The 112,114-nt window shown below is 57.9% G+C and carries 114 protein-coding genes (2 of these 114 running past the window's edge); 67 read left to right on the top strand and 47 right to left on the bottom strand.

Features of this window, described 5'->3' with window-relative positions; translation table 11 throughout:
• The 4 genes from adk to BM035_RS02880 form a co-directional block, all read left to right on the top strand.
• Positions 1-527, top strand: the 3' portion of a protein-coding gene (adk, locus tag BM035_RS02895; protein WP_008176153.1) for an adenylate kinase. 127 nt of this gene lie to the left of the window's left edge; the window shows 527 of its 654 coding nt (coding positions 128-654); its start codon lies beyond the left edge, outside the window; it ends in the stop codon at positions 525-527.
• Positions 528-558: 31 nt separating this feature from the next.
• A complete protein-coding gene (gene tsaB / locus BM035_RS02890; RefSeq protein WP_008176152.1) occupies positions 559-1,254 on the top strand; it encodes a tRNA (adenosine(37)-N6)-threonylcarbamoyltransferase complex dimerization subunit type 1 TsaB in 696 nt (231 codons plus the stop codon).
• 133 nt (positions 1,255-1,387) lie between these two features.
• A complete protein-coding gene (locus BM035_RS02885) occupies positions 1,388-1,750 on the top strand; it encodes a hypothetical protein (RefSeq protein ID WP_008176150.1) in 363 nt (120 codons plus the stop codon).
• Positions 1,750-2,589 carry a class I SAM-dependent methyltransferase gene (locus BM035_RS02880; RefSeq protein WP_008176148.1) on the top strand — a complete coding sequence of 280 codons (840 nt, stop codon included), beginning with the start codon at positions 1,750-1,752 and terminating at the stop codon, positions 2,587-2,589. The genes BM035_RS02885 and BM035_RS02880 overlap by 1 nt, the downstream gene beginning before the upstream one ends.
• Positions 2,590-2,595: 6 nt before the next feature.
• On the opposite strand, the gene plsB is transcribed toward BM035_RS02880, so the two are convergent.
• Positions 2,596-5,064: a glycerol-3-phosphate 1-O-acyltransferase PlsB gene (gene plsB, locus BM035_RS02875; RefSeq protein ID WP_008176145.1), complete on the bottom strand. Its 2,469-nt coding sequence runs from the start codon at positions 5,062-5,064 to the stop codon at positions 2,596-2,598.
• 153 nt (positions 5,065-5,217) lie between these two features.
• Between plsB and nudC the strand changes: the two genes are divergently transcribed.
• Positions 5,218-6,033: an NAD(+) diphosphatase gene (gene nudC / locus BM035_RS02870; protein ID WP_092030269.1), complete on the top strand. Its 816-nt coding sequence runs from the start codon at positions 5,218-5,220 to the stop codon at positions 6,031-6,033.
• Positions 6,030-6,893, top strand: a complete 864-nt coding sequence (gene murI / locus BM035_RS02865; RefSeq protein WP_008176140.1) for a glutamate racemase — start codon at positions 6,030-6,032, stop codon at positions 6,891-6,893. Before nudC ends, murI begins: the two co-directional genes overlap by 4 nt.
• Here murI and BM035_RS02860 read toward each other — a convergent pair.
• The 4 genes from BM035_RS02860 to BM035_RS02845 all read right to left on the bottom strand — a co-directional run bounded on the left by BM035_RS02860 (position 6,871) and on the right by BM035_RS02845 (position 12,998).
• Positions 6,871-7,878, bottom strand: coding sequence for a DUF2156 domain-containing protein (locus tag BM035_RS02860; RefSeq protein WP_008176138.1), 1,008 nt, complete (start codon positions 7,876-7,878; stop codon positions 6,871-6,873). The genes murI and BM035_RS02860 overlap by 23 nt on opposite strands.
• A gap of 48 nt (positions 7,879-7,926) precedes the next feature.
• Entirely contained in the window at positions 7,927-8,580 is a 654-nt protein-coding gene (locus BM035_RS02855; protein ID WP_092030267.1) for a class I SAM-dependent methyltransferase, read from the bottom strand.
• Positions 8,581-8,813: 233 nt separating this feature from the next.
• Positions 8,814-10,988: an EAL domain-containing response regulator gene (locus tag BM035_RS02850; RefSeq protein WP_092030265.1), complete on the bottom strand. Its 2,175-nt coding sequence runs from the start codon at positions 10,986-10,988 to the stop codon at positions 8,814-8,816.
• A 24-nt stretch (positions 10,989-11,012) separates the two neighbouring features.
• Positions 11,013-12,998, bottom strand: coding sequence for an HDOD domain-containing protein (locus tag BM035_RS02845; RefSeq protein WP_092030264.1), 1,986 nt, complete (start codon positions 12,996-12,998; stop codon positions 11,013-11,015).
• A gap of 207 nt (positions 12,999-13,205) precedes the next feature.
• Between BM035_RS02845 and BM035_RS02840 the strand changes: the two genes are divergently transcribed.
• From BM035_RS02840 to BM035_RS02825, 4 genes are all read left to right on the top strand, one after another.
• Positions 13,206-14,531 (top strand): MinD/ParA family ATP-binding protein, encoded by a 1,326-nt coding sequence (locus BM035_RS02840; RefSeq protein ID WP_092030381.1) that lies wholly within the window; start codon positions 13,206-13,208, stop codon positions 14,529-14,531.
• A gap of 222 nt (positions 14,532-14,753) precedes the next feature.
• Positions 14,754-16,289 (top strand): fatty acyl-CoA reductase, encoded by a 1,536-nt coding sequence (locus tag BM035_RS02835; protein ID WP_092030262.1) that lies wholly within the window; start codon positions 14,754-14,756, stop codon positions 16,287-16,289.
• A 306-nt stretch (positions 16,290-16,595) separates the two neighbouring features.
• Positions 16,596-18,545 carry an acetate--CoA ligase gene (gene acs / locus BM035_RS02830; RefSeq protein ID WP_053114647.1) on the top strand — a complete coding sequence of 650 codons (1,950 nt, stop codon included), beginning with the start codon at positions 16,596-16,598 and terminating at the stop codon, positions 18,543-18,545.
• Positions 18,546-18,589: 44 nt separating this feature from the next.
• Entirely contained in the window at positions 18,590-19,255 is a 666-nt protein-coding gene (locus tag BM035_RS02825) for a response regulator transcription factor (RefSeq protein ID WP_008176124.1), read from the top strand.
• Between the two features lie 75 nt (positions 19,256-19,330).
• Here the strand turns inward: BM035_RS02825 and BM035_RS02820 are convergent, their stop codons facing one another.
• Complete coding sequence (locus BM035_RS02820) at positions 19,331-20,314, bottom strand: D-2-hydroxyacid dehydrogenase (protein WP_169702130.1); 984 nt, start codon at positions 20,312-20,314, stop codon at positions 19,331-19,333.
• Between the two features lie 239 nt (positions 20,315-20,553).
• On the opposite strand from BM035_RS02820, the gene BM035_RS02815 reads away from it, so the two are divergent.
• The 3 genes from BM035_RS02815 to BM035_RS02805 are packed head-to-tail and all read left to right on the top strand — an operon-like array spanning position 20,554 to position 22,546.
• Positions 20,554-21,780, top strand: coding sequence for a pyridoxal phosphate-dependent aminotransferase (locus tag BM035_RS02815; RefSeq protein ID WP_008176120.1), 1,227 nt, complete (start codon positions 20,554-20,556; stop codon positions 21,778-21,780).
• A 9-nt stretch (positions 21,781-21,789) separates the two neighbouring features.
• The gene (locus tag BM035_RS02810) at positions 21,790-21,981 is read left to right on the top strand and encodes a CPXCG motif-containing cysteine-rich protein (protein ID WP_008176119.1); all 192 of its coding nucleotides are present in this window, start codon (positions 21,790-21,792) and stop codon (positions 21,979-21,981) included.
• Positions 21,974-22,546 carry a DUF1439 domain-containing protein gene (locus BM035_RS02805; RefSeq protein ID WP_008176117.1) on the top strand — a complete coding sequence of 191 codons (573 nt, stop codon included), beginning with the start codon at positions 21,974-21,976 and terminating at the stop codon, positions 22,544-22,546. Before BM035_RS02810 ends, BM035_RS02805 begins: the two co-directional genes overlap by 8 nt.
• Before the next feature lie 7 nt (positions 22,547-22,553).
• On the opposite strand, the gene BM035_RS02800 is transcribed toward BM035_RS02805, so the two are convergent.
• Positions 22,554-23,708: an isocitrate/isopropylmalate dehydrogenase family protein gene (locus tag BM035_RS02800; protein ID WP_092030260.1), complete on the bottom strand. Its 1,155-nt coding sequence runs from the start codon at positions 23,706-23,708 to the stop codon at positions 22,554-22,556.
• Positions 23,709-23,901: 193 nt separating this feature from the next.
• On the opposite strand from BM035_RS02800, the gene BM035_RS02795 reads away from it, so the two are divergent.
• Positions 23,902-24,672 carry an EAL domain-containing protein gene (locus tag BM035_RS02795; protein ID WP_175497333.1) on the top strand — a complete coding sequence of 257 codons (771 nt, stop codon included), beginning with the start codon at positions 23,902-23,904 and terminating at the stop codon, positions 24,670-24,672.
• A gap of 29 nt (positions 24,673-24,701) precedes the next feature.
• Positions 24,702-25,058: a hypothetical protein gene (locus BM035_RS02790; RefSeq protein WP_254775357.1), complete on the top strand. Its 357-nt coding sequence runs from the start codon at positions 24,702-24,704 to the stop codon at positions 25,056-25,058.
• Positions 25,059-25,061: 3 nt separating this feature from the next.
• On the opposite strand, the gene BM035_RS02785 is transcribed toward BM035_RS02790, so the two are convergent.
• Positions 25,062-25,955 carry a LysR family transcriptional regulator gene (locus BM035_RS02785; protein WP_008176107.1) on the bottom strand — a complete coding sequence of 298 codons (894 nt, stop codon included), beginning with the start codon at positions 25,953-25,955 and terminating at the stop codon, positions 25,062-25,064.
• Positions 25,956-26,108: 153 nt separating this feature from the next.
• Between BM035_RS02785 and BM035_RS02780 the strand changes: the two genes are divergently transcribed.
• From BM035_RS02780 to BM035_RS02760, 5 genes are all read left to right on the top strand, one after another.
• Complete coding sequence (locus tag BM035_RS02780) at positions 26,109-27,320, top strand: acyl-CoA dehydrogenase family protein (RefSeq protein WP_092030257.1); 1,212 nt, start codon at positions 26,109-26,111, stop codon at positions 27,318-27,320.
• Positions 27,321-27,508: 188 nt separating this feature from the next.
• The gene (locus tag BM035_RS02775) at positions 27,509-28,327 is read left to right on the top strand and encodes an SDR family oxidoreductase (RefSeq protein ID WP_008176103.1); all 819 of its coding nucleotides are present in this window, start codon (positions 27,509-27,511) and stop codon (positions 28,325-28,327) included.
• Between the two features lie 52 nt (positions 28,328-28,379).
• Positions 28,380-29,444, top strand: coding sequence for a phosphotransferase family protein (locus BM035_RS02770; protein ID WP_008176102.1), 1,065 nt, complete (start codon positions 28,380-28,382; stop codon positions 29,442-29,444).
• Complete coding sequence (locus BM035_RS02765; protein WP_092030255.1) at positions 29,444-30,133, top strand: histidine phosphatase family protein; 690 nt, start codon at positions 29,444-29,446, stop codon at positions 30,131-30,133. Before BM035_RS02770 ends, BM035_RS02765 begins: the two co-directional genes overlap by 1 nt.
• 17 nt (positions 30,134-30,150) lie before the next feature.
• Complete coding sequence (locus BM035_RS02760; RefSeq protein WP_092030253.1) at positions 30,151-30,921, top strand: SDR family oxidoreductase; 771 nt, start codon at positions 30,151-30,153, stop codon at positions 30,919-30,921.
• A gap of 61 nt (positions 30,922-30,982) precedes the next feature.
• Here BM035_RS02760 and BM035_RS02755 read toward each other — a convergent pair whose 3' ends face one another.
• On the bottom strand, positions 30,983-31,861 hold the full coding sequence (locus tag BM035_RS02755; protein WP_092030252.1) for a DUF6279 family lipoprotein: 879 nt from the start codon (positions 31,859-31,861) through the stop codon (positions 30,983-30,985).
• Positions 31,862-32,005: 144 nt separating this feature from the next.
• On the opposite strand from BM035_RS02755, the gene BM035_RS02750 reads away from it, so the two are divergent.
• Both BM035_RS02750 and BM035_RS02745 read left to right on the top strand, forming a co-directional pair.
• Positions 32,006-32,245, top strand: a complete 240-nt coding sequence (locus tag BM035_RS02750) for a DUF2798 domain-containing protein (RefSeq protein ID WP_092030250.1) — start codon at positions 32,006-32,008, stop codon at positions 32,243-32,245.
• 154 nt (positions 32,246-32,399) lie between these two features.
• A complete protein-coding gene (locus BM035_RS02745) occupies positions 32,400-33,815 on the top strand; it encodes a DUF4397 domain-containing protein (protein WP_092030248.1) in 1,416 nt (471 codons plus the stop codon).
• Positions 33,816-33,864: 49 nt separating this feature from the next.
• On the opposite strand, the gene dacB is transcribed toward BM035_RS02745, so the two are convergent.
• Positions 33,865-35,421, bottom strand: coding sequence for a D-alanyl-D-alanine carboxypeptidase/D-alanyl-D-alanine endopeptidase (dacB, locus tag BM035_RS02740; protein ID WP_175497332.1), 1,557 nt, complete (start codon positions 35,419-35,421; stop codon positions 33,865-33,867).
• A 329-nt stretch (positions 35,422-35,750) separates the two neighbouring features.
• Here dacB and BM035_RS02735 point away from each other — a divergent pair, with 329 nt between their 5' ends.
• The 4 genes from BM035_RS02735 to BM035_RS02720 all read left to right on the top strand — a co-directional run bounded on the left by BM035_RS02735 (position 35,751) and on the right by BM035_RS02720 (position 38,829).
• Complete coding sequence (locus tag BM035_RS02735; RefSeq protein ID WP_041645015.1) at positions 35,751-36,224, top strand: sterol desaturase family protein; 474 nt, start codon at positions 35,751-35,753, stop codon at positions 36,222-36,224.
• Positions 36,225-36,256: 32 nt separating this feature from the next.
• Positions 36,257-37,027, top strand: a complete 771-nt coding sequence (locus BM035_RS02730) for a glutathione S-transferase N-terminal domain-containing protein (RefSeq protein WP_053115543.1) — start codon at positions 36,257-36,259, stop codon at positions 37,025-37,027.
• A gap of 192 nt (positions 37,028-37,219) precedes the next feature.
• Positions 37,220-38,155, top strand: a complete 936-nt coding sequence (locus BM035_RS02725; protein WP_092030245.1) for an aldo/keto reductase — start codon at positions 37,220-37,222, stop codon at positions 38,153-38,155.
• Positions 38,152-38,829 (top strand): hypothetical protein, encoded by a 678-nt coding sequence (locus BM035_RS02720; RefSeq protein ID WP_139216016.1) that lies wholly within the window; start codon positions 38,152-38,154, stop codon positions 38,827-38,829. The genes BM035_RS02725 and BM035_RS02720 overlap by 4 nt, the downstream gene beginning before the upstream one ends.
• On the opposite strand, the gene dkgB is transcribed toward BM035_RS02720, so the two are convergent.
• Positions 38,798-39,607, bottom strand: coding sequence for a 2,5-didehydrogluconate reductase DkgB (gene dkgB / locus BM035_RS02715; protein ID WP_092030242.1), 810 nt, complete (start codon positions 39,605-39,607; stop codon positions 38,798-38,800). The two genes, BM035_RS02720 and dkgB, sit on opposite strands and share 32 nt — an antisense overlap.
• A 121-nt stretch (positions 39,608-39,728) precedes the next feature.
• On the opposite strand from dkgB, the gene BM035_RS02710 reads away from it, so the two are divergent.
• Positions 39,729-40,142, top strand: coding sequence for a GFA family protein (locus BM035_RS02710; protein WP_008176076.1), 414 nt, complete (start codon positions 39,729-39,731; stop codon positions 40,140-40,142).
• On the opposite strand, the gene BM035_RS02705 is transcribed toward BM035_RS02710, so the two are convergent.
• The 7 genes from BM035_RS02705 to BM035_RS02675 all read right to left on the bottom strand — a co-directional run bounded on the left by BM035_RS02705 (position 40,136) and on the right by BM035_RS02675 (position 48,459).
• Positions 40,136-41,257, bottom strand: coding sequence for a PQQ-dependent sugar dehydrogenase (locus tag BM035_RS02705; RefSeq protein WP_008176074.1), 1,122 nt, complete (start codon positions 41,255-41,257; stop codon positions 40,136-40,138). The two genes, BM035_RS02710 and BM035_RS02705, sit on opposite strands and share 7 nt — an antisense overlap.
• Before the next feature lie 252 nt (positions 41,258-41,509).
• Positions 41,510-42,328 (bottom strand): (2Fe-2S)-binding protein, encoded by an 819-nt coding sequence (locus tag BM035_RS02700; RefSeq protein ID WP_092030240.1) that lies wholly within the window; start codon positions 42,326-42,328, stop codon positions 41,510-41,512.
• A complete protein-coding gene (gene fhuB / locus BM035_RS02695) occupies positions 42,315-44,345 on the bottom strand; it encodes a Fe(3+)-hydroxamate ABC transporter permease FhuB (protein ID WP_092030239.1) in 2,031 nt (676 codons plus the stop codon). The genes BM035_RS02700 and fhuB overlap by 14 nt, the downstream gene beginning before the upstream one ends.
• Positions 44,335-45,270: an ABC transporter substrate-binding protein gene (locus BM035_RS02690; protein ID WP_092030237.1), complete on the bottom strand. Its 936-nt coding sequence runs from the start codon at positions 45,268-45,270 to the stop codon at positions 44,335-44,337. Before BM035_RS02690 ends, fhuB begins: the two co-directional genes overlap by 11 nt.
• A complete protein-coding gene (locus BM035_RS02685) occupies positions 45,260-46,033 on the bottom strand; it encodes an ABC transporter ATP-binding protein (protein ID WP_092030236.1) in 774 nt (257 codons plus the stop codon). Before BM035_RS02685 ends, BM035_RS02690 begins: the two co-directional genes overlap by 11 nt.
• Positions 46,034-46,101: 68 nt before the next feature.
• Complete coding sequence (locus BM035_RS02680; protein WP_092030234.1) at positions 46,102-47,904, bottom strand: ABC transporter ATP-binding protein; 1,803 nt, start codon at positions 47,902-47,904, stop codon at positions 46,102-46,104.
• Between the two features lie 102 nt (positions 47,905-48,006).
• A complete protein-coding gene (locus BM035_RS02675; protein WP_092030233.1) occupies positions 48,007-48,459 on the bottom strand; it encodes a YaiI/YqxD family protein in 453 nt (150 codons plus the stop codon).
• A 283-nt stretch (positions 48,460-48,742) separates the two neighbouring features.
• Between BM035_RS02675 and BM035_RS02670 the strand changes: the two genes are divergently transcribed.
• Both BM035_RS02670 and BM035_RS02665 read left to right on the top strand, forming a co-directional pair.
• Positions 48,743-49,315 (top strand): histidine phosphatase family protein, encoded by a 573-nt coding sequence (locus BM035_RS02670; RefSeq protein ID WP_092030231.1) that lies wholly within the window; start codon positions 48,743-48,745, stop codon positions 49,313-49,315.
• A 40-nt stretch (positions 49,316-49,355) separates the two neighbouring features.
• Positions 49,356-49,694, top strand: coding sequence for a zinc ribbon domain-containing protein YjdM (locus BM035_RS02665; protein WP_092030229.1), 339 nt, complete (start codon positions 49,356-49,358; stop codon positions 49,692-49,694).
• A 3-nt stretch (positions 49,695-49,697) separates the two neighbouring features.
• On the opposite strand, the gene BM035_RS02660 is transcribed toward BM035_RS02665, so the two are convergent.
• On the bottom strand, positions 49,698-50,417 hold the full coding sequence (locus tag BM035_RS02660) for a tellurite resistance TerB family protein (protein ID WP_092030228.1): 720 nt from the start codon (positions 50,415-50,417) through the stop codon (positions 49,698-49,700).
• Between the two features lie 226 nt (positions 50,418-50,643).
• Between BM035_RS02660 and BM035_RS02655 the strand changes: the two genes are divergently transcribed.
• Positions 50,644-52,920 (top strand): putative bifunctional diguanylate cyclase/phosphodiesterase, encoded by a 2,277-nt coding sequence (locus tag BM035_RS02655; RefSeq protein WP_092030226.1) that lies wholly within the window; start codon positions 50,644-50,646, stop codon positions 52,918-52,920.
• A gap of 95 nt (positions 52,921-53,015) precedes the next feature.
• Positions 53,016-53,525 (top strand): copper chaperone PCu(A)C, encoded by a 510-nt coding sequence (locus BM035_RS02650; RefSeq protein WP_092030225.1) that lies wholly within the window; start codon positions 53,016-53,018, stop codon positions 53,523-53,525.
• Positions 53,526-53,565: 40 nt separating this feature from the next.
• Here BM035_RS02650 and BM035_RS02645 read toward each other — a convergent pair whose 3' ends face one another.
• Positions 53,566-53,742: a DUF2897 family protein gene (locus BM035_RS02645; protein ID WP_075267673.1), complete on the bottom strand. Its 177-nt coding sequence runs from the start codon at positions 53,740-53,742 to the stop codon at positions 53,566-53,568.
• A 64-nt stretch (positions 53,743-53,806) separates the two neighbouring features.
• Positions 53,807-54,637, bottom strand: coding sequence for a M90 family metallopeptidase (locus BM035_RS02640; RefSeq protein ID WP_092030223.1), 831 nt, complete (start codon positions 54,635-54,637; stop codon positions 53,807-53,809).
• A gap of 146 nt (positions 54,638-54,783) precedes the next feature.
• Here BM035_RS02640 and BM035_RS02635 point away from each other — a divergent pair, with 146 nt between their 5' ends.
• From BM035_RS02635 to BM035_RS02620, 4 genes are all read left to right on the top strand, one after another.
• Positions 54,784-55,455, top strand: a complete 672-nt coding sequence (locus BM035_RS02635) for an SDR family oxidoreductase (RefSeq protein ID WP_092030222.1) — start codon at positions 54,784-54,786, stop codon at positions 55,453-55,455.
• A gap of 93 nt (positions 55,456-55,548) precedes the next feature.
• Positions 55,549-56,610: a GGDEF domain-containing protein gene (locus BM035_RS02630; protein WP_041645020.1), complete on the top strand. Its 1,062-nt coding sequence runs from the start codon at positions 55,549-55,551 to the stop codon at positions 56,608-56,610.
• A 22-nt stretch (positions 56,611-56,632) separates the two neighbouring features.
• Positions 56,633-57,088, top strand: a complete 456-nt coding sequence (locus BM035_RS02625) for a CopD family protein (protein WP_092030220.1) — start codon at positions 56,633-56,635, stop codon at positions 57,086-57,088.
• A gap of 25 nt (positions 57,089-57,113) precedes the next feature.
• Complete coding sequence (locus tag BM035_RS02620; protein WP_092030219.1) at positions 57,114-57,584, top strand: MaoC family dehydratase; 471 nt, start codon at positions 57,114-57,116, stop codon at positions 57,582-57,584.
• Between the two features lie 18 nt (positions 57,585-57,602).
• Here BM035_RS02620 and BM035_RS02615 read toward each other — a convergent pair whose 3' ends face one another.
• Positions 57,603-58,457, bottom strand: coding sequence for a PA4780 family RIO1-like protein kinase (locus BM035_RS02615; RefSeq protein WP_053114677.1), 855 nt, complete (start codon positions 58,455-58,457; stop codon positions 57,603-57,605).
• A 106-nt stretch (positions 58,458-58,563) separates the two neighbouring features.
• Between BM035_RS02615 and BM035_RS02610 the strand changes: the two genes are divergently transcribed.
• Positions 58,564-59,424, top strand: coding sequence for a DUF6544 family protein (locus tag BM035_RS02610; RefSeq protein ID WP_092030217.1), 861 nt, complete (start codon positions 58,564-58,566; stop codon positions 59,422-59,424).
• A 22-nt stretch (positions 59,425-59,446) separates the two neighbouring features.
• Here the strand turns inward: BM035_RS02610 and BM035_RS02605 are convergent, their stop codons facing one another.
• The 4 genes from BM035_RS02605 to BM035_RS02590 all read right to left on the bottom strand — a co-directional run bounded on the left by BM035_RS02605 (position 59,447) and on the right by BM035_RS02590 (position 66,142).
• Entirely contained in the window at positions 59,447-59,866 is a 420-nt protein-coding gene (locus BM035_RS02605) for a universal stress protein (RefSeq protein WP_092030216.1), read from the bottom strand.
• 138 nt (positions 59,867-60,004) lie between these two features.
• Positions 60,005-61,387 (bottom strand): sodium-dependent transporter, encoded by a 1,383-nt coding sequence (locus BM035_RS02600; protein WP_092030214.1) that lies wholly within the window; start codon positions 61,385-61,387, stop codon positions 60,005-60,007.
• 56 nt (positions 61,388-61,443) lie between these two features.
• On the bottom strand, positions 61,444-62,631 hold the full coding sequence (locus tag BM035_RS02595; protein WP_092030212.1) for an amino acid aminotransferase: 1,188 nt from the start codon (positions 62,629-62,631) through the stop codon (positions 61,444-61,446).
• A complete protein-coding gene (locus tag BM035_RS02590; RefSeq protein WP_092030211.1) occupies positions 62,624-66,142 on the bottom strand; it encodes an indolepyruvate ferredoxin oxidoreductase family protein in 3,519 nt (1,172 codons plus the stop codon). The genes BM035_RS02595 and BM035_RS02590 overlap by 8 nt, the downstream gene beginning before the upstream one ends.
• Before the next feature lie 157 nt (positions 66,143-66,299).
• On the opposite strand from BM035_RS02590, the gene BM035_RS02585 reads away from it, so the two are divergent.
• Positions 66,300-66,779, top strand: a complete 480-nt coding sequence (locus BM035_RS02585; protein WP_014576349.1) for an Lrp/AsnC family transcriptional regulator — start codon at positions 66,300-66,302, stop codon at positions 66,777-66,779.
• Between the two features lie 68 nt (positions 66,780-66,847).
• On the opposite strand, the gene BM035_RS02580 is transcribed toward BM035_RS02585, so the two are convergent.
• From BM035_RS02580 to BM035_RS02570, 3 genes are all read right to left on the bottom strand, one after another.
• Positions 66,848-67,054 carry a cold-shock protein gene (locus tag BM035_RS02580; protein ID WP_008176018.1) on the bottom strand — a complete coding sequence of 69 codons (207 nt, stop codon included), beginning with the start codon at positions 67,052-67,054 and terminating at the stop codon, positions 66,848-66,850.
• Between the two features lie 202 nt (positions 67,055-67,256).
• Positions 67,257-71,018, bottom strand: a complete 3,762-nt coding sequence (locus BM035_RS02575; protein ID WP_092030209.1) for a DUF1631 family protein — start codon at positions 71,016-71,018, stop codon at positions 67,257-67,259.
• A 142-nt stretch (positions 71,019-71,160) separates the two neighbouring features.
• Entirely contained in the window at positions 71,161-72,132 is a 972-nt protein-coding gene (locus BM035_RS02570; protein ID WP_092030207.1) for a ribonuclease Z, read from the bottom strand.
• Positions 72,133-72,270: 138 nt separating this feature from the next.
• Here BM035_RS02570 and BM035_RS02565 point away from each other — a divergent pair, with 138 nt between their 5' ends.
• Together BM035_RS02565 and BM035_RS02560 are read left to right on the top strand one after the other, a co-directional pair.
• A complete protein-coding gene (locus BM035_RS02565) occupies positions 72,271-73,116 on the top strand; it encodes a crotonase/enoyl-CoA hydratase family protein (protein ID WP_254775359.1) in 846 nt (281 codons plus the stop codon).
• Between the two features lie 30 nt (positions 73,117-73,146).
• Positions 73,147-73,737, top strand: a complete 591-nt coding sequence (locus BM035_RS02560; protein ID WP_092030203.1) for a CPBP family intramembrane glutamic endopeptidase — start codon at positions 73,147-73,149, stop codon at positions 73,735-73,737.
• Here BM035_RS02560 and BM035_RS02555 read toward each other — a convergent pair.
• The 3 genes from BM035_RS02555 to BM035_RS02545 are packed head-to-tail and all read right to left on the bottom strand — an operon-like array spanning position 73,728 to position 75,441.
• Entirely contained in the window at positions 73,728-74,147 is a 420-nt protein-coding gene (locus BM035_RS02555) for a DUF2721 domain-containing protein (RefSeq protein WP_008176008.1), read from the bottom strand. The genes BM035_RS02560 and BM035_RS02555 overlap by 10 nt on opposite strands.
• A gap of 37 nt (positions 74,148-74,184) precedes the next feature.
• On the bottom strand, positions 74,185-74,538 hold the full coding sequence (locus BM035_RS02550; RefSeq protein WP_008176007.1) for a gamma-glutamylcyclotransferase family protein: 354 nt from the start codon (positions 74,536-74,538) through the stop codon (positions 74,185-74,187).
• A gap of 21 nt (positions 74,539-74,559) precedes the next feature.
• The gene (locus BM035_RS02545) at positions 74,560-75,441 is read right to left on the bottom strand and encodes a LysR family transcriptional regulator ArgP (protein WP_092030201.1); all 882 of its coding nucleotides are present in this window, start codon (positions 75,439-75,441) and stop codon (positions 74,560-74,562) included.
• Positions 75,442-75,529: 88 nt separating this feature from the next.
• Here BM035_RS02545 and BM035_RS02540 point away from each other — a divergent pair, with 88 nt between their 5' ends.
• Complete coding sequence (locus tag BM035_RS02540; RefSeq protein WP_092030200.1) at positions 75,530-76,135, top strand: LysE/ArgO family amino acid transporter; 606 nt, start codon at positions 75,530-75,532, stop codon at positions 76,133-76,135.
• Positions 76,136-76,234: 99 nt separating this feature from the next.
• On the top strand, positions 76,235-76,708 hold the full coding sequence (locus tag BM035_RS02535; RefSeq protein WP_092030198.1) for a DUF4442 domain-containing protein: 474 nt from the start codon (positions 76,235-76,237) through the stop codon (positions 76,706-76,708).
• A 20-nt stretch (positions 76,709-76,728) separates the two neighbouring features.
• Here BM035_RS02535 and BM035_RS02530 read toward each other — a convergent pair whose 3' ends face one another.
• Positions 76,729-77,229, bottom strand: coding sequence for a C40 family peptidase (locus tag BM035_RS02530; RefSeq protein ID WP_092030197.1), 501 nt, complete (start codon positions 77,227-77,229; stop codon positions 76,729-76,731).
• A gap of 174 nt (positions 77,230-77,403) precedes the next feature.
• Between BM035_RS02530 and BM035_RS02525 the strand changes: the two genes are divergently transcribed.
• The gene (locus BM035_RS02525; RefSeq protein WP_092030195.1) at positions 77,404-78,432 is read left to right on the top strand and encodes an Acg family FMN-binding oxidoreductase; all 1,029 of its coding nucleotides are present in this window, start codon (positions 77,404-77,406) and stop codon (positions 78,430-78,432) included.
• A 14-nt stretch (positions 78,433-78,446) separates the two neighbouring features.
• Here BM035_RS02525 and BM035_RS02520 read toward each other — a convergent pair whose 3' ends face one another.
• From BM035_RS02520 to BM035_RS02510, 3 genes are all read right to left on the bottom strand, one after another.
• A complete protein-coding gene (locus tag BM035_RS02520; RefSeq protein WP_014576360.1) occupies positions 78,447-78,827 on the bottom strand; it encodes a ribbon-helix-helix domain-containing protein in 381 nt (126 codons plus the stop codon).
• Between the two features lie 50 nt (positions 78,828-78,877).
• Complete coding sequence (locus BM035_RS02515; RefSeq protein WP_008176000.1) at positions 78,878-79,447, bottom strand: DJ-1/PfpI family protein; 570 nt, start codon at positions 79,445-79,447, stop codon at positions 78,878-78,880.
• A gap of 86 nt (positions 79,448-79,533) precedes the next feature.
• The gene (locus BM035_RS02510; RefSeq protein WP_008175999.1) at positions 79,534-80,202 is read right to left on the bottom strand and encodes an SOS response-associated peptidase; all 669 of its coding nucleotides are present in this window, start codon (positions 80,200-80,202) and stop codon (positions 79,534-79,536) included.
• A 72-nt stretch (positions 80,203-80,274) separates the two neighbouring features.
• On the opposite strand from BM035_RS02510, the gene arfB reads away from it, so the two are divergent.
• A complete protein-coding gene (gene arfB, locus BM035_RS02505; RefSeq protein ID WP_014576363.1) occupies positions 80,275-80,688 on the top strand; it encodes an alternative ribosome rescue aminoacyl-tRNA hydrolase ArfB in 414 nt (137 codons plus the stop codon).
• Here arfB and BM035_RS02500 read toward each other — a convergent pair.
• On the bottom strand, positions 80,685-81,755 hold the full coding sequence (locus BM035_RS02500) for an alpha/beta hydrolase (protein ID WP_092030194.1): 1,071 nt from the start codon (positions 81,753-81,755) through the stop codon (positions 80,685-80,687). The genes arfB and BM035_RS02500 overlap by 4 nt on opposite strands.
• A gap of 106 nt (positions 81,756-81,861) precedes the next feature.
• Here BM035_RS02500 and BM035_RS02495 point away from each other — a divergent pair, with 106 nt between their 5' ends.
• The 8 genes from BM035_RS02495 to BM035_RS02460 all read left to right on the top strand — a co-directional run bounded on the left by BM035_RS02495 (position 81,862) and on the right by BM035_RS02460 (position 88,063).
• Positions 81,862-82,188, top strand: a complete 327-nt coding sequence (locus BM035_RS02495; RefSeq protein ID WP_014576365.1) for a putative signal transducing protein — start codon at positions 81,862-81,864, stop codon at positions 82,186-82,188.
• Between the two features lie 66 nt (positions 82,189-82,254).
• Positions 82,255-82,947 (top strand): SDR family oxidoreductase, encoded by a 693-nt coding sequence (locus BM035_RS02490; protein ID WP_041645030.1) that lies wholly within the window; start codon positions 82,255-82,257, stop codon positions 82,945-82,947.
• A 30-nt stretch (positions 82,948-82,977) separates the two neighbouring features.
• Positions 82,978-83,736 carry an SDR family oxidoreductase gene (locus BM035_RS02485; protein WP_092030192.1) on the top strand — a complete coding sequence of 253 codons (759 nt, stop codon included), beginning with the start codon at positions 82,978-82,980 and terminating at the stop codon, positions 83,734-83,736.
• 4 nt (positions 83,737-83,740) lie between these two features.
• On the top strand, positions 83,741-84,283 hold the full coding sequence (gene thpR, locus BM035_RS02480) for an RNA 2',3'-cyclic phosphodiesterase (protein ID WP_092030191.1): 543 nt from the start codon (positions 83,741-83,743) through the stop codon (positions 84,281-84,283).
• 72 nt (positions 84,284-84,355) lie between these two features.
• Positions 84,356-85,924, top strand: a complete 1,569-nt coding sequence (locus BM035_RS02475) for a bifunctional GNAT family N-acetyltransferase/carbon-nitrogen hydrolase family protein (protein ID WP_092030189.1) — start codon at positions 84,356-84,358, stop codon at positions 85,922-85,924.
• A 23-nt stretch (positions 85,925-85,947) separates the two neighbouring features.
• Positions 85,948-87,468 (top strand): YdbH domain-containing protein, encoded by a 1,521-nt coding sequence (locus BM035_RS02470; RefSeq protein ID WP_254775356.1) that lies wholly within the window; start codon positions 85,948-85,950, stop codon positions 87,466-87,468.
• Positions 87,469-87,506: 38 nt separating this feature from the next.
• The gene (locus tag BM035_RS02465; RefSeq protein WP_014576371.1) at positions 87,507-87,689 is read left to right on the top strand and encodes a YnbE family lipoprotein; all 183 of its coding nucleotides are present in this window, start codon (positions 87,507-87,509) and stop codon (positions 87,687-87,689) included.
• Positions 87,690-87,718: 29 nt separating this feature from the next.
• On the top strand, positions 87,719-88,063 hold the full coding sequence (locus tag BM035_RS02460; RefSeq protein ID WP_008175984.1) for a YdbL family protein: 345 nt from the start codon (positions 87,719-87,721) through the stop codon (positions 88,061-88,063).
• Between the two features lie 27 nt (positions 88,064-88,090).
• On the opposite strand, the gene rluF is transcribed toward BM035_RS02460, so the two are convergent.
• Positions 88,091-89,029: a 23S rRNA pseudouridine(2604) synthase RluF gene (rluF, locus tag BM035_RS02455; RefSeq protein WP_053114693.1), complete on the bottom strand. Its 939-nt coding sequence runs from the start codon at positions 89,027-89,029 to the stop codon at positions 88,091-88,093.
• Between the two features lie 134 nt (positions 89,030-89,163).
• On the opposite strand from rluF, the gene BM035_RS02450 reads away from it, so the two are divergent.
• From BM035_RS02450 to BM035_RS02440, 3 genes are all read left to right on the top strand, one after another.
• Entirely contained in the window at positions 89,164-89,559 is a 396-nt protein-coding gene (locus tag BM035_RS02450; RefSeq protein WP_008175980.1) for a hypothetical protein, read from the top strand.
• Positions 89,560-89,607: 48 nt separating this feature from the next.
• The gene (locus BM035_RS02445; protein ID WP_053114694.1) at positions 89,608-90,594 is read left to right on the top strand and encodes a CobW family GTP-binding protein; all 987 of its coding nucleotides are present in this window, start codon (positions 89,608-89,610) and stop codon (positions 90,592-90,594) included.
• A gap of 103 nt (positions 90,595-90,697) precedes the next feature.
• Positions 90,698-91,237: a class I SAM-dependent methyltransferase gene (locus tag BM035_RS02440; RefSeq protein WP_254775358.1), complete on the top strand. Its 540-nt coding sequence runs from the start codon at positions 90,698-90,700 to the stop codon at positions 91,235-91,237.
• Here BM035_RS02440 and BM035_RS02435 read toward each other — a convergent pair.
• The 4 genes from BM035_RS02435 to BM035_RS02420 all read right to left on the bottom strand — a co-directional run bounded on the left by BM035_RS02435 (position 91,234) and on the right by BM035_RS02420 (position 95,287).
• Positions 91,234-92,184, bottom strand: coding sequence for a PA2778 family cysteine peptidase (locus tag BM035_RS02435; protein ID WP_092030184.1), 951 nt, complete (start codon positions 92,182-92,184; stop codon positions 91,234-91,236). The genes BM035_RS02440 and BM035_RS02435 overlap by 4 nt on opposite strands.
• Positions 92,185-92,246: 62 nt before the next feature.
• Positions 92,247-92,648, bottom strand: a complete 402-nt coding sequence (locus tag BM035_RS02430) for a PA2779 family protein (RefSeq protein WP_041645035.1) — start codon at positions 92,646-92,648, stop codon at positions 92,247-92,249.
• A gap of 106 nt (positions 92,649-92,754) precedes the next feature.
• The gene (locus BM035_RS02425) at positions 92,755-93,819 is read right to left on the bottom strand and encodes a carboxysome shell carbonic anhydrase domain-containg protein (RefSeq protein WP_092030183.1); all 1,065 of its coding nucleotides are present in this window, start codon (positions 93,817-93,819) and stop codon (positions 92,755-92,757) included.
• 19 nt (positions 93,820-93,838) lie between these two features.
• Entirely contained in the window at positions 93,839-95,287 is a 1,449-nt protein-coding gene (locus BM035_RS02420; protein WP_092030181.1) for a phospholipase D family protein, read from the bottom strand.
• A 159-nt stretch (positions 95,288-95,446) separates the two neighbouring features.
• On the opposite strand from BM035_RS02420, the gene BM035_RS02415 reads away from it, so the two are divergent.
• The 3 genes from BM035_RS02415 to BM035_RS02405 are packed head-to-tail and all read left to right on the top strand — an operon-like array spanning position 95,447 to position 98,215.
• Entirely contained in the window at positions 95,447-97,099 is a 1,653-nt protein-coding gene (locus BM035_RS02415) for a serine/threonine-protein kinase (protein WP_014576382.1), read from the top strand.
• Positions 97,099-97,854 carry a PP2C family protein-serine/threonine phosphatase gene (locus tag BM035_RS02410; RefSeq protein WP_092030179.1) on the top strand — a complete coding sequence of 252 codons (756 nt, stop codon included), beginning with the start codon at positions 97,099-97,101 and terminating at the stop codon, positions 97,852-97,854. The genes BM035_RS02415 and BM035_RS02410 overlap by 1 nt, the downstream gene beginning before the upstream one ends.
• A 10-nt stretch (positions 97,855-97,864) precedes the next feature.
• Positions 97,865-98,215, top strand: coding sequence for an FHA domain-containing protein (locus BM035_RS02405; RefSeq protein WP_008175962.1), 351 nt, complete (start codon positions 97,865-97,867; stop codon positions 98,213-98,215).
• A 21-nt stretch (positions 98,216-98,236) separates the two neighbouring features.
• On the opposite strand, the gene BM035_RS02400 is transcribed toward BM035_RS02405, so the two are convergent.
• Both BM035_RS02400 and BM035_RS02395 read right to left on the bottom strand, forming a co-directional pair.
• Complete coding sequence (locus BM035_RS02400; protein ID WP_008175960.1) at positions 98,237-98,983, bottom strand: glutamine amidotransferase; 747 nt, start codon at positions 98,981-98,983, stop codon at positions 98,237-98,239.
• Positions 98,984-99,020: 37 nt separating this feature from the next.
• Entirely contained in the window at positions 99,021-99,746 is a 726-nt protein-coding gene (locus BM035_RS02395) for a YebC/PmpR family DNA-binding transcriptional regulator (RefSeq protein ID WP_008175958.1), read from the bottom strand.
• 204 nt (positions 99,747-99,950) lie between these two features.
• Between BM035_RS02395 and BM035_RS02390 the strand changes: the two genes are divergently transcribed.
• A complete protein-coding gene (locus BM035_RS02390; protein ID WP_254775355.1) occupies positions 99,951-100,574 on the top strand; it encodes a tetratricopeptide repeat protein in 624 nt (207 codons plus the stop codon).
• Here the strand turns inward: BM035_RS02390 and BM035_RS02385 are convergent.
• The 3 genes from BM035_RS02385 to BM035_RS02375 all read right to left on the bottom strand — a co-directional run bounded on the left by BM035_RS02385 (position 100,571) and on the right by BM035_RS02375 (position 102,926).
• Positions 100,571-101,371, bottom strand: a complete 801-nt coding sequence (locus tag BM035_RS02385; protein ID WP_092030177.1) for an MBL fold metallo-hydrolase — start codon at positions 101,369-101,371, stop codon at positions 100,571-100,573. The genes BM035_RS02390 and BM035_RS02385 overlap by 4 nt on opposite strands.
• Before the next feature lie 147 nt (positions 101,372-101,518).
• Entirely contained in the window at positions 101,519-101,947 is a 429-nt protein-coding gene (locus tag BM035_RS02380) for an SRPBCC family protein (protein WP_008175952.1), read from the bottom strand.
• A 103-nt stretch (positions 101,948-102,050) separates the two neighbouring features.
• Positions 102,051-102,926 carry an AraC family transcriptional regulator gene (locus BM035_RS02375; protein WP_092030175.1) on the bottom strand — a complete coding sequence of 292 codons (876 nt, stop codon included), beginning with the start codon at positions 102,924-102,926 and terminating at the stop codon, positions 102,051-102,053.
• A 162-nt stretch (positions 102,927-103,088) separates the two neighbouring features.
• Between BM035_RS02375 and BM035_RS02370 the strand changes: the two genes are divergently transcribed.
• The 9 genes from BM035_RS02370 to BM035_RS02330 form a co-directional block, all read left to right on the top strand.
• Positions 103,089-104,582 (top strand): CoA-acylating methylmalonate-semialdehyde dehydrogenase, encoded by a 1,494-nt coding sequence (locus BM035_RS02370; RefSeq protein WP_088557834.1) that lies wholly within the window; start codon positions 103,089-103,091, stop codon positions 104,580-104,582.
• Positions 104,583-104,675: 93 nt separating this feature from the next.
• Complete coding sequence (locus tag BM035_RS02365; RefSeq protein ID WP_092030173.1) at positions 104,676-105,842, top strand: acyl-CoA dehydrogenase family protein; 1,167 nt, start codon at positions 104,676-104,678, stop codon at positions 105,840-105,842.
• A 62-nt stretch (positions 105,843-105,904) separates the two neighbouring features.
• Positions 105,905-106,684 carry an enoyl-CoA hydratase gene (locus tag BM035_RS02360; RefSeq protein ID WP_092030171.1) on the top strand — a complete coding sequence of 260 codons (780 nt, stop codon included), beginning with the start codon at positions 105,905-105,907 and terminating at the stop codon, positions 106,682-106,684.
• Positions 106,685-106,717: 33 nt separating this feature from the next.
• Positions 106,718-107,788, top strand: coding sequence for an enoyl-CoA hydratase/isomerase family protein (locus BM035_RS02355; RefSeq protein WP_092030169.1), 1,071 nt, complete (start codon positions 106,718-106,720; stop codon positions 107,786-107,788).
• Between the two features lie 27 nt (positions 107,789-107,815).
• Positions 107,816-108,703 (top strand): 3-hydroxyisobutyrate dehydrogenase, encoded by an 888-nt coding sequence (gene mmsB / locus BM035_RS02350; protein WP_053114702.1) that lies wholly within the window; start codon positions 107,816-107,818, stop codon positions 108,701-108,703.
• Between the two features lie 3 nt (positions 108,704-108,706).
• A complete protein-coding gene (locus BM035_RS02345) occupies positions 108,707-109,039 on the top strand; it encodes a hypothetical protein (protein ID WP_092030168.1) in 333 nt (110 codons plus the stop codon).
• 132 nt (positions 109,040-109,171) lie between these two features.
• Positions 109,172-111,292 (top strand): type VI secretion system Vgr family protein, encoded by a 2,121-nt coding sequence (locus BM035_RS02340; RefSeq protein WP_092030166.1) that lies wholly within the window; start codon positions 109,172-109,174, stop codon positions 111,290-111,292.
• Positions 111,289-112,083 carry a DUF4123 domain-containing protein gene (locus BM035_RS02335; RefSeq protein ID WP_092030164.1) on the top strand — a complete coding sequence of 265 codons (795 nt, stop codon included), beginning with the start codon at positions 111,289-111,291 and terminating at the stop codon, positions 112,081-112,083. The genes BM035_RS02340 and BM035_RS02335 overlap by 4 nt, the downstream gene beginning before the upstream one ends.
• On the top strand, positions 112,083-112,114 hold the 5' portion of the coding sequence (locus tag BM035_RS02330; protein WP_092030163.1) for a LysM peptidoglycan-binding domain-containing protein. 2,086 nt of this gene lie beyond the right edge of the window; 32 of the gene's 2,118 nt are visible here — the first part of the coding sequence; it begins with the start codon at positions 112,083-112,085; its stop codon lies off the right edge, out of view. Before BM035_RS02335 ends, BM035_RS02330 begins: the two co-directional genes overlap by 1 nt.

Raw genomic sequence — 112,114 nt, 5'->3', positions numbered from 1 at the left:
CCGAGCTGGGCAAGCAGGTAAAGGAAGTCATGGCAACGGGCGGCCTGGTGTCTGACGACATCATCATTGCGCTGATCGAAGAGCGTATTCAACAGCCTGATTGCAAGAACGGTTTCCTGCTCGACGGTTTCCCGCGGACCATCCCCCAGGCTGAAGCTCTGAAAGACCAGGGAATTGCCATCGACTATGTGGTCGAAATTGCCGTGGATGACGAAGAAATTGTCAGCCGTCTGTCCGGTCGCCGGGTGCACGAGGGAAGCGGTCGTATCTACCACGTGAAATACGATCCGCCCAAGGTCGAGGGTAAGGATGACCAGACCGGAGAACCGCTGGTTCAACGTGAGGACGACAAGGAAGAGACGGTTCGCAAGCGTCTGAAAATCTACCACGACCAGACTGCACCGCTGGTTGGCTACTACCAGGACTGGGCGTCGAAAGAGCCGGCCGCGGCACCGAAATACGTCCGTGTCGAGGGCGTTGGCAGTCTGGACAGCATTCGCGACCAGATCCTGTCTGAACTCAAATAAATTGGCATCCTGACCTGAGGTTTTCACACCGGTGAAACTGTTGGCACTGGATACGTCATCGGAGGGCTGCTCGGCAGCCCTTCTTGTTGATGGCGAAATCTCCGAACGCTTTGAGCTTGCCCCCAGAGGCCATACCCGGCTATTGATGCCGATGGTGCGGGAGCTTCTGGCGGAGAAGAATCTTGCTCCGGCAGAGCTTGATGCCCTGGCCTTTGCCTGCGGGCCGGGCTCTTTTACCGGTGTCAGGATCGCGACCGGTGTTGTGCAGGGTCTTGCCTGGGGGCTGGACATTCCGGTGGTGCCGGTGTCTTCGCTGCAGGCCGTGGCGCTGGGTGCCATGGATGCTCTGGATCCTCACGAGGAAACCGGTATTGCGGTAGCCTTTGATGCCCGCATGGGCGAGGTGTATTGGGGCTGCTTCGCTGCCCGGGCAGGACTGCCTGAGGCGTTGGCTTCGGAACAGGTCTGTCCACCCGAGGCAGTCACACTGCCAGCGGGCCCCGAGCGCTGGTGCGGAGCAGGGCCGGGCTGGCAATACCGCTCCGCCATGCCAGCGGAGGTGTCAGGGCGCGTTGATCCCGTCGATGAAACCCTGGTGCTGCGAGCAGCCTGGGTTGCGCGCCTGGCGGTGATCGCATTCGGGCAGGGCAAGGCGGTGCCGGCGGAGCAGGCTCAACCTGTCTACATCAGGGATGAAGTGGCCTGGAAAAAACTGCCTGGTCGATAGTGACCCCGGCCGCCCGGTCTGATCCGGGCAAACCGCTTTGGGTAAAAACTGACCAGCTGTCTTTTCTTCCGTGCGATAATCTTCCATACTTCCATTTCACGTTTTCCTGTCATCCGGCCAGCGGTATCTGAACATGATTGGCGGAATTAACCCGGGTAACAATTTCAATTTCCAGACCGGCAACAACAGTCTGGTCAGGGAGCGCAGCGATGCGGCCCGTGCGCCGGCATCAACGCCCGAAAAAACCCCTGACGCGGCCCGCCGTGACCTTGCCGATGGCAATCAGGGTGTTGTCAGCGACCGCAATGCGACCGAAAGCCTCGAGCGGCGTGTAGAAGCCCGTCGTGCCGCTGAAGACGCCCGTCTGGAGCGGTTCCGCGCAGACGAAGTGTCCCTGCCAGCCGCCAGGGCGCTGTCGACCTTTGCCTCTGTTGCCGCAGCCGGTCAGGAAACTGGCGGCAATGGTAGCCTGGCCGGAATTGATATTCTGGTCTGATGCCTGACTCGTCCCCGTCCGCTCCGTACGCCCTCTCTGAACGTTTCCAGAACATCGTCGCTGTTGCCCGCAGTGCATTGGGTGACCGATTGCAGGCCGATGCTCTTGCCGATTCGCTCGGGGTCCCGAATCTTGGTGTCGTCCGCCCCAGAGACATCCGCGACTTCCCGGTTTTACTGTTCCTGGATGAGCAGGGCCTTGGCCTGCAGATGACTGGCAAAGGTGCGCCGGGACCGGTGCGTGCAGAATTCGTGACCGGCAAGATGGGGTATCGGCGGGAGCACGGCGGTGGCGCGGGCCAGTTGGTGGCCAAGGCGGTCGGCTTGCAGAAAACACGGGCCGCATTGCATATCGTTGATGCGACGGCAGGGCTTGGCCAGGATGCCTTTGTGCTTGCCAGCCTTGGCTGCACGGTTACCCTGTTCGAGCGTAACCCGGTCATTCACGCTCTCTTGGCCGATGGTCTTGCGCGCGCAGCCCTGAATGTGGATTGTGCGGCCATTGTCGAGCGCATGCGACTGCTGGAGGGCAGCAGTATTGAATGGCTTGCCCGACCAGGCACCGAGGCGGCGGATGTTGTCTACCTGGATCCGATGTTTCCGCATCGGGACAAGTCGGCCCTGGTAAAAAAGGAAATGCAGGTTTTCCGCACTATCGTAGGAGACGACGAGGATTCCGCACAATTGCTCGCGGCCGCTCTGGAGCGCGCCCGTTACCGGGTGGTAGTCAAGCGGCCCCGTAAGGCATCGGCCATTGAGGGAGCAGAGCCAACCACCCGCATTGAGGGCAAGAGCAGCCGCTACGATGTGTACGCCATCCGGGCGCTGCCACCGCAGTAAACGCCATCAGGCACCCAGCATGGTGACCTGCTGGATTGCCTGTCGCTTCTCGACACTCAGCACCAGGCGGGCATCGTCCGCCACCTCATCCAGCCCCTCCCCATAGCAGAGCAGGCCATTGTCATCGGTAGTGATAACGCCATTGTTCTGCATATTGGCAATGAAGTTGCGGAACAGGCTCTTGTCGAAAAACTCCGGCGCATTCAGGCCGAACAGGATCGACATCCGCTCGGCCAGCAGCGCGCTCTGTTCTTCCAGTTCGGCGGCGCTGATCTTGCCCGAGCCGTATTTGCGGAGAATGCCCAGAGCGATGTGGTAGCGCTCTACCGTCTGGATGATGAAGCGGGACAGAACCCTGAGCCTCAGCATGGCTTCGGTGCCTTCCTCGGGTCGACCGATCCGGTCATCGTCCAGGGGCTTCAGCAAGTCATGTTCGATGAGAACGTCAATCCACTGATTGATGACCTTCCTGGCTTCATCGGGCTGGTATTTCAGGAACAGTTCCGATTGCAGGTAGGGGTAGGCTACGCTGGCGAGGAACACAATCTTGTCCCGGCCCAGCGAATCCTTGTTCTCGAAAAGGCTGGCGATCAGTGAGGGTAGCGCAAACAGGTGCTGGATGTTGTTCCGGTAATAGGTCATCAGGATTGCGTTGCTGCCTTCGAGGGCAATAATGTCGCCCAGCTTCTGCGGCTGGCGCGTCACCAGGCCCATGCCTTCACAGTAGGCGATCCAGTCCTTGCCGGACCCCTCGGGCAGGGTTACCGTTTCCGCATACGGGAAAGCCTTTAGCAGGGCGGCGTATTGATCCATCAAGCGGATCAACTGTCCCTCGTCCATGGCCAGTCGCTCGGTGCCAAGAAGAACCGTGGCGGCCATGCCGATCGGGTTTACCGCAACCGACGCGTTGATGTTCGACGCTACCCGGAAGGACAGCTCTGAAACCGCGCTGTTAAGCCACTTCGGACGATACTCGGCGTCGTAGGCCTCGTCGCGCCAACTACCGTGAACATCGTCCAGAACCTCAGACAAATGAATGGCTTCGCCAAAGTTGACTGAAACCCGACCAAAGGAGTTACTGAGTTTGCGAACGGTCTTGGCAAGACCGAATACGCTTTCTTTTTCCTTTTTCTTGCCACGAAGTTCACCCAGATAGGAACGGCCTTCCATCACCTTTTCATAGCCGATGTACACGGGCACGAACACGATGGGTTTGCGATGGTCCCGAAGGAAACTGCGTACGGTCATTGCCAGCATGCCGGGGCGGGGTTGCAGCATGCGGCCTGTGCGGCTTCGGCCGCCTTCGATGAAATACTCGACGGAATAGCCCCGGGAGAACATCACGTGCATGTATTCATTGAACACGGTGGCGTACAGCGGGTTGTCCTTGAAACTGCGGCGCATAAAGAACGCCCCGCCACGGCGCAGGATCGGGCCGACAATGGGCATGTTGAGATTGATCCCTGCGGCGATGTGCGGAGGCATCAGGCCATTCTTGTAAAGCACGTAGGACAGCAGCAGGTAGTCGATGTGTGAACGATGGCAGGGCACGTAAACCACGGCATTGTCTTGCGCCACTTCCTTCACCACCCGGATATTGTTGATGGCAATGCCGTTGTAGATCCGGTTCCAGAGCCATGACAACAGCACCTCCATGAATCGAATCGTGACAACGGACATGCTCGCCGCAATCTCATCCGCATATTTGTAGGCCTTGGCGCGGACTTTCTCTGGTGGTATGTCGTCTCTGGCAGCGGTCTCCCGGATGGCTTCCTTGACCGCCTGGGTGCGCACCAGGCCTGCCACCAGGGTGCGGCGATGGGACAAGTCTGGCCCCAGTACCGCCTGGCGAACCCGGCGGAAGTGGGTTCTCAGGATCCGGGCCAGCTTGCGGTTGGCCCGCTCCTCGCTGTGCCGGTATTCGTCGATCACCTGTTTCAGTGAGAGCGGCTGGTTAAACTGAACGTAGGTGTTGCGACCATGAACCATGATGATCAGTAACTTCTGAAGCCGGCCGGCGATGGACCAGGTGTCGGACAGCAAAAGTTTTACCAGGGACTTTTCCTTGTCCGGGGAGCGGCCCCAGAACAGGGACACTGGAACAATCTGTACGTCCTGGTCCGGATGTTCGAGCCCGTAGCGAACCAGGGCCTGAAACTCGTTCGTGGGTGCTGGCGCCTGACGCCCCCTGAAAAAGCCACCGATCCGGCGATAGAGGAAAAAGAAGGAGTGGGACGGGCCGTTCTTCACCGGAAGGGCTTCGGTGGCGCCAGGAAGTCCTGCACGGATAACTTCCTGCTCCAGAACCAGGCGGCTCGACAGCGAGCTGTATTGCAGCACGTAGCAAACCGGTTTATCGGGATCCAGGGCGAGGGCTTCAACGCTGTTGCCGCTGACATCAGTCCGGACCCAGATAAACAGTATCTTGCGGAAAAGGGTCAGGATCAGGCTGCGAATGCCCTGGTAAAGACGCATAAATGGCAACTCCGTTGACGAAACAGGTGCCAAGTTTACTTGGTTGAGTACAGGGCGGAAAGGTGGACCTTTCATTCTTGGCCGGTGCGGCAATGTGGTACATTTCCGATTGATCTTCCAATAACCCAGTTGATGCATCGAATGGTGATCGCAATGACTCAGTGGATACCGGGCTGGACGACCCGCCGGCCGGAAAACGGCGATCTGATCCTCGCGCTGTCGGGATCGGGTGTGGTCAAGCCCGATAACGGCTGGCTGCACAGCGGCGACAGCAGCCTTTTCCGGGGCGAATTGTCCGATTCCGTATCTCTGGGCAGTTACAATGGGCGCGGTGTATTCGTGACCGAACTGCCGGACACCGACGTCGGTAATCAGGAGGTTGTACCGCTGCGGGATGCGCTTTTGATGGTTAGCGATGCGCCGGCGGATATGCTCAGTACCGGCTTTCAGGTCTGGCAATGGTGGCGCGACCACCGATTCTGTGGCCGCTGCGGCGAGGAAACCGGTTTCCATCCGCGTGAGCGGGCCAAGTGGTGCGAACCCTGTGGCATTCCCTGGTACCCGAGGCTGGCGCCCTGCGTGATTGTCGTCATACGCCGGGATGATCGGCTTCTGCTCGCGAAGTCCTCGCGGGTCAAACGGCACTTCTACAGCCTCATCGCCGGTTTTGTTGAACCGGGTGAGAGTCTGGAAGGCGCTGTGCACCGTGAAGTGAGAGAGGAGACCGGGCTGGACGTCACCAACATCCGCTACCACGCCTCGCAACCCTGGCCATTCCCCCATCAGCTCATGGTCGGCTTCTTCGCCGATTACGCCGGAGGCGAGCTGGTTCTCCAGGAGGACGAGCTTGCCGATGCCGACTGGTTCCTGCCGGGCGATACGCCACCGGTACCACCGGAAACCACCATTTCTGGCCGATTGATCCGGGCCATGGAACACGAGATTTCCCGGGGAGGCATTCCGGTTTGAGCAGGCAGTCACCTCCAAGGGTTCTGGTGTTTGACTCCGGTGTCGGTGGTCTGAGCGTTGCGGCCTGCATTCACCGGCAACTGCCGGGACTGGAGATCGTCTATCTGGCAGACAACGCAGGCTTTCCCTATGGCGACAAATCCGAGGCGGTTGTGATCGACCGTTGTTGCGGTCTGATCACCAGAGCGCTTGAGCTCTACCCGTCAGACGCCATCGTGGTGGCCTGCAATACCGCCAGTACCGTGGTCCTGCCGCATTTACGTGCGATGACGGCGGTGCCGGTTGTGGGGGTGGTGCCGGCCATCAAACCGGCGGCAGCAAAGTCCGTGAATCGGCGAATGGGGCTGCTGGCGACACCGGCAACGGTTCGCAGACCTTATCTCGACAGGCTGGTCGAGGAATTCGCTGGCGATTGCAGGATTGAGCGTATTGGCCATCCGGGGCTGGTGCGCTGGGCAGAGGACCTGGTTTCCGGAATCGAGGTTCCGCTTGCCGAGCTGAGCGAAGCCATGAGGCCTTTTAAAGAGGCCGGTGTGGACACCGTGGTGCTTGGTTGCACTCACTATCCACTGTTACTGGAGAGTCTGAGGGCGAGTCTGCCGACGGTTCGTTTCTGGGTGGACTCGGGTGAGGCCATTGCCCGACGGGTAGCCTGGCTGTTGGAACAGACCGGTCGGCTTGATGTTGCTCAAGGCCCAGTTGCCAGCGCAGGGAAACAACCTGTGAGCGCTGCGCTGTTTTCAGGGCCGGCACCAAAGGGCATCGCGCCCTTCATGGCGGGCCTGGGGCTGGAGGCCAAACGGGTGAGCGAACACTGGCCTGGAGAGCCCCTGGGGGCTACAGCAACCGGGTCAGCTTGAACATGGCGAAAAACTCCAGCGCCGGAATCGACCGTTTGTGACAACAGTAGGTCTTGAAGTTGTCTCCCCTAAAGCGCGACTTTGTAAACTCCAAGCCTTTGAAGTTGTATAGAAAATTGCCCTTCTCGTAGAGCCCGTGCAACAGGCGTTTCAACAGCCTGCTCTCCTGATGCTCTGTTGCAGGATCCAGTGACAGGGGTATCAGTCCGAGATCCAGATAAGGCACGCCTTCCGCCTTGAAGACCTCCATCGCATGAGCCATCAGGGTATAGAAAATGCCCTGTCGGAAATCGGCGTTGGCCCGGGAGATATTGGGCACGTAGCTGATAATCTCGTTGTTGCGATAAATCGGGTCAAAATAGATAAACCCTACGGCCTTGTCGTCCTGATAGGCGTAGAAATGCCGTTCGTTTTCGCGATAGTCCATTTCCATGGGACGGATCAGAAAGCGGATTTCATTGCTCTTGCATTTGCGGGTTCGAATCCAGGCCTCGGATATTTCACGGGTGTGATCGTCACTGAAACGCTCTTTCACCGTAATCCCGTTTTTTTCTGCCTGGTTCAAAGCGGTTCGCAGGATCTGTTTTTTCTTCCCGCTGAGTGACCAGCGGCCCAGATCGATACGGGATTCGCTGCCAAACTGGGTGCCGTAGAGACCAAATCGCAGGTGCAGGAAATCGACGACGGGCTTGGAGACCTGGATGTAACTGGCGTTTGGAAAGCGCTGGTGGAAGCTCTCCAGCAGGTTGCCAAAGTCTTCCGGCGCACAGACGGGATCCGAGAGCACGAAGGTGCCGCCCCATTTGCGCATGTAGGCGATATACCCCATGCCCGGTACATCAAAATATTGCATGCCCGGTTGGAGCGTTGAAAACGACTGGGAATGGGTACCGTACTTCTTCAGGAAGCCGACCCGCTCGGTAAACGTGAATGAGCCGCTCTCAAGTGTGCCAACCCTGTCCAGTGCGAGTATCTGATCCGACATGCTGCTGCTCCCTGATTGTTTTTGTTGGGTGAATCTCTAGCAAAGTGCTCAGGCCTGCTTGCGTCCGAGAATGGACCAGTAGCAGTTCATGTTCAGAAGCTTGAAGTGCTTCTTGTCCGTGACCTGAAGGCCCAGCCGCTGCATGTGCTCGGGATAGTTGTAGATTTTGTGGAATGCATTGTTGGCGAACAGCCAGAAAATGAAGACGGCCATGTACCAGTAAAGCTTCTTGAACATTCTGGAAAGCAGGTTGCCAGTGGGGTAGGAAAAGTCACCAACAACGACCCGGGCGTCGGCTTTGCCCAGCCGTATCAGATGTTCGAGGACCCGGACCATCATGTCTTCATCGAACACGTTCAGGAAGAAATTGGCCACGACCATGTCGTACTGCTCGAACTCATCTACTTTCATGATGTCGCTGTGGATGCGTCGGATCGTGAGGTGTGGCGCCTCTTTTTCCTGAGCTTCGGCAAACTTCCGCAGCATGGTTTCGGACAAATCCACCACGGTCACGTCTGCACCTAGCTCGGCCGCCCGAATGGCGTCCCGGCCATGGCCAACTCCGGCAAACAGAATCTTGTCTCCGGGCCGGACGGTTTCCACATCCAGCATGGCGGTTTTGCAGCGGTGAATATTCTTGCCGCTATAGAGATTGCTGAGAAAATCGTAGACGGGACCGATGTATTTGTACTTGTCGCGCATGATGACTGCTGCCTGTTCTTGTTCCTTGGATGCTGTCACCGTTTTTGTCGTTATTGGTCCGAGAATGTCGGACATTCCGGTAATCAGCGCCTATGGATTCGAGCTTAGAGAACAGGGTGGGAGAAATATGTGCAGTAATGCGCATTTCAGGATACATAAAGTAACGTACTGCAATACTTTGCAAACCCTATCGCGCTTTTATATCGGAGTGTCTGACAATCGATAATCGTATGTCAGAATGAGGCAGCTTTGGCCCTGGTGGATCCGAGAGTTCTGGAAATCTCGGCGGCGGGCCTGGCAGGGCCGTAGAAGAAACCCTGGACCTGGTGGCAACCCAGGCTCCGCAGATAATCCAGTTGCTCGTCGGTTTCCACGCCCTCTGCAACGATCTCCAGCTTGAGTCCATGGGCCATGGCGACAATGGCGTTTACGATGCATGCACCGTCGTCGCCACTGCGGATGGCTTTCACGAAAGACTGGTCGACTTTGAGGGTGTGAATGGGTAGGCGATGCAGGTAATTCAGTGACGAATAGCCTGTGCCGAAATCGTCGATCGCGATCCGGACATCCAAAGCTGCCAGTTCCCGGAGTTTCTGGGAGATCTGTTCCAGATCGTTCATGATCACGTTTTCAGTGATTTCGATTTCCAGGTTACCGGCCGGGAAGTTGTGGGCCTTTACCTGCTGCATCAGGGTTTCTACAAACTGCGGATGCTCAACCTGGATGGGGGACAGGTTGACGGCCAACCGGAGGTGGGTGTGGCCCTCCCGGATCCAGCGGCCGACATCCTGGCAGGCCTGGTCGAGAACACGCTCACTGAGCAGGCCTATCAGTTTGGTTTCCTCCGCCAGGGGCAGGAAGTCTCTCGGGTAAAGCAGTCCCCGCTCCGGGTGCTGCCAGCGAACCAGGGCCTCAAGACCCACGACCCGGTTGGTTGTTGAGCACACCTGGGGCTGATAGAACACTCGCAACTCGTCCCGTTCAAGGGCCTGACGCAGATCCCGCTCGAGGTTCAGCCTGTTGGCCGTATCGATACTCATGCTGTCGGAATAGAAGCGGTAACCGTCCTTGCCCTTGCCTTTGACGTGGTACATGGCAATGTCGGCGTTCTGGATCAGCTGATCCATGGTCTCGCCGGCCTCGGGGAAGATTGCGATGCCGATACTGACACCTACAAATACTTCGTGATCCCCCAGTTGAAACGGTGCCCGCAGGGCATCAATCAGCTTCTTGGCGATCTGTCTCGCGTCTTCGTGATTGTGGATGGAGGGCAGGAGCAGGGTAAATTCGTCGCCACCGAACCGGGAAAGGGTGTCGCCCTTGCGCAGGCATTTCTCGAGCCGGTGAGTCACTGCCTGCAACAGCCGATCTCCCATCGCGTGGCCGAGGGTGTCGTTGATGACCTTGAAACGGTCAAGGTCCAGAAACATAACCGCCAGCTTCTGGCCACCACGGTTGGCGTGGGTGATCGCCAGCTCAAGTCGGTCCTTGAAAAGTGCACGGTTCGGCAATCGCGTTAAAAGGTCATGGTAGGCCTGGAAATTGATGAAGGCCTCGGCTTCCTTCCTCTCGGTAACGTCACGAGCGGTCCCATAATAGGTGGCGCCGTTGCCACTGCCGCCTCCTTGCGTGTTACCGGAGTGCGGCCAGGTTTGCGGATCGATGGGAAAAGCGGTTATCTCGAAATGACGGGTTGCTCGCCGGCTGCCACGGGTTTTAAGGCGGACTTCCAGGGTTCGAGGGTTATCTGCAGTGATGTTTGGTCCCTTCAGGGCCAGTGTCCCGCGGGTCACGTCCCGGTCGTCGAGAATGTGGCGGAAATGCTGGCCGCAAAGTTCCGCTGGCTTATATCCGAGCAGGCTTTCTACCTTGCTGTTCACGAAGCAAAAGTGACCGTCCTGATCAAGCATGAACACGATGTCAGGAGAGCTGTTAACGATGTAACGATGCAGCGCCTCGGATTTCTCCAGCCGCATCTGGATATGCTCGTGGGCTTCGAGGAGTGACTTTTTTCCGATCACGCTCTCAACGGTGGCCAGCAGTTCCTCAGGATCAAAGGGTTTACGGATGTAGTCCAGGGCGCCCCGCCGCAGTGCTCGGCTCACAGCACTGAACGAACTTTCGCCGCTGACCACGATCACGCCGCAATCCGGCTGTCCGATGGCAAGGTGTGCCATAACGTCGAAACCTGTGACCTCGGGCATCCGGAGATCCAGCAAGGCCAGGTCGAAGGTTTGCTGGTCGATCAGCTCGCAGGCTTTTCGGCCCCCGTGAGCTTCCGCAACGTCATAACCCCGGCTACGCAGCAGCGAAGCCAGTGTATTGAGCAGGCGGGGTTCGTCATCTGCTACCAGTATCCGTGCCGTTAACCCGTGACTGAAAGGCTGATCAGTATGTTCAGGTGCCATCGGTCTGTGTCCGTTGTTTCTGCGTCAGTCGGTCTCATTCTTTTTGTGGCTGGCCGCTGGAAGCAGAATCCTGAAGGTGGTCCCTTCCTGCCCCGTGCGACAAGCAATGATGCCCTCCATGTCATCAACGAGCTGTTTCACAATGCTCAGGCCCAAACCGCTGTGGCCCTCTCCCTTTGTGGTTTTCACCGGTGAAAACAGGGCGTCCCTGACCTCACCGGGTATTCCTCTGCCTGTGTCCGAGATTTCCAGCTCAACCCAGGTTCGGTGGTTCTGCCACACTGGCGAAGACGTCCGTATTTCAACCGTGCCGCCATCATCCGCCAGGCTTTCCGCCGCATTTCGAACCAGATTGATCACAATCTGCCGAATCCTCGTGGGGCCAGCCGCAACCCGCGTTGGCTCGCTGCAAAGCGATAACCGAAGGCTGCGGCTATCTGAGCTGAACAGACTATCTTCAAGGATACGAGCCAGACTTTCCAGTTCGGCATTGAGCTCAACCCCGTCATCGCCCTGATCCACGGTGTCAGTATGGCTCATTTGCAGTAAAAGATTGCCCGCCCGATCCAGCTCATCCCGGATTACGTCCAGCTCCTGCTGGACACCCGCATCTTCAAGCCTGCCTCGCAGCTGGTAAATATACTGTCGGATTATGGTCAGTGGGTTGCTGACTTCGTGAACCTGTTTACGCAGCCGGTCGCGGGCGATCTCCTGATCCAGGCCCTCTGTACTGGCTTCGGCATCGGTTTGGGCCGGCACCCGGTCTGCCAGTACCGATGCCAACTGAGCCGTGAAGATATCGGCCAGTTCCAGGGTTGTTGGCAGATGCTCGTTGTCTGTGCCCAGGGCGAAGACACCAGGGCAGTCCCCGCCATTGTTAACCGGTACTGCAAGTATGGAGGGCGTATGGAGCAGTGACAGCAACTGTCGGTCGAGTACTGTTGGGGATCGATCACCAAGGCTGACTGGCAGGCCAGAAATAAAGGCTTCCGTAAGGACGCTGCCGCCGGGCTTGGCGGTGACCGCCAGGTCAGGGATGTCGCCAATGGTCCCGGACAGGAGCACAAGGTTTTCGCCTGTGTGCCCAAAGCACAGCGCCGGCAGGCCGGTGATCAGCGTTAGACTGTTGACCGTCTCGGCGAGAATGTCCTCGGTTTCTCCGGTCAGATCGGCAAGGTTGATCGCCTGGTTCGCCATGGCCTGGCGCAGAATTGTCTGTTTCAGCTGTCGAGAGGCGCTCTCGCCGCAATAATTTTCGTCCAGAGGAATCCCCAGCGATGCAGCCATACCCGAGACTTCGTGGCCGATGCGGCGATTTATTTCCCGGGTCAGCTCCTCGTTCAGCCCGAATACCGTGCCTGCAGCTGCAATGCCGGCTGCATCGGAGAGTGCCAGTCGGGTGGCCAGGCTGATCAGCTTCACCAGATGTCCGGCATCCCGTAGCTCCGAGGGCAGTGCCTGCTGGTAGCGCATGGCATCGGCGGCCATTGGCCCCAGCCCCCAGGAGGCAACGAGTTCCGCTGCGATGTCGGACTGATGATCAAGATAGTGTTGCTTCGCCTCGGTGGCTGGCGTTTTAATAGCGATCAGCTCGCCAATGTTGTGAAGCATGCCCAACATGAAGGCTTCGTCAGGCTCCGGATAACGGGTCAGCGTTGCCAGGGCCCGGGCGGTCAACGCGGTGGTCAGCGAGTGTCGCCAGAAATCTCTGAGTTGTTGCCATTCGTCACCGCCCAGCTCGAATAGCAGTTGGCGCAGGGCTGCGGTCAGGACCAGCGTGTGAAAACGTCGGGTGCCAAGTCTCAGGAGTGCCTGGTCGACGGAGCGGATCGGAGTAGAAGGGCCGTACAGGGCGGAGTTGGCCAGTGCCAGGATACGAGCTACCAGTGCGGTATCGGCAGACACAATTTCGCTGATTTTCCGGTAGCTCTCGTCCTGATGGCAAGCCTCGAGCGCCCGCAAGGTGACTTCCGGAAGACTCGGTAGCTGTAGATCAGGCGCAATGTGCATAGGCTTACCTGCCGTGGGGCGAATCAATTCATTAACTGACGGAGCGTTCATTCTTATTGTCGGAAAAGAGCTTAGACAATAATCCGTCGTTATTAAATACTTATTGCTCTTTTTTTAAGCAATATATTATCTGATTCGTGATATGTGTAGAATTTTTACAGGTTAAAATACAGAAAACCGAAAAATCAGGGACCTAGATTGCCGGTGATGAACGCCAGAGAACCTGTCAAGCACAATCCGAACCAACCTCGCACCATCGCCATAACGGGTGGCAAGGGTGGGGTGGGCAAGACCTCGGTCGCCCTGAATCTTGCGCTCACCCTCGCAAGGCAGGATAACCGCGTTCTGTTGCTGGATGGCGACACCGATCTGGCCAACGTCAGCATTATGGTTGGCCTTTATCCGAGAAAAACCCTTGCCAATGTGATGGCCGGAGAGTGTCGTCTTGAGGACATCATCTTGAAGACCGACTACGGCCTGCATATTGTTCCGGGGGCCTCCGGCGTGCAGGAATGCATGGATATGGGGCCAACGGAGAGCCTTCGCATACTCCGGGCACTGTATAACCTGGAAAACCGCTACGATTACGTCATTACCGACACGGCTGCCGGGCTTCAGGCTGCCGGGCTGCATATGATTGCCGCGACAGAGCTGGCCTGCATGGTGGTGACCCCGGACCCCGCGTCCCTTACCGACGCCTTTTCGCTGATCAAGGTTCTCCGGCGCAGGGGCTATAACCGGATTCCGAGCATTCTGGTGAATATGGCCCAGGGCGCCAGTCAGGCACGGTCCGTGTTCCAGCGCCTGGACGCCGCTGCCCAGCGCCACCTGGGAATCTCGCTCCACTATATGGGTGGTATCTGGCGGGACGAGACCCTTCGGCAGTCGGTTCTCAACCAGAAGCCGGTCGCGCTTCTGCCTGTTTCAGACCCTTCCTGCCGCCAGTTTCATACCCTCGCGGATATGCTTGATGTGCGGCTGTCCCAGTTGCCGAGACGAAAGGCTGGTATTGCAGCCTACTGGCACAAGGTGTCCAAACGAGGATCCGAGAGCCCGCTCAAAACAGTTACCAAGCCGGAGCCCGAAACCGAAAGTGAGGCTGATACCCTGAAAGATCGGTGCCTGCAGGCCGTGGGTGAGATTGAGTCTGTTTTTAATGCGGGGCCGATCGATCCTATGCTGCGTTATGAAGCATTTACCCGTCTTTTTGCACTGCTGGGGAGCACGCTGGACAGTGATGCCGTCGAGATTGTGCAAACCGGTCTCGGGTCGTTCCAGTGGGAGAGTCTCAGCCCCGAGCGAAAGAATCATCTGGCCATTCATCTTCGCGAGCTGGCGGACCAGATTTCACCCCTCGAACATAAAGCGGAGCCTGCCGAGCCGCCCCAATCCGTCCTCCGCGAGCCGTTTTACGATCGCATCAGCTTTGGTGAGCAGGATCGCCTGGTGCGCATACTGAAGGAACAGCCTGCAGATATCTCGCTGGATCAGCTCTTGCGATCTCTCTCCGGCAATGACCAAAGCAGCTCCTGATAGGCAGAAAAACCTACCTTCTTTTCCGTCATTTTTTTTACACTTTTTGTAGCGTAACTTTGCTGTGTGTCACCGCTCTGTCACCGAAGTTGTGCAAGGATTGAGCATAAATCTGAATCGTGGCCCGCAATATGCAGCACATCTGTCGAATCTGATTCGCAAACTTTCCTCTGGTTGGCGGGTATGCGGCGACAACGAATTGAAATGAGAAGGAGTTCTCCCATGGCAACACAGCAGCTGAATCCCGAGGCGTCATCAAAAGTACTTGAGCGGCTCCGGGGCAAGCACGTTCTGATTACCGGCACCACGGGCTTTCTCGGCAAGGTGGTTCTGGAAAAGCTCATTCGCGCCGTTCCGGACATAGGCGGCATTCATCTGCTGATCCGTGGAAACAAACGTCACCCCGATGCGCGGGATCGTTTTTTTGAGGAGATCGCCACGTCGTCAGTCTTCGATCGTCTTCGCCAGGACGACAACGAGGCTTTCGAAACTTTTATTGAAGATCGTGTGCATTGCGTAACCGGGGAAGTGACCGAGCCTTTGTTTGGTCTGTCCGCTGACCGTTTCCGAAAGCTGGCTGGCGGCATCGATGTGGTTGTCAACTCCGCAGCCAGTGTGAACTTCCGGGAAGAGCTCGATAAAGCGCTTGCCATCAATACCCGTTGCCTCGACAACGTGGCCGAGCTTGCGCGACAGAACAAGTCGCTGGCGGTGCTGCAGGTTTCCACCTGCTATGTAAACGGCATGAATTCCGGACAGATCACGGAGACCGTGATCAAGCCGGCAGGTGAGGCCATACCCCGGAGCACTGAAGGTTACTATGAGATCGAAGAACTTGTCCGGCTGCTGGAGGACAAGATAGCGGACGTGCGTTCCCGATACTCCGGCAAGGCACTGGAAAAGAAGCTGGTGGACCTTGGCATCCGTGAAGCCAACCATTATGGCTGGAGTGATACCTATACCTTTACCAAGTGGCTCGGTGAGCAACTCCTGCTCAAGGCCCTGTCCGGGCGGGCACTGACCATTGTGCGCCCATCCATTATTGAAAGTGCACTCGAGGAACCCGCGCCAGGCTGGATTGAAGGCGTGAAGGTGGCGGATGCCATTATCCTTGCGTATGCCCGCGAGAAGGTTACGCTCTTCCCTGGCAAACGCGCTGGGGTCATCGATGTTATTCCCGTGGATCTGGTGGCCAATGCCATCATCCTGGCGGCGGCTGAAGCCGTTGCTGATTCGCCACGTCACCGGATTTACCAGTGTTGCAGTGGCAGCTCCAACCCGGTTTCCCTTGGGCAGTTTATTGACCACCTTATGGCGGAATCCAAAGCCAACTTCGCCGAATACGATCAGCTGTTCTACCGACAGCCGACCAAACCCTTCATTGCAGTCAATCGCAGACTTTTCGATGCCGTCGTAGGTGGGGTGCGCATTCCACTGAGCATTACCGGGAAGGTTCTGCGCATGCTGGGCCAGAATCGCGAGTTGAAAGTGCTCCGGAATCTGGACACGACACGCTCGCTGGCGACCATTTTCGGTTTCTACACCGCGCCAGACTATATCTTCCGGAATGATGATCTGCTGGCCCTGGCATCGAGGATGGGTGAGCTGGACAAGGTGCTGTTCCCGGTAGATGCCCGCCAGATTGACTGGTCGGTCTATCTGCGCAAGATCCACCTGGCAGGCCTGAACCGATACGCCCTCAAGGAGCGCAAGGTTTACAGCCTGCGCTCTGCCAAGGCCCGAAAAAAGGCAGCGTGAACCCAGGAGCCCGGTCGCAACGACCGGGCTTTTTTATGCGTGGTCGTTTCCTTCCCGGGTTTGCCATCGGCTCCAATCCAACTATCCTTTAAAAAGCTTCTCGTTCGGCGCAATTTACCGTTGTTTTCTTGCGGGTTACCGACCTTTTTGGGCTAAAAGTTCAGGCGGATTAGGACGTTAGTCTAATTCATTGTGTAGTGGCTAGCATGGTGAACTACCACTATCCGTCTAAAGGGCCGGAGAGGCCTCAACGTCTGAATTCCAAAACCGACAATGACAACAGACTCTGACTAAAGGGGGAGCACAATGACTGGTAAACAGGTATATCCGGTAAGCCCGGAAGTGGCCAAACAGGCCCTTCTGAACCGGGAACAGTATGAAGAAATGTATCGTCAGTCAGTCGAAGACCCGGATACCTTCTGGGGTGAGCACGGCAAGCGCCTTGAGTGGATCAAGCCTTACACCAAGGTGAAAAACACGACCTACGATTACAACAATCTGTCCATCAAATGGTTCGAAGATGGCCAGTTGAATGCCTCAGCCAACTGCCTGGACCGTCATTTGGAAAAGCGCGGCGACCAGACAGCCATCATCTTTGAAGGCGATGATCCCGCCGATTCACGCAACGTGACCTATCGCGAACTGCACGAGGAAACCAGCAAGTTCGCCAACGTCCTTAAAGGTCTGGGCGTGAAGAAGGGTGATGTTGTTACCATTTACATGCCGATGATTGTTGAGACAGCCGTCGCCATGCTGGCCTGCGCACGTATCGGCGCGATTCACTCCGTGGTGTTCGGCGGTTTTTCTCCGGAAGCGCTTGGTGCCCGGATTGTGAACGGCAAATCCCGCTTCGTAGTCACCGCTGACGAAGGCGTTCGTGGCGGCCGCAAGATTCCGCTGAAGAAGAACGTGGACGCGGCCCTGAAGAATGAAGATGCCGCCAATGTCGAGAAGGTGGTGGTTGTTACCCGGACCGGCAATTCCGAAGTGCCCTGGAATGACGCCCGCGACGAGCGTTACGAAGACCTGATGAAGTCCGCCTCTGCCGACTGCCAGCCAGAGCCGATGAACGCCGAAGATCCGCTGTTCATGCTGTATACCTCGGGTTCCACTGGTGCGCCCAAGGGCGTTCTGCATACCACCGGTGGCTACATGGTCTATGCCTCCATGACCCACGAGTACGTGTTCGATTATCATGAAGGCGACGTGTACTGGTGTACTGCCGATTTCGGCTGGGTCACAGGCCACAGCTATATCCTGTACGGCCCGCTGGCTAACGGTGCCATCACCGTTCTGTTCGAGGGTGTGCCCAACTATCCGGACAGTTCTCGTATGGGGCAGGTTGTCGACAAGCACAAGGTCAACATCCTGTACACCGCTCCGACCGCAATTCGTGCCCTGATGGCGGAAGGCGAGTCCTGCATGAACGGCACTACCCGTGAAAGCCTGAAACTGCTGGGCTCCGTGGGCGAGCCGATCAACCCCGAAGCCTGGGAGTGGTACCACCGGGTTATCGGCAACAGCAAGTGCCCCATCGTGGATACCTGGTGGCAGACTGAAACCGGTGGCATCCTGATTTCCCCGCTGCCGGGCGCGATTGATCTGAAACCCGGCTCAGCCACGGTGCCGTTCTTCGGTGTTCAGCCGGCACTGGTAGACAATGACGGCAACATCCTTGAGGGCAAGACCGAGGGTAACCTCGTCATCCTGGACAGCTGGCCGGGCCAGATGCGGACGATCTATGGGGATCACGAGCGTTTCGCTCAGACCTATTTCAGCACTTACAAGGGCATGTACTTTACCGGTGACGGCGCCCGTCGCGATGAAGACGGCTACTACTGGATCACAGGTCGTGTCGACGATGTTCTGAACGTGTCAGGTCACCGTCTGGGTACCGCCGAAGTCGAAAGCGCCCTGGTTTCCCACGAGAAGGTCGCAGAAGCTGCCGTTGTTGGCTATCCGCATGACATCAAGGGTCAGGGCATCTATGTCTATGTAACCCTGGTACATGGACAGGAACCTTCTGACGAGCTGAAGAAAGAGCTTGTCCAGTGGGTGCGCAAGGAGATTGGCCCCATCGCCTCTCCAGATGTGATCCAGTGGGCACCTGGACTGCCTAAAACGCGTTCTGGCAAGATTATGCGGCGTATTTTGCGTAAGATTGCCGCTAACGAGCACGACCAGTTGGGTGATACCTCTACGCTGGCAGATCCGGGTGTAGTCGATGACCTGATCAGCGGTCGTGCGAACCAGTAACGCCTGTGTGTTACCAGGCCATGTACCTGTAAGGAATCTGTTGAATGGCACAAACAATTATCGTCGCTGATGATCACCCGCTGTTTCGCGCAGCATTGAAGCAGGCGGTCAGTCAGGCGGTGCCCGATGCCGAGACGGTGGAAGTCGACAGCATCAAGGCACTGCAGGCGGCGGTAGAGTCGCACCCGGATGCGGATCTGGTTCTGCTGGATCTCAATATGCCGGGTGCCCACGGCTTCTCGGGGCTCGTCTTCATGCGAGGCCAGTACCCGGGGCTGCCGGTGGTGGTTGTGTCAGGATCCGAGGAATTGCAGGTAATGCGTCGCTCGATTGACTACGGTGCTTCCGGTTTCATACCGAAGTCGGCGCCGCTGCCAACCATTACCGAGGCGATTCAGGCGGTTCTGGAAGGCGACGTCTGGTTGCCGCAGGGAGTGGCCGACAAGATCGAGCGAATGCATTCAGATGCCACCGACTTTTCCGAGAAGCTGGCATCGCTGACGCCTCAACAGTTCCGGGTGCTGGGTATGCTGGCCGAGGGGCTTCTGAACAAACAGATCGCCTATGATCTGGATGTGTCGGAAGCCACCATCAAGGCCCATATCACGGCGGTGTTCCGGAAGCTTGGGGTGCGGAACCGCACTCAGGCGGTGATTGCGATCCAGCAGATGGAGATTGATCCGTCGGATCAGTCCTTGTCTGGTAGCTGATTGGTTTTGATGGTTCGAATATAAAACGGGAGCCTTTTGGCTCCCGTTTTGTTTTTGGATGAGTGCCAGGCACGGTTATTTGCTGCCAGCGTAACCCAATTCCTTGTCGACCAAATTGAACAGCTCGTCACCCTTGTGCCAGCGGTCGAAGTTCTCCAGGAACTGATCCGTCAGTGCACGTTTCCAGCCGATGAAGTCGCCGGCCATATGGGCGGTCATGGTGACATTCTCCATGTCCCAGAGCGGATGATCTTCTGCCAGCGGTTCCTCTTCGAAGACATCGAGTCCTGCGCCGGCAATTTCGCCATTTTCGAGGGCCGTGATCAGGTCATCGGTTTTGACGATCGGGCCACGTCCAATGTTGATCAGACGGGCAGAATTTTTCATGGCCTTGAAGGCTTTTTCGTCAAACAGGCCTTCGGTCTGGGGTGTTAGTGGCGCCGCAATCACTACAAAGTCCGCATGCCCGAGCTGCTCGTAAAGGTCGTCATTGCCGTGTACCGCCACAAAATCGGGGTCCTCCTTCCTGGGCTTGCGGGCGATGCCGTGTGCTTTTAAACCGGCGGCACCGACCAGGCGGCCGATCTGCCGGCCGATCGAACCTGCGCCAACAACCAGAACCTGCTTGCCCTCTGCCCGCTCTGTGTCCCGATGTTTCCACTGGTGCTTCATTTGCAGCCGGATGGAATTCGGGAAATCCTTGGCGAACATCAGGATGGTGCACAGCACGTATTCGGCAATGGTACGGTCGAAAATGCCCCGCGCGTTGGTGACGGTTACATCGCCCCTGATCAGATCCGGGAACATCAGGGCATCGACGCCGGCACTGGTGGCGTGGATCCATTGGAGCTTGTCTGCGGTGTGCCAGGCGGCCGCGAGGGCCTCCGTGCGAAAGTCCGTCACCATCATGATATCGGTGCCCGGCAGGGTGTCGCGAAGGGTTGGCTCGTCACAGGCAAAGCGCACATCGGCGCGGGCCCTGACTGCGTCCATTCCCGGCGGTTCCTGCTCTCCCGGCGCGGTGAGAACGGTAACAACAGGTTTGCTGTGCTGAGTCATTGAGCCTCCGCCTTTTTGATGAATGACTTCGTTGAACTGGTCGTTGCCCCGAGGGGTAATAACAGTCTGGTCGGCAGGCTCTGTCGGGTCAACTTGCGAGGCACCGGAATTTCCACTCACAGCGTTGATGGCGGTACTTTCACGTACATCATCTATATGATTTTTTGTCTTGTAGAGGCCATCCATACTGACTAACCTGCAGGGGTAGATCTTATTTGCCCCGTTTGCAGGAGGTGTTTATGGCAGAAGCCGCCAACAAAGAAACTGGTCAGGAAAAACCGCGTAGAGTGAAGTACCGGAAAACCAAGGCCAGTTGGAACCCTGCCATGCAGGCGATCCCGGTGCCGGGTATCCGTCGCATGGTGAATATGGCGGCCACCATGAAGGATGTTATTCATCTTTCCATCGGTCAGCCTGATCTGCCGACCCCAAAGCACGTCATCGATGCCTACATCGATGCGCTCAACGCGGGGCAGACCGGCTATACCATGGATGCCGGCCTGCCTGAATTGCTGGTTGCCCTGCGCGACTACTACGGCAAGCGCTACAACCGGAAACTGACCCGGGACAATATCCTGATCACCAGTGGCGCTACAGAAGCCATGTACCTGGCTATTTCAGCCACCTCTGCGCCCGGGCGGCAGTTTATCGTGACGGACCCGTCGTTTTTGCTCTATGCGCCCCTGATTCGCATGAACGGTGGTGAAGTAAAGTTTGTGCAGACCCGGGCAGAGAATAATCACCAGCTGGATCCGGATGAGGTCATCAAGGCCATGGGGCCCAGGACTTATGCGCTGATCCTGAACAACCCCAACAACCCGACCGGGGCGGTTTACCCGCGTAGCACCGTGGAGACCATTCTGGAGGAATGTGCCTATCGGGGAATTCAGGTGTATGCCGATGAAGTCTACGACCACCTGATCTTTGATGACGAAGACTTCGCCAGCGTGCTGAACTGCTCGATGGATCTGGACAACATCATGTGCATCAGCAGTTTTTCAAAAACCTACAGCATGGCGGGTCTGCGGGTTGGCTGGGTGATTGCCAGTCAGGCGGCCATCAAGTCTCTGCGTCGCTTCCACATGTTCACCACCTCCGTGGCTAACACGCCGTCCCAGTTTGCCGGCGTCGCAGCACTGACCGGTGACCAGCAGTGCGTTCGCGATATGGTAGATATCTACCGGGAGCGCCGGGACAAGGTGGTCGAGCTGGTCGATCAGACCCCCTACATGACCGGTTACAAGCCTGGCGGTGCCTTCTTTGCTTTCCCTGACCTTCCACCTCATGTCGATGGCTCTGATCTGGCCTTGCGAATGCTGAAGGAAACCGGCGTCTGCATGGTGCCCGGTGACGCCTTTGGCGAGGGATGCACCAACGCCGTTCGGATCAGTTTCTCCACGACCTGCGAGAAGCTGGAAGAGGCGTTCGATCGCGTCATCCCCTGGATGGCCAAGCAACAGTTCTGAGGTGATGCCATGTCCGCCCTGGATTCGGTACTGATTCAGTGCCCGTACTGCTGGGAGACGCTGGATGTCAGCGTCGACCCGTCGGTACCGGAACAGGAGTATGTCGAGGATTGCCAGGTCTGCTGCAGACCCATCTTGATACACGTGGTTTTTGACGACACTCTTACGCCTCATGTCGAGGCCCGGGCCGAAAATGAATAGAACGCCGATTTACGCCCTCCGTGCGCTTCTGGCCCTGCTGCTGGTGCTCGCCAGCGGTTGCGCCAGTCTGTCGCCCTATTCCATCTCCGAAGGCGAGCTGGAACGTCACCTTCAGGATGTGGTTCGCGACTTCGACCGAAACCAGCTGAGTAGTGGTTCGCCATTGAGCCTGAGTCTCGACGACGCCGACATTACCCTTGGACCAGATGGTCGCGATGTGGCGGTGATCGATGTGAGAGGTCAGGTAGCGCTGAATGCGCTGATGGCGAAGCTGCCCGTGGACATTGCCTTGAAGGTCGAAGGGGCGCCGGTTTACGACAGCACTGAGAAAGCCATCTTCATACGGCGGTTGCAGCTTCTTGAAAGCAGTATTGACTCTCCGTTCTTCAAAGGGGATTTGAAGCCTGTAACCGATACGGTCATGCGGTTGGTTGCCCAGATGCTGGAGACCATGCCGGTGTACCGACTGGACGAAACCGACTTCGCCCAGCGTATGTTCGGTATGATGCCGGTAGATGTGCGGGTAGCGCCTGGCCGGCTCGAATTTGTCATGGCCGACCAGTAACCCGGATCTATCGGGACAGCCGCTCGCAGATCGCAGAGCCGATTTCGTGGGTGCCTCGTCGGCTGCCTGAGTTTTCGGCAAGGTCTGCAGCCACTGCGTCGAACAGCTCCTTGCCAGCTGCGGCAATGGCAGGGTCCTTGCGGCCAAGCCACTCGAGCATGCGGGCGGCGGTAAAGAGCATGGCGGTGGGGTCAGCCAGGCCCTGGCCGGCAATATCCGGCGCGCTGCCATGGGTAGGTTCGAACATAGAAGGCATATCCGGATCCGTCGGGTTCAGGTTGCAGGAGGGTGCCACGCCCATGCCACCTGACAGAACCGCAGCTAGGTCGGTAAGAATGTCCCCCTGGAGGTTGCTCGCGACGACCACGTCAAAGGCCCAGGGGCTTTGCACGAACTTCATGCAGGCCGCGTCCACCAGCTCATGATGCGTGGCCACGTCCGGGTATTCCTTGCTTATCTCCTCGAACGCTTCGGTGTACATGTCGCCCCAGTAGCGCAAGGCATTGCGCTTGGTGACCAGGCACACCTGGCTTTCACAGGTTCTGCCATCCAGGGTCCGGAATGTCCGTGTGCGACCCTCCGAAACCCGGTCTGCGGCGCGGTTTCGGGCCTGTTCAAACCCATAGCGGATGATCCGGTCGGTTGCCTTGCGTGTGAACACCTCCATCTGGGTGGCCACTTCATCCGGCGTGCCCTTGCGCAGACGTCCACCCTGGCTGACGTACTCACCCTCGGAGTTTTCCCGAATCACCAGCATGTCGATGTCCTTGGCGCGCTCATCGGCCAGGTACTGGCGGGCACCGGGCAGAAGCCGGGCCGGACGTTCGCAGACCCACTGGTCGAACCCTTTGCGCATGTCCAGCAGTGGCGCCAGGGAAATGCTGTCTGGAAGCAGGTATCGGTCCGGATCGTCCATAGGGCCCGGATCGCCAAGGGCACCCAGAAGGATGGCATCGTACTTCTGTAACTGCGCCAGGGCATCCGCGGGCATGGATTCGCCATGCTCCTCGTGCCAGGCGTGGGATGGCCAGGGGAATCGAGTCCACTCAAGGTCCAGGCCGTGTTTGGCGCGCAGGGTCTCGAGGCAGCGCACAGCCTCGGCCACCACTTCAGGACCTATGCCGTCGCCCGGGGTTACAGCGATGCGGGTAGTTTGGGCCATTAGGGAAACTCCTTTTGTGGACAGACACGTATATACGACAAACCCCAGTTTAGTCATGTAGGCAGGGGATGCCACCGTTTGACACGCTTTAACCAGAAAGTGGTTTTACCGGGGAGGGGATCGCGGCTATATTGGGTGAAAAATACGCCATATAAACATAGCAAAACCGCCAGAAGTGAATTCAGGAGTTGAAGTGAACCAACCCGCCGTACTGTTTGACGAGTCTCGTTGCGAGCAATGTGCATGTGGAGAGGGGTTGGATTTTTCCTTTACCTTCGCGTTCCAGCCCATTGTTGACGTTCTCAACAAATCTGTTTACGCCTACGAGGCGCTGGTGCGAGGCACCGAGGGTCAGGGGGCGATGAGTGTCCTCTCGAAGGTAACCGAGCAGAATCGCTACGCCTTCGATCAGGTTTGTCGGGTCAAGGCGGTCAAGCTTGCCGCCAGGCTGAACATGGAGCCGATGCTCAGCATTAATTTTATGCCCAACGCGGTGTACCGGGCCGAGTACTGTATTCGCACGACCCTGGCGGCTGCCAAGACCTACAATTTTGATACCCGGAAAATCATTTTCGAGCTTACTGAGGACGAACAACTGACCTCCACATCTGTCGACCACCTCGTGTCGATTATCGAGGCTTATCAGGAGATGGGTTTCAGCACAGCCATTGATGATTTCGGGGCCGGTTTCTCACGGTACAATGTCATGATGGCCAGTCCGCCCGATCTGTTGAAGCTGGATATGGCATTGATCCGTGATATTGATCGGCAGCCGAACAAGCAGGCCGTTGTTGCAGGCATCATTACCATGATGACTCAGCTTGGCGGCCAGATCATTGCTGAGGGCGTCGAAACCAAGGAAGAATACTTCTGGTTGCGCTCCCAGGGGATCAATCTCTACCAGGGCTATCTATTCGCCAAACCGGGGTTCGAGTGCCTCCCGGAGCCCGTGTTTCCGGCCTGACGGGCCTCTAAACTGACAGGAACGACACCTTGCTATACCGAATGATCACCCTTGTCGGCGGACTGGTTTTTGTCATCATCCTGTTCGCCCTGATCTGGTTTTTCTGCAAGAAATTTCTCGAGCACCACGGTGTCACCGACCAGGTCAAAGACCGGGCCATGGTTCTGGCCACCTGGACCTTTGCTGGTATCAGCGTCGGACTGGTATTCGCGGTGGTTGGTGCATTTGTCCTGGGCCCCTGGGCTTTCTACCGAACCCTGAGGGGCCACGATGTGGAGATATCCGATGGTGCCGCCGTCTGGTGGGGCCTCGGCATCGTAATGGCGTCCCTGGGGATCACGGCTATCGGATTCTTCGGTTTCCTGATGGTGGTTGGCGCCTACTGAGGCTCAACTGATTGCCTTCAACTGCTCCCGGAACCAGATCAGCGCCGGCTCCCGCTCGTAAGCCTTGTGCCAATACAGGTGTACGTCGATAGACGGCAGGTCCGCCGGCGGATCCATAATCCGGATGTTGGCCCGCTCGGCGATAATTCTGGCGTAAGCTTCCGGCATGGTCAGCAGCAGATCGGTCTCTTCCACCACTCTGCAGGCGGCATAGTAATGCTGACACCGCAAGCGGATACTCCGTTGTACCCCCAGTCGCGATAGTTCAAAGTCCTCGATCCCGGGTCCTTCGGTACGCGAGGATACCAGCACGTGTTTTGCGGACAGGTACCCTTCCATATCCAGCGACTCTGTTGCCAGCGGGTGCCCCTCCCGGGCCAGAACCACCAGGCGGTCGCGCCTCAGGAGTTCGTGGGACGTCTGGTTACTCACGGGCAGTAGCACATCCACGGCAAAATCCAGTTTGCCGGCCGCCAGTTGCGTCTCCATGTCGCGCCTCGCGATCCTCTGGCTGACAATTTCCAGTTCCGGATAGGCGTCCAGGCGCGCCATCAGGCGGGGCAGGAAGGTCGATTCCAGAATGTCACGTAGCCCGAGCGAATAGGTTTTACGCTGGGTGGCCGGATCAAAGGCATGAAACTGGTTTACCGCGCCCTGGATCTGGGTGAGGCCCGGCCGCATGGACTCAAGGAACCGCCGGGCCAGTGGTGTTGGCACCATCTGGTTGCCCTGACGGGTAAACAGGGGGTCGTCAAAATGGTCCCTTAGCCTCGACAGGGAATGACTGACAGCCGGCTGAGTGAGATGCAGTGACCTGGCTGCACGAGTCAGGCTTCCCTCCCGGTAGATGGTGTCGAAGACGTGCAGCAGGTTCAGGTCCAGGCGGTTGAGGGCCATGAGCGGGATCCGTTTCTGGAGAATTTGAATAAGTTTGGTTAATAATAAACGATAAGAATAATTCAGTCGCGTAATAGTTAAGTCATCCCTAGACTGGTCTCAACGTGATGATTCCGTGCACGCCACCGTGCAACCGTTAGCGAGGAGACGGCGATGGATTTCAATATTTCCGAGAAAGGCCAGGATTATCTCAACCGCGTGAAGCAGTTCATGAAGGATGAGATTTTTCCCATCGAAGAGCAGTACCACAAGGAGCTTGCCTCACTGGATAACCGCTGGGTTGTGCTTCCGATCATCCGGGAGCTGAAGGAGAAAGCCAAAGCCCAGGGCCTATGGAACATGTTCTTCCCGGACGAAAAATACGGCTGCGGCCTGCTGAACTCCGACTACGCACTGATTGCCGAGGAAACCGGGCGCAGCTTTATTGCGCCGGAGATCTTCAACTGCAACGCGCCGGATACGGGCAATATGGAAGTATTGATCCACTATGGCTCTGAGGAGCAGAAAGCCGAGTGGTTGCCGCGGCTGCTCAGTGGTGAGATTCGCTCCGCCTTCTGCATGACCGAGCCGGCGGTTGCCTCTTCCGATGCCACCAATATGGAGGCAACGGCCGTTGTTGAAGGCGACGAAGTGGTTCTGAACGGTCGCAAGTGGTGGAGCACCGGTATCGGGCATCCCGACTGTAAGGTTGCCATATTCATGGGTCTGACGGATCCGAATGCGCACAAGCATCGCCGTCATTCCATGGTGCTGGTGCCGCTGGACACGCCTGGCGTCAAGATCGAGCGTATGTTGCCGGTATTCGGTGAATATGATGAGCCCTATGGCCATGGCGAGGTGCTTTTTGACAACGTGCGTTTGCCCAAGAGCGCATTCATCGCCGGCCCGGGCCGCGGATTCGAGATTGCCCAGGGCCGTCTTGGGCCGGGCCGAGTGCACCACTGTATGCGGGCAATCGGTGCGGCAGAGCGCACGCTGGAGATTCTGATCAAGCGGGCAACGACTCGTGAGGCCTTCGGGCGTCCGATCGCCAAGCTGGGCGGCAATCCGGATATCATTGCCAATGCCCGCATGGCCATTGAGCAGGCGCGTCTGCTCACGCTGAAATGCGCCTGGGCACTGGATACCAAGGGCATCATGGGGGCGCTTCAGGAGGTCTCCATGATCAAGGCGGTGATTCCATCCATGCTGCAAACCATTGTGGATCAAGCCATTCAGATTCACGGTGGTGCCGGAGTCAGTGATGACGACTTCCCGCTGACACAGCTGTTTGCCTATGCCCGTGTTTTACGCCTGGCGGATGGTCCGGATGAGGTGCATCGGGCTATGGTGGCCCGTCTTGAGCTGCGTAAATATAAAAATTGAGAATCTGAATCGGGAGTCTGGATTCGGCGGAAGGGTGTTTCTGAAACACGCTCCTTGCGGCACGTCCCTGTGACGCTTGGGCTCCGCCATCCATGGCTCCGCACAGTTTCAGAAACACCCTTCCGCCAAATCCGTCGTACTTCGGAGTTGGTTTCAGTTTTTAGCAAGATAACAGCGGGGAAGCATTGATGACTCAGAGAGTATTCATAACCGGGGGCGCCAGCGGACTTGGCCGCGCCATAGCACTGCGTTATGCCAAAGAAGGCGCCAAAGTCTGCATCGGCGACATTAACCCGGAGCAGGGTGTTGGCGTCGAGAAAGAGATTAATGCGGCCGGAGGCGAAGGTTATTTCGTCGAGTGCGATGTTCGACGCCTGACCGATTTCGAAAAGGTCCGCGATGATCTTGTGAAGAAATGGGGTGGCGTTGATGTGGTGGTGAACAACGCTGGCGTTGCCTCTGCCGGTTCCATTGAAGATACCACCATGGCGGATTGGGAGTGGATTCTCGATATCAATGTGCTGGGTGTGGTTCGCGGCTGTAAGGCGTTCACGCCGCAGTTCAAGCAGCAGGGCTCCGGGGCATTTGTGAATGTGGCCTCCATGGCCGGGCTGATGCTGGCGCCGTTAATGGATAGCTACAATGTGACCAAGGCCGGGGTGATTGCCCTGTCTGAAACCTTGAGCCAGGAGCTTCGGGATGCCGGTATTCATGTGAGCTGTGTATGCCCGGCGTTTTTCCAGACCAATCTGACCAGCAGCATGCGTTCAGATATCCCCGGAATTCAGCAGAACGTGAACAAGCTGATGAAGCGCTCGACGGTAACCGCCGAGGACGTGGCCGAGGATATTTTCCGGTCGGTCAACAACAAGAGCTTCTGGGTACTGCCCCACGCCAAGGAGCGCCGCATGTGGATGCTCAAACGCCATGCGCCCAAGGCTTTCGACTGGCTGATGCATCAGGAAAGCAAGCGCTGGATGAGCAAGATGGGTGGCAGCAAGGCCTGAATGCGCGGTTTTTTTACTGTTTTAAACTGAAGATTCAAAAGGAGAGTCCTGAATGACCCAGATCGACGAGGCCGTGGACATCCGGGAAGGCGAGGAGCTGGACACTGGCGCCGTAGACCGGTTCATGAAAGAGGCGATCCCGGATCTGCAAGGCGAGCCAGAGATTCGTCAATACCCGGGTGGCGCCTCAAACCTGACCTATCAGGTGGATTACGGCGACCGGTCCTACGTCTTGCGCCGGCCGCCGTTTGGCAAGATTGCCAAGTCTGCCCACGACATGCTGCGTGAGGCGAAGGTCATGCGGGCGCTCAAACCGGTTTATCCCTACGTACCCAACATCATTGCCATTTGCGATGATCACGACGTGCTGGGTTGCGATTTCTACGTGATGGAACGGTTGAAGGGCATTATCCTGCGCCAGGACTTTCCCAAGGATTTCGAGCTCAGTGAAGCCGATACCCGTAAGCTTTGCCTGAACGTGATCGACAAACTGGTGGATCTTCACCGTGTGGATGCCAAGGCAGCAGGCCTGGACAAGCTGGGCAAGGGCGAGGGCTACGTTCAGCGCCAGATTGGCGGTTGGAGCGACCGTTTCCGCAAGGCCCGCACCGACGATGTGGGTGACTTTGAGCAGGTAATGAGCTGGCTCAATGACAAGATGCCCGACGACATTGCCCAGGTGGTGATCCACAATGATTTCCGCTTCGACAACGTGGTGCTGAACCCGGACAACCCGTTCGAGGTTATTGGCGTACTGGACTGGGAGATGGCCACCATCGGTGATCCGCTGATGGATCTTGGAAACAGCCTGGCCTACTGGATTGAGGCGGACGACGAAGGCCCGTTCCAGATGCTGCGCCGCCAACCGACCCATCGCCCGGGCATGCTTACCCGCAAGGAAGTGGTGGCATATTACATGGAGCAGTCCGGCTTCAAGGTCGACAACTTCGACTTCTATGAGATCTACGGCCTGTTCCGGCTGGCAGTGATCATCCAGCAGATCTATTACCGTTTCTACCATGGCCAGACCAAGGACAAGCGTTTCGCCGCCTTTGGCCATGCCGCTAATTATCTCGAAAAGCGCTGCCAGCGGTTGATTGCGGAGAGCTCCCTGTAATGGCGACGATTTATCTGGTTCGTCACGGCCAGGCCAGTTTCGGGAAAGAAAACTACGATCAACTGTCTCCCACGGGCTGGGAGCAGGGTAGGGTGCTTGGCCGCTGGCTGGCGGGCAAAGTGGAACCGGCAGCGGTTTTCGGAGGCGATCTGGAACGCCACCGGGAAACCGTTGAAGCCATCGCCACCGGGTACGGATCCAAACTGCCCGATATGCAGGTGGTTCCCGGCTTCAACGAGTTTGATCACACCACTGTGGTGGCCCGGTACCGCCCGGAGTGGAGTGACCGCGCGGTGATGGCGCGGGATCTCAAGGCGTTCCCCAAGCCGGCCAAGGCATTCCAGGAGGCCTTTGTGCATGCTGTGCATCGCTGGGCCTCGGGCGAGTATGACCATGAGTACGAGGAAAGCTGGCCAGACTTCAAGGCCCGCGTTATGGCGGCCTTCGAGGAAATGATTGACTACGCCGATGGCGGCGACGTGCTGGTGGCGACCTCCGGTGGACCGATTTCCGTAATCGCCCAGCATCTGCTTGGCCTGGATGACGCCCGTGCACTCGGCCTGAACGAGGTGATCGCCAACACCAGTGTGTCGCGGGTACTTTATTCAGGCCCCCGGCGCAGCCTGGCCGTTTTTAATAACTACAGCCACCTGGAAGCGGATGATCCCGCCCTGGTGACATTCCGATAGCGAATTGAGGTGAACGAATGAGCAGCAAGAATCTGTTTGATCTGACTGGCAAGGTTGCCCTGATTACCGGTGCCAGCCGCGGCATTGGCGAGAGTATTGCCCGGACTCTGGCCGAGTATGGCGCCCACGTGATCGTAAGCAGCCGCAAGATTGACGGTTGCGAGGCCGTTGCCAGCAGTATCCGGGATGCCGGTGGTAGCGCCGAAGCCTACGCCTGCCATATTGGTGATATGGACCAGATTGAAAGTATCTGGGGGCACATTGAGCAAACCCACGGCAAGTTGGACATTCTGGTGAACAACGCTGCCGCCAACCCTTACTTCGGGCCGGTAGAGGACACCGACCTGGGAGCGTTCAACAAGACCGTGGATGTGAATATCCGGGGCTATTTCTTCATGTGCGCCCGTGGCGCCCAGATGATGAAGAAAGCCGGTGGCGGCTCGATTGTGAACGTGGCGTCCGTGAACGGTGTAAATCCGGGCCACTACCAGGGCATCTACTCGGTCACCAAGGCCGCCGTGATTTCCATGACCAAGTCCTTTGCCATGGAGCTGGGTCAGCAGAAAATCCGCGTGAATGCGCTGCTGCCAGGGCTGACCGATACCAAGTTTGCCAGCGCCCTGACCACCAACGAAGCCATCAAGAAGCAGGCCATGGCCCATATCCCCATGAAGCGGGTGGCCGATCCGGGCGAGATGGCGGGTACGGTGCTATATCTGGTTTCCGATGCTTCCAGCTACACCACGGGCGCCTGCATCAATGCCGACGGTGGCTACCTGACAGTCTGAGTAATCGTTGGGGTCGGATGACCGCTTTCATCCGACCCCGCCTTCACTACGTCCGAGCTTATCAGGCCGGCGAACAGGTCAGTGCCTCGAAGTCATCGTTCAGCTCCACCGTCCGATCCTGGAGCTGGGCCAGTGTTTCCCTGTCACCTGCCATAATCAGGTCGTGCATCAGGGAGGACATGGCAGCCCGACTTTCTGCCATCATGGCTTTATAGGCCTCACCACGCACCTCTTCGGAATTCAGAATCAGGTATTCCAGCTCCGCCTCGAACGTCGGCGCGTTTCTGTTTTCCAGCAGTTCCAGCAAGGCCAGTTGCCAGTTCCTTCGACCCTGCAGCCAGATCTCAGTCTGCTCGCCCCGATTGGCTGACCATTGCCGCACGATGTCGCGCTGCTCGCTGTTCAGGTCCCCCAGCCATCGCTCAACCCGCTCCGCGGTTCTCTCTGCGCGTGCTTCGGCTGTCGCCTCCGGGGAGTCGGCCAGGAATTCGTCTTCCATTTCCCGCTGACTTTGCGCCATGTTGTTCGCCAACTCCTGCACCTGTTCATCGCTCAGGCTTGAGAGAAGGTTTACCGCGACAGGCGTTGCCTTTTCCAGAAGACTCGGGAAGAAACTGAAAAGCTGTTGTTGATGGTAGTCGACGGTGGCCTTGTCGGGTGGGTTGCTGGAAACATCAGACTCGAGTTCATCCAGCCAGGCCTGGTAGCGGGGCAATTCGGCACTGCAATGCCATTGCCGCAATTGATCAATGTCGCTGTTGAGCTGCTGTTTCTGGTCGGCCGTCAGTGTCACGTAGTCTTCTACCCACCACACGATGCCCCAGTCCGCGTATCGATAAGCCATCTTGGTCGAGCTGCAGCCAACCAGTCCAAGGACCAGTACCAGAATGAGAACAAACGGTTTGAAAAAGCCGGGTGTCCAGTCTTTGGCAGTATCCATGGCGCACCTGTCTTGGTAAAAAAGCTTATCGAAAAAAGATTGCAAGCTCACTATCATTTCATTTTTGAGTGATATCAGTGTACGACATATCACGCCTTTCAGATGCTGCTCCGGGGAACCCTGGAGCATTGTTCAGGAGAAGTCATGAGCAAAATGAGACTTTCACGTCTACGCCAGCAGATCTTTGGCTTTTACATGTCCGGAATTATGTCGCTGCTGATGTCCGGGGTGATCACCTTCATCAACACGGGCATCGACGGCGAATTCCATTACCGGTGGGGGCCGGCTTTTCTCGTTGCCTGGGCCGTTGCTTTTCCTCTCGTGACCTTCATCGCCCCGCTTGCCGGGAAGATGACTGAGTTCACCATGCGCAGGTTTGATTAATTGCGTACATCTGTAAGCTTAAATGTCAAAAGATGCAAATCCGTTCTTTCTGACTCCCCGTAAATGCATTGACGCATGATTCATGGACGGAAATTGTGCAGGTTCGAACCACTCAAATCCTGGTAAACAACCTCAAAAGTGGGGAGTTTGAAAAATGAAGACAAAATATGCTTTACCGATGGTTTTGGCGGGTAGCGTTGTGCTATCCGGGTGTTGGCTTGATGACGATGATGATCCAGCAACAACCAGTGTTCGGGTCCTGCATGCGTCCTCTGATGCACCTGCGGTGAATGTACGGGTGAACGGTGATGTTGTCGTTCCAGGTGCTGATTACAAGCAGGCTGCCGTCCTCACTCCGGGTGCCGGTCTTGCCGATATCGCGGTTGATGGATTGCTGCCCGGCGGTGCTACCGCGACTGTAATTTCCGCTGACGGCGTATCGCTGCGTGCGGATACCAACTATGACGTGATCGCAGTTGGCAAAGTTGGTGACGAGACCATTGAGCCGCTGATCTTGACGGATGATGGTGCCCGTGATGATGCCAACAGTGCGCGTCTGAGGGTTGTCCATCTTTCGCCCGAGGCAGAGACCGTTGCCGCTGGTCCAGTGGATGTATATGTGACTGCATTTGGGGATCCGCTCCCTGCTGAAGCTACCTTCAGCTTCTCCTTTAAAGAAAGTGTTGGCCCACTGGAGCTGCCTGCATCGGACGATTATCAGATCCGGGTTACCGCTGCAGGATCTAACGGAGTTGTATTCGACAGTGGGCAAATTGGGTTGCCAGTGGGTTCTGATCTGCTGGTAGGCGCTGTTGACAATACGGTCTTCGGAAGTTCACCTGTGAGTCTTTTGGTTCTGAACGGCGCTGAGGTATCCGAACTTCTCGATATTGGAACGGGAGCTGGTATCCGCGCAGTTCATAATTCATCCGCTCCCACTCCGAATGTCGACATTTATCTCAACGAAGAGCCCGATGGATCGCCTGCGGCCACTGATCTAGCATTTGGTGAAACAGTGCCTGGTGCGCCGTCAACAGGCGAGTACGTTCCCCTTGATGCCGGCGACAACCGTGTTGCAGTCACAGCTACAGGAGTGACTGCTTCGACTGCTATCGATGCAACTTTGAATTTTGCGAACGGCGATTTAAACACCGTTGTTGCCGCAGGTGTACTTGCGGAGGGGCTTGATGCTTTGGTTTTTGCTGACAACAATCGTCGAATTGCCACAGAAGCAAAACTGAGGGTTATACATGGAGCGATTGAAGCGCCCACAGTCGATGTGTTCCTTATTCCGACGGACGCTGGGGGTGCCGAGAACACGCTCATAGGTAATTCCATGCCTGCTCTGGACGACTTCAATTATGCTGAGTCCTCCGGTTACCTTGGCGTTGCCGAGGGGAACTATGTTGTCTTTATAACTTCGGCGGATGGCGCTACCGTGCTTTACAAGTCCCCAAGTCTCAATCTGGAAGTTGGCGGTGTCTACACTGCCATAGCCCGGTTGAATGAAGGGCCCGAAAGCGTCGCCACGGTAACGCTCATGGACGATTTTGTTCCAGTTATAGAGTAAGTTCGGAAGCAAGATCGAGCTTGAAAGCCCCGGCTTACGCCGGGGCTTTTTATTGAATGCTAGTCTCAGAAGTGCCGGAAGCCGCATGTGAAATAGCGGTCCCGGTCGGCGGCCTGAAATGCAGCGAATAGAGAATACGGTCCAGCACGGCCTGGCCATTCCAGGCAGGATCGTTATTGACCATCCCGACCACGGCCCAGGTGGTGTTATTGGAATCGCGGGTGAATCCGGCGATCGATCTCACATTCTCCAGGTAACCGGTCTTGATGCGACCCTCGCCATCCATGCCGGTGTTGCGCAGGCGGCGTGCCATGGTTCCATCCATCGCGATGATAGGCATTGAGGCCATGAGGTCTGCCGAGTAGGCGCTGTTCCAGGCGTGTTCCAATATTTGAGCGCCCTGGCGCGCGGTGATCCGCCCGTGTCGGGTGAGGCCAGCGCCGTTGTCGATCACCATGCCGGCGGTATTGATGCCCTTGTTTTCAAGCCAGTCGTAGATCACCCGTATACCGGCAACCCGGTCATCGCTTTCATCTTCCTGGCGGTTTTCCGCACCAATGGTGAGGAGCAGTTGGCGCGCCATCACGTTGCTGCTCCACTTGTTGATGTCCCTCACCATGGTAACCAGGTCCGGCGAGGTGGTTTTCATTACCAGTCGGGCATCCTCAGGCGTTACGCCATTCAGGTCTCCACCAGACACCACGACGCCAAGGTCTGCCAGCAAGGAGCGAATCAACGAGGCGCTGTACTGCTCATGGGACAGCAATGAAAGATAGGTGGTGGTTCGGCAGCCCTGGGGAAGTTCACCGGTTACCCGAACGGTCACCCGGTGGTCTTCATGAATGATGGGCTCCCATTCAAAGTTTCTTCGTGATGGGCACGGGCCTTCTGCAGTGGCAACCACACGGTTGTCGATGACAACTTCGCCCAGGGAGGGCGTGCTCCAGGCCTGGGTGCCACGCTCATCGGCACGAACCTGGAAATGCATCAGGTTCAGGTTGGTCAGATAGGCGGACGGTTCCACCAGAAACGGCGCGTGGGGGTTGTCGCCGTTGTCTTCAAACGCAGGAAAACCACCGTCTACCTGAAAGTAGGAACCATCAAGGATCAGGTCTCCCTCGATTCTGGTAATTCCCATGCTGCGAAGCTCACCCAGTGTGGTCCAGAGGCGTTCAATAGTGAGCTTGGGATCGCCTCCGAAGCGGACGTAGAGATTACCCTTGAGAGTGTCGCCGACCATGACACCGTCGGTCAGGAAATCGGTATCCCAATGGTGGTTGGGCCCGAGAACCTCCAGCGCCGCAAAGGTTGTCACCAGCTTCATGATGGAACCGGGGCTCATCAGCGCATCGGCATTGATGTACTGATTGATGCCGGGCCCATTCAGCGGAATGGCGGCCATGCTCATGGCGTCTTCATTTTGGAGGGACTTGAGCGCGTAATCCTGAAGCTGGTTCGTCCAGAGGCGATTTCCCGAGAAACCGGAATTATCGTCTTCGGCGACCACAACGGACGGGGTGGTAATCACGGCAAGGGCCGTGAGGGATGCCAAAAGAGACCGTCTGAATCCAGAACCTGTTTTTTCTCTACTTTCAGAACGCCGCATACCCGGGGCTACCATGATCGCTATCCAGTGAGTTCCTATAGTCCAACAATAGCCCATCCTGCCGGTTTGTACTATGCAGAAAAGCTCTACATGACGTTAAAAAATGGCAGTAGTGTCGTTGTTTGTATTGAACTTTTGTGACGCGATGTAAGTGCCCTTGCGAATCATGGAGTTAGGTGGATAAAAATTAACCTTCGGGTTGTCAATGACTTTTCTATCGGATTTATGGGTGCTTTTTCCGGCGTTTGAGTCATGGAATTCGCGGCCAAAAAGGCGTTTCCTGATGAATGTGTAACCAAGTGTTCCGAAAACAATAAAAGGAGGACACCATGATTGGTATTCCACTGGGTCTTTTGACCGCCAATGGCGTGGAATGGGTATTCCATAAACACGTTCTTCATGAGCTGGGCCGGAACCGGGCAAGTTTCTGGTCGTTTCACTGGCACGATCATCACCGAAATGTCCGGCGAAATGGCTTCCTGGATGACGACTATCGCAGACCGCCCCTGACCTGGAATGCCCAAACCAAGGAGGTGGCTGCCCTCGTTGCGGGGGCTGCAGCAGTCACCCCGCTGCTGCCATTCGCACCCTTTTTTGTGGGTACTCTCTACTACAGCGCCTGGAATTACTACCGGGTACATAAGCGCTCACATCTGGACCCGGAATGGGCGAGAAAGAACCTGCCCTGGCACTATGATCATCATATGGGACCCAACCCCAATGCCAACTGGTGCGTGACCAAACCCTGGTTTGATCACATCATGGGTACCCGGGAGCCAATGGAAAATCGTCAGATTGCGTGATAATGGCGTGGTCTCCAAAAAAAGGTTTGTTTATGTCGAATATGCTTTCTCATAACGTCCACGTGCTGGGCTCGGTCGCCACATCGTCGCTCACTGCCTGGCGTGGTTGCCTGGTGGTAAAAAATGTTCCCCAGCCGGAAAAGCCGATCGTGCTCTATGACATGGAAGGCTGTCCGTACTGCCGTCGCGTTCGTGAAGCCCTGACTGCCCTTAATCTGGATGTGGAAATCCGGCCCTGCCCGAAGGGCGGGTCGGTTTTCCGGGCCCAGGCGGAAGCGCTGGGAGGCCGCCAACAGTTCCCTTTGCTGGCGGACCAGAACACGGGCACGGTCATGTACGAATCCGAGGAGATCATCGAGTATCTGTTCCGGCAATATGCCGGCCGGTCGGTACCGTCCTACTATCGTGGTCGGGTCTGGCAGCCGGTCCTGGGCTCTGTAGCCTCGGTAACCAGCGCCATGCGGGGGCTGAGGGTCAGCCAGGGCAAGCGGCCGGAGCAGCCGTTGCACCTCTGGAGTTTCGAGGGGAGCCCGTTTTCACGTTTGGTGCGTGAGCGGCTGTGCGAGCTGGAAATTCCGTATACCTTGCACAACCTCGGGAAGGAGCACTGGACAGAGATCGGGCCAGCGAAGCAGCGCATCAAGCCGGGGCCTTATACGCCGATTCCCGGTGGCAAGCGGGATGCGTTTTTCCAGGTGCACAAGCGGGTTCAGGTGCCCTATCTTGAAGACCCCAATACCGGGGAAGGCCTGTTCGAGTCTGCCCGTATTCTGAAATATCTTGATGCCCACTACGGGAACTGAGTTGTTGGTAAGACTGTCAGCCATGTAGCTGCCGCCCGGGTGGGTCATCCCTTCTCCAGACACGCCGTAAATACTTCCATGTAGGCTCGGTCGGGCCATCCGTGGCCCTCCACGGTCTGGAGAAGGGATGACCCACCCGCGCTGTTTGAGCATCATGCTATTCGCACTGAAATTTCTGTCAGTGGGGGCGCTATGGCGAATCAGATTACTCGAAGGAAGTTCCTGATCAGTTCCGGCCTCGCCGGAATTGCTCTCAAAGCCCCGATGCTGTTCGCAAACACATCGGGAAGCACTGCATTATCTCCCACCATGCGCCGGATTCCCGGCACAGACGAATCCATCCCTGCAATCGGTATGGGCACCTGGATCACCTTCAACGTTGGTGGTGACGAACAATTAATCACCCAGCGCACTGAGGTTTTGAAAACCTTTTTCGAGCGCGGCGGCACGGTGGTCGATGGCTCGCCGATGTATGGCAGCGCTGCAGATGTAATGGGCGAGGCGCTGAACGCTCTGGACGGCCACGACCGGATTTTTGCAGCTACCAAGATCTGGACCGGCGATGAATCAGCAACCCGGGCGGAGGCGGCGCGTTCGAGCAGGCGTTGGGGCGTTGACCGGTTCGATTTGTTGCAGGTGCACAATCTGTTGGGGTGGCAGGGGCATCTTGAAACGCTCAAGCAGATGAGGGCGAACGGTGAGGTTCGGTATATCGGCATCACCACATCCCATGGTCGCCGGCATCGGGAATTCGCGCAGATTATGGAGCGGGAGCCTCTGGATTTTGTGCAGCTGACCTACAACGTTCTGGACCGGGAGGTTGAGGACCGGCTGCTGCCATTGGCCCAGGAGCGCGGAATCGGGGTGATCGTCAATCGTCCATTCCAGGGCGGTTCGCTGTTTCGGCGATTCCAGTCGGAGCCACTGCCCGATTGGGCCGGGGAGGCCGGTGTTGGCAACTGGGCGGAGTTTTTCCTCAAGTACATTATTTCCCACCCGGCGGTGACCTGTGCCATTCCGGCGACCAGTAAGGTCGAGCACATGAAGGAAAACATGGGGGCGATGTACGGTACATTGCCTGATGCCAGCCAGCGCCAGCGGATGGCGGGTTACGTGAGGTCGCTGTGAGTGGGGCTGATTGGCTGAGCTACTCGCTACAGGATTTTGTGATGTTCGGGCCGCAGGTGTTTCTGCGGCTGTTTGTCCGGATCAACCAGGATCTATGGCCCTGGCAGTTGCTGGCAGTAGTGATCGCTATTTTTATACCGGTGCTGATCTCCAGACAGAACAGGGCGGCACGGCGTTTGGCCGTCGGCCTGATGTCGCTTGCCTGGATAGTCAGCGGTTACGGGTTTCTGGTGGGCTATTTCGGCCCCATTAACTGGCCGGCGGCGTGGTTTGGGTGGGCCTTCGTGGCCCAGGGCGCGTTGCTTGCGGCTGCCGTGTTTTCAGGCGGCGTTCATGACAGCAGGCTAGCGATCGGAAGACTTGCCGTACTCTGGCTGCTTGCTGTCTGTGTCTTGCCCTGGTTGGCAATGGCTGATTCCGGCCAGTGGGAGGCCGTCGGATTGTTTGGCGTAGCACCCGGCACCACCGCAGCTGCCGGCGCGCTCGCTCTGGCACTCGTGACCAGGACCTGGCGCTGGGTCTACCTGCCGCTGCTGGTGTTGTGGAGTCTGTTCAGTGCCGCCCTCTTATGGGTGCTTCAGACCTGGTGGTTGCTTGTCACCCCGGTGGCTACGCTCTTGCTGGTTGGAGCCGGGTTCTGGCTCAGTCCCAGGACGGCGCAAAGTCCGGATTAGCGATGCGTTCGTTACGGTCCAGTTCGTCAATCGCGCGGATTTCTTCCTCGCTCAACTCAACCTCCAGCGCCTCCAGGTTAGCCTTCTGGTGGCCGGGCCGTGTTGAGGAAGGGATCGGCACAACGCCTCTCGATGCCACCCAGGCAATGGCCACCTGGGCCGGCGTCAGGTTTCGCTCAGCGGCAATGCGCTGCAGTGTTTCGTCCTCCATCACCTTACCGACTGCCAGCGGCATATAGCCGGTCACGGTAATGCCGAGCTTCTGGGCATGTGCCACCACCTTGCGGTTGGCCAGGAACGGATGCACTTCTACCTGATTGGTGAAGATGGGCGTGTCGCCCAGTATGGCTTTCGCCTCATCCATCTGGGCACAGGTAAAGTTCGAAATGCCGATGTGCTCTGCCAGACCCTCGCGCTGGGCATCCCTCAAGGCACCCAGATACTCCTTCATGGGCACTTCGTCACCGGGCGATGGCCAGTGGATCAGCGCCAGATCCACATGGTCGGTTTTGAGCCGTGCGAGGCTGTCATGGAGGCTGTTGATCAGGTCACTGGCGTGCAGCTGGTCGTGCCAGATTTTGGTGGTCAGGAAAATCTCCCGGCGCGGAATGCCGCTGGAGGTAATGCCATCGCCAACTTCCGCTTCATTCTCGTACATCTGGGCGGTATCAATGTGGCGGTAGCCCAGGGACAGGGCGCTCTTGACGGCGTCACGGGCGTCATTGCCCTTGAGCCGGAAGGTTCCCATACCGATTTTCGGAAGTGCGCTGAATGACATGATGTCCTCCTTAGCGAATCAAGTGTTTCTAAAGTGGTGCCGGCAGACTGGTTCTTCAAGTGGCCCGCGGGTATCATCGCGCGTGACTTAACCAGTGACCAGAAGCAGTGAGGCCCGGACCATGTACACCGGTCGTTGCCTGTGTGGCGATATCAGTTTCGAATACGATGGCCCGCTCGGCCCGGTGGCCCTGTGCCATTGCAGCCAGTGCCGGCGTGCCCACGGCAGCGCTTTCTCGGCCAGCGCGCCGGTGCAGAAGGTGCGGTTCCGGTTCGTATCCGGCGAAGACAGGATTACCGAGTTCGAATCACGCCCCGGCAAGTACCGGGGTTTCTGCAGCCGTTGCGGCAGCCAGCTCTACAGCCGTGTTGATGCCATTCCCGGGATTCTCCGCCTGAGAGTCGGTTGCATCAACGAACCCCTGGGCAAGGGGCCGGCCCAACACGTCTTCGTTGGTTCAAAGTCCGACTGGTTCGAGATTACCGACGAACTGCCACAGTTCGAAAAGACTGAAAGAACCAACGATCCTCACTGAGCCGGCACCATCCGGTAAACCTTGCCCCGGGGTGAATCCGTTAGCAGCCAGAGTGCCCCATCGGGGCCCATGCGCACATCGCGGATCCGTTCGTCGAGATCGGTCAGCAGATCTTCCTCTTCCGTCACTTCACCGTCCTGGATGCGCAGACGAACCAGTTTGCGCATCTTGAGTGCGCCCACGAACAGGTCCCCCTGCCATTCCGGAAACAGATCTCCGGTATAGAACGCCATGCCCGAGGGCGCAATGGACGGGTCCCAGTAATGCAGTGGCTGGGCCATGCCTTCCTTCTTGGTTTTGTCAGTAATGGGCAGGCCCGAATAGTCTATGCCGTAAGTGATTGTCGGCCATCCGTAATCGGTGCCTGCCCGGATGATGTTGATTTCGTCGCCACCCCGGGGACCGTGTTCGTGGCTCCAGATCTCGCCGGTTTCCGGGTGGATGGTCATGCCCTGGATATTGCGGTTGCCGGTTGTATAAAACGTATCGTTGACGCCGCTGGTGTCCAGGAACGGGTTGCCTGGTGCGGGGCCACCGTCGGGCGTAATCCGGTGTACGCCTCCGGCATCGTCAGAATTGTCCTGGGCCCGGTCCATCTCTCCCCGGTCGCCCACCGCCACGTACAGGTTGCCATCCCGGTCAAATTCCATGCGGCCCGCGAAGTGTCGGCCGCCGCCGGAGCGGGGCAGGGCCTCAAAAATGACTTCAACGTCGGTGAGGCGATCACCACTCAACCGGGCGCGAGCTACCCGGGTAGTCATGCCGTCCCGGTTTCGGTGGGCGTAGCTCAGGAAAAGCACCTGATTCTGCTCAAAGTCCGGATGGAGAATAACGTCCAGCAATCCGCCTTGGCCGGATACCACGAGCTCGGGTACTCCGCTGATGGGGTCATTCACCAGCGAACCGTTCCGAATCATTCGCAGCTCTCCTTCCCGCTCTGTCACCAGCATGGAGCCGTCCGGCATAAATGCGAGGCTCCAGGGGTGTTCGAGATTCTGTGCCACGGTTTCCAGGCGGAAATCTGCTTTATCGGAGGAAAAGGTCTGGTTGGCCATGCCGGGAACGGCAACCAGCAATAAGCTGCCTGTCAGGACAAGGTGTTTGAATATACCCATTGAAGCCTCCGTTCCTACCGGTGCCATTAGAACATTCAGAGTAGCAGTTGAAGCGGGCTTCGCCGAGCAGCGCTCCCGTTACCAGGAGTATAGGGCACCGGGTCAATTACGGATCAGTGATCGACTATTGCAAATAATAATGATTCGCAATAAAGTGGAGTCCAGTGGGTTTACCTTAAACGGGAGGAAAGGGAATGGCACCCGAACAGGAAATGATCGAAGGTTTGAAGCTTGCGGCAGGGGCGGGTGTGCTTATCGGCCTGGTTGCCATTGGCTTGGCGCTGTCGTCCGCTGTTGGGGCGTAAGTGCGGCGAGTCGTTCCTTGCGATGCACACCACAGGTGCCGCAGTAACCGCCTTCCGGGAGCAGGTATTTCAGGCAACACCCCTTTCGTTGGGGGATTGCCGTGGTCTGCTCACCGAACACCGCTGGAATCCAGTCGATGAACTGGTTTGCATCGTTCTGGAACTGCTCCAGCCATCCTTGCGCCAACTGGCAAAGCGCTTGCGGTTCGGCCCGGTTCCACACGGCTGAGAACGGTGCCCCCAATCCAAGCCCTATACTGCTCCAGTAGGCACCAGGGCTGACTCCCAGCTGTTGCCGGAAGGCCGGGTACCACCCGGCTGTCAGAGCGCCTGCGGACCGGACAAACGTTTCTTCATCAACCCGCTCCCCGCCCGGCACCTGAAACCATCGGGATACCGTTTGTGTCTGGTCGTGCGCCGGGGCCAGGAATATTCGTTTGGCGTCCGGTAAAGGCGCGTGGCCGTCGCGGAACAGCCTGAGGGTCAGCGGCGCGATCACGTTGAGCGCCAGATCCTGCTGAAGCACAGAAACAAACGCGCGCACGGCCCGGGGCCCGGCGATTGGGTAGTCGATGGCAACCTGGCCGAGCAGTAGCGACGGTTGCTCAAGGCACTGGGCCAGAGAAAAGAGGCCGCTACGCGCACCCACAGAGGGTTGCAGCGCCTCGTTTATAACCGATTCCCTGTCCAGCCCTGACTGGCTCAGAAGATGGCTGTATTCCCGGGCCCACTGGCCGAGCCCGGGCTTACGGTCAGGCTCTGCCATGGCGACTCAGCCCCCAGAGGAAATACAGGCCACCGACCAGAGCGGCCAGAAGCCCCGCCGGAAGCTGGTTGGGGTAAACAACAATTCTGGACAGGTAGTCGGCAACGCCCAGCAACAAGCCTCCGGCAAGGGCAGCAACGATCAGCTGTCGCCCTACGGTCTGCTGGCCCAGAACACGGGCCAGGTGGGGTGCGATAAGGCCCACAAAACTCAGCGGACCGATCACCACCGTCGCCGCAGCGGTCAGCAGCGCCGCCAACAGAAGCAACAGCAGACGGACTTTCGTTACCGGCAAGCCCAGTGAACTGGCCGATGTTTCACCCAGGGGAAGAATGCTCAGGGGTCGGATAATCGCCAGAAGGCCAGCCGAAATCAGCACGATCAGCGCCAAAAGCCCCAGGGCCTCGGCTTCCGAGACCAGCCAGGTGGAACCGTACATCCAGTTGAGAAGCTGCGAGGCGACCGTGCCACCGGAAGCCATGACCAGGCGAAGGCCTGCGTCCATGAACACGTATAAAGCGAGCCCGCCGAGCAGGAGCTGGTTGCCGGCAAACCGGTGTTTTCGGGCCAGCATGATCAACAAACCGAGGGCAGCTGCGGCGCCCAGGGTGGCCGCTCCAAGCTGTCCTGCCCGGCCAATATCGGCACCGAACAGAACGATCAAAACCATAACCACCGCCGCGCCGCCGCTGATACCGAGCATTTCCGGGCTGGCCATGGGGTTGCCTGTCATTCGCTGGATTAGTGTTCCTGCAAGGCCCAGGGCCACGCCCGCAAGAATGGCTGCCAGTAATCTGGGGCCGCGCCAGACCCACGCCTCGTGCCACTGGGCGATCGGAGTCCAGCTCCACTCGTCCAGCCCCGGGGACCACCCCATGGAGATACCAATGGTGCTCAGAAGGAGGGCGGCTATGGCTCCGCCAATCACAAGGGTGGAACGTCTTTTGGGCAGGAAACCGGCGGGGCTGTCGTCTTGCCCGGGCATATGATGGGTGTTCTTCAAACCCTGCAGGGCCAGCAGAATAATCGGTCCGCCGATCAGGGCGGTGGTTGTGCCGGTGGGAACCAGTGATCCGTCGCCCCAGGTGGATGCCCAGTGGGCGAGGGTATCCGCCAGTAACAGCAGACCCGCGCCCAGGAGACTGCTCCAGATCAGGCGCTCGGACAGGGTACGGGCGCCCAGCAGCCTTGCCAGCACCGGTGCCGCAAGACCGATAAAGGCCACGACACCAACCCGGCTGACCACCGTGGCACTCATCAGAACCACCAGAAACAGCGCCAGCACCCGAATCAGACCGACTTTGGCGCCGAGGGACCGGGCGGAGGTCTGCCCCAGTTGCATGACTTGCAGCGGGCGCATCAACAGGATCATTAACACGCCCAGCACCAGCACCCGGGGCCAGAGTTCCATGAACGGCTGCCAGTTATTCTGGACCAGGGAGCCCGCGCCCCAGATAAACAGGTTCCCCAGCCATTCACCCTTGAGTAACAGGAACGCCATGTTCACGGCGCCCAGGAAAAAGGTGACCACAAGTCCGGCCAGTATCACGGTGACCGGTGAAAAGCCCAGGCGCCAGGTGAGCGCGATCACCAGTCCGATTGCCAGTAACCCGCCGGAAACCGCCACCAGGTCCGGACTGAAGGCGAGCAACCCGGGAAAGAATATGGTCGCGACTGTTATCCCGAACTGGCCGCCGGCCTCCACGCCCAGGGTTGTGGGTGAGGCAAGGGGGTTGCCAAGGATCTGTTGGGTAACCGCGCCGGCGAGGCCAAGGCCACAGCCAATGAGGACGGCAATGGCGACACGGGGTGCCCAGCTGTAGTGCGCCAGTACCGACGCGTAATTGTTGGCTTCGAACGTCCAGAAGGCGGCGATGAGGGCGCCGACGTCGAGCTGGCCAAACCAGGGCGCCGCGCTCGCGAGAAACGCGCCACACCAGATCAGTGCGGCAGCCAGTGGCACCCTTGCGGGCAGGGATGGGCGACTGACCTGGTTGTTTGCAGATTCAGCGTACATTGTCTGAACCTCCAGCCAGCAGACCTTCAGCGAGCAACGTTGCCAGTCGCTTGACCGGGAAGACCCCGCCAAACGGCCAGACCGGATCAATCTGGTACACCTGATCGCGCTGAACCGGCGGCAGATAGGTCCAGAAAGGGCTGTTGGCCAGGGTGTCAGACAACCCGGGCAGGGTCGGAGAAATGATGATGATCCGGCTGTCCTGATAGGGCGAAAGAGCTTCAAGCCCGACGACCGAGAACCCCCAGTAATTCCCGGAGTGGGGCCAGGCGTTCTCAAGGCCAAGGGCGTTCAGGGCCCTCTGGAAAAGGCCGTTGGGTGCGTATACGCGAACGTGGCGGTCGTCCAGAAAGTTCACCAGCGCCACCGGTCGGTCCGTGAGGCCGGCATTCTCCAGACGATGGCGCTGAGCCTGCAGGGTCTGGTCGATGTCGTTGAGAACAGACTTTGCACGTTCTTCCCGGTTCAGCATCTCACCGAGAGTGGTAAGCATACTGCTGGCCTTCTCGAACGGTCGGGAGCCCTGCTTGTAAACGCTGACAACGTAGGTGGGCGCAATGCGCTCCAGCAGGTTGGCTGCGGGAGCCATCTCGGAGCTGGTGACGATCAGATCCGGTTTTAGCTCGGAAATAGCTTCCAGGCTCGGTGCCACCCGGGTGCCGACGTTGGCCACACCTTCGGGAAGTTCCGGTTCCCTGACCCACGCGTTATAGCCATCGCGATCAGCAACGCCGATGGGCGTGACACCCAGTAACAGCAGCGCCTCGGTGGCGGCCCAGTTCAGAGCAATCACCCGTTCCGGCGTTTTATCGAGGGTCAGGGTCCCCTGTTCGTGCTGCCAGCTTGCGGCACTGGTAAGGACCGGCAGCAGACTCAGCAGCAGCGCCGCGCCGTATCGCCAGCAGCGTTCAGACCTAGTGAACATAGGACACCCACTGTCCGGGCGCGCGCTCCATCACGCCCATGGGCACGCCATATATGGATTCCAGGATGCCGGAATCCATGATGTCCCGGGGGCTGCCATCGGCAACCAGTTGCCCGGATTTCAGAGCGACCAGACGGTCGCAGAACCGGGCCGCCAGATCCACGTCGTGCAGCACCACGATAACCGTAAGATCCCGCTGCTCGGCGAGACGATGCACCAGACGCAGGGTTTCCACCTGATGTTTCACATCCAGGGCGGATATGGGCTCATCCAGCAGCAGGCATCGTGTTTGCTGGGCCAGCAGCATGGCAATCCACGCGCGCTGGCGTTCACCACCGGAGAGCGTGTCGACAGAGCGATGCTGGAACTGGCTGAGTCCGGTGTCCTCAATGGCCCGGGTGATCAGCCGGTGGTCTTCCTCGTTATAGCGTCCTAGCGGTCCGCGCCAGGGGTAGCGCCCCAGGGCAACCAGCTCGCGAACCGTCAAACCGTCGGTTCCTGGCGGATGCTGGGGCAGGTAGCCCACATTGCGGGCAAATTCCCGTGCACCCGTGCTCCGGAAGGATTTGCCCAGAAGCCGGACATTGCCGGTTGAGGGGGCAAGCTGGCGGGCAAGCACCTTGAGCAGAGTGGACTTGCCGGAGCCGTTATGCCCGAGCAGGGCTGTTACCTCACCCTCACCGAAACCGAGGTTCAGGTTCTGAAGTATGGTGGTGTCGCCAATGCGGACATCAAGATTGGAAACGTCGAAGAAAACAGGCATGCAGGCTCCCGAAATGCTGAGGGCCTGCAGAATAATTTAAATGCGAATCACTATCAATATATATTGCGTTAAATGGCTGCCTGTATTTGCCCGGTCTGCACACGCCATTGGTTGGCATAAGCGCCGTCCTGGTCCAGCAGCTCCCGGTGAGTTCCCTGTTCCAGCACTTTGCCGCCTTCGATGACCGCGATGGAGTCGGCATCAACGATGGTGGAGAGCCGATGGGCAATCATGATCACGGTCCGGTTATGGCCGATACGCTTCAGTGACCGCTGGATGGCGGCTTCTGTTTCGTTGTCCACCGCGCTGGTGGCTTCATCAAGCACCAGTATCGGCGGATTTTTCAGCAGTGCACGGGCGAGGGACAGTCGCTGGCGCTGTCCCCCGGACAGACGAACGCCCCGTTCGCCCACCGGTGTGTTCATGCCCTCGGGCAGCGCTTCAATAAACGACCAGGCTTCCGCGGTTTTCGCTGCATCTATGATCTCGGTATCGGACGCCGCCGGATTTCCATAGGCAAGGTTTTCCCGAATGGTGCCCTCGAACAGGTAAACATCCTGACTCACCAGCCCAATTGCGCCGCGCAGGGATTGCAGGCTGAGATCCCGAATGGGTTGTCCATCGATTCGGATTTGGCCGTTGCTCGGATCGTAGAACCGCAGCAACAACTTGATCAGAGTGGATTTGCCGGAACCGGTTGCGCCGACCAGCGCAAGGGTATTGCCAGCTGGCACGGTCAGGCTGATATCCCGGATTCCTGCGCCGCTGGAGGGATAGTGAAAGCTTACTTTGTCCAGCTCAACATCGCCTTTCACCGGCTCTGCCAGTGCCTTGCCACCCTCGTCTCGCACGTGCACGGGCTCGGCCAGAAGGTCCAGAATCCGACGGGTGCTTGCCATGGCCCGTTCGAACAGATCAATCACTTCGGCAAGCCCGGTCAGGGGCCACAGCAAGCGCTGGGTAAGAAAGACCAGAACGCCATAGGCACCCACGTTCAGGTTTCCTTCAAGGGCCATCATGCCCCCCACCGTGAAGGTGGCCAGGAAGCCGGCCAGAATGGCCATCCGGATCACCGGAATAAACGCAGAGCTGATGCGGATGGCCCGGCGGTTGGCCTCCACGTAGGCTTCGCTGCTTTCTTTCAGACGCTTTGCCTCTCGCTGTTCAGCGGTAAAGCTCTTGATGGTGGCGATGCCGCCCAGATTGTTGGCCAGCCGGCTGGACAGGTCACCAACTTTTTCACGAACGTCGGCGTAGAGCGGCCCCGCTTTGCGCTGGAAGTAGAAGGCGCCCCAGATAATCAGGGGAATGGGGGTGAATGCGAGCAGGGCAATGAGCGGCGAGAGCACGAAGAATACGGCGCCGACGGCAACCACGGTCACCAGCACCTGAATCATGGCGTTGGCGCCGCCGTCGAGGAAGCGCTCGAGCTGGTTGACGTCGTCGTTCATGGTGGCCACCAGCTGGCCGGAGCTGCGAGCCTCGAAGAAACTCATGTCGAGGCGCTGGGCATGTTCGTAGGCATCCTGTCGGAGGTCCGACTGCAAACGCTGGGCTAGGTTGCGCCACAGGATCTGGAACAGGTATTCGAACAGGGATTCGCCGGCCCAGATAAAAAAGGTGAGTACGGCCAGAATGGTGATCTGTTCCTGGGCGGTTTCAAAACCGAGGCCAGCCACAAAGCTCTCTTCCTGGTTGACGACCACATCAATGGCGACACCGATCAGGATTTCCGGGGCAATATCAAAGAGTTTGTTGATGATCGAGCAGGTGGTGGCAGCGATGATCTGTCGGCGATATCCCCGGGCGTATCTCAGCAGGCGGGCCAGGGCAGCAAAGCTGCTGGTGGTTTGGTGGCTGTGTGAGGACATACTCCGCTTCTCTCCCTTGAATCAGGCAGGCCCGCGTTGAGCCTGAAAATAATAAGGCGGGAAGGGTAGCGGATCTGCCCAGGCTTTAAAATAGAATCATTATCAACTGCGTTTGTTTCTTTGCAGCCAACGGTCAAGCTTGTCGGCAAATTCCTTGCGGTCGGTCTGGCTGAAAGGGGCGGGGCCTTCGGTGACCTGGCCGGCATTGCGCATTTCTTCCATAAAGTTGCGCATGGCAAGGCGCTGGCGAATATTCTCTTTGGTGAAGGCCTGGCCGCGGGGATTGAAGACGTCGGCGTCTTTTTCAATGGCTTCGGCGGCCAGGGGAATGTCCTGCGTGATCACGAGATCGCCTTCGTGCATCTGGTCCATGATTTCGTTGTCGGCCACATCAAAGCCCTGGGGGACCTGTCGGCGCTTGATGTAAGGGCTCGGTGGCAGGGTGATGGCGTGGTTGGCGATGAAGGTGGTGTCGATTTGCCAGCGGGTGGCGGCGCGGCAGAGGATTTCCCGGATTGGAACGGGGCAGGCGTCGGCGTCGACCCAGATTGGCATGATGGTTCCTTCTGTTTGCGTGGTTCTGTGCAGAGTTTACCTTTTGTTGATATGAGCCTGATAGATATTGCTCGCGTATCTCTTGCAAGGCTGCGGACATTGGTGCTGGAGGCATTGGGAGCCCCCTTCCAAAAACCGCTACGAGCACGTCCATGTGCGCTTGTTTCAGGCCATCCCTGGCCTTCAACATTTTTGGAAGGGGGCTCCCAATGCCTCTATCAGGCATCGTCCGTTCATCCGCGAATTCTAAAGCGCGCTTGGATCTTTTTTGGAGGTAGCAACTATGCGTGGTCGATTTCTCTTAACCGTTTTTCTGGCTGTGGCTCTGTGTTTCAACGTTTCCGCTGCTGAGAATAACGAAGAAGCCTGGGATGCCCTGCGAGAGGGACGGGCAGTTTTGATGCTGCGTCACGCATTGGCGCCTGGAACCGGTGATCCTGGCAACTTTGATATCAACGATTGCAGCACCCAGCGGAATCTGAACGACGTCGGTCGTGAGCAGGCGCGGGCGTGGAAGCCGTTTCTGGCGGACCATGGTATTACGGACGCGCGGGTGTTCAGCAGTCAGTGGTGCCGTTGCATGGATACCGCAACCGGGATGGACATGGGGAAGGTAACGGAGTGGCCGTCGCTGAATTCTTTCTTTCGCAACCGTGGCGATGGTCCGGCGCAGACGCGGCAGACGATTGCTCTGGTGAATGAGTTGGAGGACGGGGCACCGGTGATCATGGTGTCGCATCAGGTGAACATTACGGGCCTGACCGGGATTTTCCCTTCGTCGAACGAGGGCGCGATTATCGCCCTGCCTCTTTCGGAAGATCCGACGGTGCTGGCGAGGGTCTCGCCCGGGCGTTGATGGTATAATCCTGCGCCCATTCAATTAACAGGAAATGATAATGTCGCAGCTTCCGCCATGCCCGCAGTGCAGTTCCGAGTACACCTATGAGGACGGCGTTCAACTGGTTTGTCCCGAATGCGGGCATGAGTGGTCTGAGGCGGAGGCTGCGGCGGCTGACGCCGCGAAGATGATTCGCGACGCCAACGGCAATGAGCTTCAGGATGGTGATACGGTTACGGTCATTAAGGATCTGAAGATAAAGGGCTCCAGTTCCGTGGTTAAAGTTGGCACCAAGGTGAAGAATATCCGCCTGGTAGACGGCGATCATGATATCGACTGCAAGATCGACGGTATTGGTGCCATGAAACTGAAATCGGAGTTCGTCAAGAAAGCCTGACGACTACCCTGCTGTTGCACTCTGGATCTGTTGTTCCAGTTCCCTGGCAAGACCCGGGTCGAGCTGGAGGGCGCTGGCGAGTTGATCCAGCCAGGCCCGCTCCATGGGGTTCTGTTCGTCGATCATGACCGCACTGACGATGTAGATTTCCCGGCTGGCCTGGGGTGAGTCGGCATTGCGTGCCAGGGCAGTGGCGTCCAGAGGGGCGTCGAACTGCTGCTGAATCCAGGCGTGAAGTTCGTCATCTGGCCCCAGTTTTTCAATCTCCTGGGTAAGCAGCGCGCGTTCGTTGGCGTCTATGTGGCCGTCAGCGCGGGCTGCCATGATCATGGCCTGGAGTATTTCAAGTCCCCGTTGTTCCTGCGCCTGGCCCTGCAGTTGCTCCAGTGGCTGGCCCTGCTGTGCCAATGCCGGTTTCGCCGGGCTCTGACTGTTGGTCTGATAGTTCTGATAGGCTTTCCAGGCCAGGACACCCACGCCTGCCAGGGCACCGTATTTGAGGGCTTTGCCGCCCATCTTTCGGCCGCGCTTGGAACCCAGCATCATGCCGAGGGCTCCGCCGCCCAGCAGGCTCTTTACGTCGATGCCTGAACCGGATCCCTGGCTGCCCTTGAGTTGACTGCCAAGGCTGTTCATCATTTTGTTGACGTCCATGCCACTACCCTGGGACTGGCCACCCTGAGCCTGCTTCATTACCTGGTTCAGTACAGACATCACGTTCATAAACACACTCCTGTAAGATCGACTGCCGTTCAGCTTTTCAGAATAGTACACCCGATACCCTGATCGGTGATGGACGCGGAATTACTCTGTTGTCACGAATCGACGCATTTAGTTCCATGGGAATTAACAGCCTACAAATTATCGGTAAATAGTAATGCGCTTTTCAGGCTCTCCCGTATACTGACGCAAAGCCGTTGTTCAACCTCCCGAATTTCTGGAACTGCTTTTGGCAATTCTCAAACGCAATCTTTGGACACTCTTCGCTCTTATCCTCCTCGGTGGTGTGTTGCTCCTCAGTGCCATTCTGTTCTTTCGTTGGCAGGGCCTTATTTCGGACGAGAAGCTTTACCAGACCGCCCGTGTCGAGCTGGTTGCTCAGTCTGTCGACAGTATCCTGCGAACCCAGGAGCTGGTTCTCGATGTAATTGGCCGCGAGTTGCTCAATCAGGACAACCTCCTGTCAGGCAGTCGACAGATCCCCTTGCTCGACAGCATCCTCGCCGCCAACCCCATGCTCGTGGGCTTTGGGTTGGCCAGGCCGGACGGCACGCTGGTTCGTGTCAGCACCAACCTCGATCTGTCGACTCTTCCAAATCTGAGAACCGATCCCGAGACCCGTGACAGTTTCCTGGGAGCACTGTCTTCCGATGCGATGGTCGTGGGCCGGACCTATTTCGTAGACGCCCTGGGCGCGTGGGTTATACCGATCCGAAAAGCGATACGTTCCCCGAGTGGGGAAGTCGTTGCAGTCATGACAGCCGGCATGCGGCTTGATGGCAGTGGTTCGGTTTTCGGCAAGACACTGCATGACGGCGACTCTGACACCGTAATGTTGTTCCGGGAAACCGATGGCTATGTTCAGTTCATGTCGGCTGACGGCATTGGCCCGCAACAGTATTCGCAAATCCGGGTGCCGATGGACCAGAGGGAGATAAATCGGGCAGCGTTTGAAAAGGAGCTCGGCAAGAGCGTAGAGGAGGTCATGCAGGGCAGTGATTCAGTGGTTATCCGAACCCGACGCCAGGGTGAAGATTATCTGACGGCTGCTGTCTTCAACGCCCGTTACCAGTTGTGGTCCATCTCGGAAACCCGGTTCGCTCCGCTTTACCGGGAATTTCTCCAATCCCTGTTGCAGTATCTGCTGACTTTCCTGGTTTTCGGGATTGTTTTCTACAAGGGGTTCCGGATTATCGACAACGCCGAGAAGAAGCGGCGTCTGGAGCTTTCTTACCTCTCACGGCACGATGATTTGACCGGGCTGTTGAATCGCAATGGGCTGCTGGACCGCCTCGACAACCTGGTTCCGGATAGAAAACCGTTCTGCCTCATTGTGATCAACATTGATAACTTTAAAGGCATCAATGACCGGTTTGGGCTGGAGACCGGCGATGAAACCCTTCTGGAATTCGGTCGTCGGCTCGCCGAACTGGTTGAAAGCCGGGACGATCTTGCCCGGCTCGGTGGCGACGAGTACGCCATTGTGACCCCGAACACCAATCTCGACGATGTTGAAAAAGCCTGTGTGTCGCTGGCCGGCAACCTGTCCCGCACCTTCGAGGTGGGCCGACTGAGGTTGCAGGTAACGGCGAGTATTGGTGTGGCCTGCTTTCCGAATGACGGAGATTCCCTCAGCAAGCTGATTCGAAGTGCCCATCTTGCGCTGTACGAGGCGAAACAGAGCCGGAACGACGTCTGCATTTACCGCAGCGAGATGGAAATGGCCTATCTTCGCAGGCTGTCGGTCGAGCAGCGTCTCAGGTATGGCCTGGCATCGGGCTCACTGTACATGGTCTACCAGCCTCAGGTAGATCAGACCGGAAAAGCGGTCGGGCTGGAAGCGCTTGTTCGCTGGCAGGATGAGGAACTCGGCTTTGTTTCGCCCGCGGAATTTGTCGAGGTCGCTGAAAAAAGCGGGCTGATGGTTCCGCTCGGGCGCTTTGTGCTTGAAACCAGTATCCGGGAATACAGCCTGTTTCGTAACGAGGTCGGCGGTTTCGTGGACCTGTCTATCAACATTTCTGTTATCCAGTTTCGCCAGCCAGACTTTGTTGAAACAGTGCTTGAGGTTCTGGCAATGCACCGTGTGTCGCCTGGAGAGCTGGTTCTTGAGATCACCGAGAGCCTGTTCATGAGTGACTTTGAGAGAGTGCTGAAAACGATCGAACGATTGCGAGAGAAAGGGATACGGATCTCGATGGACGATTTCGGAACGGGTTACTCCTCGCTCAGTCTTTTGCGTAAGCTGCCGCTTGACGAGTTGAAAATCGACAAGAGCTTTGTCGACACCATTCTGGAAGACGAAAAAGCCGCGAACATGATCCGGAGTATTATTGCCATTGCCCGGAGCCATAACATGGAGCTGGTTGCCGAGGGTGTTGAAGAGGAGGCCCAGGCCAGCGCCCCGGTCGAGATGGGCTGTCGACGTTTTCAGGGTTATTACTTCAGTCGTCCGGAGACCCTGGACAGACTGAAAGCGAACCCGGCTCTCGCCATCGGGCATTGACCCGGTCTGCGACCATTCGTCGCACTGAAAAGCTTGGATCCGGGGCCTACCCTTTCTATCCTTTGGTTTTGAACCATCGACAAGGAACACTGGACATGAAGTATTGCCTGAGCGTGTTTGTGCTGGCACTGGCCCTGGTTGCCCCGACAGCATTTGCCCATGATTACAGCCATGGCCCGGTCACGGTCGATCATCCCTGGAGTCGGCCTACACCGCCTGGCACGCCCATGGGCGTGGGTTACATGAGTATCTCCAACAGCGGCAGCGGTGATATTACCCTGGTTGGGGCCGCAACCCCGAGGGCAGGTAACGTATCGATCCATGAGACCAGCATGCACGATGGTGTAATGCGAATGGCACCGGTCAAGGGCGGGCTCGCCATACCGGCAGGTACCACCGTGGAGTTGAAGCCCCACAGCTTTCACCTGATGCTGGAGAAACTGAAAAGTCCGTTGCGCGAGGGTGAGAGCATTCCCTTGACCCTGACTTTTGAGGGTGCCGACGAAATGCAGGTTGAGCTGAATGTCGAGTCGCTGGATGGCGAGATGATGAAAAGCGAGAGCATGGATCACTCGGGCAAAAGTATGGACCACAGCGGACACTGATCGAACCTGCCCGGGGCAGTCTTTGCGGCTGCCCCCAAACCTACCACTCTCTGTCTTCGGCGCTCTCCTCGGCCTCGATCTCCGCCTTCCGGGCCTGGATTTTCTTCATCTTTTCATCGGAGATTTTCATGCTGTGGGCATTGTCACGCAGTATCATCAGGCTGCCCACGATCAAGGCAAGGGCAACAACTATGAATATCCATCCTATGGCTGGCATGTAAACCTCCACCAACTGATCCGCTTTCCTACATAGTGGACCACGCATTGATTTGCCACAACTGTCATGCATCCTCCCAGAAAGCCGTTGGATCGAGCCGGTAATACCCTTGCAGGGCCTTGTAGACCTCGGGCTGTTCTCGCTTGAGATGGCGCGGCTGCTGGAAAAATGCCTCGGTCAGCACTGCGAAAAATTCTGCCGGTTCGGTAGCGCCGTATGGATCAAGCCAGGATCTATGGTGGTGCCGGAGGGAATGCCTGAGGTCTTCGTAGGCCGTCGTCATGGAACTTTGCCAGTGCCGGGCCTGCTCTCCACTCAGCGGCGGTGCCCCGTCTGCGGTGCCGTCCAGGTAGTCCAGCTGGTGTGCAAACTCATGGAGCATGACGTTATGGCCGCTGTGCGGGTTCCGGGCGGCCTCCTGACATTCTCGCCAGGCCAGCACCACCTGGCCCCTGCTTGAGGCCTCGCCGGCCCGTATTTCATTACTTTCGCTGACAATCATGCCATCGCTTTCAATGTCTCTGACGTGATAGGCATCGGGATAGACCAGAATGCTGCTTACCTCGTCAAAATCTGAATAGGGGCGGGCAAGAACCAGCAAACAGGCGTGGCCGGCAATGGTCACTCTCACCGCGTCGTCCACCTCAAAGCCGTCACAGCCATAGAATTCCTTCTCGGAGAGAAAAAGCTGGACCCGTTGCTCCAAGGTTTGCTTGAGGGCTTCAGGAAGCCGTCGGTAAAGCGGCACGTTCGCATCAAGATGCTCGCGCCAGGATGTTGGAAAGGGGGCTCTCAGTTCCCGTTCCCTCCGCAAGGCGCGGTAGAAGAAGAGGTAGAATACGGTTGCTGCGATCAGGGTCACTGCGAAGACTGCGAAAACAAGTGCTGCTGACATGCTGCTCCCGGCGACCATTGATTGAATTACCCCGTATCTTACAGAAAAATTGGATCTGCACGCAGTCAGGGCCCGTATTGCTGGTTGTTCTACATTGCAGGGGATGTGAAGCTGCATGAACCGTATTGATCGTTGAGGAGGCTGATATGTCCGATAATTCCACTGTTGTAATCACCGGGGCAAACCGGGGCATTGGTCTGGAGCTCGCCCGGCTCTATGCAGGCCGCAGCTGCTCGGTAATCGGCGTGTGCCGGGAGGCCTCGCCGGAGCTGGAAGAGGTTGCGGCGAGGATCATCGACAGTGTCGACGTGACGACCAATGAGGGTGTGGCAAGGCTCGTGGCCGGTCTTGAGGGCCAGTCCATTGATCTGCTGATCAACAATGCCGGTCTGCTGCAGGACGAGAAACTGGGCAGTATCGATTTTGATTCCATCCGTACGCAGATGGAAATCAACGCCTACGCTCCACTGAAAATCGCTGAAGCCCTGTTTGAAAAAATCCCCTCCGGAGGCAAAATCGCCAACATCACCAGCCGCATGGGCTCTATCGCCGACAACGACTCTGGCGGCCGCTATGGGTACCGTGCTTCAAAGGCGGCGTTGAATGCCTTTGGCAAGTCCCTCGCGATGGATCTGAAACCGAGGGGTATCGCGGTGGCCCAGCTGCACCCGGGTTATGTTCAGACCCGAATGGTGAATTTTGGTGGGTTGATTACTCCGGAAGAATCGGCAAAAGGCCTGGCAGAGCGGATTGATGGCCTCACCTTGGAGAATACCGGGTCGTTCTGGCACAGCAACGGCGACGAGCTGCCGTGGTGATCCTGAAAACATTTTCATTTGTTTGCATTGGAGTGAGGCAGGATTCTGTTTTAACGAGTACTCTTGTTACCTAAAAAAGGAATTCTGCTGTCGATGAAAAGTGCGAGTGCTCCAATGAATTATGAGCCTGAGCGGGAACGCAGGCCCCAGTTCTGGCGTTTGGCCATGCGATGTGCCCAGATCGCCGGGACTGTAGATGTCATCTTTTTCTTTCTTTTTCATGCATTGGGTTCGCCGGTTCTGGCATGGATCAACGTGGTTAGCGTGGCCATGTATGCCGGCGCCTACTACGCACTCAAATACCATAAAAACAAGATTGCGGTCGTACTGATCTGGGCAGAAGTGCTCGGGCACGCCGGCCTCGGTACCGTTCTTATCGGCTGGGAGAGCGGTTTCCATTATTACCTTCTTATGTTCATACCGGCGATCTGCGTTTCCGCGTCCCGAAGATGGGCGGTTTATGCGCTACTCACTCTCTGGGGATACTACGTCGCGCTCGATGCCTTGATGTGGTACATCGAACCGTTGCAGCCAATTCCGCAGACAGCCCTGAACATAGTCCATCTGTTCAATCTGAGCGTGGTCTTTGCAATGTTCAGTTACCTGGCTTCCTATTACCTCAGCATGGTTGTTTCGGCACAGCGCAAGCTTCGCGAAATGGCAACAACGGACTCATTAACCGGGCTTTTCAATCGCCGTCATATGACCTACCTGGCTGAAAAAGAGGTATCGCGGTTCCGGCGCAGCGGACACCCGGTCGGTTTCCTCCTGCTGGATGTCGATCATTTCAAGTCGATCAATGATGCCTTCGGACATGAAGCCGGTGACAGGGTACTCGGCTGTGTTGCCGATGTGATCCGGGAAGAATTAAGGGCTCAGGATCTGATAGGTCGATGGGGTGGTGAGGAGTTTCTGGTCATTCTTCCGGATACGAATGCTGATAAAGCGCAAGCAAGCGCGGAGCGGATACGAAAGGCGTTTTTGGCAAGGGACTGGCGCGCAGTTATCGGCGGTGATATCGATGTTACGATCAGCATCGGGGTAAGTGAGCTGCGAACTGGCGAAGACCTGAGTGCCGCGGTCAGCAGGGCTGATGAAGCTCTTTACCGCGGTAAAACGGGCGGCCGTAACCGGGTAGAACTGGAAACCATCTGAAGCCAAAGCAAGGGGTAGGTTTATGAGTCTGGCAATTGCACTGCATGTTCTGTCCGCGGTTATCTGGGTTGGCGGTATGTTCTTCGCCTACATGGCGATGCGTCCGGCCGTGGTTGAGGTGGTAGAGGCCTCCCAGCGTGGCCATCTTTGGTCGAAGACGCTTGAACGGTTCTTCCGCTGGGTCTGGCTCGCGGTTGTGCTGCTCCTGGTTACCGGCTACTGGATGATTTTCAGTGTGTTTGGCGGTATGGCCGGTGCTGGCTGGCACATTCATGCCATGCAGACGCTCGGGCTGGTGATGATGCTGCTTTACTTTCACGTGTATTTTGCGCCTTTCCGACGGCTCAAGCAGGCGGTTGCAGACAAGGATCCGCAGGCTGGTGGTGTTCAGGTGGGAAAGATTCGCCGTCTGGTCGGTATCAATCTGATTCTCGGCCTGATTGTGGTCGCCATAGGGTCTGGCGGTCGGTACCTGTAAGGCTGAGCGATCGGGGACCGATACCATGTCTGATATTCGAAAGAGAGCCATTGCAGGCCTGAAAGCCGGCGATTCGTTTACCCTGGTGCGTACGTTCACCGAGGATGAGACTCTGTCCTTTGGGGAAATCAGCCGCGATCAGAATCCGGTTCACTACAGCGATGAGTTTGCCCAGGCCAAGAACCTGCAGGGAAAGATCTGCCATGGCTTGCTGGTTGGCGGGATGATCACGGAAGTGGGTGGGCAGATTGGCTGGCTGGCGTCCGGGATGAATTTTCGCTTCCGCCGGCCAGTGTATTTCGGTGATACCGTCACCTGTGTATTCACCATCACCGAAGTGGATGCAAGGAATCGGGCCCGGGCCGAAGCGGTGCTCTCGAATCAGCATGGTGAGCCGGTTATCGAAGCCACGCTAACGGGTGTTCTACCCGGGCCGAAGGAACAGCAGTTGATGTCAGCAATGATCAGCGAAGAGAGAACCACGTCTGCCGGCTGACCAGCACCGGCTAAGGCGTCAGTCCTCCTCGGCGTCCCTCATCCGTTCCTGTCGCTCCCACTCTTCCTCTTTTGCCGCATCGATGATTTCCATCAGTTCGTCGACGTTGGCAGCGGTGTCATCGTGCTGGAAGCAGCCCGTGAGCTTGCTGTCCGGGTGCAGGTCGCCTGACTCGTAGAGCGCCCAGATCTCCTTGCCATAATCGGTGTTCAGCAGTTCCGGCGCGAAGCGTCCGAAATAGCGGCGCATATTGTCGACGTCGCGCTCCAACATGCGTTCCGCGTTGTTATTGCCGGACGCATTGACGGCCTGGGGAAGATCAATAATGACAGGACCGCGGGCATCGACCAGCACGTTGAATTCCGACAGATCCCCATGGATCAGACCGGCGCTCAACATACGGACAACCTCTCGGATGACCTGGCCGTGGAAGTCGCGGGCCTGTTCCGGGGACAGGGTGACATCATCCAGCCTGGGCGCGGCCTTGCCATCTTCATCCGCCACCAGCTCCATCAGCAGTACACCGTCCACGAAGCCCAGAGGTTCGGGAACCCGGACACCGGCGGCGGCAAGCCGGTAGAGGGCATCCACCTCGGCGTTGAGCCAGGCATCTTCCTGTTCCTTCTGGCCGTACTTTGTCTTCTTGCTCATGGCCCGGGCTCGACGACTGTTCCGGACCTTTCGTCCTTCCTGGTATTCCACCGCCTGCTTGAAACTCCGCTTTGTCGCTTCCTTGAAGACCTTGGCACAGCGCGTCTGGTCTCCGCAGCGCACAACATAAACCTGGGCTTCCTTGCCGCTCATGAGCTGGTAGAGCACTTCGTCCACCATGCCGTCATCGACAAGTGGTTGTAATCTTTTTGGTACTTTCATAAAACCTTTCAGGCTGACAGTGAGTCGGGCAGCCACGTTCGTTGATCTGGAACAAGGCCGGATTCGGGCAGGGCAGGGACAATGACTGCTACGGAGCATAGCTTACATGAAAATCTTTTTCCTGATCCTGTTGATTCTGGTGGTTGCAGTCACCGTCGCCCTCTGGTTTTGGCGTCAGTCTGACCACACCGCAGACCGGGCTGTCATTACCGGATTGGCAACGCTGCAGCCGGCTGCCCCGGAGCGCTTTGATCTTGCTCTTCTTGAGGGTTTGCCGGAGCCAGCCCAGCGGTATTTCCGTTACACCATTCAGCCTGGTACCCCGCTCTATACCGTGGCCCGTATCTCTATGAACGGAAAATTCGGTATGGGCAATCGGGAGTCGCCCGACTACGTGCACATGCAGGCCACCCAGGTGCTGGCCATGCCGGAAGGGTTTATCTGGAAAATGAGCGCCCACAGAGGCCTGCTCGGGATTTCCGGCTCGGACACTGACCAGTGGACGCGGTTCTGGCTGATGGGCCTATTCCCTGTTGCCCGGGCGGGTGGTGATGCGGATCATGCCCGTTCGGCATTCGGCCGTTATGTGGCAGAGGCGGTTTTCTGGACGCCGGCTGCCCTGCTGCCGGGGCCCGGCGTTTCCTGGAAGCTGGTCGATATAAACACGGCCAGGGTGGTTGTTCGTCATGAGGGCATGGAACAGGCAGTGGATGTTGTCGTTGCCGGCGACGGCCGGCCGCTCCAGGTGAGTTTTGACCGGTGGACCAATGCGAATGCGGAAAAAGTCCATCGCTTGCAGCCCTTTGGCGGCTACCTGTCAGAGTTTCGGGAGTTCGAAGGCTTTGTATTGCCGACCCAGGTGGAAGCCGGGAACTTCTTTGCCACGGAGGATTACTTTCCCTTTTTCATTGCCAGGGTAACGGGAATTGAATTTCCAAAGCATGACGCAACAGGGCATCCGGAATAGTGTCTCGGATGCCCTGTTATCTTTACCGAACGACGAAAACCGAAATATCGCTGTGTTTAACGATATTGGCGCCGTTCGAATGGAGAATGTGTAGCCGGTCGCCAATCCCCGGCGGATGTGAAGCCATCACTACCAGATCTGTCCCGGTTGTTTTGATCGCCTCAAGCAACTTGTCTTCAAGCTCCACGGCGGTATCAGCAGATTCAATCACCATGCTGTCGGTACTGATCCCGTGGGATTTTCCCTGCTCCTCCGCAAACACCCTCAGTTTCTCTGCGAGTTCTTTCGGGTTGTGCGCGGCCGCTCCCGGGGTGCTGTTGGTGACGGTCACATAGCACAGGGTGGCGTTGTAATGCTTGGCAATATCAATGGAGGTATTGAGCGCCTTCACCATTTTATCGGTATGGGCGAGGTCGACCGGAACGAGGATCTTGCTGTACATAAGAGTTCTCCTTTTCCGCATGCGATACAGACTTGGGTCTGTTGTCCTGAATTCAGATTGGCAGTGCCCTGTTGGGTATGTCAAAAAAAGCCCGGTGAAGTTCACCGGGCTTTTGCGGTTGGAGAAGCCGGGATGGCCTTACAACAGGTTGTACAGGAAAACCACGGCGATACCGGCAGGCGTCAGATACCGGAGTACGAACATGAATGCCTTATAGCTGCTTCCTTGCAGACCAATATCGGCTGGCAGACTCTCACGTTTCATTGCCCATCCGGCAAACAGCGCAATGGCGAGTCCGCCGAGAGGCATCATCAGGTTGGAGACGAGGAAGTCGAGCAGGTCGAAGACCGTCTTGCCCTCGAAGAACGGAATAAAGCCAAGCGGGTGCACACTTTCCCAGACGTTGAAGGACAACACGGTACCGATACCGATAAACCAGATGGCGAGCCCGCCACCAATGGCGCTTTTCGCTCGACTCACGCCTTTGTGTTCTTCCAGCCATTCGACCACCGGTTCCAGCATGGAAATGGCCGAGGTGATGGCTGCTACCAGTAGCAAAGCGAAGAAAATGGTGCCGAACAGCGCACCACCACTCATCTGGCCAAAGGCCAATGGCAGGGTCACAAAGATCAGGCCGGGCCCTGCCCCTGGTTCAAGGCCATTGGCAAATACCAGGGGAAAGATGGCCAGCCCCGCGAGAAGCGCAACGCTGGTGTCCACGACGGCAATGGTCATGGCGGTCCGCGCAATGTTTACGGTTTTTGGCAGGTAGGAGCCATAGGCCATCAGAACACCAATACCGATACTGAGCGTAAAGGCGGCGTGCCCCAGGGCAGTCAGAACCCCCGCCGTTGTCAGTTTGCTGAAATCCGGCGAGAACATGAAACTCACGGCCCGGCCAAAGCTGCCGCTGTTCATGGCATAGATCACCATGGCAACCAACAGCACGAACAACAGAGGCATCAGCATATTCACAGCTTTCTCAAGCCCCGAGCGAATGCCCCTGCCAACGATGAACACCACAATCACCATGAACACCGAGTGCCACATGAGCAGTTCCCAGGGGTTGGCAAGGAGCCCGCCGAACTGGCCGCCGATGGCTTCGGCATCTGCTCCGGTAAACAGCCCGGTTGCGGCCTTGCCGATATAGACCAGGGCCCAGCCGCCAATCACGGCGTAAAAAGAAAGCACCAGGAAGGATGCAATTACCCCGTTCCAGCCGATGGCTCTCCAGCCCTTGGCTGTGCCTTCACTTTTGGTCAGGGTGCGCATGGTGGCCACGGGGCTCTGGCCGCCGCGCCGACCAATCATGGTTTCGGCAATCAGTACCGGCACGCCGATCAGGAAGATACAGGCCAGGTAGATCAGAACGAAGGCGCCGCCGCCGTTCTCGCCAGTAATGTACGGAAACTTCCAGATGTTCCCGAGGCCAACGGCTGAACCAGCCGCAGCCAGGATAAAGGCCATCCGTGAGGACCAGAGGTTATTGGCCTGCTGGTGTGGTTGGGTACTCTCACTCATTCTTCTCTCCGGCTAATTGTTTTTGTCGGATTGATTGGTTGTTGTCGAAAAAGTATTTACTTGCCGAGCACCTCGCGCAGGGCGGAAGCGACTTGTGGCAAGACGTGGTCGTTCAAACCGGCAACGTTTACGCGGCTGCTTTCCAGCATGTAGATGCCGTGTTCCTTCCGTAACCGGCCCACCTGCTCCGGACTGATTCCGAGGAACGAGAACATGCCCCGCTGACGGGCGATGAAGTCGAAGTCGCCTACTGGCGAGAGTGCATCCGCAAAAGCGTGACGCAGATGCAGGATGCGCTTACACATACCGTTTAGCTCCTGTTGCCACTGGGCTCGCAGGTCGTCATCGCCAAGGATGGTCTCCACGATTGAAGCACCATGGGCCGGTGGCATTGAGTAATGCGACCGGATGACGCTCAGCAGCTGGCTGGTGGCGGCGGCATTCACGGTTGCGGTTTCCGAAACCAGGGCGAGTGCGCCGGTGCGCTCCCGGTAGAGACCAAAGTTCTTGGAGCACGAGGCTGCGATCAGCATTTCAGGTACCGCACTGGCCAGGTGCCTCAGGCCAGCTGCATCCGCGTCCAGGCCTTCGCCAAGGCCCTGATAGGCCATGTCCACGAAGGGCAGCAGGCCTTTGCGCTGGATCAGGCTGGTCACTTCCTGCCACTGGGCCAGGCTCAGGTCCGCGCCCGAGGGGTTGTGGCAGCACCCGTGTAGCAACACCACGTCGCCCGCATCCGCCCGTTCCAGGGTTTCCAGCATGGCGCCGAAGTCTACCTGCAGGGTCTCTGGATTGAGGTACGGATATTCGCGAATAGTCAGGCCGGCGCCACCGAGCAACGGCAAGTGGTTGGCCCAGGTGGGCGTGCTGACCCAGACTTTTGTATCGGCCTTGCACAGACGCAGAAACTCGGCCGCCATACGCAGGGCGCCGCAGCCGCCCGGTGTCTGGATGACCGATACGCGACCGTCGCGGACCAGTGGGCTGTTGCTGCCCAGGATCAGCTCCGCCATGGCGCTGTTGAAGCCGGCGGAACCGGCAGGGCCCACGTAGCTCTTGGTGGTTTCGCCCTCAAGAAGGCGACGCTCGGCTTCGTGCACGGCGGCCATGATAGGCGTATTGCCGGCGTCATCCTTATAGACACCGATGCCCAGATCCACTTTGTCCGGTCGATCGTCTTCACGGAAGGTCTGCATCAACTGCAGGATCGGATCCTGGGGAAGGGGCTGGAGTGCTTCAAACATGATTGGCCTCCTCGTTAGCCTGTTGGGTGCGAATCAACGTCGGGCGACCGGTATCCAGCGCCTTGATCAGCTGAGTCTGCTTTTCGCGAATGCTCTCCGCCGCTTGCTCCCGCACAGGGCCGTACCCGCGGACATCGGCAGGCAGCTCGGCAAGCTGCAGGAAGGTTTCGTAGTTGCTGGCGTTGAGCTCACGACCGATCCGGTCTACCAGGCTCTGATAATCCTTCAGCATGGCCCGATCCAGCTTGCGGTCGGCAGAATAGCGGAACGGATCGATTGCGGTTCCGCGCAGGCCGCGAAGTTTCGCCAGCAGCCGGAAGGCCCGGAACATCCAGGGGCCGAACCGGCGTTTTTTCGGGCGGCCCTGGGCATCGGTCTCGCCGCTGAGCAGGGGCGGGGCCAGATGGAAGTGGACTTTGAAGTCACCCTCGAAGGTTTCATTCACCTCTTTCATGAAGTCGGTTTCGGCAAACAGTCGCGCGACTTCGTATTCGTCCTTGTAGGCCATGAACCGGTACAGCTGCTGGGCTACTGCACGAGTCAGCAGCAGGTTGGTTTCACCGAGGGACTCCTCAGCCTTCCGGACCCCTGCAACTGCGTCCTGGTATTGGTCGGCCCAACGCTGGTTCTGGTAGTTGACCAGGTGCTTATGCCGGGTGTTGATGAGTTCGTCGAGGGTTGGTTCGGGTTTGACCTCAACCACCTGGGCATTACTGTCGTCCAACAGATCCGTGACTGCGCTCGGATCCACGGCTGCAAGCCGTCCCCAGCCGAAGGCTTCCTTGTTCCTGTCGATGGCGACGCCGTTCAGCTCAATCGCCTTCATCAAAGCCGCTTCGGACAGGGGCAGCAGGCCTTTCTGCCAGGCAAAACCGAGCATCATCACGTTGGAGAACACGGTATCGCCCATTAGCTTTTCGGCGATGCCATTGGCGTCCAGCTGATCAAAATGATCCTCGCCCACGGCATTCTTCAGTAGCCCAAGGCGCTTGTCGGCCTTCATATCGGCGTCGCGGAAGAGCACGTAGTCGGCAGTAGGCAGTTCCGCTTCGTTGGCAACGATCCGGGTGTGGTTTGGCCGGAGAACGCTCAGGGCCTTCTGGGAAGACGCTACGACCAGATCGCAGGCGATGACCGCATCGGCCTGGCCATTGCTGATCCGAACCTGATGGAGCTTGTCCGGGGACGGTGCCATACGAACGTAGCTCAGCACCGTGCCGCCTTTCTGGGCGAAGCCCATGAAATCCAGTACCGAGGCGCCGCGCGACTCCAGGTGGGCCGCCATGGTGATCAGCTGGCCAACCGTCACCACGCCCGTACCGCCAACGCCGCCCACCAGCAGATCATAGGAGCCGGTCATTTCCGGCAATTTGGGAGCTGGAATATCAGCCAGCTTGCGGGTGAGTACGGAGCCGGTGTCAACGCCGCGGGATTTTCGCAGCTGGCCGCCTTCGATGGTCACGAAGCTTGGGCAGAAACCGTTAACGCAGGAAAAGTCCTTGTTGCAGGATGACTGGTCGATCTTCCGCTTGCGTCCCAGCTCCGTCTTGCGGGGGACCACCGAGAGGCAGTTGGACTGCACCGAGCAGTCGCCACAGCCTTCACACACGTGATGGTTGATAAAGGCCCGCTTGGCCGGATCCGGGAACTGCTTGCGCTTGCGACGGCGGCGTTTCTCGGCGGCACAGGTCTGGTCGTAGATCAGTACGGTGCAGCCGGGGATATCACGCAATTCCCGCTGCACCTGGTCGAGCTCGGACCGATCGTGGAAGGTGACGTCCTTGGGGAACAGGTCATGATGGCCATCGTATTTCTCGGGCTCGTCGCTGAGAACAACAACCCGATTGACCCCTTCTGCGGCCATTTGCTGGGCAATCCTGTCGACGGTGATCTGCCCGTCGACGGGCTGACCGCCGGTCATGGCGACGGCGTCATTGAACAGAATCTTGTAGGTAATATTGATGCCGGCAGCTACCGCCTGACGGATAGCCATGGAACCGGAGTGGAAATACGTGCCTTCACCCAGGTTCTGGAACACGTGGGGGTTGCCGGTGTATCGGCTCTTGCCAATCCAGTTGACGCCTTCGCCACCCATCTGGATGAGGGATTCGGTGTTCCGGCCCATCCAGGACGCCATGAAGTGACAGCCAATGCCGGCCAGGGCCTTGCTCCCCTCCGGGACCTTGGTGGAGGTGTTGTGTGGGCAGCCCGAGCAGAAATAGGGCATACGCTTGACGCCGCCCGGATCCTGGGCGTTGGTCATGGCACTGATTTCAGCCATGCGCTCGCTGAAGTCCACCTCGAAGAAGCGACCAAGACGGGCTGCGAGGAAGCCGGCAACCAGTTTGGGGCTCAATTCGCCAACGTACGGGATCAGCGGGCGGCCCAGCTCATCCTGTTTGCCGGTAATCAGAACCTCGCCGGGACGGTCCGGCTCGGACATGTACTCCTTGATCTGGCTCTCGATAATGCCGCGCTTTTCCTCGATCACGAGGACTTCTTCCTTGCCGTGCACGAAGTCCAGGATGCCGCGGCGCTCCAGGGGCCAGACCATGCCCACCTTGTAGATATCCAGACCCATGTCCCGGGCCTTGTCTTCGTCAATACCGAGCAGATCGAGGGCTTCCAGCAGGTCAAGGTGCCCCTTGCCGGTGGTGACAATACCAAAGCGGGCTTCCTTGTTGTCGAACAGGCACCGGTCAATGCGGTTGGCCCGGGCAAAGGCCTGAACGGCCGCGAGCTTGTGTTCGATGCGGGTTTCCAGCTGGGGGCCGGGGAGATCCGGCCAGCGGTAATGAAGGCCGCTTTCCGGCGCGGTGAAATCGTCCGGAGTGACAAAATCCGGTGCTGGCGGAATTTCCACAGAAGCCGCGCTTTCCACGGTTTCCGAGATGGCCTTGAAGCCGACCCAGCAGCCACTGTAGCGGGACAGGGCATAACCCCAGAGACCGAACTCCAGGTATTCCGCGATGTTGGCCGGGTTGATGGTGGGCATGAAGAAGCTCATGAATGCCACATCGGACTGGTGGGGCATGGACGATGACACGCAGCCGTGGTCGTCGCCCGCTACCACCAGCACGCCACCATGGGGGGAGGATCCATAGGTGGTGCCGTGTTTCAGGGCGTCGCCGGCTCGGTCCACGCCCGGGCCCTTGCCATACCAGAGGCCGAATACGCCCTCTACCTGACGGTCTTCATCGGTTTCTACCTGCTGGGTACCCAGCATGATCGTCGCGGCAAGATCCTCGTTGATGGCGGGAACAAAATCGATCCGGTTCTCGTCCAGCAGGTCTTTCGCCTGCCAGAGTGCCTGGTCGACCGCACCGAGGGGGGAACCACGGTAGCCACTGACCAGGCCGGCGGTATTCAGGCCTTGCTTGCGATCCAGGGCAGCCTGCATCAACGGAATTCGGACCAGGGCCTGTGTGCCGGTCAGGAACACCCGACCGGATTCCCGCAGGTAGCGGTCTTCGAGTTTGTAATCGTCGAGTTGTGGGGTATCGGCGGACATGGCGCCCTCCTTTTTGTCGATTTTATGACCAAAATTCTAGAGGGAAGTCCGCAAAAGGTGCTTGCTTATTGGAAGGAGGTTTTCAGGATTTGCGAAAGAATGTTTGATAAAAGACAATAAAGAGAAAGAACCTTTGATAAAAATCAGGTGTTACCAAATGAAGCAGGTGGAGCTGGACAAGCTGGATCGGAAAATCCTATCGGTGCTGCAGCAGGATGGGCGCATCAGTAACCAGTTACTGGCCGAACAGGTGGGTTTGTCACCGGCTGCTTGCTGGCGCCGGGTGCGCACACTTGAGGAAAGCGGTGTGATTCAGGGATACAGCGCAAGAGTGGATCCGGAACGCATTGGTCAGGGGCTGTGCGTGCTCGTCAATCTGTCACTGCAGCGGCACAACATCGACAGCACGGCGGAGATTGAGCAGCAGGTGAGCAGTTATCCGGAGGTGCTTCAGTGCTTTGCGGTGACCGGTAATGCCGATTTCGTGCTCAGGGTAATCGTGCCGGATATGGCCAGTTACGACAGGTTCCTGAACGAAAAAATCTTTACCCTGCAGGGCATTGCCCAGGTGAATTCGAACTTTGCGTTGCGGGAGATAAAAAATACCGAGACGATCCCGGTGGAAGGTATTCTGTAGTTTCGGCAGGGAGCAACAACGAAAAAAGGCAGCCGAAGCTGCCTTTTTCTGAACGTGTCGTCTGTTATTTACAGAGCGACAACGTTTTCCGCCTGAGGACCTTTCTGGCCCTGGGTAACGGTGAACTCGACCTGCTGGCCTTCAGCCAGAGTCTTGAAACCGCCGCCCTGAATAGCGCTGTAGTGAACAAAAACGTCCGGGCCGCTTTCGCGAGTGATAAAGCCAAAACCTTTTGCTTCGTTGAAAAACTTAACGTTGCCGGTAACTGTAGACATAGTATTCTTCCTGATTTCAATCATTTAATGTGCCGTCACGTCATCTTATTGATGGCTGATCGGCGGTATGCGGAAACAAAAAACTGGCGTGATCAAAAACAGGACGTGCTACTTATTACAGCTGAGCGGTCTTATTGATGAAATGCTTTGCTAAATCTTTCCAACGAGGCCCACTGTACTCCTGCCAGGAGGAAAAGCAAAGCTATTTCTTGTAGGCATAAACCGGGGGAGTGGAATTCGCGGTTCCAAGGCTGTCCAGCCTGCGCGGCTTGGCAATGGCGAAGCCCTGGGCGTAGTCCACCTGGATCTCTTTCAGGGTGTCCATGATTTCCATGTCTTCCACGTATTCGGCGATGGTCTGAAGATCCAGAAAATGACAGAGCTCGTTGATCGACCTCACCATGGCGTAGTTCGTGAGGTTGGTCGCCATATCCTTTACAAATATGCCGTCAATTTTCACGAAGTCCACTGGCAGTTTCTGGAGGTACGCATAGGAAGACAGGCCGGTGCCGAAATCATCCAGTGCGAACCGGCAGTTCAGCCGCTTCATCTCGCGCATGAAATCCGAGGCAAAATGGAGGTTGGCGACGGCAGAGGTCTCGGTTACTTCAAAGCAGAGCTTGTGGGCCAGCTCCGGATTCGCCCTGAGATTGGATTCCAGGCCGAGCATGAAGCTGTCATCGCTCAACGACGAGCCTGACAGGTTAACGTTCAGAGTGGCAATCCTGGCGAGCGCCTCGGGATTATCACGCATCCACGTCAGCACCTCGGAAATGACCCACAAATCAACCCGTGTGCTGCGTTTGAACTGTTCGGCTGCCTCGATGTAGCCCTGGGGCGAGATCTCCTTGCCAGCACTGTCTTTCAGGCCGAGCAAGAGTTCGTACATCGTGCCTTCGCCGTCTTCCGGTTCGAGGGCAACGATGGGCTGGGCCCGAAGGTAGAGGCTGCCATCACGGATGGTCCGGTCTATTTCGGTGACCCATTGGGGGGTGCCGAGCCCGGACTGGTCCCGGTTTTCCCGGGCCAGTTCAATCCGGTTCCCGCCCAGCTTCTTGGCTGCTTTAAGCGAGAGGCTCGCAAGATTGAGAAGGTCGCCAGGTGACTGTCCCGCCCCGGTTACCGGCCGGATACTGATGCTGACGGTTGCCCGATATTCCGCCTGCCCATGCCGGAACACATGTTGCTCGAAGTTGCGCCGCAGGGACTCTGCAAAATCCAGGCAGTCTTCTGTACTGATGTTATTGATGAGCACCGCAAACTCATTGCCGCTGATCCGGCCAACGTGGGACTCCGAGAATCGGGATTCGCTCTGCTTACGGAGTGTGTCGGCGACATGCCTCAACAGGGCGTCGCCGGCGTCCGCGCTATAGGAGGCGTTGATGACACTGAACTCGTCTATATCCAGAACCATAAGGGCGGCGGCATGGTCTTCAGCAGATGACGGCAGGATGCTGATCAGCTGAGAAACCTGTTTCTCGAAGTCATGGCGGTGCATACACCCCGTCAGGGCATCGTGGGTTGCCTGAAAATTGAGCTTCCGGTAAACATCTTCAACGATGCTGAACAGGCTTTGGTCGAGGAATGGGACGTCTCCGCTCTCAACCAGCCAGGCTTCGCCTTCAGCGAGTTTCTGCACAAACTCGGGAAACCCGTAACTGACCTCGCTCATGCCTTTGGGCGAAAGAAAAACAAACCTGAGTGAATCCTCGCTGCCCCACACCAGCCGCAACCGGCGGGTCTCGCCGGTATCCAGACGAACCTCAACCCAGTCGCCTACGGAAATCTCCTTTGCCCTTGAGGCCCAACGACTGTCTTCAAGCTCCGGTGGCAGCGGGGCCGGCGCTTCATCGGCGTCACCGTACTCATCAACCCATGTGGTTTCTGCTTCCCCGTTGCCCTCGAGAATTCCGGATAGCTCGTCAATAACCGGCCTTACGCGCGAGACTTCCCCGGCGGTCTTCAGCTCCCGCTCGATGAACTGCAGCATGACGCTGCTCTCCAGCTCCCGTTCAAATGCCAGCTCTTCGGAGGTGTCGGCAGGCGAAAGCCAGGCCTGGAGCTGTGCAACCACATCAAACAGTTCCTCACAATGCCGGCTTTCCGGACCTTCTCTCAGCATGGTCAGGACGATCAACTGCTCCCAGCCCGCCTGAAGAATGCGGATCAGAATCTTCGGAACCTGTCTGTTGCTCAAGAGCGAGTTCAGCCTCTGCCTTGCCTCCTTGCGGGTAAGGCGCAGGCGCTCCTTGCCCTCCAGGGTTTTTGCCAGCCGTTCCGAGTTGCGGTGAAACGATTGGTCCTGACGCTCGACAAGCTGTTTCAGGCGTTCGCCCAGGCTTCCCATCAGGTCCGGATCCGATACCTCGATCTCTGTCAGCTCCTCGACGATATCGGCAACCGTTGCTTCCAGCTTCTTGCTTGAGGCTCTCTCGGCAAGACAGATGTGCATCAGGTTATTGATGATATCCCGGGCCGGGTGGTCGCCGGCATTCAGAAAATCCGGTGTTTCAACCAGCGTTTCGAATACGGGTAGTCGAAGCTTTTGCAGTTGGTGGCGAAGCGAGCCCGAGAGTTCATCGTGGGTTTTCAGAGGCTCGAACAGTCGGTCCACCAGATTGGCCTTCTCAACGGCCGTGTGATCCAGGGAACTGGCAAGGTCGGAGTCCGAGTTGGCCAGTTCCCGAAGCAGTCCCGCCATATCGGGCTCGTCGCCGTGCAACCGGTCCAGCAGTTCCCGGCGCCGGGAGCGGAGGTTTTCCGAAAGCCTTGGATTGGGCTCCTCCCAGTCAGAAACTTCAGACGAGGGGTTTGACTCCAGGGCCATCAATTGAAAAAGGGAACGACCGACCGAAGGCGACCCGGACGCCTCGGGCCTGGCGTGATTGGTTTCCGGAGTTTCTTCGGATGAGTCTTCTGTGGCTGCCGTCGCTGAACCCGCGTCGTCCGTTGCGTGCTCCCGATCGCGGAGTGACCAGTTTGCGGGCAGCTCGGTGATATCTATGGCCTCAAGACCAGCTCGTCGGCAGTCATTGATCAGGGACCGGATGGCCGCGGGCCAGACCCGGACCAGAGCATTTTCCCAGGCGCGATAGATGGTCAGGCGGTGCTCCCGCGCAATGCCCAGATGATCGACCATATACTGCAGGCAGACGCACAGGGCCCGAGGCGTCAGAGGATTGTTGTCATCGTTGACGTCCTGTCGGAAAATCTGGTTAAGAAACTGGTTGAGCAGGAAGTTGGCCCCGGTATTTGCTTTGTTTACGCGGGTGGCGATGGCCTGCAGGTCCAGCCAGTCCTCGAACTCGTGCTGTTGCAGCAGGTGCAACTCCTTGTTGCCGGCCCGGGACTCGGCGGCGGGCTCAAGGGTTGCCTGATTGGCCTGGAACTGGGCCTGGAAATCCTGGAGCATTCGTTGCTGGCGACTCTGGAAAATGAAGCGCATGTCCTTGAGCCGGGTAATCTCACGCAGCTCTGCAGCCTCTTCCAGGTCGGCTTCAATGCCCTCGAAGGTGCCTTCCATAAATTCCGGAAGCAACTGTTCCAGAAGCCGACGGCAATGCTGGTGGTAGAGCTGTTTCAGTGAAGGATCCGGAGTCGCGGCTTCGAGCCGATTCGTTCCAGTGTGCTGTAACAAACGCTCAATGTCGTTGCTGAGTTCCTCGGTGTTCCCAGCTATGTCCAGCGAAATGCCGCTACTGCGGCCAACCTGAACCGTGCCTCTGTAATAGATATGCTGTTTTTCATGGTCATTATCGAGGAAAACATGAAGATCGGTCTGTGCAGCGGCAGACGATGACAGCTGGTCGAGTACCGCGGGCGACGAAAAGTGCTTCAGGGTGAGGCGCAGCCCTTCTTTACCCAGAGCCACGCTGTCAATGACACAGCCACAGGGAATGAGGCCGGGCGCGACGACAACCGCATCCTTGCTGAGTCTGGAGTGTTTTGCGTTGAGCCGGGTCATTGACCGCCTTCCTGAGCAGTGAAAAATGAATCGTTGTTCAATTTATTGTGGGTTCAGTTTAATTTGAACTTCAGCAAACGCAAAGTGAATCTATAAAAGCGACACATATAAGCCTGGGCGGCTCGTTTAATCCACGCCTGTATTATAGACGCTCGATGGGCTTCAGCATCAGATCCCTGTTGAGCTCATAACAGGCAAAATCCTTTGCCAGATAAAGGTTTCCCCGATAAATACCTTTGGCTTCGGATTCGATCTCACCAATGTGCGGATAAGCATCCGGATTGAACTGGTAACGGGAACTGAAGTGGGTAAGGACGAGATTGGGAACGCCTGCGGCCTCGGCGAAGCGGGCTACCTGGGCAGCGGAGCTGTGCTGCGGCCAGGGTCCGACCCGGTCAGAGACCTCCTGGGTGTAGGTCGCTTCGTGGATGACCACCTGAACACCCGTGCACGCTGCCAGAAGCAGGTCGGGCTGGTCGTTGTCGCCGGCTACGATAACCTTGCGAGGTTTTCTGGCAATTCGGGTGTAATCATCACAACGGGCGAGGCGCCCATCTTCCAGTACCACGTCGTCGCCCTGTTGCAGGCGGCCCCAGGCGGGACCGGCCTCAATACCATCCGCTTCGAGCCTGTCCCGGACCAGCTGGCGTTCCAGATTCTTTTCCGTGAACACAAAGGCCCTGCAGGAGACACGATGGGACAGGGGGACTGCAGTTACCGACAGGGAGTCGTCTTCCCAGTGGAAGTTCTCTGCTTCGGAATCGACAAATCTCAATTCAAAACTCAGGCTGGAGTCACTATTAACGATGGCGGCCTCTATGAAGGTTTTTACCGGTCTTGGCGCAACAAGGTACAAAGGAGCGGTGCGGCCGAGCATGGAGGCGCTGGTCAGCAGTCCCGGCAGCCCGAACGTATGGTCGCCATGGATGTGGGTGATAAATATGGCCTGCAATTGCATCACGGAATGATGGGTTCTCAGCAACTGGTGCTGGGTGCCTTCACCGCAGTCAATCAGGTACCAGTGTTTTGGTCCGCCGTGGCTCAGCGCCAGACCGGTTACGTTGCGCGATTTTGTCGGCGTTCCGGCTGACGTGCCGAGGAAGGTGAATTCCATACCAGGCCTTTTCGGGTTAACGTGTCGTGTCTCTGTTCGCCATAATACGAAGGTAGCAGAATTGACGATACATTAGCCGGGGCGACCGCTAATGAGCCGGTTAGCGACATTTATATAAGGAGTGCTGTCTTGTCTGAGTTGTCCAGTTACGAGAGTTTTTCGATTGAGGTTAAAGACCACATCGCCCACGTTCAGTTCAGTCGTCCGGAGGCCCTGAACACCATGAACAAGGCGTTCTGGCTCGAGTTGCCCCGGTGCATGCAGGATATTGAGGCCAACACCGATGCCCGCGTTATCGTCATTTCCTCCACCGGCAAACACTTCTCTGCGGGCATGGATCTGGGTGTATTCAGTGATCCCAAAGCCGTGCCCATGAACGGTGACCCCGGGCGCATGGCGGAAAACCTTCGCAGGGTTGTGCTGCAGTTGCAGGATACTCTCACCTCTCTGGAAAAAATCCGGCTTCCCGTGCTGGCAGCCATCCACGGTGGCTGTATCGGTGGCGCGCTGGATCTGGTGTGTGCCGCCGATAGCCGTTATTGCACGGAAGATGCCTACTTCACCATCAAGGAAACCGAGCTGGGCATGACCGCCGACGTCGGCACGCTCCAGCGCCTGCCCAAACTGATGCCCGAGGGCGTGGTTCGTGAATTGGCCTACACCGGCCGAAAATTCTCCGCCACTGAAGCGCAGAATCTGGGCTTCGTGAACGCCGTTTACGCCGACCAGGAATCCATGCTGGCAGGCGTTATGGCCCTTGCCGGCCAGATTGCGGCGAACTCTCCTCTGGCCGTCACTGGCTGCAAGGAAATGCTCAATTACAGTCGCGACCACAGTGTGGAAGACAGCCTCAAGTATATGGCCACCTGGCAGGCCGGCATGTTCCGCCCGACGGACATGATGAAATCGTTCCAGGCCAAAGCCCAGAAGCAGGCGCCAAAATACGATGCGCTGTTTCCAGTGAAGCCCTTGTTCGACCAGTAAATGGCGTTGGGTAAACGACGAAACTCGGGTATGTCCTCCAATGCCGCTCTGTTATTCCAGGGCGCCATTGGCGTTATCGGATTAGTGGCGATACTGCTATTCGGAATTCCGGTGCTGCATGTTGGGCCAGGCCTGTGGCCCAGCATTCTCCTGGGGACGGTTGGAGCCGCTCTTACCTACGCCGTTTTGCTGTTGCTTACGCGGGTGCCCGGCTTGTTCCCGGAGAACCTCGAGCGGCAGATGCAGGGTTTGTATGACTTTGCCTCCAGCTACTCCCCGGCTGTGCTCATTCTGCTATCCCTCCTGGCCGGAGTCGGTGAGGAACTGTTATTCAGGGGCGCAATCCAGGGCTGGCTGATGACAAAGACGGACCCTGTAACGGCCGTGCTTGCGGCATCGGTGTTGTTCGGTCTGGTGCACTATGTCTCATTTACCTATTTTCTGGTGGCTACCGGCCTTGGCATGGTTCTGGGGGCGGCCTACCTGTTATCCGAAAGCCTTGCTCTGGTCATGGTCTGGCACGCCCTTTACGACATGATTGCCCTGTTTTGTCTGCTCCGGTTTCCGCGCTGGTTTGGTGTCCGGGTCGTGAATTCCGGCGCAAACAGGCCTCACGAATAGTCGACATCTTCCCGGCCGGCACTCTTGCGGGCCTCAAAGCTGGCCAGCTCGACATTGATGGCATTGGTTGAGATCTGGATTTCGTACAGCGAGTACAGCAGCGAGAAAGACAGCAGTACCAGGCTGGCGCCAAACGCGATCACCCCTGGCAGATCGGCACCCAGGAAAAGCAGGAACATGGAAACCGTACACAGGAAGAAACTGAGTACGCCGAACGCCTGCATGCGTTTGGTCAGCACAATCCGTTTGCGCAGCATGCCGATCTGTCGGGCAATCAGGGCGTGGTCTTCCTCGGTGTCCATCTGCTTGAGTTGGCGGATCAGCTGCGCCAACACCAGAAACCGGTTGGTGAAGGCCAGCAACAGCAGTGAAATCGCCGGGAAGAGCAGGGCAGGCGTTGTCAGGTCCAATCTGGTGTCCTTATGGTGAAGGTGTGTGGGCTATGGTCTACCAGCTCCCGGAGCGCAGCCGCTGGATCGTTTTAACCGGCCGATTGTAAATGTACACCCAGGCAGACCCGTGGCGAGTGTCCATGGTCTGGCGGATATACAGGCTGCTTTGCGGGCGTTCAGGAAAGAAGTCTTCCAGTTCGTCCAGTGTTTTCAGCATCGTATCGGTAACCGCATAGACTTCCACGCGGACGCCCGGGGAAGGTTCCTCTATGGCACCCGGGTAGGGGCCCAGGTGATACAGGCTCAGTTCGGGCATCCAGTCTGTCCCGACAAACCGGGCGCCTCGCAGAATATGGCTGTTGTTCCGGCCACGTTTCAACGTGCCGTAAACCGCCACAAGGTGCTTCATTCTGATCGTTGCTCCCCCTGTTTACACGTTTGAATTCAACGTGGCCGCAGACCGCAGGGCGTTGGTCAGGCGGTCCATCACGCCGCCGCCATGGCGCCAGAAGTGCCAGTATAGCTGCACTTCCAGGGTTTGTTCAGGCGCGATGCTCACCAGGCGCCCGGCAGATATTTCCGGGCGGGCCTGCATTTCCGGAATCATGCCATACCCCATGCCGGCCAGCGCCAGTTTCACAAAACCTTCCGAGGATGGGCAAAGGTGGTGAGGGAAGGTGCCGTGATACCCGCACTGGGCCAGGAACCGGTGTTGCAGCTGGTCATTCGGCCCGAAAACAATGGCCGGGGCATTCTTCAGGCTGGTTTCGCTCAGGCCTTTCCCGAAGTATCGGTGCACATAGTCCGGAGTTGCCAGTGGCATGTAGGTCATGGTGCCAATGGGCACGCAGCGGGCACCGGCAACAGGCTGGGGGCTACTGCACAGGCAGGCAGCCACATCCCCTTCGCGCATCCTGCGAAGGCCAATGTCCTGGTCCTCGACCACAAGATCCAGCAGCAGGGTCTCCTCCGCGCAGAAGTTGCCTACCGCGGCCGCCCACCAGGTGGCCAGGCTGTCGGCATTCAGCGCGATGCGCAGTCTAGCTGTGGGTTCCGAGAGTGCCGGGATGGACTTGGTCAGGTCGCGCTCCAGCAATTGCACATGCTGAACGTGGTTGAGCAGACGCTGTCCGGCCGGTGTGGCCTTGAGTGCCGGGCTTCGCACCAGAACCGGTTGTCCGAGCCGGATTTCAAGGGTGCGAATTCGCTGCGAAATGGCCGACTGGCTCAGCCCGAGCGCCAGGCCGGCACGTTCGAATCCTCCGCACTCAATGACCGTCGCCAGGGCTTCCAGCAATTTGTAGTCAATCATAAGTAAAACTGATGCAGCATTATGAGTATGAATTTCAAGTATAGCTGGGAAGCGGTAACCTTGCGCCATTCATTAAGGAGAGATTCACGTGCTTGAGAGTTACCTGACCGGTCTGATTGTGTGTGGCGGCATTATCGTGGCGATCGGAGCGCAGAACGCCTACCTGCTGAGCCAGGCAATACGCCAGGAACATCATTGGTGGTCAGCCGGGCTGTGCATAGTGGCCGATATCACCCTGTTTACCCTGGGTATGTTCGGCATCAGTGCTGCCCTGATGGCCATGCCTGAGGCCCTGGAGATTCTCCGGTGGCTGGGTGTGGCCTTCCTTGGCTGGCTTGCGATTCAGTCCTTCGTTCGCGCCAGCCGCGGCAGAGCGGCTCTTGAAGCGGGTGAGGTAACCAAACGAAGCCTTAAAGCCGTGGTGTTCACGACCCTGGCAGTCACTCTGCTCAACCCTCAGGTTTATCTGGATACGCTGCTGTTGATTCCTGCCATCGGAGCCCAGCAAGAGGACGCGACCACCTTTGTGGCCGGTGCGAGCAGTGCCTCGATTCTCTGGTTCGGCCTGCTTGCCTGGGGCGGCTCGGCGCTGGCGCCCATTCTCTCCCGGCCGCTGGCCTGGCGGATTATTGATGGTGTCATTGGAATCATGATGGCCGCTATCGCCCTGCATCTCACGTTCAGTGGTCTTTAATATTCAAACGATCGTATGAATTTCTTGCATCGGCGCGCGTTGGGTTGGAAGATAGCGTGCTACTGAATTTGCAGTCATTTATACCATCGAGGATGTTTGATGAACGCCACTCTACGTCGCTGGCTTGCCAGTGCCGGGGCCATGCGCCGTGTTCTTTCCACGTTTGCTCCCTATATCGGTGCTGGAATCCGGGTGACCCACATTGCTGAGGATTTCAGCTCGGCCCGGGTGGAGATGGGCCAGCACTGGTACAACACCAATTACGTGCGCACGCACTTTGGCGGTTCGCTCTACAGCATGGTTGATCCCATGTACATGCTGCTGCTGATGCGACGGCTGGGCAATGACTACATCGTGTGGGATAAATCGGCGAGTATTGATTTTATCCGTCCCGGCAAGGGCAAGGTGATGGCACGCTTTGAATTGACTGATGAGCGTGTTGAAGAGATCCGCGCCGCAACGGCAAACGGAGACAAAATGCTGCCAGAGTGGGACGTGGATATTGTTGATGAATCCGGTGAGCTCGTCGCGCGCGTCCACAAAGTACTCTATGTGCGCCGGAAAAAGCGTTGAAGCGGGCTATTCAGCCTGGCTCAGTCAAAGCGTCTCGCTTCGGTCAGGCGGCCTTTCCAGTAGTAGCCGCTGATCGAGGACTGGATAACGCCGGCCGATGTTGATGCGTGGATAAAGCGGTCCCCGCCCATGTAGATACCGGCGTGCTGTTCCTTTCCGCCAATCCGGAAGAACACCACATCGCCCGGTCGAATCTCGCCGGGATGAACCACGTCACCACTGGCAAGCATTTGAGTCGTTGTCCTGGGCAATTGTTTGCCCAGGCCTTCCTGGTAGGCGGTAAGAATGAATCCTGAGCAATCGAAGCCGTTGCCGGAGGTGCCACCGTATTCATAGGGGGTGCCTCGGTAACGCTCGAACACCTGCCAGAGTTTTTGGGCCTTTTCCGAACTGGATGCCTCGACAGGAACGGTCTGTAGTCCAGGCGTAGAACCCGACTGCAGCTTTCCGCTACTGGCGCAACCGCCGAGCGCAAGCGCCACGAATGCCAGAAATAAGACGTTTCTGAAGGAATAACGCATCTCAGACCCTGTGCAAGTTTTCACTGTCTTCACTTTAATTGTCGCGCCCGGGAATGTCAGGTTACGGAGCGTGAGATTTTGTTGATGCGGCTCAACGAAGTCGCCGGGCATCACCGGCTATCTTTTCCTTTCACGCAGGAATAGTCTGTCACGAGACCATTCGGGAGAGCTGCAATGAGCGAAGGAACACGCAACACCCCCATACCGCGAGACACCCTGGCGGCCATCCTCGAGAGCGCAACATTGGCGCCATCAAGCCACAACACCCAGCCCTGGCGATTTGAACTCGGCCAAACCGGGATTTCCCTGTTTGCGGACCGGTTACGGGCATTGCCGGTCAACGACCCCGACGACCGGGAACTGACCATCAGCTGCGGGTGTGCCCTGTTTAATCTTCGGATTGCCGCCGCTCATGCAGGATTCAATACCGAATGCCAGCTTTTGCCGGACCCGGGCGACGAGGATCTGCTGGCGACCGTCTCGTTTTCACCGGTATCCGGGGAGGAGGGCCGGCAAACGGAACTGTTCCGGGCGATTGCCAGGCGACGCACCTATCGCAAGCGGTTTGAGTCAAAGCAGGTGCCTTCCGAGGTGCTGGGCATCCTTGAAGAGTCGGCGGAGACCGAAGGAGCATGGTTCCAGGTTCTGGAATCGGAGCATGCGCGTCATCAGGTGGCCGAGCTGGTGGCGGAGGGCGACGCTGCCCAATGGTCCAACCCGAGTTGGCGACGGGAGTTGGCTGCCTGGATGCATCCCCGCCGCAAGGGAGACGGTTTGACGGTTCCCGGCATGGTTGCGCCCGTGGCCCAACTGGTGGTGCGCACATTTGATATGGGCAACGGCGTTGGCGCCAAGGACCGTCAACTGGCGGATGAATCACCCGTGATTGCTGCGTTGGGAACGGCCGGGGATGGCGTAGAAGACTGGCTGAAGGCCGGGCAGGCGCTGGAGCGGGTTTTGCTCCGGTCCCTGGGGCAGGGGCTGCAGGCTTCCTATCTGAACCAGCCAATTCAGGTCGCCGTGCTTCGCCCGAAACTTCAGCACCTCCTTGGGCGTTCGGGTTTCCCGCAGATTCTGCTCAGGTTGGGTTACCCGGCGACAGATTTGCCGGCGGCTCCGAGGCGGAATCTTCAGGAGGTTGTGGAAACCGCAGACACCCGGAATATCAAGGCAAAACAGGCGGGTCAGGGACGCCAGCGCTGACTGGTCTCCTCTGATCAGTGCCTAGCCTTGGTTACCACCTCCGGTGTTGCCGGCTCACCGGATTTGCTGGCAAGAATGCGGTCTGCATCCAGCGAGGCAATCGGAACCCGGGTATCCCGGGGAACGTCGCCGCTCAGCTGGAGCTCCAGATAGCGGAGCGCACACACCCGAAGGAAGGACGTGAAGTTACCGAGGTCGTGGCCGGCATCAATGGATTCGTGGTAAAGCCGTGTGATCATCTGGGGCAGGTTCATGCCATCCCGTTCGGCCAGCTCGGCCAGTACCTGCCAGAAGGCGTTTTCCATTCGCACACTGGTCACCATGCCATCGATTCGCAGGGAGTGGGTCCGGCTGACCCAAAGCTCCGGATCGGCGTTGATAAAGAGCTTGCACATGCGGACCTCCCTGAGAGCGTGGCGGGGCCGGTGGGCCGGCCCCGTTTGCATTACTGATCCAGCAGCTTGAAAAACTGCGCCAGCCAGGCTGGATGAGCGGGCCATGCAGGCGCTGTTACCAGATTAGCATCGGTGACCGCCTGATCAACCTCGATACCGGCGAACGTGCCGCCGGCCAGTTCCACCTCCGGCTGGCAGGCAGGATAGGCCGAGCATTTGCGCCCCTCCAGAACCCCGGCTGCGGCCAACAACTGGGCACCATGGCAAATCGCTGCCACTGGCTTGTCAGTCTCGAAAAAATGGCGAACCAGATTCTGTACATCCTTGTTAAGCCGCAGGTACTCAGGAGCGCGACCGCCGGGCACCACCAATGCGTCGTAGTTCGCGGGGTCCAGCCCGTCAAAATCCGCGTTCAGGGCGAACCGGTGCCCCGGTTTTTCGGTGTAGGTCTGGTCACCCTCGAAATCATGGATGGCGGTGGCAACCGTGTCGCCGGCTTTCTTGTCGGGGCAGACAGCGTGAACCGTGTGCCCGACGGCCTGCAGTGCCTGGAACGGCACCATGGTTTCGTAATCTTCGGTGAAGTCACCGGTAATCATCAGAATCTTCTTCCCGCTCATGGCTGTCTCCTTGTGATTGTCTTGCCAAGTCTGGAAACAGTATCAGCGTCGGTGAAGAAGCGGGTATTAGAGGATTACTACAGGCCTCAGGCCTCCCGGATCAGGTCCGGCGAGTTATGCCTCGGATTATTCACCTCCGGCGAAACGGGAATGGCTTTCAGCTGTTCAGGATCCAGGCGATGGGTCACTGCTCGCAATTGTGTCCGGTCGGTGATTTCCGGATTCAGCCAGTCCCTCAGGCAGGCCGGATCAAGCACCACGGGCTGACGTTCATGGATATGCTTCAGGTGTTCGCTGGCCGGTTCGGTGATGATGGCGCAGGCGGTGGTCTCGTCGCCTTCTCTCGGGGTCCAGAGGCCGGCGAAGAAAATCGCCGGATACTTCCCGGAATTCGCTGGCGTTATGTAGTGAGGTTCTTTCCCATGTTCCGTTTGTTGCCATTCGTACCAGCCATTGGCCGGTATCAGGCAACGGTGATGGGCAAAGGCGTCCCGGAAGTATTTTGATGTGGCTGCTGTTTCTGCGCGGGCATTGATCGGAGCCGGCGCTTTCTGATCCGCCCAGGCCGGCCGGAAGCCCCAGTGGGAGTGAGCCATGATCAGGCTGCCGTTCATGCTCATCCGGATCATTGGAATACCTGTGCCGGGAGGGATGTTGTAGCCGGGGTCAAAATGCCCGTCCACCTCCATGCCCTCGGGAAAAAACTCGAGGATCAGGGTGTCCGGTGGGGTATAGAAGGTGAATCGTCCGCACATGATAACTGGTTGTTCCTCACACAAATCCCGGTGCTGAAAGCCCACGGTTCTGGATTCTGTTAACCTTAGCAGATGCTGAAACTATCCAACGCTGTTGAACTTGCTGACTGGGAAATCGAAATCACCCAGATCCGGGCCCAGGGTGCCGGCGGCCAGAACGTGAATAAAGTCGCCTCCGCGGTGCACCTACGCTTCGATATTCCCAACTCCTCTCTGCCACCGTTCTACAAGGAGCGACTGATGTCGCTCAATGATCAGCGAATCAGTAAAGAGGGTGTGCTGATCATCAAGGCGCAATCTTTCCGAACCCTGGAGTTAAACAAGGAGGATGCGCTGGAGCGGCTGAAAGAGCTTATCCAGGAGGCCGTCAAACCCCGCAAGGCCCGACGTCCCACCAAACCGACCCGGTCCTCACAGCGCAAGCGTGTGGACAAGAAGACCAAAAAAGGTAAAACCAAGGCCCTGCGGGGCAAGGTCCAGGTTTAGGCCGAAGCCTGTTCGCTACCCCGGGACTCCAGCTGCTCCAGGAAAGCCCTGATGTCATCGAAGGCCTCCTCCGCTTCCGGGAGTAAGGGCACAAAGATCTGCCATACGTGCACCATTCCCGGCCAGGTATGAAGGGTAACCGGAGAACCTGCTGCTTCTGCCCGCGCGGCGTAACGCCGGGCGTTGTCCAGCAGCATCTCGGTGTCGCTGGCCTGTATGAGCGTTGGGGGCAGGTCCTTCAGATTCCCGCGTAATGGTGAGGCAACAGGGCTGGTTGGGGAAACCCGGAATGCCGCCAGTGTGGCCCACCAGATGACCGGCAGCGGGATTTTCGACAGGCCACCAAACACAGGCCCGAGCAGTGGATCGGAACCGATGTTGTTGCGGTTGCTCGGCGCGGTCAGGGTCAGATCGGTGGATGGTGAGAACGCGATGGCGGCGTCCGCCTGGCGCAGGCCATTGTCCCGAATCCAGGCAATCAATCCCAGAGTGTGACTGCCCCCGGCAGAATCCCCGGCGACCACCATGAAATCAGCCGGTTCGGCGCCATCAGGGCCGTGTTTCAGGAGCCATGTATAGGCTTCGCGGCAATCCCTTACACCGTCCATAAACCGGTTCTCCGGCATTAAACGGTAGTCCAGTGCGAACACTGCGGCTCTGGTTATCTGCGATAAACGGTCGGTAATGGCCCGATGGCTTCTGGGGCTGCCAGCGGCCCAGGCGCCACCATGAATGTACAGGATGCGGCGGCGGGTATCACATCCCGGGGCGAGAACCCATTCGCCACGGGGTGACTCGCAATGGCGCAGCTCCGAGGCGAGTTCAATGCCTTCACTCAGCCCGTCCATGTGTTTTCGGAGCGCCATCAGCCGCGCCTTGCCGCGCAGGCCTTTTGAAGATTGCCCCAGCTCGCGGATGCGTCCCAGCACTTCCCGGTTGGCTTCGCTGGGTGTTGCGTCTTTGATCGGGTAATCATCCCGATCCAGATGAGACAGATCCTCAAGCCGGAACAGAAGCAGGGTTGCGGCAACGATGAACACGATGATGGCGAGAATAATCCAGAGCATGGTCGATCCGTATGTTATTGGCCCCACCGGGCAGGTCGAACTATCCTTCAAATGATACTCGCAGATTTGTCCCGGTTCTGCCCGGAACGGTCACAGAAGGAGTCGCGTGTTGCAAATAGCCTATCGGGCCAGAGACATAACCGAAGCCCACATTGTGGCTGGTCTGTTGGAAGCCAACGGTATTGAGGCCCATGTCGGAGGCCATTACCTTCAGGGTGCCATGGGTGATATTGGTGCCGCGGGCTTCAGCAACGTGCATGTCGATGATGAGGATCTCTACCGGGCGCGGCAACTGGTGTCCGAGTATGAGCAGACGTCAGGCAGCAGTCTCAGCCGGGCTGCCAGCGACCAAGAGGATCGCCCCGACCACTACGCCCGCTGGTTTCTGTTGGCCCTGGCCATCGTCGCTCTCATCCTGCTGCAGATCTACTGACTGATCGGTCTGGGGTCACCGGGCGTAGCCCTACCCACACTTCCCAAGCAACAGGAGAAAAAGCTTATGGCAGATCAACCTGTAATGCTGATTACAGGCGCGTCGTCAGGCATCGGCGCGGAAACAGCGCGAGCGGCCGCGAAACAGGGCTATCGGCTGGTTCTGGCCGCGCGCTCTGAAGACAAACTGAAAGGCCTGCAGCAGGAGCTGGGTGGCGAAGAAAAGGTGTTGACGGTCCAGTGCGACGTCCAGAGCGGTGATGACCAGAAAAACATGGTCGACCAGGCCCTGAAAACCTTTGGCCGCATTGATGCGGTGTTTGCCAACGCCGGCCGCGGTGGTGAGCCGGGCGGATTCAGCGGCGCTGACCCGGACGTCTGGAAGGATATGATCCTCACCAATATCTACGGGGTGGGCCTGACCCTCCAGCATTGCATGCCGGCGCTCAAAGAGAGCAAGGGCCACTTGCTGTTAACCGGGTCTGCGGCAGGCCGTGCCACCATTCCCGGTTCCATGTACAGTGCGACCAAGTGGGCGGTAACCGCCATTGGCTATGGTGTTCGTGAGGAGCTTCGAGGCTCCGGTATCCGCGTTACCCTGATCGAACCGGGCATGGTGGACACGCCCTTCTTTGATGAACGTCCTGGCCATGCATTGAAGCCGGAGGACATTGCCAATGCGGTCATGTATGCCGTGGCTCAGCCGGCACATGTCGATGTAAATGAAATTCTTGTCCGGCCCACGCCCAAGGTTGAGTAACCGGTAGGGGCGGTCGTAACGGAGGTTGTTTTGAGTCAAACCGATCGCGTCGCATTGGTGACCGGCGGCGCCAAAGGCATGGGCCGGGGCATTGTGCTTCACCTGGCCGCTGCTGGCTGGAAGGTGGCGTTCTGTGACACCGACAGTGCCGTCGGTGAGCGGTTGGCCGCCGGTGCAGATCATGCACTGCACTTTCTGCTCGGCGATGTGGCTTCGGAAACCGATGTGGAGCGCATCGTTGCCGAAGCCCTTCGCTGGGGCGGCCGTCTGGACGCCGTTATCAATAATGCCGGAATCGCCAATCCCGAGACGGGGCCGATTGAGGAACTGAGCCTGGATCAGTGGCAGCGCCGCCTGGACGTGAACCTGACCGGGCCGTTCCTGGTCACCAAGCATGCGGTGCCGCACCTTCGAAAAACGAAAGGCGCTATCGTTAATATGGCCTCCACAAGGGCGCTTCAGTCCGAGCCGGACACCGAGGCATACGCCGCTACCAAGGGTGGCATTGTGGCACTCACTCATGCCCTTGCTGTGAGCCTGGGGCCCGATGTCCGCGTTAACTGCATCAGTCCCGGCTGGATCGATACCCGGGCCTGGCAGGGCGGCGCAGAGCCGGTTGAACCGCTTTCCGAAAACGACCACCTGCAGCACCCGGCGGGCAGGGTAGGGCAACCTGGGGATATTGCCTCCTTGGTGGCCTACCTCATTTCGCCGGAGGCCTCGTTTATCACTGGCCAGAATTTTGTGGCCGATGGCGGCATGGTGCGCAAGATGATCTACGAGGAATAGAGCGTTGCCACGACTTTTTTTCGGGCTGGAGCTTCCGGCTGAAATCAAGGCCCGGTTGTTGAAGGTCAGATCACCGGTGACAGGCGCCAGATGGCAGAGTGCTGAGCAATTGCACATCACCCTCCTGTTTCTGGGGAAGGTGAGCGGGGAAGGTCTCGAAGCCGTAGCCAGTTCAGCCCGTGAGATAGATTCGGAATCCTTCCCGCTTGAGGTTGCCGGCGTTGGTTGTTTCGGCCAGCCCGAAAGGCCGAAGAATCTATGGGCTGGTGTTCAGCCGGCGGCACCGGTGGCTGCGCTGCACCAGACTCTCGGGCGGCGACTGGAGAGTCTGGGCTTTGTGGCTGAACGTCGGGCATTTCGCCCGCACATTACGCTGGCCCGTTTCAAACGCCAGCCGGGTTCTGTTGAACCGTTGTTGGTTGAATATGGTGACTATGGATTCGGCCAGTTCCAGGTTACTGAATTTGTGCTTTTTGAAAGCAAACCTGGCCCGGCCGGTTCCGTGTATTCAGTGGTCGATCGCTTCTCCCTGCGCAACGCCGGATAGCCGATTTGTCTTGACGAATCCCTGTCGTCCCACCAAAGATGAGGGGAAATCAACGCCTTTCCTGAGGTGTCTATGTGCCCCCCGTTTTCCGATCCTGATCAGCGTCTGTACGTCCGCAATGCCACGCTTGCAGATATCCCAGGCATCATCCAGCTCAGTCGCCGGGTTTATGAAGGCACGGGCATGTACGGCTATACCAAGGGGCCGTTGACCGGGCAGATCAATACCTTTCCCGACGGCCAGTTTGTTGCCATGCTCGGAGACACCGTGGTCGGCTACTGCGCCACGTTCCGGATCGCGGAAGAGATTGCACTCGCTGCCCACGACTGGACCTCCATCACCGGTAACGGTTATGCCTCGCGGCATGACCCGGAGGGGGACTGGTTGTACGGGATGGAAGTCTGTGTTGATCCGGAATGCCGGGGTTACCGCATTGGGGAGCGGCTCTACAACGAGCGCAAGCAGTTATGCCAGGCCCTGAACCTGCAGGGAGTGGTGTTTGCCGGCCGTTTGCCGAGCCTGCGCCAGCGGCTGAAGAAGTTCACGAGCGTCGAGGAATATGTGGAGGCCATTCGAAGCAAGGAACAGAAGGATCCGGTGCTTTCCTTCCAGCTTCATCAGGGCTTCGAAGTGCACGGAATTATTCCGCATTATCTCGATGCCGACCACGATTCCATGGGCTATGGTATTCATCTGGTCTGGCGTAACCCGAAAGTACCCCAGTCGGAGAACAACGGCCGTCGGAAGCGCTACGGTCAACGAATGCGCGATACCGTTCGCATAGGCACGGTTCAGTACCAGCAACGCCCGGTGGGATCGTTCGACGAATTCAGCGAGATTGTCCGCTATTTTGTCGATGTTGTTTCCACCTACAAGGGCGACTTTGTGGTGTTCCCCGAGCTGTTCACCCTGCAACTGCTTTCCATCGAAGCCCGCAAGGGCAGCCCCGCCGAGACCTTTGCCGCAGTCACCCACTACGTAGAGCGTTATCGTGAACTGATGCGGGATCTGGCTCTGCGCCACAACATCAATATTGTCGCCGGCTCAACGCCAGTCCGTGAGGAAGACGGCACCATCCGGAACATGGCGTACGTGTTTCTCAGGGATGGCCAGGTGTTCAGCCAGCCCAAGATCCATCCGACGCCCAACGAGGCGTTCTGGTGGAACGTTCAGGGCGGCAACCGGGTCAGCGCCATCGAGACGGACTGCGGCACCATCGGTGTGCTGATCTGCTACGACGCGGAGTTCCCGGAATTGACCCGCCACCTGGTGGACCAGGGGGTGCATATCATCTTTGTGCCTTTCTGTACCGATGAGCGGCAGAGCTACCTGCGGGTTCGCTATTGTTGCCAGGCCAGAGCTGTAGAGAATCAGGTTTACGTGGTGATGTCCGGCAACGTCGGCAACCTGCCGAACGTACCGAATATGGAAATCCAGTACGGCCAGAGCTGCATCTTGACGCCCTGCGACTTTCCCTTCGCCAGGGATGGCATCGCCGCTGACACCGAGCCCAACGTGGAGACGGTTGCCTTTGCGGATCTGCGCCCGGAAGTACTGATCACTGCCCGCAACAGTGGTACCGTTAAAAACCTTCAGGACCGCCGGCACGATCTGTACAGCGTGTCCTGGCGTGGTGAGTAAACCGAGCCGACAGGAGCGTCGTTTTGCCCAGTAGAGGGTCTGTAAAGCCTGAACGCATCGGCCGCGGGCTTCTTTGGGCCGGTGGTATGGCTCTGGTGGCCTGGCCCCTGGCGGTTGCAGGCTGGTCCTTTGCCATTGAACAGAGCTCGGTGGGTATGGCATTGCCGGATATACGGTCCGGCGGATGGGAAGTAACAGGCAGCCGTGCAGATGTCCGGCCTTCTGTGACCGCCAACGGTGATGTCGCAACCATCGATTTTGCCCCTTCGTCTCTTGTTCTGACGGAACATCTCACGTTTGTCGGTGCAGACCAGCCGCTGACGCTCAACAACCTGCGCACGGATCTCAGCAATACAACGGTAACCCTGGACTATGGCGCAAATGGCCCCTGGGCGCAGCGCATTTCCATTGATGGCGACATCAGGGTCGATGCCGCGCGCGTCGAACATCCGCAATTACTGCCGCAAAAGTGGAACTTCCAGGGAAGGGCAAAGGGCCGCCTGGCAGATCTCAGGGTGCAGGGCACCTTGGCTTCCGAGTCCGGCTTTACGGCTGATCTCGATATCCAGCTCAATCCCGAAGGCGGCGTATCCGTCGCCATCGACTCTGTTATCGACGGTAAACAGGGCGTTCAGGCCCTGGCAGAAACCCTGGTCGGATGGCCGGATCTGCTGACAGTGGATTCTGGCAATGCCCGGTTGTCGATGGAGGTTTCGACCGGCCAGGGTGGTGAACTTGCAGCCAGTGGCAGCGTTGAACTGCAGGATGTTGGCGGGGTATTTAACCGGACCGCGGTATCAGGGCTCACCGGCCAGGTGCGGGGATCGCTGGAAAATTCCCGGATTACGACCCGTTTCAGGGACATGACCGTTGGCGAGATCAATGCCGGCATTCCCGTCACCTCGGTTCTTTTTTCAGGGAATTACAGCGCGCCGGTCACGGAACTGCTGGCCGGCACTCTGGAGGTTCAGCAGGCCAGGGCCCGGTTCCTCGAAGGCACCCTGAGAGTGCCTCCTGCCAGGTACGATTTAGGCGGTGGGTCTGGTCGCATCCCTGTGGAGGTTGAGGACGTCTCCCTCAGCCGTCTGATGGCCGTGTATCCAGCCGAAGGACTGTCTGGAAGCGGGTTGCTTCGAGGGCGAGTTCCTCTGGGCATCAGTGGCGACGGGGTGCAGGTGAGTGCAGGCAGTATTTCCGCAATAGATCCTGGCGGCCGTTTGCAGTTGCCGGCGGACAAGCTCCAGGCGATGCTCGGTGGCAACCAGGCCATGGACATCGTGGTCCAGGCGTTGCAAAACTTTCACTATTCAGTCCTCAACAGCACGATAGACTACGATGAACAGGGTAAGTTGAGCCTTGGCCTTCGCCTCGAAGGTAAGAATCCGGACCTGAGGGGTGGGCAGCCGGTGGTACTCAATGTCAATCTTGAGGAAGACATTCCCGCGCTGCTCACCAGTCTGCAGTTGAGTGGCAGGGTCAATGAAGCTGTTACCAGGCGCGTCCGGAAATTGCTGCAGGAATCCGGTGAGGAGAAAGCACCATGATAAAACCCGTGCGGCCCTGGTGGCCTGAAAGGTCGCCCATGGCAAGAACACTGATGATACTGATGCTTCCTCTGGCGATGGCTGCCTGCACGCCGACAGTGCAGATGGCGGCGCCAAAGGAGCCGATTACGGTCAACCTGAACGTGAAAATCCAGCACGAAATCTACGTGAAAGTGGATAAGGAAGTGGATGATCTGTTCAGCGAACAGGGCTTGTTCTGACTGTGTCCGGAAAGTTTGAGGGGTTGAAGATGAAACGATTGATACAGATGTTTGCGCTGGTTCTGGCGTTCGGTATCAGCGCCTCCGTGCTTGCCATGGGGCTGGATGAAGCCAAACAGAAACTGGACTCGGTCAAGCAGCAGGGGCTGGTTGGAGAAACACCGACGGGTTATCTGGAAGTGGTGCGCGCCGAAGGGCAGGCGAAGGAAGTGGTGGAAGCCATTAACAGCGCCCGTCGGGATGAGTACAAGCGCATTGCCGAAAAACACAACATTCCGGTAACCCAGGTGGAGACGGTTGCAGGCAAGAAGGCGATTGAGAAGACTCCGTCCGGCCAGTATGTGCAAATGGGCGGTAAGTGGGTGAAAAAGTAGCCCGGCGCGGCCAGGTGCGAGCCTCGCTTACCGTTTAACGCTCTTTTGCCTTGGCTTGCCGCCTTTTGGCCGTTTGCCCGATGCCGGCTTTTTGCCAGGTGCGGGCTTGCCTTTCGGGCCGGGGCGCCTGGCGCCACCGGGCTTACCTGGTGCGGATGCAGAGCCAGGCTTGCGATCAGGCTTTGGTTTGGCCTTCGTTCCGGACTTCTTTTTTGCTGGCTTGCCAGCGCCGGGCGGGGCTTCGGAAGACGAATCCCGGATGGCATCGAACAGCCCGGCCAGCTCTTTCTCGCTCAGGTCCCGCCACTGGCCCACCGCAAGCCCTTTCAGGCTCACGTTCATGATCCGGATCCGTTCCAGTTTGGTAACCTCGTAGCCAAAATACTCGCACATGCGACGGATCTGGCGATTGAGGCCCTGAACCAGGGTGATCCGGAAGACAAATCGTGACTCCCGCGACACCTTGCACTTTTTCGTCATGGTTCCGAGGATCGGCACACCATTGGCCATACCCTCCACGAATTCCCGGGTGACCGGCTTGTCGACGGTAACCAGGTATTCCTTTTCGTGGTTGTTGCCCGCCCGCAGTATCTTGTTGACCAGGTCGCCGTTGCTGGTCATAAAGATGAGGCCCTGGGAGTCCTTGTCCAGACGTCCGATCGGGAAGATGCGTTCGCTGTGACCCACAAAGCGCTGGATATTGTGTTTCTCCGCGCTGTCCGTGGTGCTGACAATCCCTACCGGCTTGTTCAGTGCAATGAACACGAGATCTTCTTCAGCCCGTGGCTCGATCACCTGGCCGTTCACCTTGACCGTGTCACCCGGAAGCACCTGGTCGCCCACGGTTGCTCGTTTGCCGTTGATGTAGACGTTGCCTTGCTCGATATAGCGATCGGCCTCCCGGCGGGAGCACATGCCGCTTTCGCTGATGTATTTGTTGAGCCGGGTGGAATTGCCAGTGGTCATCGGGTGTCCGGTTGCCAGTGAGAATGACGGGCATCATATCAGTCTGGAACCCCGGTCGCAGCAGGGGTGGTTCTTTCCCGGCGTCTCTGCCATTCTTTGCGCCTATCCTTAAAACCAACAAACCCTGAGCCGCCATGGAAAAGACACGCATCACCATTGTTGCCGTTACCTGCATTGCCCTGTTTTTCCTGACCAACTACCTGTTCCGGTATCTGATCGGATTTACCGGGTTGCTGGCCTCATTGGTCATTGCGGCCCTGATTGCCGTCTACATGAGCTTCTCAATCGCACGGACCCTTGAGCGTTTGCCGATGCCTGAGGAGCGCTCACGGGCGCTGTGGATCTATGGCGGTTTTCTGGGCGCCCTGTTCGTCGCCTTCGGGGCCTGGATGTTCCTGGATGCCGGCATGGATGCAGTCACCCTCGCCACGCTGTTTGTTCACTATCTGCCCTATCCGGCACTTGCTCATGCCCTGCTATCAGACAAGGCCGTCGGACTGTTCCTGAAAGAGGATCGTCCTGGCGGATAAATTGTTATAATATAACATTTTGATTCTTAGAGGAGTGCCTCCGGCGCCATGGCTCAACCTATTCCTACCAGCCTGATACTTGGTTTTCTGGGTGTCGGTAAAACCACCGCCATTCTGGATCTTCTGAAAAGCAAACCGGAAAACGAGGTCTGGGCGGTTCTGGTCAACGAGTTCGGCGAGGTGGGCATCGATGGCGCCATGCTGAAGACCGAAGGCGCCTTCATCAAGGAAATACCCGGCGGATGCATGTGCTGTGTTGCCGGCCTGCCGATGCAGATAGGGCTCAACCAGCTGATTCACAAGGCAAAGCCCGATCGTCTGTTGATTGAGCCGACCGGGCTCGGTCACCCCTCTCAGATTCTGGACACCCTGACCAGCGAGCACTACCAGGATGTACTCGCCATGGGCCCTGTAATCTGCCTGGTGGACCCCCGAAGGCTCGAAGAACCGAAGGTGCTCGGCAATGTGCAGTTCCGGGATCAGGTGGCTGCGGCGGATATTCTCGTTGCCAACAAGACTGATCTTTGCACCCCGGAGCAACTGACTCATTTTGATGAGTGGGCCGCACAACTGGAACCCGCCAAGCGGGCGATTCACCACACGCGGTTCGGGCATCTGGCACCGGGCTGGCTGGACGGCCAATCGGATGCCCTGCCGGTGACCGATCCGGAAGCTCACCATCACCACCATCATAAGACTGCATCGCCGGCCCCCACTATTGATGACGAGCCCTGGCAACAGATTACCAATCAGGGACAGGGGCATTTCAGTGTTGGCTGGCGCATACATCCGGAACTGATACTCGATGAGAACGCATTGCTGGTGATGGCCATGGACTCGGCCTTTGTGCGCTTCAAGGCTGTCGTTCAGACCGTGGACGGCTGGCGGGCGATCAATGTGGTTGATGGAGCCCTGACCGTTATTCAGGGTGAACCGCAAGCCTACAGCCGGGCAGAGATCATAGCGTCCGATCAGATTGACGCCCGGGAACTCGATGCCCGCATGAGGGCGGCCGCGGGACTTGATCCGAGGTGAGGGCGTGAGTCATTGTCCGGTGTGCGAGCAGGGCAGTCTCTCGGATTTCCGTTCAGTGAAGGCCCAGCGTTACCTTCGATGTGATGTCTGCGAGGCGACGGTGATGGATGCGTCCTGCCGGTTATCGCCTGAGCAGGAGCGGGAAATTTACCAACTGCATGATAATGACCCGTCTCATCCGGGGTACCGGACATTTCTCTCGAAACTGACAGAACCTCTGCTTGAGCGCCTGCCATCGGGCGCCAGCGGCCTGGATTTCGGCTGCGGCCCCGGCCCTGCACTGGCGCAGATGCTTGAGGCGGAAGGCATGGCAGTCAGTCTCTACGATCCCTATTTTTATCCCTCAGCAGTGGCTCTCGATCAGACCTACGATTTCATAACCTGTACCGAAGTGGTAGAGCATCTTTACGCCCCCGCTGGCGTTTTCAGGGAACTCGACCGGATGCTGAAGCCCGGTGGTTGGCTGGGTGTAATGACCTGCTTCCAGACCGACGATGACCGGTTCGACAACTGGCATTATCGCCGTGACCCGACCCATGTGGTCTTCTACCGGGAATTCACCTTCAAGCTGCTCGCCAACCGGTTTGGCTGGCACCTGGAAATACCGAGAAAGGATGTGGCTCTGTTCCGGAAGCCAGCCTAGGGGGCTTCCCCTGGGCACTCGGGAAGTGCAGGACACTGTTCCGCGGATGTGGTGCCTTCTTGTTTGAGCAATTCTGATTCACCAAAGCGGTCCGGTGTCAGTGCGGCGGCGCATCTCGCCGCCTGGGTCGCAACGTTTGTGCAGCCGCTCGCCTGCAGCGCGAAAGCGAGGTTGTTCCAGCCTTCGGCGAATTTCGGAAAACGTTTCACCGCGCGCAAGAAATGCTCCTGTGCTTCGCCTCGGTGGCCCAACTGCCAGGCAAGGTTGCCTCTGGCCATAGTGGCCGTCGGTTGGTCCGGCCAGGTCGTCTCGGCTGTCTTATAGGCCATGCCAGCGGCTGTGGTTCGGCCGGTTGTCTCGAGGTCGTGGGCCGATTGGAGAAAGCGGAGTGGTTTTGCCGTGGCAGGCACCCGGTCGGGCGGAAGGATGGTTACGGCCCAGTTATCGGCCCGCCCCCAGGTATTGGCGAAAACTTCCAGATCGATCGCTTCATGCTTGCGGGTATCGGTGTGGAGTATCAGGTCTCGCTCGCCGGCGTCATAGCCGATCACAACCGCAAAGTGCCATTGGGGCCACCAGCCAAACCTAAGATTTTGCATCACCAGGACTGGATTGCCTGCTGCGATCTCGGTCAGGACACTTTTTAATCTACCGTCCAGCGGGTAAACCAACATGCCATGGGCGCGTGCGCCGGCGATCATTTCGACCTGAAGGGAGCCTTCCCGGCCCGGAATATAAACCAGCTCCTTGAGAATATCGGGATTGGATGAAAGGCCCTGGCTGTTCAGCATCATTGCCAGCGACGCAGGCCCGCACTGATACCTTTCCTGGGGGTAGAAAGGTACGTCGTCCAGCACAACCCTGTCGGGCAGCATGGCCTGGTGAGTTTCGGGCGCTGGCCATTTGGGAGCACTGGCGCAACCGGCCAGCAGGCTGACCAGTAACATCAGGATCAGCCTGCTGGATGTCGTCGCTTCTAGAGTGGGAAAAATGGCAGCCACTGATCCCGCTATCGAATGCAGTTCACGAACGGGAAGACATTCGTAGCACAGAGCATATCGGTGATAATGAATACCAGCAGGAACAACACAATGATGCCGACCACATCCTGCCCTGCAGGGGCCTCGGCGAGCTGACGTTCAAAATCCGCCAGTTCCGCGGGCGTGAGGTTCTGGATGCGTTCCTTGACCTGGTCCTGGCTGACCCCAAGGTCTGCCAACTTGGCCTGCACATCCTGTCTGTCGAGCATGCTGATCAGCTCCTGCCGGTCCAGCTGAACCTGTTGTTGCCCGATCATTTCGCCGGTTCCAACCATGCCGGCGGTAGCGGTGGCCGACCAGACGGAACCAAGGGCCATCATCATGGCCATAAAAAAGGAAACGTACCTCAAGTGCTTGCGAATGCCTGACATGGGTCACTCCTGTTCGTTGGCTACTTCCGGTGTAGCGGTTTGTTAGTCATCTTGCACTAACCGGACGATAAAACAGTTGGTTGCGTTCCCTCAACATACGAATCGTTCAGGATTCACAAACCTGCAGCTTTCGCTCCGGCCAATGGAGTATAGCTGAGCGTGCGACCATTCGGCTGGCGAGGTCTGGGTACGCCTGACGGATAACGTTGGCACCGAACTCTGCCAGGAACGCCGATTTCAGTTCTGCCCGGGCCTTCTGGGTGCCCGGTTCCTGGTAGGGCGCGGAGCAGAGCAGCAGAAAACCATCATCCGGAACACGGCCATTATCCATGTTGCTCTTTATGATCCCGGCGGCCTGGCGGATGGGATGGGACAGATCCGGGCTGTAGGGGCCGATGATCAGGGCTACGTTGGGTGCGTGCAGGAAATCGAACCCCCTGCCAAGGCAGATGACCCACTCCCGGTGCTCTATGTTCAGTTCCCGGTCAAAACGCCGAATCTCGTTCACGTGCCGGATATTGCCCTCAACCAGGGGCAGCAGATCACGCTGAACCGGTTCCGGCATATCCGGACAAAGGGAGGCGATTTCGGAGGCCATATCGGCAAGTCGCGTTACAGGAATGGTAGACATATCCAGCGTTCGCTCCTGGCTACCGTGCAGAACCAGTGCATCCTCGTCGCTCTCGAAACCACATACCAGGGGATAGACCGTTCGGTGGCCGTTTCCGAACAGCTTTTCCACCTGGCTTCGGATCTGGAACGCATGGCGCATGGCGGCCTCACGGTCGCAGTCAAAGCCGGCGCAGCCCCGTTCCCGTGAACCTTTTGAATAGTGGTAGGTAATGATGATCAGCACCCGTCGTCCCTGGGTTACGGCTTGCTGGACCGTGTCCGCCAGCATGTCGCCAAGGTAGGGCCAGCCCAGCTCAAAGATCCCGCCAAGGTTCCGGAACGGGTGAATGACACCAAGAGGCGTCTGGGTCACGTAGGGCAGGTGGATGCGGCCATCCATGCACTTCATGGCAATGATCTGGGTATTGTGCTCTGCCAGGTAGCGCTGCCTGGCCAGATGGTTTTCCGGGCTACAGAAGCTGGCCGAGTGGGCCCGGCTGAGCTCCATCAGCCAGTCGATACGCTCTGCGATAGGGCGCGCATGCACGGGTGTTGTCATGGCTTTTGTCCTGTTCTGTTCAGAAGGTCGACAGGCCGGTCGCCTCCATAATCCGGTAGCGCCAATAGCGAAGTCTGGATTCGTCGGCCCAACGCTCGTAGGGCAGGCTCATCACCGGATCGTCGCCAGGGCCTTTTTGCCATTGCTCGTCAAAGAATCGCCGGGCTCCGCTCGCAACCTGTGACTGCTCCACCACCGATACCCAGACATCGGTCTCGAGATTCAGATCGTCGAGATTGCGCCGGGTAAAATTGGCCGACCCCAGGAGCAGTTCTGTTGCGCCGTTTTCTCTGGCCAACATCAACAGTTTAGTGTGGCATTGCTCACCCAGGGTATTACACCAACGTACCGGAACGCCCGCGCGAACCAGTTCCATGGCGACCTGCCTGTTGGGAATGCCACTCTTCTGGTGGCCGAAGGCCTCGTTGTTGGCATCAAGCAGAACTCGCAGTGCAACGCCCCGTCTGGCGGCGTCGACCAGGGCTGTGACAATATCGCGATGTGAGAGATAAAACATGGCCATGTCCAGCTGATCACCGGCCGAGGCCTCTTGAATCATGGACAGAGCCTGATCCCGGATTTCCGATTCGGTCAGCACTGCCACCAGGGGGATTTCGGATTTTTGCGGTTCTCCAGTGACTTCGGGAGCCATGCTGATTCGCTCATCAATGGGCGTGGTGTCTGCTCCCGAGATGGCGAGAACCGCCCGCTCGCTTTTCAGCAGATCAAAGACCGCCGGCCCCGTGAAGCTAAGCCCCAGGTTGCTATGCCGGCTGCTGCCGTCGTGGGGGTTGGCCGAGGTAACGATGGCCCTCAAGGAGCCCGCCTCATCCGCGACCATAAGCTTGCGATGGTTGGCCTTGAAGTTCAGTAGGGCGAGATAGCTTCGAAGGGTAACAGGCCTGGTGCCCAGGGCGTTGTCCAGCCAGCCTCCGTCGGGGTTGTTGCCGAACCACTGACAACACAGCCGCCAGATTGAAGACCAGGTGGGATTACTGTCCCGTAGCGGCCGGAGTGCCGTCTCCACAACCGGAATGCCACCATCGCGCAGGGCTTGAAACCAGGGTGAGGTCGTGCCGCCATACATGGTGTTCAGGGGGTCGGAGATAACCGTAATGGATAGCTCCGGTTTCTCCGCTTTTCTCGCCAGCAGGGCTTCTGTGAGCTGTTGAGCCAGAGGCCGGTGGGCTACATCTTCCGGCTTGGTGCTGTTGAACAGAAACATGTCGATGAGAATGAACTCGTTGGCCTGTCCCACAAGCCGGAACACCTCGTCGAAGATTTCATGGTCTCGCTCCTCACGGCCGTCCTGATAGTGACGGGTGACGTCTGTCAGCAGGACGGGTTCCTCCAATGGCACCGCGGTTCCACGATAGCTGATGCCTGGCGGCAGTGGCTTTTGGGTGTGGTAAAGGCCGATGCCGGCCAGGGTGAGCAACAGCAGGAGAATCAGTAACTTCAGTGTCATGTGTGTATTTCCATCATCCCTGAGGTAAACGACGGCATAACTATACGTGACCTCTCTCTCAGGTAAACAAACACTTACAAAAAACACCCCGGTCGTTGTATCGAAGTTCCGCCACGCTTTCTAAACTAGTCAGATCAACCATTTATAACAAAGTTGCCTGTGAACGCCATACTCTCTTTCATACCGCGCCTGTTCAGTCTGCGGGCCGTTATTCTCGTTCTGGCTGTTGTGTTTGCCCTCATGGGGGACCAGCTTGCCCTCGTTGGCTGGGCTGACCGTGCGCTATTCAGCATTCTAGGCGTGCCAGAGGGCGCGACCCCGGCCACGATTCTCCCGCAGGAGGCATTCGGGCCGGCTATGGCTGATCGGGGGCTTTCGGAACCACTCTGGTCCGACATGGCGGTGACCGCCGGGCTGGCAATTGCGGCACTGTATCTGGTGCTTGCAATTCCGGCGATGGGCGCGGCCGTTTCCCTGCCGGTCACTCTTTTGCTTGGTGGCTCGCTCGTGGTGATCCAGGCGGCTTTGATGTTCTACCGCAACGCCTGGGTGCCGTTTGGCGTGGTGCTCACGTTGCTGGTGGTCGGTTACGTGGTGATGCTGTTCTGGCTGCAGCCCCGCAAACACATCCGTGCACTGACAGATAATGTGCGGGATGCGCGGCTGAAGCTGGCCAAGGTATTTCTGCAGCAAGGTCATACAGACGAGGCCCTCGAAGCGCTGGATCGCTGCCCCGACTGTGAAAGCGAGATCGAGCTGCGCTACGACGTCGCCATCCAGCAGGAGCGCAAGCGCCAGTACGACAAGGCGGTCAGCACCTACCGCAGTATTCAGGAGCGAAAGAAAGGTTTTCGGGATACCGCCGCGAGGCTGTCGGCATTGGAAAAGCTCGCGCCGGATAACTCGTTGATGCAGGGAGGGAGTTTCGACAATACCCGCACCCTGTTGATGCCCGAGCCCGCCGTTAGTCGCCCGACCCTCGGAAGGTACGAAATCGAGCGGGAGATTGGCCGAGGGGCCATGGGTGTGGTTTATCTGGGCAAGGATCCGAAGATTGCCCGTACCGTTGCCATCAAGACTCTCAGCTACCAGGCGTTTGATGATGGACAGCTTCAGGATCTCAAGGAGCGATTCTTCCGGGAAGCAGAAGCCGCTGGCCGCCTGAGCCACCCGGCTATCGTCACCGTGTATGACGTTGGCGAGGAGGCAGACCTCGCCTATATCGCCATGGACTATGCGAAAGGACGTCCGCTCAGTGAATTCGGCAGAACCGGACGGTTACTGCCCCTGCCCAGGGTTCTGGATATCGTTGCCCGCGTGGCGGACGCTCTGGCCTACGCTCACAGCCAGAAAATCGTCCACCGCGACATCAAGCCCGGGAATATCATCTTCAATCCCGACAATGGCGATATAAAGATCACCGATTTCGGCATTGCCAAGATCTCCGATGACTCGCGAACCCGCACCGGCGCGGTAATGGGCAGCCCATTGTATATGTCGCCGGAGCAGTTGAAGGGTCAGAAGGTAACCGGTGCCTCCGATATCTACAGCCTGGGCGTAACGCTTTATAAGCTGGTGAGCGGCGAAACGCCCTATCAGGGCGATACCCTGGCCAACCTGACCTACCAGATTCTTAACAAGCGCCCACGCAGCGTCCGCGAGTTCAACGCGGATCTGCCAAACGGGGTGGTCCGTCTGATCAACAAGGCTATCCAGCGCGAGCCGGACAAGCGCTTTGCCAGTGCCGCCACCATGGCCGAGGCCGTGCGTCGTCTGGCCGTTCGTGAGGCTGGCCAGGAGGTGTCGTCCTGATGCGATATCACGTTGCCGGCCAGAGTCATCGCGGGGCCGTCCGGGAATCAAACCAGGATGTGGTGGACTGGCGGATCAATGATGCGGGTGACCAGGCGTTGTTGGTGGTTGCTGACGGTATGGGCGGTCACCAGGGAGGCGAGGTTGCCAGTCGCCTTGCGGTTGATGCCATCATCGAATCCCTTGAGCCTGAAATCGCCGGTGCCTCGAGCGGCACCACGGATGCGGATATCCGGGGAAAACTGGATCGGGCCTTCAGGTTGGCCAATGAGCGCATAGTGAGCCGCCGTTCCGGGGATCCAAGACTTGAAAAAATGGGCACGACACTGGTGGTGGCCTGGTTGAGTGGCAATCAGGCGCATATTGCTCACATTGGCGATTCCCGTTGCTACAGCCTGCGTGGCAGCCAGGCGCTGTGTCTCACGCGGGACGATACCGTGGTCCAGAACATGCTGGAAGACGGCAGCATTACCAGGGCCGACGTGCCCAATGTGCCGTTCCGGAATGTCCTGACCAGGGCCGTGGGAACGGTGGAGCAGGCGGCCCCCAGTTATCGGCGTGAAACGCTTGATGAAGGAGATGTGCTGCTGCTGTGTTCCGATGGGTTAACTGATTCGGTTCCGGAATACCGGTGGCTTGAAATCCATAAGGAAAGTGACGGCATGGAGCGCACGGTTCAGGCAATGATTGATGCCGGCCTGAAAAACGAGGCGGGTGACAATGTGTCTGTGGTATTACTGACGTTGGAGTATTGAGGAAACTGACATGGCTTCGCTTTCGCAACTGGTGGATAACGTTGTTGTTAACACCTTTGAACTCGGTCAACCGGAAACGCGCATCGGTCGGCGCCCGGACAACGATATCCAGATTGATGAAATTTCTGTGAGCGGCCAGCACGCCCTGATAGAAGCGGTGCCCAATGCCTATCTGGAAGGTACGGTGGATTACTACATTACCGACAGCAACAGCACCAATGGCACTTTTGTGAACGAATTGCGGGTTGCTGACCGCCAGCGTCTCAACAGCAACGACATGGTGCGCATTGGCTGGAATGAGTTCCGTTTCATCGATGAAGAAGAGCAGGCAATGGAAAAAACCGCCTATATCCTCGACTGACCCTAACGGTTGGCCCGCGAATTACCGGATCCGATCCTGAACAAATCTGCTGAAACGGGAAAGCAGCGAGGACGCATCCGGCGCTGGCTTTACGCCGGCGATCAGGGCCTCCGCATCAAGCCCCTCCCGTGTCAGGTCGGGCGCCTGGACCTTCAGGTAGGCGCTCATAATGGCGTCCGTGAACTCTGGATGGAACTGCACGCCCCAGGCGCAGGGACCAATTCTGAAAGCCTGATGAGGCTCGAACTGGTTGCGTCCCAGCAACACCGCGCCTTCAGGCAGGCGCAGCACGGACTGCCGGTGTGTCAGCTGGGCCGGAAATTTTTCCGGTAGCTCCCGGAACAGGACATCGGAAGCTGCCTCGGGAAGGAGTTCAACCTCGTGGGTGCCGGTTTCCCGGCCATTCGGATGGTAACCAGCTTCCCCGCCCAGCGCGTGGGCCAGTAACTGGTGGCCATAGCAGACACCAAGCACCGGCACTTCGCTTCTGACGGCTTTTACCAGCCAACGCCCCGCGTTCTCGCTCCACTCGGCCCGGTCGCTCACCATGGCAGGGGAGCCCGTCACCACGATGCCGTCCCAGTCTTCAGGATTCCCCGGCAGTTCACCGGCCTCGGCATTGGCAACGGTGATATCCAGCTCGTCTGACAACCCGCGCAGGAACCACTCGTCAAAATCGCCAAACCTTGCCCGAATGTCCGGGTAGGTGGTGCCTGTTTTAAGGACCACCACGCGCGCCTTGCGGTTTGTGGGAGCGTTCTGTTGCATGGTGCTATCTTCCTGCGAGGCCAGCGGGCCGGGTTGTTTACTGCTCTGGCAGTTCGGCGTTGTGGAACACGTTCTGCACGTCGTCCAGTTCGTTCAGCATGTCGAGGAATTTCTCGAACATGGGGATGTCGTCGCCTTCCACCATTGTGGTGGTTTTGGGCAGGAACTGGATTTCATCCACTTCAAAATCGATGTCTTCGATTGCGTCCACGAGTGCCTGGCGAGCCTTGGCGTATTCGGTGTTCGGTGTGAACACGGTAATCAGGCCATCTTCGTTCTCGATGTCGGTTACATCGACATCCGCTTCCATCAGCGCCTCGAGTACGGCCTCTTCATCCTCGCCCTTGAACGCAAAAATAGCGCTGTGGTCGAACATGTGAGACACGGCTCCGGGCGTGCCGATCTTGCACTTGGTCTTGGTGAAGGCCAGGCGCACGTCGCCAAAGGTGCGGTTCGGGTTATCGGTCAGGCAGTCCACGATCACCATGCAGTTGCCCGGTCCGTAGCCTTCGTAGCGAGCTGCAGCATAGTCTTCGCCGGCGCCACCCTTGGCCTTGTCGATGGCCTTTTCGATGACGTGCGAAGGCACCTGGTCTTTCTTGGCCCGCTCGATCAGTCCGCGCAGGGACAGGTTGGCCTGGGGATCGGGGCCTCCGGACTTGGCGCTCATGTAAATCTCGCGGCCGTACTTGCTGTAGACCTTGGTTTTTGCCGCAGCCGTCTTGGCCATGGATTCTTTGCGGTTCTGGTAGGCTCTGCCCATCTGCGCTGCCTCTTGGTTCTCTGGAAAAGGCCGGATTTTACTCAACATTGCCGGTTTGGGACAGGCTTATTTGGCCCCTGTTCCGGGATGGTTTTCACGATCCGCCAATACCAAGGTGCCAGCAGGACAGCACTTTTGATGCACAGACCTATCGGCAAGCCACTGCTAGCGTGAGAGGACAACTGGCAGGCGTCGGGGAACAGAATGCAAAGACAAAGCGCAACGCAGACAATGGTTCGGATGCTGTTTCTGTGCCTGGTCTTTTCATGCTCGTTGGCGAGTGCCGGGGGTAACGAGAACGGCGATCAGGACCAGGTGGCACGGGACATGATCCGGGTTCTCAACGCTTATGTCGTCTACAAGATGGGGCAATATGAATCGGCCTTCGAGCAGTATCTGGAGCTGGCAGAGGAGGGCAGCCGCCAGGGCATGCTCAATGTGGCCAACATGTATGCCCAGGGGCAGGGCGTTGAACAAAACCAGGAGAAAGCCTTCCAGTGGTACCTGCGGGCAGCCGACAGCGGTGATTCCATCAGTATGGTCGAAGTGGCCATGGCCTATGAAGAGGGCAGGGGAACGGTTCTGGATAAAAACGAAGCACTCCGTTGGTATCGGCGAGCTGCGGAAGCGGGAAACAGTGATGCCCGCTGGCGGCTGGGGAAAAGCCTTTATGACGAAGGCCGAATGGCCGAAGGCTTGTGCCTGATCCGGCTGGCGGCAGTTGACGGTGGCCAGCCCTCAGCACAGCAGTTCCTGTCAGCGCTGGGGCCGGGTACCGGACCGGAGAATAAATTGCCCCGGTCCCGGTGTTTGCCTTCCGGCAGTTAAACGTAATCGACCGGGCGCCGGTAGTTTTCCTGGGTCATCAGGTCGATGCCACACTCCATATCGCTGACCCAGCTCAGGAAGCGATCAACCATCACCGGTCCTTCGAAGCGTTTGCCGTGCTGGGGCACAATCATCGAAACATCCATGTCGCGGACCATATTCGCCCAGAGTTGGCAAACCTTCCGGGAGGCAATGTAGCGCCGATGGAAGCCGATCATGCTCGGTATATGCTTGTCGAAGTCCTTTACTGGCAGGTGATCGTCCTCGCCACCCATGGAGGCGCCCAGGTCGCCCGAGAACAGAATCTTCGAGACCGGGTCATAGAACTGCAGGTTGCCGACCGAATGCATGAAGTGGGCTGGCAGACATTGCAGATAGGATTCCCCGAATTTCACATTGGCGCCGGCATCCGGAACGCTAACGATGCGGTCGTACACGCTGCCGCTGAGCTGGTTGGTCACGTAGCTGGAAACCAGGTGCGGAAGGAACCGGGCCCAGAGTTTCGAAGTTACGATCTTCGCGCGGGTATGAACGATCCAGCGGTCGATGGCACCGATGATGTCCGGGTCCTGGTGAGAGGCGAACACGTAATCCATGTCGCGGATGTTCATGTAGCGTGATGCCGCCACCGACAGCGGGGTGTAGGTGAGGTCACCACCCGGGTCGATCAGTGCTTCATGTTTACCGTCGACAATCAGGAACTGGTTGGACTGGACGCCCTCTCCGGTTACCAGGGAATCGAACATCAGGCATTTGTGGTGTCCGTTATCGAACAGGACAATGGGTTCGGCTGCCATTTCGGTCTCCCGCAAAATACAGTTTGATCCGGCCGGAATGGCCGGATATTGCAAGCTGCGCGGAGATTACAAAATTGACAAAAGCCAACTCTTGCCTCAGGTCAATTCTCTGATATTCCTCAAGTAACGATTTGTTGTTGCCGGCTCTCAGGCCAGCTGTGGTACCCGTTTGATCCCGCGGCGAATACCCTGTTCAAGGGCGCTGCTGACGACCTTCCCGGTGAACGGTACGATGTCTTCGAAGGTGATGGTGTAGTTCACCCGGGTGTGGCCTTCCGGTGTGTCCTCGAAACGGATTCTTCCCAGATGGTTGCGGATCGGGCTCATGCTGGTGATGGTGTATTCGATCAGTGAATCCGGCTCGAAGCTGGTCACCGTTTCTTCCAGGCCGACCGGCCCGATGCCGATTTTGCGAACGGAGCCGATGCCGTTGGGATCAGCCTGATCGCTGTCCTTGATTCGTTTGACCGGTGCTCCCAGCAGTTTTCCGAAACGGTAATGGTCGGCGAACAGGGCGAAAACCCGTCGTCGGGGTACGTCAAAGGTTTCATCAATTTCAATGGTGTACATGGCCATGGGCTCACTCTTTTTGTCATTCGATGCCCCCAGCCTAACCCCTTGGCTCCTACAACAAAAGTCGTAGAAGGCGGCAGGTTTCAATCTGGCCCGGGTTGACCGTTCAGTGTCGGGCGGTATGCCGGTAGTCCCGGGGTGACTGACCCATTACCTTTTTGAAAAGCCGCGAAAAATAGTAAGCATCGTCATAGCCCAGGCGTCGGCTTATGTCTGCGAAGCTCAGGCTGCTGGTGTCCAGCATCTGGCAGGCGCGTTCCACCTTCAGGTGCAGGAAGTGCTGGATCGGGGAGGTGCCGGTCTGTTCCCGATAGCGGGTGGCAAAATGAGCCGGTGAGAGGCCGGCGAGATCGGCCAGTTGCTCCAGGCTGATACGCTCATCCAGATGCTCCCGCATATAATTGTGAATGGTTTCCAGTTCGGCCTGCCGCTCGTGCCCGGTTTCGTCGGCGTTGATCGGAACTGCAGCCAACAGTTGCCGAAGCCGGTTGGCCGCGTGGATCAGGCCGCGGGCCCGGAAACCGGTCTGTCGCACCGATAGCAGGCCATTGAAGTCAACCAGAAGCCGGGGTTGCCGGCCCAAATGACGAATCCGGGTCGGGCCGTCGAACCCCATGTAGTGTTGAAAATCTGCTGCCAGTGGTCCGGTGTAGTGCACCCAGTGAATGGTCCAGGGGTTGTCCGGATCGGCGGTATACCGATGGTTGGCACCGGCCGGCAGAAGCAGCAGATCGCCAGCCTCCACCGTGTAGGGCTCCCCGTCTACGTTCAGGAACGCACGGCCTTCCGTGCAGTAGATCAAAAGATTGTCGTGATGGTGTTCCCGATGCATGTGATGGCCGACGGCGCGCCGGTAGTGGCCGAACGCCAGCGGATAGAGATCCCGGGTCAGTGGATGGCTCGCGAGCAGTCGAATGATCGGCTCAGGCACCACGTAGCGAATGCTGTCTTTGGGCACCGGCCACTGTGAGGTTTGGGTCATTTCTGGTCTTGTTTGTTTGAGCTTTATCGAAAGATAGTCCATTACGGGCGAAATTTAGTCAATCACCCATTGGTCAATCCCGTGCTAGCCTTTGGGTAAACGTGGCAAGGAACCCTCAGGTTCCGGCCGGCTTCCCGTACAACAACAAACAGGGACATCAACATGAAAAATGTACCGTTGTATATTGCAGGTGAATTCATCCAGAGCCAGACCAAGGACTGGATTGAAGTTACCAACCCCGCCACCAACGAAGTGATCGCCAAGGCTCCGAACACGACTCATGCGGAAATGGAGCAGGCCATCAAGTATGCCGGTGAAGTATTCAAGACCTGGAAGGAAGTGCCGGTTTCCGAGCGCGCCCGGGTTATGCTCCGCTATCAGGCACTTCTGAAAAAACATCATGACGAGATTGCTGAAATCCTTTCGCAGGAAACCGGCAAAACGTTTGAAGACGCCAAAGGGGACGTCTGGCGTGGTATTGAAGTAGTTGAGCACGCTGGAAACGTCGCTTCTCTGATGATGGGCGAGACGGTTGAGAACGTTGCCCGTGAAGTGGATACCCACTCCTGGATCCAGCCGCTGGGTGTGTGCGCCGGTATTACGCCGTTCAACTTCCCGGCCATGATTCCGCTGTGGATGTTCCCAATGGCGATTGCCTGCGGTAACACCTTTATCCTCAAGCCTTCCGAGCAGGATCCGTTGACCCCCATGCGCCTTGCCGAGCTGTTTGAAGAAGCCGGTGCGCCCAAGGGCGTTCTGCAGGTGGTTCACGGTGGCAAGGAGCAGGTTGACGTACTGCTGACTGATCCCGCCATCAAGGCCGTTTCTTTCGTAGGTTCTGTGCCTGTTGGCCGTTACATCTACGAGACCGGCACCCGCAACATGAAACGTGTCCAGAGTTTCGCCGGTGCCAAGAACCACATGGTCATCCTGCCGGACGCTGACAAACAGCAAGTGATCAATGCCCTGGTTGGTGCCTCGGTTGGTGCTGCCGGCCAGCGCTGCATGGCAATTTCGGTCGCGGTCTTTGTGGGCGAAGCCCAGCAGTGGATTCCAGAGCTGAAAGAAGCCATGGCGAAAGTTCGTCCAGGCGCGTGGAACGATTCCGGTGCCAGCTATGGCCCGATCATCTCTTCCAAGGCGAAAGACCGTATCGAGTCCCTGATCGCGACCGGTGAAGCGCAGGGCGCTAACCTTCTGCTGGATGGTCGCGGCTGCACCGTAGACGGACTGCCCGATGGCAACTGGGTTGGCCCGACTCTGTTCTCCGGTGTTACCACCGAGATGGATATCTACAACGAGGAAATCTTCGGTCCCGTGCTCTCCTGCATGGAAACCGACACCCTTGGTGATGCCATCGAGCTGGTGAATAACAGCCCGTACGGCAACGGCGTCTCCATCTTTACCAGTTCCGGTGGTGCCGCGCGTCGCTTCCAGCATGAGATCGACGTAGGCCAGGTGGGCGTGAACATCCCCATTCCTGTGCCCCTGCCGTTCTTCTCGTTCACCGGCTGGAAGGGTTCCTTCTACGGTGACCAGCATGCCTACGGCAAGCAGGCGGTTCGCTTCTACACCGAAACCAAAACGGTTACCTCCCGCTGGTTCTCCAGTGAAGCGACCAGCTCGGAAGCCAACTTCTCTATCCAGTTGCGTTAATTGCGTTGAAGGTGGGGTATTTGGGCCGGAACCTGTTTCCGGCCCCTTGTTTTCCCCACTCAATGCCAAGCCCTCTCTATCTGGAGCGTAACGATGGACTTTAACCTCACCGAAGATCAGCTGGCGTTTCGCGAGGCCGCTCGGGCGTTCGCGGAAAAATCCATGGCGCCCCACGCTGCGAAGTGGGACAGCGAGCATATTTTCCCGGTCGATGTGATGAAGGAAGCCGGCGAAATGGGCTTCATGGGTATGTACACGCCCGAAGCGCTTGGCGGCATGGGGCTGTCCCGGCTGGACACCTCGGTCATCGTGGAAGAGCTCGCTGCTGCGTGCCCTTCAACCGCCGCGTTTATCACCATCCACAACATGGCCACCTGGATGGTCGCCAGCTTTTCGTCGGATGATCTCAAGCAGGAAATCGTGCCTAAACTCGCCAGCGGCGAATGGCTCGCCTCCTACTGCCTGACCGAGCCGGGTGCCGGCTCAGACGCGGCCAGTCTTCGCACCAAGGCCGTGCGCGATGGCGACAGCTACGTAATCAACGGCAGTAAAGTATTCATTTCCGGCGCTGGGGCCACCGATATTCTGGTCTTGATGGCCCGAACCGGAGCGCCGGATTCCGGCTATAAAGGCATTTCCACCTTCGTGATTCCCGCAGATGCCGACGGCATTTCCTACGGCAAGAACGAAGAAAAAATGGGCTGGCACAGTCAGCCTACCCGGATGATCAGCCTGGAGAATGTCCGCATTCCGGCCAGCAACCGAGTTGGTGACGAGGGCGACGGGTTTGCCATCGCCATGAAGGGGCTCGATGGCGGGCGTCTGAATATCGCCACCTGTTCCCTTGGTGGTGCTCAAGCGGCTCTTCTCCGTGCCCGTAACTACATGCACGAGCGGGAACAGTTCGGTAAGCCGCTGGCGGCTTTCCAGGCTCTGCAGTTCAAGCTGGCTGACATGGCCACCAACCTGGTTGCCGCGAGGCAGATGGTTCGTCTGGGCGCGTTCAAGCTTGATAACGCCGATCCGGAAGCGACACTGCATTGTGCCATGGCCAAACGGTTCTCCACCGATGCCTGTTTCGAAGTGGTCAACGAGGCTCTGCAGCTTCACGGCGGCTACGGCTACATTCGTGAATACCCGCTTGAGCGCTATCTGCGTGACCTGCGTGTGCACCAGATCCTGGAAGGCACCAACGAAATCATGCGTCTGATTGTTGCCCGTCGCCTGCTCGATGACGGCGTGGCTGAGGCAATTCAATAAGCATAAAAATGGGGTCTGATGAAATCGTCATCCGACCCCATTTTCAGTATGAGGAATAGCAAATGAGTGACCTGATTCAGCTCGAAAAACGCGGACATATCGCCGTACTGACCATCAACAATCCACCGGCCAACACCTGGACGAAGGATTCCCTCATTGCCCTGACGAGCATCGTCAAGGAACTGAACGAAGACCGGGACATCTTTGCCCTGGTAATGACCGGGCAGGGCGAGAAGTTCTATTCCGCCGGCGCCGATCTGAAAACCTTCGCCGATGGCGACAAAGCCCGGGCGAACGAGATGGGCCAGCTTTTTGGCGAGGCCTTCTCCACGCTGCAGCGGTTCCGCGGTGTTTCTATCGCGGCGGTGAACGGCTACGCCATGGGTGGCGGCCTGGAGTGCGCCATGGCCTGTGACATCCGCATTGCCGAAGAGCATGCCCAGATGGCACTGCCCGAAGCAGGCGTTGGCCTTTTGCCCTGTGCCGGCGGCACCCAGAACCTGCCCTGGCTGGTGGGTGAGGGCTGGGCCAAGCGGATGATTCTGTGCGGTGAGCGGGTAAAGGCCGATACGGCACTGCGAATCGGCCTGGTTGAGGAAGTGGTGCCGAGCGGACAGAGCCTTGATAAGGCGCTGGAGCTGGCGGAAATGGCGTGCCAGCAGAGCCCGTCGTCAACGGCTCGTTGCAAGACCCTGGTGATGAGCGCCCGCGATGGCCGCAGCCACGACGACGGCTGGCGCATGGAGCGGGAACTGTTTGTTGAGCTGTTCTCTACCGAAGACCAGAAAGAAGGCGTAAACGCGTTTCTCGAAAAGCGCAAGCCGGAATGGAAAAACCGCTGAAGCCGGCTTTGAAAGCTGGCTCAAGGACCTGTTATGAGTGATCAACCCATTATCTTCGAAGAATGGAAGACGGGCGATGGCGCGCTGATCGCCGTGGCCCGGCTGAATACGCCCAAAGCGCTGAACTCGCTGTCTTTGGAAATGATCCGGTTGCTGACTCCGCAACTGAAGCGTTGGGCGGAGGACCCCGTAATCCAGGCCGTCTGGCTGGAATCCGAGGGCGACAAGGCGTTCTGTGCCGGTGGCGACATCGTTGCCCTGTATCGCAGCATGACCGAGCCACAGGGTGCCAGTGAGGGTGAGGCATTCTTCACCGAGGAATATGAGCTGGATTACCTGATCCATACCTTCCCGAAACCGCTCGTTTGCTGGGGACACGGCATCGTAATGGGTGGCGGTATGGGCATTATGGAGGGCGCGTCTCACCGGGTGGTGACGGAAGGATCGAAGCTTGCCATGCCCGAGATCACCATCGGCCTCTACCCCGATGTTGCGGCGGGCTGGTTCCTGAACCGCACCCCCGGGCGCACCGGCTTGTTCCTGGGTCTGACCGGTGCTCGCCTGAACGGCGCTGATGCAATCTTCACCGGCCTTGCCGACCGCTTCATCCGGCATGATCTGAAGGGCGATGTTGTTGCCGATTTGTGCAAGCGTAACTGGCAGGGCGAAGATCCTCATGCAGTGGTCGGTAGTGTGTTGCGTCAATACGAGCGTGAGAGCGCCGACGCCATGCCGGAGTCACCTGTTCGCACTCATTTCGATGAGATCAATCGGGTTACCGATGCTGACTCCCTGGAAGCGACCGTTAACCAATTGAAAGAACTGGCTGGTGGCGACGGCTGGGTGGCGAAAGCGACCCGCTCCCTGGCTGGTGCGTCACCCACATCCCTGGCTTTGGTCTGGCGGCACCTGCACGGCTGCAAACACGATAGCCTGAAAGAGGTGCTCGACAAGGAACTGGTGCTTTCCACCAAATGCCTGACCAAGGGCGAGTTTGCCGAAGGCATCCGCGCGCTTCTGATCGACAAGGACCAGCAGCCCCGCTGGCGCTATGCGTCCCTTGCCGAAATGGACAGCGCCTGGATCGACGATTTTTTTAGCTGATCTATTACAAGAACAAGGAGAAAAGACATGGCAAAGATTACCTTTATCGGTCTCGGTAACATGGGCGGCCCAATGGCCGGAAACCTGGTAAAAGCCGGCCACGAGGTCACCGTATTCGACCTGTCCAAAGACGCTGTTGCCGCCCTGGTGTCCGAAGGCGCGAAAACAGCAGGCACCGCCCACGAAGCAGCCAGTGGCGCGGAGTGTGTCATCACCATGCTGCCTGCCGGCCAGCATGTGGAAGCGGTATACCTGGGAGACGATGGTCTGCTGGCAAAACTGCCGGCCGGCACCCTGGTGATTGATTCTTCCACCATCGCTCCGGAAACAGCCCGGGGCGTTGCCGAAGTTGCACGAGCCAAGGATATCCCGTTCCTCGATGCGCCCGTCTCCGGCGGTGTTGGCGGTGCCAAGGCCGGCACCTTGACCTTCATTTGCGGCGGCTCGGAAGAGGCCTTCAACAAGGCCAAGCCGATTCTTGACGCCATGGGCAAGAACATCTTCCATGCCGGTGATCATGGGTCCGGCCAGGTGGCCAAGATCTGCAACAACATGCTGCTGGCTATCCTGATGTCCGGCACCAGCGAAGCACTTGCGCTCGGCGTGAAGAACGGTCTGGATCCGGCGGTGCTCTCGGAAATCATGAAGCAGAGCTCTGGCGGCAACTGGGCGTTGAACGTCTACAACCCCTGGCCAGGTGTGATGGAGGGCGTACCCGCGTCACGTAACTACGAGGGCGGCTTCCTGGTCAATCTGATGACAAAGGATCTGGGGCTGGCGTTCGACAACGCCGTGAAGAACCAGGCTTCCATTCCTATGGGCTCTCTCGCCCGTAACCTGTTCCAGCTGCACGCCGGGCAGGGTAATGGTGGCCTGGATTTCTCCAGCATTCAGCGGCTTTACAAGCCTGAATAAAGGTTGACCAAGGAAACGATTAAAACGCCAGACGGGCGCTACCTTGTGGTAAAGGGGCGCCTGTGGCGTTGTTCGAATCCCGATCTTCCGGAGCAGGTGTACCGGGAGCAGGTCAAGCACCTGATGTCTGCTCGCCGGATGGTGCGGGATGCGAAAGCATCCGGCGACGAGGGTCAGGAGCGTGAGGCCCGCCAACAGGTGGATCACGCCAAGCGTGCCCTGGGTGAGCGCGGGCCGGTCTGGTGGTCTGATGACGAACCGGACTATACCCAGTGCAAGATCGAGAACACGCCGTACGCCGAATGGTATCGTTCGCGCCAGGAGGCGAGTGAGTAACGTTCGGTCTTTTCGTTGAATAACCGCGACTACGCTGTTAATGTTTCACCCGCTACGATGGAAGAACTGCCAGGGATAGTGCAGTTTTTGTAGCAGAATCATCCGGATTGATGACTTCAAAGGATTGAAGACATGCCCCAGGCAAATGGATTGCAGTTCACCGTCCGCGTTGGCGGTCTCCCCTCTGATATTTTTTCACTCGTCGGTTTTACCCTGACCGAATGCCTGTCCGAGGTGTTTCACGGTCGGCTTGAGCTGGCCAGTACCGATCCCTCAATTCAGGCAGCGGAAATTCTTGAGCAACCGGTGGATCTTGTGGTCTGGCAGGATGGCGAGCCGCTAAGGCGCTTCACCGGTGTGGTCAACGAATTTGTTCGGGGCGATGCCGGTCACCGGCGCACCCGTTATGAACTGAATATTCAGTCGCCGCTCTGGCGTCTGGGACTGATGCACAACAGCCGGGTTTTCCAGACCCAAAGCAGCGATACCATCGTGGCTACCTTGTTGGAAGAGCGCGGCATTATCGGCTCGGTTTTCGATCTGAAACGCACTCCAGAGCAGCGGGAGTATTGTGTTCAGCATCGAGAAAGCGACCTGGCCTTCCTCGAACGTCTCGCGGCTGAAGAGGGCTGGCATTACAGGTATGAACACGGGAGCGTGGACGCAGACACACAGCCGGCGCTTGTAATCGCCGACCATCATGGCGATGCGCCGAAGCTGGAGCCGGCAGAATATAACGCCAGAGCCGGCGGCAGCAGCAGGCGCCCGGTCGTGTACCGATTTCGATATGAAGAGCGGGTGCGGGTGGCCTCTGTGGCCATGAAGGATTATACCTTTAAGAATCCCGCCTATGCTTTGATGCATCAGCATGCTTCCGGCGACCTGAAGCACCGGGAAGATTACCAGCACTACGATTACCCCGGCCGCTTCAAGGCCGATGCCAGTGGCCAGCCGTTTACCGAAGCCAGACTGCAATCCCTCCGCAATGATGCCAGTACCGCATCCGGTGAGAGCAATCGCCCGGACTTCAGCGCCGGCGCCAAAGTTGAGCTGAAGGAGCACGACAGCGACGCCCTGAATCGGGAATGGCTGCTGACCGCAGTCACTCACACCGGCACCCAGCCCCAGGCCCTGGAAGAGGAGGGCGGCAGCGAACCCACCACCTATCACAACCGGTTCAATGCCATACCTGCAGACCTGACCTGGCGTCCCCGAACGCCCCATCGTCCTCTGATGGACGGCCCGCAAATTGCGATTGTCACAGGCCCGGAAGGCGAAGAGATTCACTGCGATGAACATGGCCGGGTCAAAGTCCGTTTCCCTTGGGATCGCTACTCGAAAAACGACGAACACAGCAGCGCCTGGCTCCGAGTCAGTCAGGGCTGGGCCGGCGGCCAGTATGGCTTCATGGCCTTGCCACGAATCGGCCACGAAGTAATTGTCTCCTTCCTGGACGGCGACCCGGACCAGCCCATCATCACCGGGCGAACCCATCACATCACCAACACGCCACCCTATGGGCTGCCGGAGCACAAAACCCGCACCACCCTGAAAACCAAGACCCACAAGGGCGAGGGCAGCAACGAACTGCGGTTTGAGGATGAGGCGGACCAGGAACAGATCTACGTCCACGCCCAGAAAGACCTGGACCTGCTCACCGAGAACAACCACACGGAGGTGATTCGGAACGACAGTCACCGCACGGTCGAAAACAACGAACTCAGTCACGTCAAAGGCAATGAGCACCGAACTGTCGATGGCGAACAGCGTGAGTCGGTCGGAAGTGATTACAGCCTCTCCATCGGTGGCAGTCTTCACAGCAAACAGGGCAAAAACCAGCTCGTTGAAGCTGGCACCGAGATCCACCACAAAGCGGGTATGAAAGTCGTAATCGAGGCGGGCGCCGAACTCACGCTCAAGGCGGGTGGCAGCTTTCTGAAGCTGGATCCCAGTGGCGTTACGGTCTCCGGGCCTTCGGTGCGCATGAACTCTGGCGGTGGGCCTGGGAGTGGGAGTGGGGTGTCGGCCCAAGACCCGGCGCTTCCGGCCAGCCTGAGTGAAATTTCCGATACGAATGAACCGGCACAGCTTGCTGAAACCGACACCCGGACTGTAGCAGGGCCTACACCAAGTTCGGTGCAGGCCCTGAATGCGGCGGCCAGGAACGATGTTGCACTGGTCAAGCAATGCGGGCGCAAGCCGGATGGCACCTGCGCCCTCTCATCCTGTTCATGCGAGGGTGTGACTGCATGATAGGGCTGGATGAAACAACCAGGGCGAAGGCCTACATTCTTTTCGACGGTGCATTGTTTGATGCACCGCGCTTCACCTACGAGCATGATGATCAGCCCCAACTGGAATATCTGTTCTTGGGCACACCACATGAAGCGGCTATGGAAGTAACCCCTTGCCTGGTCAAACCCTCCGAGCGTACTCGGCTTTGGCGTGCCCAGTCGGAGTGGCAGGATAAAGCCATTATCCTTTTATCGGATCAAAGCCTCCCCCTTGTGGCGGGCCATTTGCGCAGTTTGCTCAGTGTGCAGATGCCGAATGGGGGATTCTCCTACCTGCGCTATTACGCACCCAAGCAGCTCACGCGGCTGATGTCTGCACTGAATGAGCAGGAACGCGCTCGCTTTAGTGGGCCAGTCAGAGAGTGGCTGGCCTTCCAGCCGAACGGAGAGCTATCCCGGTTCGATTCAGATGGCTCGCAACACTTCAGGAAAGCGGCTGAGGAAGGCTGGTTTCTCCTCACTGAAAATCATGTGGTAGTGCTGTCACAGAGCGCCAGGCATGAATTCGTCGAGAAGTTGGGCCGTTTTCTCAACATCACGGATCGAGCACGGTTGGAGCAACTCATCAATGAGGCAACCGCGCTGGGTTTTCGAACCGAAAAGGAGGTTAGCCGTTACTCAGAGCTGGCTGTGGTTCACGGGGAGCGGATCAAGCTTGCCGAAATCCGCACCATTCTGTCTGACTCTGAGGTCTCGGCTAGCGCACGTCTGAAAGCAGTGGATAACCATTTGGCATACGGAGTTGCCTGATGAATTCTGAATACACCGTTCGCTCCGGCGA

Origin of the sequence: Marinobacter sp. DSM 26671 (assembly GCF_900112835.1) — a bacterium.
GTDB classification, from domain to species: Bacteria; Pseudomonadota; Gammaproteobacteria; order Pseudomonadales; family Oleiphilaceae; genus Marinobacter; species Marinobacter flavimaris.
Note: the sequence above shows the minus strand (reverse complement) of the source record. Positions and strands in the feature narration are given on the sequence as shown.

Coding starts and splice junctions, on each gene's coding strand:
- BM035_RS02765 (WP_092030255.1), top strand. CDS start 29,444: ATGGCGACGATTTATCTGGTTCGTCACGGCCAGGCCAGTTTCGGGAAA.
- BM035_RS02640 (WP_092030223.1), bottom strand. CDS start 54,637: ATGTCAGCAGCACTTGTTTTCGCAGTCTTCGCAGTGACCCTGATCGCA.
- BM035_RS02490 (WP_041645030.1), top strand. CDS start 82,255: ATGGCAGATCAACCTGTAATGCTGATTACAGGCGCGTCGTCAGGCATC.
- BM035_RS02700 (WP_092030240.1), bottom strand. CDS start 42,328: ATGGCAGAGCCTGACCGTAAGCCCGGGCTCGGCCAGTGGGCCCGGGAA.
- BM035_RS02825 (WP_008176124.1), top strand. CDS start 18,590: ATGGCACAAACAATTATCGTCGCTGATGATCACCCGCTGTTTCGCGCA.
- BM035_RS02710 (WP_008176076.1), top strand. CDS start 39,729: ATGTACACCGGTCGTTGCCTGTGTGGCGATATCAGTTTCGAATACGAT.
- BM035_RS02375 (WP_092030175.1), bottom strand. CDS start 102,926: ATGACCCAAACCTCACAGTGGCCGGTGCCCAAAGACAGCATTCGCTAC.
- BM035_RS02660 (WP_092030228.1), bottom strand. CDS start 50,417: ATGAACGTGATGTCTGTACTGAACCAGGTAATGAAGCAGGCTCAGGGT.
- BM035_RS02775 (WP_008176103.1), top strand. CDS start 27,509: ATGACTCAGAGAGTATTCATAACCGGGGGCGCCAGCGGACTTGGCCGC.
- BM035_RS02760 (WP_092030253.1), top strand. CDS start 30,151: ATGAGCAGCAAGAATCTGTTTGATCTGACTGGCAAGGTTGCCCTGATT.
- BM035_RS02690 (WP_092030237.1), bottom strand. CDS start 45,270: ATGTTCACTAGGTCTGAACGCTGCTGGCGATACGGCGCGGCGCTGCTG.
- BM035_RS02580 (WP_008176018.1), bottom strand. CDS start 67,054: ATGTCTACAGTTACCGGCAACGTTAAGTTTTTCAACGAAGCAAAAGGT.
- BM035_RS02440 (WP_254775358.1), top strand. CDS start 90,698: ATGGATGCGTCCTGCCGGTTATCGCCTGAGCAGGAGCGGGAAATTTAC.
- BM035_RS02605 (WP_092030216.1), bottom strand. CDS start 59,866: ATGTACAGCAAGATCCTCGTTCCGGTCGACCTCGCCCATACCGATAAA.
- BM035_RS02360 (WP_092030171.1), top strand. CDS start 105,905: ATGAGTGACCTGATTCAGCTCGAAAAACGCGGACATATCGCCGTACTG.
- BM035_RS02805 (WP_008176117.1), top strand. CDS start 21,974: ATGAATAGAACGCCGATTTACGCCCTCCGTGCGCTTCTGGCCCTGCTG.
- BM035_RS02340 (WP_092030166.1), top strand. CDS start 109,172: ATGCCCCAGGCAAATGGATTGCAGTTCACCGTCCGCGTTGGCGGTCTC.
- BM035_RS02820 (WP_169702130.1), bottom strand. CDS start 20,314: ATGACTCAGCACAGCAAACCTGTTGTTACCGTTCTCACCGCGCCGGGA.
- dacB (WP_175497332.1), bottom strand. CDS start 35,421: ATGCGGCGTTCTGAAAGTAGAGAAAAAACAGGTTCTGGATTCAGACGG.
- BM035_RS02730 (WP_053115543.1), top strand. CDS start 36,257: ATGTCGAATATGCTTTCTCATAACGTCCACGTGCTGGGCTCGGTCGCC.
- BM035_RS02535 (WP_092030198.1), top strand. CDS start 76,235: ATGAACGCCACTCTACGTCGCTGGCTTGCCAGTGCCGGGGCCATGCGC.
- BM035_RS02515 (WP_008176000.1), bottom strand. CDS start 79,447: ATGAGCGGGAAGAAGATTCTGATGATTACCGGTGACTTCACCGAAGAT.
- BM035_RS02370 (WP_088557834.1), top strand. CDS start 103,089: ATGAAAAATGTACCGTTGTATATTGCAGGTGAATTCATCCAGAGCCAG.
- BM035_RS02435 (WP_092030184.1), bottom strand. CDS start 92,184: ATGTTACTGGTCAGCCTGCTGGCCGGTTGCGCCAGTGCTCCCAAATGG.
- BM035_RS02525 (WP_092030195.1), top strand. CDS start 77,404: ATGAGCGAAGGAACACGCAACACCCCCATACCGCGAGACACCCTGGCG.
- arfB (WP_014576363.1), top strand. CDS start 80,275: ATGCTGAAACTATCCAACGCTGTTGAACTTGCTGACTGGGAAATCGAA.
- BM035_RS02705 (WP_008176074.1), bottom strand. CDS start 41,257: ATGGGTATATTCAAACACCTTGTCCTGACAGGCAGCTTATTGCTGGTT.
- BM035_RS02685 (WP_092030236.1), bottom strand. CDS start 46,033: ATGCCTGTTTTCTTCGACGTTTCCAATCTTGATGTCCGCATTGGCGAC.
- BM035_RS02400 (WP_008175960.1), bottom strand. CDS start 98,983: ATGCAACAGAACGCTCCCACAAACCGCAAGGCGCGCGTGGTGGTCCTT.
- dkgB (WP_092030242.1), bottom strand. CDS start 39,607: ATGTCATTCAGCGCACTTCCGAAAATCGGTATGGGAACCTTCCGGCTC.
- BM035_RS02395 (WP_008175958.1), bottom strand. CDS start 99,746: ATGGGCAGAGCCTACCAGAACCGCAAAGAATCCATGGCCAAGACGGCT.
- BM035_RS02385 (WP_092030177.1), bottom strand. CDS start 101,371: ATGGCAGCCGAACCCATTGTCCTGTTCGATAACGGACACCACAAATGC.
- BM035_RS02635 (WP_092030222.1), top strand. CDS start 54,784: ATGTCCGATAATTCCACTGTTGTAATCACCGGGGCAAACCGGGGCATT.
- acs (WP_053114647.1), top strand. CDS start 16,596: ATGACTGGTAAACAGGTATATCCGGTAAGCCCGGAAGTGGCCAAACAG.
- BM035_RS02390 (WP_254775355.1), top strand. CDS start 99,951: ATGCAAAGACAAAGCGCAACGCAGACAATGGTTCGGATGCTGTTTCTG.
- BM035_RS02735 (WP_041645015.1), top strand. CDS start 35,751: ATGATTGGTATTCCACTGGGTCTTTTGACCGCCAATGGCGTGGAATGG.
- BM035_RS02575 (WP_092030209.1), bottom strand. CDS start 71,018: ATGACCCGGCTCAACGCAAAACACTCCAGACTCAGCAAGGATGCGGTT.
- BM035_RS02800 (WP_092030260.1), bottom strand. CDS start 23,708: ATGGCCCAAACTACCCGCATCGCTGTAACCCCGGGCGACGGCATAGGT.
- BM035_RS02815 (WP_008176120.1), top strand. CDS start 20,554: ATGGCAGAAGCCGCCAACAAAGAAACTGGTCAGGAAAAACCGCGTAGA.
- BM035_RS02850 (WP_092030265.1), bottom strand. CDS start 10,988: ATGGCACCTGAACATACTGATCAGCCTTTCAGTCACGGGTTAACGGCA.
- BM035_RS02835 (WP_092030262.1), top strand. CDS start 14,754: ATGGCAACACAGCAGCTGAATCCCGAGGCGTCATCAAAAGTACTTGAG.
- mmsB (WP_053114702.1), top strand. CDS start 107,816: ATGGCAAAGATTACCTTTATCGGTCTCGGTAACATGGGCGGCCCAATG.
- BM035_RS02780 (WP_092030257.1), top strand. CDS start 26,109: ATGGATTTCAATATTTCCGAGAAAGGCCAGGATTATCTCAACCGCGTG.
- BM035_RS02465 (WP_014576371.1), top strand. CDS start 87,507: ATGGCAAGAACACTGATGATACTGATGCTTCCTCTGGCGATGGCTGCC.
- BM035_RS02420 (WP_092030181.1), bottom strand. CDS start 95,287: ATGACACTGAAGTTACTGATTCTCCTGCTGTTGCTCACCCTGGCCGGC.
- BM035_RS02630 (WP_041645020.1), top strand. CDS start 55,549: ATGAAAAGTGCGAGTGCTCCAATGAATTATGAGCCTGAGCGGGAACGC.
- BM035_RS02770 (WP_008176102.1), top strand. CDS start 28,380: ATGACCCAGATCGACGAGGCCGTGGACATCCGGGAAGGCGAGGAGCTG.
- BM035_RS02445 (WP_053114694.1), top strand. CDS start 89,608: ATGGCTCAACCTATTCCTACCAGCCTGATACTTGGTTTTCTGGGTGTC.
- plsB (WP_008176145.1), bottom strand. CDS start 5,064: ATGCGTCTTTACCAGGGCATTCGCAGCCTGATCCTGACCCTTTTCCGC.
- BM035_RS02785 (WP_008176107.1), bottom strand. CDS start 25,955: ATGGCCCTCAACCGCCTGGACCTGAACCTGCTGCACGTCTTCGACACC.
- BM035_RS02475 (WP_092030189.1), top strand. CDS start 84,356: ATGTGCCCCCCGTTTTCCGATCCTGATCAGCGTCTGTACGTCCGCAAT.
- BM035_RS02860 (WP_008176138.1), bottom strand. CDS start 7,878: ATGTCGGATCAGATACTCGCACTGGACAGGGTTGGCACACTTGAGAGC.
- BM035_RS02855 (WP_092030267.1), bottom strand. CDS start 8,580: ATGCGCGACAAGTACAAATACATCGGTCCCGTCTACGATTTTCTCAGC.
- BM035_RS02680 (WP_092030234.1), bottom strand. CDS start 47,904: ATGTCCTCACACAGCCACCAAACCACCAGCAGCTTTGCTGCCCTGGCC.
- BM035_RS02500 (WP_092030194.1), bottom strand. CDS start 81,755: ATGCTCTGGATTATTCTCGCCATCATCGTGTTCATCGTTGCCGCAACC.
- BM035_RS02595 (WP_092030212.1), bottom strand. CDS start 62,631: ATGTTTGAAGCACTCCAGCCCCTTCCCCAGGATCCGATCCTGCAGTTG.
- BM035_RS02585 (WP_014576349.1), top strand. CDS start 66,300: ATGAAGCAGGTGGAGCTGGACAAGCTGGATCGGAAAATCCTATCGGTG.
- BM035_RS02645 (WP_075267673.1), bottom strand. CDS start 53,742: ATGCCAGCCATAGGATGGATATTCATAGTTGTTGCCCTTGCCTTGATC.
- BM035_RS02405 (WP_008175962.1), top strand. CDS start 97,865: ATGGCTTCGCTTTCGCAACTGGTGGATAACGTTGTTGTTAACACCTTT.
- BM035_RS02615 (WP_053114677.1), bottom strand. CDS start 58,457: ATGAAAGTACCAAAAAGATTACAACCACTTGTCGATGACGGCATGGTG.
- BM035_RS02755 (WP_092030252.1), bottom strand. CDS start 31,861: ATGGATACTGCCAAAGACTGGACACCCGGCTTTTTCAAACCGTTTGTT.
- BM035_RS02810 (WP_008176119.1), top strand. CDS start 21,790: ATGTCCGCCCTGGATTCGGTACTGATTCAGTGCCCGTACTGCTGGGAG.
- BM035_RS02625 (WP_092030220.1), top strand. CDS start 56,633: ATGAGTCTGGCAATTGCACTGCATGTTCTGTCCGCGGTTATCTGGGTT.
- fhuB (WP_092030239.1), bottom strand. CDS start 44,345: ATGTACGCTGAATCTGCAAACAACCAGGTCAGTCGCCCATCCCTGCCC.
- BM035_RS02450 (WP_008175980.1), top strand. CDS start 89,164: ATGGAAAAGACACGCATCACCATTGTTGCCGTTACCTGCATTGCCCTG.
- BM035_RS02545 (WP_092030201.1), bottom strand. CDS start 75,441: ATGATTGACTACAAATTGCTGGAAGCCCTGGCGACGGTCATTGAGTGC.
- BM035_RS02600 (WP_092030214.1), bottom strand. CDS start 61,387: ATGAGTGAGAGTACCCAACCACACCAGCAGGCCAATAACCTCTGGTCC.
- BM035_RS02670 (WP_092030231.1), top strand. CDS start 48,743: ATGCGTGGTCGATTTCTCTTAACCGTTTTTCTGGCTGTGGCTCTGTGT.
- BM035_RS02650 (WP_092030225.1), top strand. CDS start 53,016: ATGAAGTATTGCCTGAGCGTGTTTGTGCTGGCACTGGCCCTGGTTGCC.
- BM035_RS02725 (WP_092030245.1), top strand. CDS start 37,220: ATGGCGAATCAGATTACTCGAAGGAAGTTCCTGATCAGTTCCGGCCTC.
- BM035_RS02885 (WP_008176150.1), top strand. CDS start 1,388: ATGATTGGCGGAATTAACCCGGGTAACAATTTCAATTTCCAGACCGGC.
- BM035_RS02510 (WP_008175999.1), bottom strand. CDS start 80,202: ATGTGCGGACGATTCACCTTCTATACCCCACCGGACACCCTGATCCTC.
- BM035_RS02840 (WP_092030381.1), top strand. CDS start 13,206: ATGAACGCCAGAGAACCTGTCAAGCACAATCCGAACCAACCTCGCACC.
- BM035_RS02620 (WP_092030219.1), top strand. CDS start 57,114: ATGTCTGATATTCGAAAGAGAGCCATTGCAGGCCTGAAAGCCGGCGAT.
- BM035_RS02365 (WP_092030173.1), top strand. CDS start 104,676: ATGGACTTTAACCTCACCGAAGATCAGCTGGCGTTTCGCGAGGCCGCT.
- BM035_RS02590 (WP_092030211.1), bottom strand. CDS start 66,142: ATGTCCGCCGATACCCCACAACTCGACGATTACAAACTCGAAGACCGC.
- BM035_RS02675 (WP_092030233.1), bottom strand. CDS start 48,459: ATGCCAATCTGGGTCGACGCCGACGCCTGCCCCGTTCCAATCCGGGAA.
- BM035_RS02560 (WP_092030203.1), top strand. CDS start 73,147: ATGTCCTCCAATGCCGCTCTGTTATTCCAGGGCGCCATTGGCGTTATC.
- BM035_RS02845 (WP_092030264.1), bottom strand. CDS start 12,998: ATGCACATTGCGCCTGATCTACAGCTACCGAGTCTTCCGGAAGTCACC.
- BM035_RS02380 (WP_008175952.1), bottom strand. CDS start 101,947: ATGGCCATGTACACCATTGAAATTGATGAAACCTTTGACGTACCCCGA.
- BM035_RS02550 (WP_008176007.1), bottom strand. CDS start 74,538: ATGAAGCACCTTGTGGCGGTTTACGGCACGTTGAAACGTGGCCGGAAC.
- BM035_RS02335 (WP_092030164.1), top strand. CDS start 111,289: ATGATAGGGCTGGATGAAACAACCAGGGCGAAGGCCTACATTCTTTTC.
- nudC (WP_092030269.1), top strand. CDS start 5,218: ATGACTCAGTGGATACCGGGCTGGACGACCCGCCGGCCGGAAAACGGC.
- BM035_RS02410 (WP_092030179.1), top strand. CDS start 97,099: ATGCGATATCACGTTGCCGGCCAGAGTCATCGCGGGGCCGTCCGGGAA.
- rluF (WP_053114693.1), bottom strand. CDS start 89,029: ATGACCACTGGCAATTCCACCCGGCTCAACAAATACATCAGCGAAAGC.
- BM035_RS02460 (WP_008175984.1), top strand. CDS start 87,719: ATGAAACGATTGATACAGATGTTTGCGCTGGTTCTGGCGTTCGGTATC.
- BM035_RS02880 (WP_008176148.1), top strand. CDS start 1,750: ATGCCTGACTCGTCCCCGTCCGCTCCGTACGCCCTCTCTGAACGTTTC.
- BM035_RS02520 (WP_014576360.1), bottom strand. CDS start 78,827: ATGTGCAAGCTCTTTATCAACGCCGATCCGGAGCTTTGGGTCAGCCGG.
- BM035_RS02425 (WP_092030183.1), bottom strand. CDS start 93,819: ATGACAACACCCGTGCATGCGCGCCCTATCGCAGAGCGTATCGACTGG.
- BM035_RS02750 (WP_092030250.1), top strand. CDS start 32,006: ATGAGCAAAATGAGACTTTCACGTCTACGCCAGCAGATCTTTGGCTTT.
- BM035_RS02665 (WP_092030229.1), top strand. CDS start 49,356: ATGTCGCAGCTTCCGCCATGCCCGCAGTGCAGTTCCGAGTACACCTAT.
- BM035_RS02430 (WP_041645035.1), bottom strand. CDS start 92,648: ATGTCAGGCATTCGCAAGCACTTGAGGTACGTTTCCTTTTTTATGGCC.
- BM035_RS02610 (WP_092030217.1), top strand. CDS start 58,564: ATGAAAATCTTTTTCCTGATCCTGTTGATTCTGGTGGTTGCAGTCACC.
- BM035_RS02355 (WP_092030169.1), top strand. CDS start 106,718: ATGAGTGATCAACCCATTATCTTCGAAGAATGGAAGACGGGCGATGGC.
- BM035_RS02530 (WP_092030197.1), bottom strand. CDS start 77,229: ATGCGTTATTCCTTCAGAAACGTCTTATTTCTGGCATTCGTGGCGCTT.
- BM035_RS02745 (WP_092030248.1), top strand. CDS start 32,400: ATGAAGACAAAATATGCTTTACCGATGGTTTTGGCGGGTAGCGTTGTG.
- BM035_RS02570 (WP_092030207.1), bottom strand. CDS start 72,132: ATGGAATTCACCTTCCTCGGCACGTCAGCCGGAACGCCGACAAAATCG.